The sequence below is a fragment of the Mycetocola sp. CAN_C7 genome (assembly GCF_015752285.1).
Taxonomy (GTDB): domain Bacteria; phylum Actinomycetota; class Actinomycetes; order Actinomycetales; family Microbacteriaceae; genus Mycetocola_A.
In genome coordinates this window covers 57,672-173,014 of record NZ_JADOUY010000001.1, presented here as the reverse complement: position 1 = coordinate 173,014, position 115,343 = coordinate 57,672, and the positions used below count along the sequence as shown (strand labels likewise).

Sequence of the window (115,343 nt, the reverse complement as noted above, 5' to 3'; positions counted from 1 at the left end):
TGGAAACCTGGTCGTCGAGCCCGGCGACGGACTGGGCGACGTCGAGGGGGATGTACACGTTGGAGGCGGTGGTCGCGTCCGACGAGCTGGATGAGACCGTGCCGACGACCTCGAAGTCGGTTCCGCCGACGTCGATCGTGTCGCCGACGGCGAGGTCGGCGGATGTCGCATACGCGGAGTCGAGGACGGCGACGAAAGCGCCCTCATCGTCGCCGTCGAGCCCGCGGCCCTCGTCGAGGGTGACGGCCGAAAGCGGACCGACACTGTCGCCGGAGGGGTCGAGGCCCAGCACCGTGCACGAGTTCACGTCGAACGAACTGCCTCCGCCGTCCGGAGGAGTGCCGCCCTCTGCGGGCAGCTCGCCCTGGGAGAAGTCCGGAAGCTCGCCGTCGAAGGTCGTGTTCGTCAGCGAGAGGGTGGCTGTTGCCGCTGCGACGTTCTCGACGCCCTGCACCGTGGCGAGGGATCCGGCGTCGAAGGTGGAGGCACCCCGGCCGGCTGAGAGTCGCGACTGGCTCACTGCCGAGCCTCCGTCCTCGGTCGCTGTTCCGTCGTCTGCCCCGAACTCGAACGAGCCGGGGCCACCGCCCGGTTCGCCCTCCTCGGGAGGGGTTGGGGTCGAACTGACCGTGATATCCGTGCCGACGCCATAGACCGACGACAGCACAGCAGACTGGGCGTCCTTCACTCCGGCCGATACCGCCTGGACGACGATGACGAGGGCGATGGCGAGCGCCATGCCGATGGCGATGATGACGGTCTGCTTCCGGCGGCCGAGAAGTTCCCGGCGCAGATAGGTTCCGAACATGATGTCCTTCGTTGAAGCCGTCTGGCGGCAGGTTGGCGGCAGCCAGGTGGCGGCGGCGATCCTCACGGTAGGAAGAGTGACTATGGCCGCGCTATGCCGTTCCTGAAGGTTTGCCCTGCGCGAGCGGCATGCACCCACAGCCCGCGTATCGACTGTTCATAGGTTGCTCATAGGAACACCCACATACTGGGAATGTGAGCACCTTTCTTTCGTCAGCAGCCCAGCCATCAGCCCCTCTCCGCCGGGCCGATGGCAACCCGATCCGCGTGCTCGTGGTCGACGACGAACACAGCCTCACCGATCTGCTGAAGATGGCGCTGCGTTATGAAGGGTGGGAGATCCGAACGGCAGACACCGGCAGGGGAGCCCTGACCATCGCTCGTGAGTTCCGGCCGGATGCCGTCGTGCTCGACATCATGCTCCCCGACCTCGACGGGTTGACGGTGCTGCAGCGGCTGCGCGCAGAGGGAGACGACGTTCCTGTGCTGTTCCTCACTGCGAAGGATGCTCTCGACGAGCGCATCGCCGGACTCACGGCCGGCGGAGATGACTACGTCACCAAGCCGTTCAGTCTCGAGGAGGTCGTCGCCCGACTGCGTGGGCTGATTCGACGCTCGACGCTCACCGCGGCATCCGACGGGCCGGTGCTCACGATCGGAGATCTCAGCCTCGACGAGGACAGCCACGAGGTGACGAGGGCGCACACGCCGATCGAGCTGACAGCAACCGAATACGAACTGCTCCGGTTCTTGATGCGGAACCCCCGACGCGTGTTGAGCAAAGCGCAGATCCTCGACCGGGTGTGGAGCTATGACTTCGAGGGCAAGTCGAGCGTGGTCGAGATCTACATCTCCTACCTGCGCAAGAAGATCGACGCGGGAAGACCACCGATGATCCACACCGTGCGCGGGGCCGGCTACCTGCTCAAGCCCGCCGGAGTCCTCGAGTGAGGCGGATGTCGCGGTGGACGTTGCGCAGGCGCCTGATCGTCGCGGTCGTCGCCCTGCTCGCGCTCGCCGCCGTCGTGATCGGCACGGCCAGCGTGCTCAGCGTGCAGGCCGTGCTGCTCGACCGGGTCGACAGCCAGCTGACCGCAGCGACCTCGCGGTCGTCCGGGGCAGCGGATTTTTCGCGCGACGGCCAGTTCTCTCCCGATGATCGACCGCCAGTCCCCGACTTCATCGGTGCGCCCGGTCAGTCTGCAGGCACGCTCGGTGCCATCATCGACGGCGGAATCGTCCGTTACGCCGGCTACACGGATGCCGCAGGCAGCCTGCTGCCGCTGACCACCGACCAGGTGCGGGCCCTGCTCCCACTGGAGATCGGCGCAGAACCGGTGTCACTCGACCTGCCGGGCGACCTCGGCCGCTACCGGGCCGTCGCCGTTCAGACCGAGAACGGCGCGCTTGTCGTCGGGCTCCCGCTCGCGGACCTCGAGTTCACCGTCGCCCAGCTCATCGCCGGGATCGCGGGCATCTCGCTCGGTGCCCTCGCTCTCGCCGGTGTCGCCGCCTACCTCATCGTCCGGCTCGCGCTGCGCCCGCTCGACCGGGTCGCCCAGACGGCATCCGAGGTCTCCGACCTGCCGCTCGACCGCGGGAACGTCGCACTCGCCGTCCGGGTGGCCGAGAACGACGCTGATCCCCACACCGAGGTCGGGCGGGTCGGTGCGTCGATCAACCGGATGCTCGGCCACGTGTCACGTGCGCTCGAGGCCCGTCAGGCGTCCGAGAACAAGGTGCGCACCTTCGTCTCGGATGCCAGTCACGAACTGCGCACACCGCTCGCCTCGATCCGGGGCTACGCCGAACTGACCCGTCGGTCAGGGGAGGAGCTTCCCGATGATGCCGCCTACGCGCTCGGGCGGATCGAGTCCGAGACGGTGCGGATGACGACCATCGTCGAGGACCTGCTGCTGCTCGCACGCCTCGACGAGGGGCGTGAACTGGCGAAGGCGCCGGTCGACCTGCCGGCCCTGCTCAGCCACGGCGTCAGCGACGCCCGCGCGGCCTCACCCGACCAGGACTGGGTGCTCGAGCTTCCTGACGAACCGGTGGAGGTGATCGGTGACGCCCAGCGACTCTTCCAGGTCGTCGCCAACCTGCTCGGCAACGCCCGGGTGCACACTCCGCCGGGGACCCGCATCGTCACCCGACTCACGACATCCGATTCCGGGGCCGTGATCACGGTCGCAGACACGGGGCCGGGGATCGCCCCGGACGTGGTCGGCACCGTCTTCGAACGGTTCGTCCGCGGCGATGCGTCCAGGCAGCGAGCGTCGGGCGGTACAGGACTCGGTCTCGCGATCGTCGCCGGGGTGGTCGACGCACACAAAGGTACGGTGGCCGTGGAGTCGGAACGCGGACACACCGAGTTCCGCGTCACACTGCCCCTGGCTTCTCCTTCGCCGGATTAGTCGCCCTGGCGACCGAAGCAGCCCTGTGCTCGTGGATTGTCAAGCCACCCCCGCCGTCTCGAGCGTCGACAGCGTGCGGGTCTAGAGTTGCGGCCTACGGGAGGTTGATTCCATGAGTGAGGCACCCATCGCGGTTCTGTTCGACGTCGACGGCACCCTTGTCGACTCCAACTATCTCCATGTCGAGGCCTGGACCCACGCTTTCGACGAACTCGGCATCCATGTTCCTGCCTGGCGGGTGCACCGCGCCATCGGCCAGGACTCGGGCAAACTGCTGGCAGCGTTGCTGGGCGACCGCGCCGAAGAACTGGGCGAGCAGGCGAAGGCGCTGCATTCCCGCTTCTACAAGGACCTCGCGTACCGACTGCGCCCGCTCGACGGTGCCAGGGACCTTCTCCAGGCCCTGCACGACCGTGGCACGCGTGTGGTCCTCGCGACATCCGCTCCCGAAGACGAACTCCAGCTCCTCACCGCGACGCTCGACGTCGATGACGCGGTCGACGCCGTCACCAACTCCGGCGACGTCGAGACGGCGAAGCCGGAGCCCGCGATCGTCGAGGTGGCGCTGAAGAAAGCCGGAGTCTCAGCAGAACAGGCCATCTTCGTCGGTGATTCCGTTTGGGATTGCATCGCAGCATCCCGTGCCGGGGTCAGCACGATCGGTCTGCTCTCCGGTGGGTTCTCATCGGCAGAACTCATCTCGGCCGGCGCGATCGCGGTCTACGACGACCCGGCGGGCCTGCTCCGCGAACTGCACCTCAGCGCACTGGCCTGAGCTGATTTGTCGAACCCGGACGCATGCCGTAGGGTGAGACAAAACCAAAGACCGCAGGTTTTCGGCGTGCGCGCGCAAGCGAGCATCCGATCGAAGGTTCTCGACTGAGACGACCCGCGCAGGTGAACGAATCATTTTCGAAGATTTCTCTCGAACTGCTCCGTGCGCTTGCGCCGGAGCTTTTTTCATGTCTGGGCCGACTGCTTTTTGGCTCGTGCCGCCTCCGCGGTACGAGGAAGACTAATCAAGGAGTGGCTATGGCGAACAAGGAAGCCTCGGTTGCCGAACTCACGGAGAAATTCCAGAGCTCGACCGCCGTTCTGCTGACCGAGTACCGCGGCCTCACTGTTGCTCAGCTCAAGACGCTGCGTACCAACATCAGTGCGGACGCAACCTACGCCGTGGTGAAGAACACGCTGACCAAGATCGCTGCGAACAACGCGGGCATTTCGTCGTTTGACGACGAGCTCGTTGGTCCGTCAGCCATCGCCTTCGTGCACGGTGACCCAGTCACCGTTGCGAAGAGCCTGCGCGACTTTGCCAAGGCAAACCCTCTCCTGGTGATCAAGGGCGGTTACTTTGACGGTAACCCTCTGACCGCCGCAGAGGTAGGCAAGCTCGCCGACCTCGAGTCCCGCGAAGTTCTGCTCGGCAAGCTTGCCGGCGCCTTCAAGGCCTCGCTGTTCGGAGCCGCATATCTGTTCAACGCACCGCTGTCGAAGGCCGTTCGCACGGTCGACGCGCTGCGTGAGAAGCAGGAGTCCGCTTCCTAGGTTCAGACCTGGGCAAGCGGTGAGTAGACCAAAGAAATCTAAGGGAGAAAATCATGGCAAAGCTGTCAACTGAAGAACTGCTCGAGCAGTTCAAGGGACTCACGCTCATCGAACTCAGCGAGTTCGTGAAGGCATTCGAGGAGACCTTCGAGGTCACCGCAGCAGCACCCGTTGCTGTTGCAGGTCCGGCTGCCGCCGGCGCCGCTGTTGAAGAGGTCGAAGAGAAGGACTCCTTCGACGTCATCCTCGAGTCGGTCGGCGACAAGAAGATCCAGGTCATCAAGGCCGTCCGCGAGCTCACCTCGCTGGGCCTCGGCGAGGCCAAGGCCGTCGTCGATGGCGCACCGGGTGCCGTCATCGAAGGCGCCAACAAGGAGACCGCCGAGAAGGCAAAGGCAACGCTCGAAGAGGCCGGCGCAACCGTCACCCTCAAGTAATCCGGGCCCTTCGGGGCTTCTGATTGCAGCGTGACTGCGCTGTCGTTTTCGACGACACCACAGTAAAAGGCGCCATCCCGAATTCGGGGTGGCGTCTTTTCGTCGTTTCGGCGCGCGGATAAAACATAGCTTGGCTATGTATAATCGGAGGATGACGAATTCGACTGCAGACGCGCAGACGGATGCCGCGGCATCCGTCACGCTTCACACCCTGCTCGGTGACCTGGTCACCGCCGCCCACCGCCTGACCCGGCTCGCAGCCCAGGCGACGGAACGCACCGAGTCGCCTGCTGCCTGGCGGACCATCGCGGTCCTGCAGGCGATGGGCCCGATGCGACTCGGCGAGCTGGCCAGGCAGAGTCGCGTGACTCAGCCGACGATGACCAAGATCATCCGGGGGCTCGATGACCTCGACTGGGTGAAACGCATCGTCGACAGTGACGACGCCCGAGCCTCCCTGATCGCCTCGACCCCGAAGGGCGAACGCGCTCTCGGCGAGTGGAGGGACGATCTGTCGACCGCGCTGCTGCCCTATTTCGACGACCTTCCCGGCGACGACATCGAGGTTCTGCGCCGTGCGGTCGGGATCCTGACCGACCGGGCCGGGCGCGGCGCCGGCCGATCCGACGGGGAGGCTCGCAAGTGAGCGGGCATGAGAACGTCGGGTTCCGTCAGATTCTCCGGCAGCCCACCGCGGTCTGGGCGGTCGCGTTCGCGAGCGTGATCGCGTTCATGGGCATCGGATTGGTCGACCCGATCCTCCCGGCGATTGCTGCCGACCTCGATGCGACGCCGACCGAGGCCGAGATGCTCTTCACCAGCTATCTCGTCGTGACCGGGATCGCGATGTTCTTCACCAGCTGGCTGTCGAGCCGGATCGGGGCCAAGCGCACCCTCCTGATCGGGCTCGTGCTCATCGTTCTCTTCGCGGCGGCGGCCGGGCTGAGTCCCGACGTCGAGACCGTCGTCGGCTTCCGAGCCGGGTGGGGGCTCGGCAATGCCCTGTTCATCTCGACGGCCCTCGCGACGATCGTCGGCGCTGCATCGGGTGGTACCGCGTCGGCGATCATCCTGTACGAGGCGGCGCTCGGGGTCGGAATCGCCATCGGTCCTCTGCTCGGCGGGCTCCTCGGCTCGCTCAGCTGGCGCGGGCCGTTCTTCGGCACGGCAGCACTCATGGCTGCCGGCTTCATCGCGATCCTCGTTCTCATGCGCGACGGGCAAACCGCACCGACGCCCGTCGCGCTCTCGGCGCCGTTCGCTGCGCTCCGCGTCCCCGCACTGGGAGTGCTGGCCGCTGCGGCGCTGTTCTACAACATCGCGTTCTTCGTGCTGCTCGCCTACTCGCCGTTCCCTCTCGGCCTGAGTGCGATCGGGCTCGGCCTCACTTTCTTCGGCTGGGGAATCGGGCTCGCAGTGACGAGCGTCTTCGTCGCACCGCTTCTCACCGAACGGATGCCGCGCACCCGCGTTCTCACGATCGGTTTCGTGGCGCTCGCTGCGGTCCACATCGCCGCCGCACTCCTCATCGACTCGACGGCGGGACTGGTCTGCGTCGTCATCGTCGGAGGTCTCGTGCTCGGGGTGATGAACACCGTGCTGACGGAGTGCGTGATGGAAGCGACCGACCTTCCCCGGTCAGTGGCCTCATCCGCCTACTCCGGTGTCCGGTTCCTTGGCGGTGCCATCGCACCGATCGCCGCCACAGAGCTGGCCACCCTCATCGCACCGCAGGCTGCGTATTACGCCGCGGCCGCCTCGGCGCTCATCGCTCTCCTGATCCTCCTTCTCGGCCGCTCTGCCCTCAGCCGTGTCAACGGCACGGTGGGTTCGCCACTCGAGGAGGCTGAGGCTGTCACAGTAGGGGATCGCTGACGGATGCCGACCGGGCCGGACCGGTTGCTCCGGCGCTCGACCGGTCGGTAAGGGTCGTTCGCGACGGCATCCGGCTGCCATCCTGGGCCGGTCGCGAGGGCTGGAGCGTCAGACGGCGTCGGCACCGAGGTCCGCGTGAGCGGTGCTCGCACGGACGACCAGGCGGGCGGGCATCTCGACGACCTCGACCGTCGACGGCTCGCCCGCGATCGCGGCGAGCAGGTCGGTCACGGCCGCCAGGCCCTGCGCCCGTGGCTGCTGTTCGATCGTCGTGAGCGAGAACATCTCGGCATACTCGTGCCCGTCGATACCGATGACGGAGAGGTCACCTGGCACCCGGATGCCGATCCGACGAGCGGCGATGATCACTCCGATGGCGATCTCATCGCAGGCGGCGAACACGGCGCTCGGTCGGGACATGGCGTCGCTCATGGCATGAATTCCGGCGTCGTAACCGCCGGGCACGCTCATCGCCGTTCTGGCCGTGCGGATCTCGGCTTCGAGGCCGGCACGCGTCATCGCCTGCAGATACCCGTCCAACCTCTTGTTGTGCACGGTGTTCTCGTCCGGCCCGCCGATCTCGCCACCGATGTGCGCGATCCGCCGATGGCCGAGTCCGATCAGGTGCTCGGTGGCAAGGCGCGCGACACCCGCGTCGTCGATGGTCAGTGAACGGATGCCGGCGACGGGCGCGCCGACGCTGACCATCGGGATGCCGAGACGCAGCAGACGGCCGGCCTCTTCTGGCGTCGGTTCCACCCCGATCGCGATCACGCCGTCGAACCGCTTGCGTGCGAGGAAGAAGTCGAACACCCGGTCCCGATCCGATGAACCGGGATGCAGGTTGTACAGCGTCGTGTCATAGCCGCGGTTGAGCAGGGCTTCCTCGATGCCTTCGAGGATCTCGCCGAAGAACCAGCGATTGATGAACGGGATGACCACGCCGATGTTCTGGGTCTGACCGGTCACGAGGCTCGCAGCGTTCGGTGACGCGACGTAGCCGATCTCCTTCGCGGCCTGCTGCACACGCATCCGGGTCTTCTCGGCGACGTAGCCTTTGCCGGACAGGGCGCGTGAGGCCGTCGCTTTCGATACGCCGGCACGCGCGGCGACATCGGCGATGGCACTGCCCATGGATTGCCTCCCGACGCTGGGGGGCGAAGCCCGGCCGGTCTGCCGGAACTGCGCTGTCCGGATCAGAGTACAGAAAAGAGTGCCGGTATGGAACCGATTACACATTTCGGCCTGTCTGACAGGCTCCGGCAGGTGGTGTCACAGCAGGCACGAGGCCGAGAGAGCGCGATCACGAGGACAATTCGTTATCGCGCCGTGCTTGTGTAACTCGATGGGGTGCCGTAACTTTTGCATGGAACCGGTTCCCTACAGGCGGCCGGAATGCACCAGCACGGGTGACGGCTCCCAACCTCACCCCAGAGGAAATCACACTCAATGAGGAGAACAGAGATGAGCTTTACGACCAAGCGTCGCATCCTGCTGCCGCTCGCGGCCGCAGGAATCGTCGGTCTCGCACTCACCGGCTGTACCGGTGATGTCGCAGCCGGAAACAGAGAAGACACGGACTGCGCCGACTACGAGGCCTACGGCACCTTCGACGACAACCCCGAGGTCAACATCGCCGGCACGATCCAGGACGCTGAGGCCGACCGCCTCATCGAGTCCTGGGCCGACTTCCAGACCTGCACCGGCATCGAGGTCTCGTACCAGGGCTCGAAGGAGTTCGAGGCACAGATCGCCGTTCTGGCGGAGGCCGGAAACGCGCCGGACATCGGCATCGTGCCGCAGCCGGGACTTCTGGCCCGGCTCGCAGAGGGCGGCTGGCTGAAGCCAGCGCCTGAGGCTGTCGAGGCCAACACCGACGAGTTCTGGGGTGAGGACTGGAAGCAGTACGGCACATACGACGGCGTCTTCTACTCGGCTCCGCTGATGGCGAGCATCAAGGGCTACGTCTGGTACTCCCCGGCAGAGTTCGAGGAGAACGGCTACGAGGTCCCCGAGACACTCGATGAGCTGACCGAACTGAGCGAGCAGATCGCGGCGGACAAGGACGGTGCACCGTGGTGCGCCGGACTCGGTTCCGGTGACGCAACCGGCTGGCCGGGCACCGACTGGATCGAGGACTTCGTCCTGCGTCAGGCGGGCCCCGAGGTCTACGACCAGTGGGTCACCCACGAGATCCCGTTCAACGACCCGCAGATCGTCGAAGCCTTCGACGCCGCGGGCGAGTACATCAAGAACCCCGAGATGGTCAACGGCGGGCTCGGTGACGTGTCAAGCGTCATCTCCACCGAGTTCGGTGACGGCGGCCTGCCGATCCTCGACGGAACCTGCTCGCTGCACCACCAGGCATCCTTCTACGAAGGATTCTGGCCGGAGGGCACCGAGGTGGCTCCAGACGGTGACGTGTTCGCCTTCCTGATGCCGTCCGTCGAAGCCGGCGGAGAAACCGCCGTCACCGGTGGTGGCGAATTCCCCGTCGCGTTCAGCGAGGGTGAAGAGATCGATGCCGTTCGCGCGTACCTCTCGAGCGACACCTGGGCGAACAACCGGGTCAGCCTCGGCGGTGTGATCAGCGCCAACAAGGGCCTCGATCCCGAGAACGCGTCGAGCGACCTGCTGAAGACGAGCATCGAGATCCTGCAGGGCGAAGACACGATCTTCCGCTTCGACGGCTCGGACCTCATGCCCGCCGCAGTGGGGTCGGACTCCTTCTTCAAGGGGATCGTCTCCTGGGTCTCGGGTGACAGCACCCAGCAGACGGTGGATGCCATCGAATCGAGCTGGCCGCAAAGCTAGCTGACAGCACCCCTCAAGGGCGGGCCCGCCATCCGGCGGTCCCGCCCTTGATCTCCCCGCATCTTTTCCGAAAGGCGTAGTTCAATGACGACCGCTGACCTCATCGGCAAACTAATCCAGGTGGTGGGTGGCCTCGCGATATTCGCTGCCATCGTCGGCCTTCTCTTCTTTTTCCTCGACAAGGCACCGAAACGCGGCAAGGACTGGATCCAGCTCCTCGTCTTTCTCGCTCCGGCGTTCATCCTCGTCTTCCTCGGCCTCATCTACCCCGCCGTTCGCACCAGCCTTCTCGCGTTCACCAACAACCAGGGCGACTTCAACGGTCTCGACAACTTCGTCTGGATGTTCACCCAGCCGGCGATCGTGAACACACTGATCAACACGGTCATCTGGGTACTTCTCGTTCCGACGATCTCGACCGCTGTCGGTCTCGCCTACGCCGTCTTCATCGACAAGTCCAAGGGCGAGAAGATCTACAAAGTCCTGGTGTTCATGCCGATGGCGATCTCCATGGTCGGGGCAGGCATCATCTGGAAGTTCGTCTACGACTACCGCCAGGCGGGTAGTGAGCAGATCGGTCTGCTCAACCAGATCGTCGTCTGGTTCGGCGGCGAACCGGTGCAGTGGCTTCAGACCTCGCCGATCAACACCTTCCTCCTCATCGTCGTCATGATCTGGATCCAGACCGGATTCGCCATGGTCGTCCTCTCCGCGGCGATCAAAGCCGTTCCGATGGAGCAGCTCGAGGCAGCAGAGATCGACGGCACCAACTCCTGGCAACGGTTCACCAACGTGACCCTCCCCGGCATCCGTGGTTCGCTCGTCGTGGTCGTCACCACGATCTCGATCGCGACCCTCAAGGTCTTCGACATCGTTCGCACGATGACCGCGGGCAACTTCGACACGAGCGTCATCGCCAACGAGATGTACACCCAGGCGTTCCGTGCCGCTGAACCCGGGCGGGGCTCGGCGCTCGCGCTTGTTCTGTTCATACTCGTTCTGCCGATCGTTGTGTACAACATCCGGCTCATGAAGAAGCAGAGGGAAATCCGATGAGCACGACACCGATGGTTCCCACGACAGCAGACGCTGCGACCGGTGACAAGCTGTCGAACGGTGCAGACGCTGAGGTCGGCACCAAGTCGAAGCGGGTCAAGCGGCGACTGACGTCGCGCTGGGCGACATTCGCGGCGCTTATCATCGCCGTGATCTGGACGATCCCGACATTCGGCCTCTTCATCTCGTCGTTCCGTCCGGCCGAGCTGATCCAGTCGACCGGGTGGTGGACGATCTTCCAGAACCCGGGCTTCACCCTCGACAACTACCAGGAAGTCCTGCTGTCGAGCTCGCAGTCATCACCCCAGCTCGGCTCGTACTTCGTGAACTCACTGGCGATCGCCATCCCGGGAACGATCTTTCCGCTGATCCTCGGGGCGATGGCCGCGTACGCGTTCGCCTGGATGAAGTTCAAGGGCTCGAACTGGCTGTTCATCCTGATCTTCGCGCTGCAGATCGTCCCGCTGCAGATGGCTCTGCTGCCCGTGCTGCAGATGTTCACGACGTTCCTCCGTCCGCTGCAGAACACCTTGCATGACGTCATCCCGATGATCCCCGAGCAGAACTACCTGCCGGTGTGGATCGCCCACACGATGTTCGGCCTGCCGCTCATCATCTTCCTGCTGCACAACTTCATCTCGGAGATCCCGGGCGAAGTGATCGAGGCGGCTCGCGTCGACGGTGCGAGCCCCGGGCAGATCTTCTTCCGGATCGTTCTTCCCCTGGCCCTGCCGGCGATCGCGTCGGTGGCGATCTTCCAGTTCCTCTGGGTGTGGAACGACCTGCTCGTGGCGTTGATCTTCTCCGGCGGCACCCAGGACGTCGCACCTCTGACCCAGAGGCTGGCCGAACTCACCGGTACGCGCGGGCAGGACTGGCAACGACTCACCGCCGCCGCCTTCGTCTCGCTCATCGTTCCGCTCATCGTGTTCTTCAGCCTGCAGCGGTACTTCGTCCGCGGTCTCCTGGCCGGAGCGACGAAGGGGTAGGGCGTTCGCGCTGGCATTATCGCTCACCCTCACCCCGGCATCCGCCTCTGTGATGCCGGGGTTAGGGTGAACCCATGAGTATGCATGGGGGCGGCCGCGGTGGCGGCGGGGGTGCTCGCGGGATGCGTGGTGGTGGCGACGAGGAAGCACAGCGCGCTGTCAACGCGGAGGCCCCTCGCATCCCGAATCTGTTCCCGCGCATCGTCGCTCTCTTCCGCCCGCACCGGGCGAAGATCGCGCTCACCGTCACCCTCGTTCTGATCGGCGCTGCGCTCAGTGTGGTTCCACCCTTGCTCGTCGAGCGGGCATTCGATGAGGGCCTGTTCCCTGCGGAAGGCGGGCCGAACCTCGGTGCGCTCCTGAGGATCGTCGCCATCATGATCGCCATCTACGTTCTGGCCACCGGGCTCGGAGTGTGGCAGACCTGGCTGACAGCGACGGTCGGGAACACCGTGATGGGGGAGCTGCGGGTGTCGCTGTTCCGGCGGCTGCAGTCGATGGAACTGAGCTTCTTCACACGCACCAAGACGGGAGTGATCCAGTCCCGACTGCAGAACGACGTCGGCGGTGTCGCCGGAGCGCTGAGCAACACCATCGCGAGCGTGCTCGGCAACACGGTGACGGTGCTTGCCGCGTTCGTCGCGATGCTCCTCATCAACTGGCAGCTCACCATCGTCGCCCTCGTGCTGATGCCGATTCTCGTGATCGCCCAGCGCCGCGTCGGCCAGGTCCGTGCGCGGATCGCCACCAAAACCCAGGAGTCACTGTCGGACATGACGGCGATCACGCAGGAGACCCTCAGCGTTTCCGGTGTGCTGCTGTCAAAGAGCTTCAACCAGCAGCCGGCCGAGATCCAGCGGTACGAGAGGTCCAACGACGAGCAGGTCGGGCTGCAGGTGCAGCAGACGATGAGCGGCCAGTGGTTCTTCGCGATGGTGAACATCTTCCTGTCATCGATCCCCGCGATCGTGTACCTCGTCGCGGGCTGGCTCATGGCCGGCGGGGCTCCCGACATCACCGCAGGGGCGATTGTTGCATTCACCACGGTGCAGTCACGCCTGCTGTTTCCGCTCATGGCGCTCATGCGTGTCGGACTGGACCTGCAGACATCCGGTGCTCTCTTCGCCCGCATCTTCGAGTACCTCGACCTCACGCCGTCGATCGCCGACCGGCCGGATGCCGTTCCGGTGACGGATGCCCGCGGGCGCGTCGGCAGCGTCACCTTCGACGAGGTCTCGTTCCGCTACCCGGATGCGACGCCGGAGTCGCGGCCGACGCTCGACCGGGTCTCGTTCTCGATCGAACCCGGGCAGTTCGCCGCGTTCGTCGGCCCGAGCGGGGCGGGGAAGACGACGGTCTCGTACCTCGTGCCCCGGTTCTACGATGCGACCGGCGGCCGCGTGCTGTTCGCCGGGCGCGATGTGCGTGAGCTCGAGCACGAGTCGCTGGTGTCGAACATCGGCATCGTGAGCCAGGAGACGTACCTCTTCCACGCGACCATCGCCGAGAACCTCAGGTATGCCAAACCGGATGCCACAGATGAGGAACTCGAGATCGCGGCGCGCGCCGCGAACATCCACGACACGATCATGTCGTTCGACGGTGGATACGACACGGTGGTCGGGGAGCGCGGCTATCGGCTTTCCGGTGGTGAGAAGCAGCGCATCGCGATCGCTCGGGTGATGCTGAAGGACCCGGCCGTGCTCGTGCTCGACGAGGCGACGAGTGCCCTCGACACGATCTCGGAGCGGGTCGTCCAGAGGGCGTTGGAGGCGGCATCCGCTGGCCGGACGACGATCGCGATTGCGCACCGTTTGTCGACGGTGGTGTCTGCGGATGTCATCTTCGTGATCGAGGGCGGCCGGATCGCCGAGCAGGGAACGCACGCCGAGCTGCTCGCGCGTGGTGGAAACTTCGCGCGCATGTATGAGGAGCAGGTGGTGGGGCGCCCGCTCGTCGACTGAGCTGGCGGCATCTGCAGCGTTGGCGTGCTAATGGAGGTCCTTGCTGAGGTTGAGGTCTTCACCGACGTCGAGTGTCGGCTTCTGCGGGCTCGGTGTGCGTGCGGGATTGAGATGGAAGACGTCGTCGAGGGTGATCCCGAAGCGGGCGGCGACCTCGTCGAGGAGGTCGTAGTGGGTGACCGTGTAGCTGATGAATTTTCCGTCGGCGCGCGTCACTTCGCCGTGTGCGCCTCCGGTCTTGACTGAGTCGCTGACGACGAGGCCCGGCCGCATGTCTGGGCTGGTCCAGGTCAGCACGGCGAGGGCCAGCACAGAGAGATGGCAGCCGCGCACGAGCGCCTGCTCGTCGAAACCTGTGATGAGCACCGTGTCGAGAAAGCTTGGGTCTCCGCGGGTGAGCTCCTTCGCGAGGGGGTAGATGTGGGTGTCTCCAGGGAGAAGATTGCCGTACGAGAATTGAAGGCCTCTGTCGATCCCACGGTGCCTTCCCCGGTCCCGGAGCATCCGCGGTCGCCGTAAGCCGAGGCTAGCGCAGCGTGTCGGAGCGGTGCGAGCACCGGCGGGTCTGGATGGGATGGGCGGATGCTTCGGGAACGGTGGCGGGTTCGTCCGTCGTTTGTGCCGGGAATGGCGCGTCAGAGTCGGCGTGGGCGACGGATGAGCGGGGCGCTTGGTTCGTACGCTCCGATGGTTCAGCGCCCGGCAAGCCGCTGCCCGCGCGCCACCAACACGCGACGCACGACCTCGGACGGCGTGATGAAGACGTGGCTCTTCGTCAGACGCACGATGCGCCATCCGTTCTCCACCAGGCGATCGAGCCGATCGATGTCGCGATGGAACTGCTCGGCGGTCTGCCAGTGGTGGGCGCCTTCGTATTCGATGGCGATCTTGAGGTCCGGGTAGGCGAGGTCGACGCATCCGAGGAATCGCCCGTCGTCGTCGTAGGCGTCGACGTTGAGTGACGGCTCGGGCAATCCAGCGTCGATGAGGATGAGCCTGACCCAGGTCTCGGGTCGAGACCACGAGTCGGTGCGGATGCGACCAAACGCGTCGCGGAGAGACCCGACCCCGGGGCGGCGTCCGGCGTCGATCGCCGCGCGAAGCTGGTCGAGGGTTGCGAGGGGTGGAGCGCTGAAACCGTTCCCTCCCTTTGACGTGCGCAGGCAGACCATCGCGTCCCCAGCTGCGACGAGATCGTATGGGTGGCGCAGCACCGATCCCAGCCCCGCCCAGGTGGATGCTGGAGTCGTCAGCCGGAGGCCGTCGCCGACCGTGACATGGACCAGGCGAGGGTCCAGCTCGCGCCCTCGGACGCCGCGTGCCCGCGGTGCGCGCCGGTGCCGATGCACCGACACGTCGAGGAGCCGGTCGAGCGGGAGTGGAACGGGAACACCCCAGAGAACGGCTGCCGTGGTGTGGCTGAAGAACTCAGTCGGTGGCATCCGCGTGGAATATGCACGGGCGAGACGAACGATTTCGGCGCGAGCGTGCTCTGCCAGGTCCGGACTCGACGATGAAGCCGCCGGAATCCGTGCGAGCACGCCGCGAAACGGTCGCTCGAGATCGGGGCCGTCCAGCCGCGATCTGCCGACGCCGAGCCGACGCGCCTCGGCGACGGTGAACGATTCTGCAAGTTCGGTGGGGAGCGGGCGAGGGGTGCGCATCATTCCACGGTCGCACCGGTCATTGGCCGGACGGGCCTTGCCTCGAAAACTGTGCACAATATTTGGCCTGTGGACAGCGCGGGACAGGCTCGGCCGCGCGCGGCCCGTGAGATTCAGCCGTCGCTTGTGTCGACTTGTGCGTAGCGAAGTCGACGGATGCGACGGAAAAAGCGCGTCTCTCGGTTGGCAAGCCGTCTCATCCGTCACGATTGTCGTCTTTGCAGTGACAAACCCGACACAACGGACGGATGAACGGACGCCGGGCGTCCGCTGGCTACGCCGCCGGGCGCTCCGCGAGCATCGACTCCATCAGGTCGATCTCGGACTGCTGCGCTTTCACGACCCCGGTCGCGAACGTGCGCACCGTGGAGTTCGTGCTGCGGTCGAGCACGGCCTCAGCCATCTCGATCGCCCCCTGATGATGAGCGATCATCAGGGTGAGGAACATCCGCTCGGCAGCGACCCCGGTCAGTGATTTCAACTCGGTGATCTGCTCGTCCGTCGCGAGGCCAGGCATCGGCTGGCCCGGCTCGTGCGCGCTGTCGCCGCTGCCGTGGTCATGGCCTTCGCCCTCGAGCGTCGGCCGGGTCATCCACGTCATCGTCGGTTCCGACGGAGCCTGCGGGAGCCCCCACGCCGCGAGCCAGCCACGCATCATGCCCGATTGCGCGCCCTGTGTCGTCGCGATGTCGTACGCGAGCAGCCGCACCTCGTCATCGTCGGTGAGGTCACGGATGATGAACGACAGCTCGACGCCCTGGTTGTGGTGCGTCTGCATGTCGCGCGAGAACCCCGCCTCGGCACTCTGGGTCGTTGGCGTCACGTTCTGCAGCGTCGACAGACGGCCGACCGAGAACGCGACAGCCCCGACGACCACGATCGCGATGAGCGCGAGGAGGATCAGTGCGACCGGTGAGCGGCGTCGCCCGCCGTCGGCCGATTGCCGGTCGGATGCCGCGGCATCCGTCTCGAAATCGGCCGTCACCCTACGCCTTGCCCGGTCCGTCGATCGCGCCGGTGCAGAGAGCGCCGGGTTCCGGAACGTCTTCGCTCTGCCAGAACTCCTCGAAGAACTCACCGATGCGCTCGTCTGAGGCCTCATCGACCTGCAGCTGGGCGTCCCAGGCGGAGAGGACGATCGGGGACGGCAGCCCGTCGAACGGCGAGAGGATCACGTACGTGGACGGCAGCTTCGTCTTGAGAAGATCGAGTTCTTCTGCCGAGATCGACGGGTCGTATGTGACCCAGATCGCGCCATGCTCGAGTGAGTGGACGGCGTTTTCGTTGGCTTGCGGCTCGGTGTAGACGCCACAGTTCAGCCAGGCCTGGGCGTGGTCGCCACCGGCCGGCGGGGTCTGTGCGTACTGCACGGTCCCCTCGACGTGGTTGTTGGTGTTCTCGAAGGTTTCGACACCATCGACCTCGGCGCCGGAGCCGCCGGCCGAGTAGCTGGCGTTCCTCGGGACCGTGAGCACAACAGCGGTGACGACGAGGGCGATCACGGCCACACCGCCGACGATGGCCGAGATGATGCCGATCTTCTTGTTGCGGGCCTTCTTCGCCTGCTCCCTCTTGTACGACTCCACCTTCGCCGCGCGCTGCTCGGCGCGCTGCTCCTTGATGGTCAACTGCCTCGCGGGGTTGCCGCTCTTGCCGGTGGGGGAATCGTTTCGGGGGGTCACGGGGGCCTCTCGTTTCTGGGGGTGCTCGCTTGCTGACGACGCGCGGGTTCTCTGCGCACGCCTATGCCGGAGTCTCGCCCCAGTTTATGGCCATCGCGGACGGTTGGCTGGGAGCTCCCGGTGAGCCGTCCCGGCCCATTGTCGCCTGTAACAGACGGATGTCAGCGGCTAGGCTCGAAGGGACGGCCACGAGCCGTCGGTCAGGCGGCCGTTCACCAGACGGCGCCAGGCAGACGCACACCACCGAACGGACGAACGTGAAGTACGCACAGACCATCGTCGACCTCGTGGGGAACACCCCGCTCGTGAAGCTCAACCGAGTGACCGACGGCGTCAGCGCCACGGTGCTGGCCAAGGTCGAGTACCTCAACCCCGGCGGGAGCGTGAAGGACCGCATCGCGACGCGAATCCTCGACGCCGCCGAGGCATCCGGTGAGTTGAAACCGGGAGGGACCATCGTCGAACCGACGAGCGGCAACACCGGAGTCGGACTGGCCATGGTCGCCCAGCAGCGCGGCTACCGCTGCGTCTTCGTCGTGCCTGACAAGGTCGGTGAGGAGAAGCGTCAGGTCCTCACCGCGTACGGTGCCGAGGTCGTCGTCACCCCGACCTCCGTCGCCCCCGAAGACCCGGAGTCCTACTACAGCGTCTCCGACCGGCTTGCCGCTGAGATTCCCGGCGCGTTCAAGCCCAACCAGTACTTCAACCAGAACGGTCCGCTCAGCCACTTCGAGACCACCGGCCCCGAGATCTGGAACGACACCGACGGCCGTATCACGCACTTCGTGACTGGCGTCGGTACCGGCGGAACGATCACCGGAACCGGACGCTACCTGCGCGAGGCATCCAATGGCGGTGTCCGCGTGATCGGCGCTGACCCAGAGGGCTCGGTCTACTCCGGAGGAACCGGACGACCGTACCTCGTCGAGGGCGTCGGCGAAGATATGTGGCCAGGGGCATACGACCCGGGTGTTGTCGACGAGGTGATCGCGGTGTCTGATGCCGAATCCTTCGCCATGACGCGCAGGCTCGCGCTCGAAGAGGGTCTCCTCGTCGGAGGATCCAGCGGCATGGCCGTCGTCGCCGCCCTGCGGGCTGCGCGCGACCTCGGGCCGGACGACGTCGTCGTCGTCCTCCTGCCCGACGGCGGCCGTGGGTACCTCGCCAAGGTGTTCAACGACACCTGGATGCGCTCACACGGCTTCCTCGACGAACCAACCGATGAGACCACGGTCGGCGACGTCATCCGGGCGCAGGGCGATGAGCGTCCGACGCTCCCCCACGTGCGCCCTGACCACACGGTGCAGGACGCCGTTCGGCTGATGGCAGAACTGGGCGTCTCGCAACTCCCGGTTTTCAGCGCCGAGCCGCCTGTCGTGCTCGGCGAGGTCGTCGGAACCGTGTCGGGCAGTTCGCTCCTCGACGCCCTGGTCACCGGGAGCGCGACACCGACGGATGCCATCGCGACCGTCACCTCGCCCCGCCTGCCGATCATCGGATCCGGAGACACGCTGGCCACGGCGCGCACCGCGCTGACGGCATCCGACACTCTCCTCGTGCTGCGGGACGGGAACCCGGTCGCCGTCCTCACCCGTCAGGAGCTGCTGGCCTTTCTCAGCTCCTGACGCCACCCCCACCCCTCCTCATTCAGGAGATTGCCCCACATTCAGGAGACCCCAAACTCAGGAGAACTGCCCGGACACGCCGGCTGCGCGACCCGCAGGCACGGCGTGTCGCGAGAAACTCCTGAATTTGCAGAACATCTCCTGAATTTGCAGTACAAGACGAGCACCACACGAGACGTGAGAGAGACACCATGGGCAAGAAGATGAAGAACTCCGGGTTCGCGACGCGCGCCATCCACGCCGGCCAGGACTTCGACCCGACGACCGGAGCGGTGATCCCGCCGATCTATCAGTCGTCCACCTTCGTGCAGACGCACGTCGGCGGTCTCCGCAACGGCTACGAGTACGGCCGGGGCGGCAACCCCACTCGGGACGGCCTCGAGACCCAACTCGCCGCTCTCGAGGGCGGCAGCCACGGACTCTCGTTCGCATCAGGGCTTGCTGCTGAGGACGCGCTGCTCCGCGGCATCCTGAAGCCGGGCGACCATGTCGTCATCGGCAACGACGCATACGGCGGAACCTATCGTCTGATCAACAAGATCTTCGGCGCATGGGGAGTCACCCACAGCGTGGTCGACATGTCGAACCTGCGCTCGGTGCAGTCGGCGATCACGCCAGAGACCCGCGTTCTCTGGGTCGAGACGCCGTCGAACCCGCTGATGAAGATCACCGACATCGCCGAACTCGCCGAGGTGGGTCACTCCGCCGGGCTCATCGTCGTCGTCGACAACACGTTCGCCTCACCGGCGCTCCAGCAGCCGTTGAGCCTCGGCGCCGACGTCGTCGTGCACTCGACCACGAAGTACCTCGGCGGACACTCCGATGTGATCGGAGGTGCCCTCGTGCTCAACGACGACGAGATCCACGACAAGGTCCGGTTCATGCAGTTCGCCGCAGGAGCGGTCTCTGCGCCGATGGACGCCTTCCTCACCAGCAGAGGGGTGAAGACACTGGACGTGCGGATGCAGCGACACAGCGAGAACGCACAGGCCATCGCTGAATACTTCGCCGAGCATGCGGGCGTCGACACCGTCTACTACCCCGGGCTGGAGTCGCACCCCGGGCACGCCCTCGCCGCCACGCAGATGTCACGTTTCGGCGGGATGCTGTCGCTCGCGTTCACGGGAGGGGAGCGGGTGGCGCGGCGGTTCGCCGAGTCGACGCGCGTGTTCCAGCTCGCCGAGTCGCTCGGAGGCATCGAGTCGCTCGTGAACTATCCGGCGGAGATGACGCACGCGTCTGTGGCCGGCACCGAACTCGCCGTCCCCGCCAACGTGATCCGGCTTTCCGTCGGCCTGGAAAGCATCGACGACCTACTCGCCGACGTCGACCGGGCGATCGGGTCAGCGGTCAAGAAGCGCTGACCTCGAGTGTGCGAACGGCCCATCGTACAGAAGGCGGGCCGTTCCCGCATCGGCTGGACTCCCGGCCTGCCGCACCGATGTACTGAAGTATGAGCTTCTCCAATCCTCTCGACCAGTACCCCCGGCCTCCGTTCTCGATCGACGACTCCGGCGACGAGCCGGTGATGTCACCCAACCCCGACCACGGTGAAGACACCTACCGCGGCAACGGCCGGCTCGCCGGTCGTCGCGTGTTCATCACCGGCGGCAATTCCGGCCTCGGCCGCGCGACGGCCATCGCCTTCGCGCGCGAAGGAGCAGACGTCGTCTTCACCTTCCACAGCGACGAAGACGGCGCCGCCGAAGCACTCGAGGTCCTCAAGAAAACCGGCGTCACCGCTGCGGCTCTGAAGGTCGACATCTCAGACGAGAAGGAATGTGCGGATGCCATCGCAAGCGCCGCGGACACCCTCGGCGGACTCGACACCCTCGTCATGGTTGCCGGATACCAGAACAACGTCGACGACATCCTCGACCTCGACACGGAGCAGATCGACCTGACCTTCCGTACGAACGTGTACTCGCTGTACTGGCTCACCAAGGCCGCACTCGAGCACATCCCTGCTGGCGGCAGCATCATCACGACGAGCAGCGTCCAGGCCAACCAGCCCTCGGCGGACAAGCTCGACTACGCGGCGACGAAGGGTGCGATCGTCACCTTCACCAAGGCGCTGGCCCAGCAGCTGGCGCCCCGCGGCATCCGGGTGAATTCTGTTGCCCCCGGTCCGTTCTGGACGAACCTGCAGCCGGACTCGTCCGACGCAGACAGCCTCACCGAGTTCGGCAGCGACACCCCATACGGGCGCCCGGGGCAGCCGGCCGAGATCGCCGGGTCGTACGTGTACCTTGCGAGCAATGACGCCAGCTACACCAGCGGTGCGACGCTCGTGGTCTCCGGCGGTTCACCCATCTAGCGACATCGGTCGGGTGGATGCCGCACCCCACGCGGTGCGGAATCCGCCCGACCGGGACGGATGCCTAGGTGCCGTGAACGGGTTAAGCTCGGAATCGTGACCTCAGACGCCAGGCTGCGCGAAGCATCCGCCAGCAGGGGGCCGGATGCGCGTGGCATCTTCTCGGCCAGATACCTCTGGGTGACGATCGGGACCTGCGCCCTCGTCTTCCTGTCAGCCTTCGAATCGCTCGCAGTGACGACGATCATGCCGCTCGTCAGCGCCGACCTCGACGGCGCCGAGCTCTATGCCCTCGCATTCGCGGGTCCGCTCGCTTCGGGCGTCGTCGGCATGGTCGTCGCTGGTAACTGGTCGGATCGCAACGGCCCGATCGCCCCGCTGATCACGTCGGTTGCCGTGTTCATCGCCGGGCTCCTCATCGCGGGGACGGCGACAGACATGGCGATGCTCGTCGCCGGTCGACTGGTGCAGGGGCTCGGCTCCGGGGCGATGAACGTCGCTCTCTACGTCGTCGTCGCCCGAATCTATCCGCCGGACCTGCACGCGAAGATCTTCGCCGGTTTCGCCGCGGCGTGGGTCATTCCATCGCTGATCGGGCCGTTCGCCGCCGGTGTCGTCGCCGAGCTGACGAGCTGGCACTGGGTGTTCCTCGGTGTGGTCGGACTGGTCCTCCTGGCCATGCTCATGGTGGTGCCGGCACTGCGGATGCTGTCCGGCGGGCCCCGAATCGTGAATCGGCCGCGCTGGGCCGTTCAGCCGATCGTCTGGGCGGTCCTCGCCGCCCTCGCTGTGCTCGGTCTGAACCTGTCTGTACAGCTCGACGGTCCGTTCGTCTGGCTCGGTGCCCTTACGGCCGTTGCCGTCGCCCTCTTTGCCGTGCGGACCCTTGTCCCATCCGGCACTCTTCCGGCCGCGCGGGGGCTGCCGACGGTGATCCTCGTGCGAGGCCTCATCGCTGCTGCGTTCTTCGGAGCCGAGGTGTACATCCCCTACCTCCTCACCGAGCGCTACGCCTTCTCACCCGCGTTCGCCGGGCTCGCGCTCACCGGTGCTGCACTCACCTGGGCGGGTGCTTCCTGGCTGCAGGGCCGGCTCGGCGACGCGCTCACCCACCCCCGCGCGATGGGGATCGGTTCCGTGCTCGTGCTGTTCTCGATCCTCGCCGCCCTGGTCACGACCGCCGCCGCGCTGTCTCCCGCGATCCTCATCGTCGGCTGGTTGTTCGGCGGCGCAGGCATGGGTCTCATGTATCCCCGGCTGAGCGTGCTCACCCTCGCGTATTCAAGTGAACGCGACCAGGGCTTCAACAGTTCTGCCCTCTCGATCTCCGATTCGCTCGGCGGTGCGCTGGCACTGGCGTCGACCGGGATCGTGTTCGCGTCACTGCTGGGCATCGGGGGTGTCTGGCCGTTCGCCGGATGCTTCGCACTTGCCGCGCTGGTCGGCTGCGGGGCGGTCGCCATCGGCTCCCGGGTCGGCGACGGACGCCGGGTGGGCGCCTCCTCCGGGCGGTGACCGAGAACGAGCCGACGCTCGGCAGCGCCGCTCGCACAGCCCGATGTGACAGCATGTGACACCGGTTCGGTCTTGTCACATCTCCGTCACATCCGTCTCTTCCGTCTCTGCTCGACGGTGGCGATCGACGATCGGGCGTGCATAATTGACGTTATTGCGCGGATGTGACCGTGCACATGGAGTCAAGGGTGTTCCGGTGACAGACAACGTCGACAGAGGCAAAGCGCCGAACATCCGCGACGTCGCTCGCCTCGCCGGAGTCAGCCATCAGACTGTCTCCCGCGTTCTCAACGATCACCCGAGCATCCGTGAGTCCACGAAGCAGCGCGTGCTCGACGTCATGAACGAGCTGCAGTACCGCCCCAACCGAGCCGCCAGGGCACTCGTCACCAGCCGCTCGCGCACCCTGGGCGTCCTGGCGTCGCAGCGCTCGCAATACGGGCCGTCGAGCATCATCCAGAGCATCGAAAGCGCTGCGCAGGATGCCGGCTACCTCGTATCGACAGCGAACATCACGTCGACAGACGAAGCGTCCATCATCACAGCACTCGACCACCTCAACACCCAGGGCATCGAGGGACTCGTGATCATCGCGCCTCAGGTGCGCGTATTCCGGGCGATCTCCAACCTCGACCTCCGTGTGCCGTTCATCACCATGAACACGAGCGAGGGCAACGACGACCACGTGATCGCCGTCGACCAGGTCGCAGGAGCGAGGCTCGCCACCCGCCATCTCATCGAGCGCGGGCACAGGAACATCTACCACCTCGCCGGCCCGCAGGACTGGATCGAGGCCGAGGCGCGGATGCGCGGCTTCCTCGAGGAGATGAACGCACAGGACGTGCCGACCACCGCGCCGATCCTCGGCGACTGGTCAGCCGAGTTCGGCTACTACGCCGGACGCGAGCTGATGCGGGTCCGCGACTTCACCGCCATCTTCTCGTCGAACGACCAGATGGCGCTCGGGCTCATGCACGCCATCCGCGACGCAGGGCAGGATGTTCCGCACGACGTCTCGATCGTCGGTTTCGACGACATCCCTGAGGCCGCACACTTCTGGCCGCCGCTCACGACCGTCCGGCAGGACTTCCCAGAACTCGGCCGTCGGTGCGTCGCCCAGCTGCTGGGCACGATGGGGGACTCTGCGGCCGAGTACACCCACCGGATCCAGCCGGAGCTGATCGTGCGGGCGTCGACCGGGCCGCCGTCGTTCTGATGACCCGGACGGCCGGCGCGACCACGGTTACCAAACCGAGATCTTTCAACTTGACACAGACCAGAGTTTTCTGAGTAACATGTGACGACAATGTGAACGGTCACATTGGAACGCCGCCCTCGACACAACCGAGAGCGACAGTGACGAAGGAGTCCCCACACCTTTTCGCGGTTACCCGCAACCCCGGCCCTGCTTCGGCAGCCGGATCGAGCACGGCATTCATGGACGCAGCCTGCTCACGCGGAACACCACCCCCCTGTCTGAGATCTCAGGCGACAAAGACGTCCATGGCAACGATTACAGAGAGGTAAAACACAGTGAAGAAGATTCTCATCGCGACACTCGCGGCCGGCGCAATGGTCGTGTCGCTCGCAGCGTGCTCGCAGGGCGGCTCAGGCGGCTCAGGCGGAGACGGCGAAGGAGCAGGCTCAGGCCAGCTCGTCGGCGTTGCCATGCCGACCAAGTCCAGCGAGCGCTGGATCCAGGACGGCGACGCCGTCAAGGAGCAGCTCGAGGCCGAGGGCTTCAAGGTCGACCTGCAGTACGCAGAAGACGACATCCCCACCCAGGTCTCGCAGATCGAAAACATGATCACCAAGGGCGCAGAAGCCCTGATCATCGCTTCGATCGACGGCACGACGCTGACGCAGGTCCTCCAGGACGCCGCTGACGCCGACATCCCCGTCATCGCATACGACCGTCTCATCCGCGACACCGAGAACGTGAGCTACTACGCGTCGTTCGACAACTACAAGGTCGGCGTTCAGCAGGCCAACTCGGTGCTCAACGGCCTCGGCCTCGTCGACCTCGAAGGTGCACCGGTCGACGGCGCTCCTGAGGGTCCGTTCAACATCGAGATGTTCGCCGGTTCGCCCGACGACAACAACGCCACCTTCTTCTGGGACGGCGCTCAGGACACCCTGAAGCCGTTCATCGACGCAGGCACGCTCGTTGTCAAGAGCGGCCAGACGAGCTTCGAGCAGGCTGCCACGCTCCGCTGGGACGGCGAAACCGCCCAGAAGCGCATGGAGAACATCCTCACCTCGAGCTACTCGGACGGCACGCAGGTCGACGGCGTTCTCTCGCCGTACGACGGCATCTCACGAGGCATCATCTCGGCGCTGACCGACGCCGGTTACGCCACCGGTGAAGAATGGCCGATCATCTCGGGTCAGGACGCTGAGCTCGACTCGGTCAAGGCCATCAACTCCGGCGAGCAGTTCGCAACCATCTTCAAGGACACCCGCAAGCTGGCAACGGCCGCGGTCGAGATGACGGTTGCCGTTCTGAACGACGAAGAGCCCGAGGTCAACAACACCGAGGACTACGACAACGGTTCGTTCGTTGTTCCGTCCTACCTCCTCGACTCGCAGATCGTCGTCAAGGACAACATCACAGAGGTTCTGGTCGACTCCGGCTACTGGACCGAAGAAGAGATCGGCTAGATCCGATCCACAGCTCACGTCGGTGGGGGAGTAGATTCTCCCCCACCGGCGTGCAGCCAGCAATGAAGCAGGTATTCGGTATGGAGAAGGTGCGAAAGTGACCACAAACATCCTTGAGATGCGCAGCATCACCAAGACGTTCCCCGGTGTCAAGGCACTGTCCGACGTCACACTCGACGTTGAGCGGGGCACCGTCCACGCCATCTGCGGTGAGAACGGCGCAGGCAAGTCGACGCTCATGAAAGTGCTCTCGGGCGTCTACCCCCACGGCACATACACGGGTGACATCGTCTTCGAAGACGAGACCGTCGAGTTCAAGGACATCCGGGACTCGGAGGCCAAGGGCATCGTCATCATCCACCAGGAGCTCGCCCTCAGCCCCTATCTCTCGATCGCCGAGAACATCTTCCTGAACAACGAGCAGACCGGCCCGTTCGGTCTCATCGACTGGAACAAGACCAACCAGGAAGCCGCGTCGCTGCTGGCCAGGGTCGGTCTCAAAGAGAACCCGACCACCAAGATCCTCAACATCGGGGTGGGCAAGCAGCAACTGGTCGAAATCGCCAAGGCGCTGTCGAAGCGAGTGAAGCTCCTCATCCTCGATGAGCCGACCGCCGCACTGAACGACGAAGACTCCGATCACCTGCTCGACCTGATCCTGCACCTCAAGGAGCAGGGAATCACGTCGATCATCATCAGCCACAAGCTCAACGAGATCAAGAAGGTCGCAGACACGGTCACCGTGATCCGTGACGGTAAGACGATCGAGACGATTCAGAAGACGGATGTCACCGAAGAGCGCATCATCAAGGACATGGTCGGCCGCGACCTCGAGCACCGGTACCCGGATCACACGCCGAACATCGGCGACGAGATCCTCCGGGTCGAGGACTGGACCGCCCATCACCCCCAGGACCCCACGCGCGTCGTCGTCGACGACGTGAGCATCAACGTCCGGGCCGGTGAGATCGTCGGCATCGCCGGGCTCATGGGCGCCGGTCGGACCGAGTTCGCGATGAGCCTGTTCGGGCACAGCTATGGCTCACGCATCACCGGCAAGGTGTTCATGCGGGGGAAGGAGATCAAGACCCGCTCCGTGTCAGAGGCCATCAAGAACGGCCTGGCGTACGCCACCGAGGACCGCAAGTACTACGGCCTCAACCTGCTCGAAGACATCAAGCGCAACATCTCTCTCGCGTCGCTCGACAAGCTGTCATCGAACGGGCTCGTGAACGACAACGAAGAGTACAAAGTCGCCAACGGTTACCGCACGAGCATGAACATCAAGGCGCCGAACGTTCTGGCCAAGACCGGCAAGCTGTCCGGTGGCAACCAGCAGAAGGTCGTGCTCTCCAAGTGGATCTACGCCGACCCCGAGGTCCTCATCCTCGACGAGCCCACCCGTGGCATCGACGTGGGCGCCAAGTACGAGATCTACGCGATCATCAACGCCCTCGCCGCCGAAGGCAAAGGCGTGATCGTCATCTCCAGCGAACTGCCGGAGCTCCTCGGAATCTGTGACCGGATCTACGCCCTCAGTGAGGGCCGGATCACGGGCCAGCTCCCGATCGAGGAAGCAAACCCGGAATCCCTTCTCAAGCTCATGACCATGGAAAAGCCGCGCTAGCGCGCCCGGCACCACCAAGGAGAATCTCGACCATGTCAAACACCCAGACCCCGGTGACCGAGGAAACCGCTGCAGGCGGCGGAATCCACCCCACCGAGAACAAGTTCACGAGCTGGCTCAGCCACCTGCTGTCCGACCTCGGCAAAAACGGTATCTTCATCGCCCTCCTGGTGGTCGTGCTGTTCTTCGCCGTCGTGACAGATGGCATCCTGCTGCGCCCGCAGAACATCTCGAACCTCATCGTCCAGAACGGGTACATCCTCGTTCTGGCGATCGGCATGGTGATGATCATCATCGCCGGGCACATCGACCTGTCTGTCGGCTCCGTCGCCGCGTTCGTCGGCGCCTGCTCCGGCGTCTTCGCCGTGAGCTGGGGGCTCCCGTGGTGGCTCGCCGTGATCATGTCGCTCGGCATCGGTGCCCTCGTCGGTGTCTGGCAGGGTTTCTGGATCGCCTACGTGGGCATACCCGCGTTCATCGTGACCCTCGCAGGCATGCTGATCTTCCGCGGGCTCGCACTCGTGGTGCTCGGCAACGCCAACATCGGCTCGTTCCCCACCGAGTACCGTGCACTCGGCAACGGCTTCCTCAGCGACGTTTTCGGTGATCTCGAACTCGATCCGCTCACCCTCATCGTCGCGGCCGTCGCCGTCGTCGCGCTGATCGTCGGCCAGTTCCGCACCCGCTCAGCCAGGCAGAAGTACGGCCAGGACGTCGAACCGATCGTCTGGTTCGTGGCGAAGCTCGTTCTGATCACGGTCGCGATCGGCTTCTTCGCCTACGCGCTCGCCAGCTACAAGGGCATCCCGGTCACCCTGATCGTGCTCGCCGTCCTGGTGCTCATCTACGGCATCATCATGAATCGCAGCGTCTTCGGCCGTCACGTCTACGCCATCGGTGGTAACCGTCACGCCGCTGAGCTCTCGGGAATCAAGACCCGCAAGACCGACTTCCTGCTCTTCGTGAACATGGGCGTTCTCGCGGCTCTCGCCGGACTGATCTTCACCGCGCGCCTCAACCTCGCCGGCCCGAAGGCCGGAGACGGATTCGAGCTCGAGGCCATCTCGGCCGCGTTCATCGGTGGAGCTGCGGTGCAGGGTGGTGTCGGAACCATCGGCGGCGCGATCATCGGTGGTCTGATCATCGGTGTCCTCAACAACGGAATGTCGATCCTCGGCCTCGGTATCGAGTGGCAGCAGGCCGTCAAGGGTCTCGTGCTGCTCCTCGCCGTCGCTTTCGACGTCTACAACAAGCGTCGCTCAGGCGGAAAGTAACACGGCGCCCGGGGCCGCTTCCCGCGGCCCCGGGCTCTTCTGATGAAAGAGAACCGGATGCCCTTCGTCGGCGATCTGCCGGACGGCGCGCGGCTGATCGCCGTCCTCGGCGGCCTGCCCGCGAGCGGCGGGACGCCGTCGATCGGTTCCGAGCCCCTCACCGTGCCGTTCCAGTCGGTCGGCGACAACGTCCTCCTCGGGTCCGAGGGGGAGAGCGGCTTCTTTCTCCGCAAACGGGACCTCGCCCGGCGTGCGACCGAGCTTCTCGAGCTCGTCGGTCTGCCGGTCTCCCCGGCGACACCGATCCTCGACCTCGATGTGGTCGCGCAACGCATCGTGGAGCTCGCGCGGGCCCTGGCCCGACGGCCGGGATCCGTGCTCATCGACGACCGGTCGCTCGCGTTCGGCGCCGACGATGCCGAACGCTGGTATGCCGCCGTCGCGCGCGCCGCTGCTGTGACGACGGTGCTCGTCGCCGTTTCCGGGCTGGCCGAACTTGCTGTTGCGCCCCGGCCGGTCGACGCGGTGCTTGTCGTGCGCAACGGCTCCGCCGTCGGCTCGGCTGCGCCATCCGAACAGGACCGGCTGCTCGCTCTGCTCACCGGCGACGAGAACTCACCCGGGCCGGTCGACCGCGTCCTCGGGCCGGTGGTGCTCGAAGTCTCCGATCTGACGGTGACCCACCCGCTCCATCGTGCTCGACCCGTGATCGAGGGCGCATCGCTCAGCGTCCGGTCAGGAGAAATCCTCGGCCTCGCCGGAGCTGAAGCGCTGATCCTGGGCGTCTTCGGTGCGTCGTCCGGCGGTCGCGTGAGTGGGAGCATCCGTCTGGATGGGGTCGTCGTCGACCTGTCCACGGTTGAGAAGGCGATCGCCGCACGTGTGCTCTTCATCTCCGAGCATCCGCCGACATACGATGTCGGCCTTCTCGGCGGCATCCCGACCAGCGTCTCGGGCGAATCCCTTGCCCGGCTCGCCCGAACCGGGCTGATCGACCCGCGCAGGAACTATGTGCCGCGCCAGGCGCCGTCGATGCTGCTGTCGGCTTTCCCCGGCTCCCGTTCGCGACCGTCGACCGCCGACATGAACGAGGTCCTCGCAGGCTGGGCCGTCACCCCGCCGCGGGTGACCCTCATCACCGAACCCTTCTCAGGACTCGGCCCCTCCGACCGGGACGAACGCAGGGCGCTGATCGAAGCCATTGCCGCCGCCGGTTCCGCCGTCCTCCTCGAAGCAGCGGATGCCGCGCAGCTCGTCGGGTTGAGCGACCGTATCCTCGTGCAGCGCCGCACCCGCATCTCCGCAGAACTTTCCCGCGAGGAGGCGACCGTCCGCGGACTCGCCTCGCTCAGCATCCGACCCGGATTACAACGTTAGAATTGAGGACGACGTGACAGACCAGAATGCGCGCGACAGCGGGCACCCCGAAGACGAAGGAGTCGAGACGATGACCGATCGAGCTGACAACCAGCAAACGGAACGCTACGTGATCGGGGTCGACTACGGCACCCTGTCCGGTCGCGCCGTCGTCGTGCGAGTGTCGGACGGCGCGGAGCTCGGCAGCGCGGTCCTCGACTACCCGCACGGCGTCATGGACACCGCACTCGTCACAAGCGGCAAGACGCTGCCGCCGGACTGGGCACTCCAGGTACCGCAGGATTACGTCGACGTGCTCAGGACCGCCGTGCCCGAAGCTGTGAAGATCGCCGGCATCGACCCGGCATCCGTCATCGGTCTCGGAACCGACTTCACGGCATGCACCATGGTGCCGACCCTCGCAGACGGCACCCCACTCAGCGAGCTGCCCGAGTACGCCGACCGCCCGCACGCCTACGTCAAGCTGTGGAAGCACCACGCCGCCCAGCCCCAGGCGGACCGCATCACCGAGCTGGCGGCATCCCGCGGTGAAAGCTGGCTGCCGCGCTACGGCGGACTCATCTCGAGTGAGTGGGAGTTCGCGAAGGGGCTGCAGCTGCTCGAAGAAGATCCCGAACTGTACAACCGCATGGACCACTGGGTCGAGGCCGCGGACTGGATCGTCTGGCAGCTCACCGGCGAGTACGTCCGTAACGCCTGCACCGCGGGCTACAAGGGCATCTATCAGGACGGTGAATACCCGAGCCGCGACTACCTCGCCGCCCTCAACCCCGACTTCGCCGACTTCGTCGAGACCAAGGTCGACCATCCGATCGGACAGCTCGGAGACGCCGCAGGCCGACTGTCGGCCGAGGCAGCAGCCTGGACCGGACTGCCTGAGGGCATTGCCGTCGCCGTCGGCAACGTCGACGCCCACGTCGCAGCCCCCGCAGCGCGCGGGGTGCTCCCCGGGCAGATGGTCGCCATCATGGGAACATCCACCTGCCACGTCATGAACAGCGACAAGCTCGTCGAGGTCCCCGGCATGTGCGGCGTCGTCGACGGCGGCATCGTGTCCGGCCTCTATGGCTACGAAGCCGGCCAGTCCGGTGTCGGCGACATCTTCGCCTGGTACGTGAAGAACCAGGTTCCGTCCTCGTACTACGAGGCGGCGGAAGAAGCAGACCTCAGCATCCACCAGTATCTGACGAGCCTGATCCAGGACCAGCCCGTCGGCGGCCACGGCCTCGTCGCGCTCGACTGGCAGTCAGGAAACCGTTCTGTCCTCGTCGACCACGAGCTCTCCGGCGTCGTGCTCGGCACCACGCTCACCACGCGGGCCGAAGAGATCTACCGCGCGCTGTTCGAGGCCACCGCATTCGGCACCCGGGTCATCGTCGAGACCTTCAACGCCTCCGGTGTTCCCGTCACCGAGTTCATCGTCGCCGGTGGACTGCAGAAGAACCCCTTCCTCATGCAGACCTACTCGAACATCCTGCGGATGCCGATCTCCACGATCGCGAGCGACCAGGGTCCCGCCCTCGGATCGGCCATCCATGCCGCGGTCGCTGCGGGCGCGTACGCCGATGTGCAGGCGGCCGGGCAGGCCATGGGCAAGGTCAACAAGAACGTGTTCACCCCGGATGAAGAGGCGGCGACCTCATACGACCGCCTCTTCGCCGAGTACCGCGAACTGCACGACTACTTCGGTCGCGGCGGCAACGACGTCATGCACCGGTTGCGTCAGCTGAAGCGGGAGGCACTCGCGTGAGCACCTTCCCCCCTGAGATCGAGGTCGCCATCGCCCGGGTCAGGGCAGACGTGTCCCGCCTTCACGGTGAACTCGTGCGCTATGGGCTCGTCGTCTGGACCGGCGGCAACGTCTCCGGCCGAGTTCCGGGCGCCGACCTCTTCGTGATCAAGCCGTCCGGCGTGAGCTACGACGACCTGGCACCGGAGAACATGATCCTCTGCGACCTCGACGGCGCCGTCATCCCCGGCACCCCCGGTTCAGAGCGTTCCCCGTCGAGCGACACGGCAGCCCACGCCTACGTGTACCGCAACATGCCCGAGGTCGGCGGCGTCGTCCACACCCACTCCACCTACGCGGTGGCGTGGGCGGCGCGCAACGAACCCATCCCGTGTGTGATCACGGCGATGGCCGACGAGTTCGGCGACGAGATCCCCGTCGGACCGTTCGCCATCATCGGAGACGACTCGATCGGCCGGGGCATCGTCGAGACGCTCGCCGGCCACCGCAGCCGTGCCGTGCTCATGGCCAACCACGGTCCATTCACGATCGGCAAGGACGCGAAGGATGCCGTGAAGGCCGCCGTCATGGTCGAGGACGTCGCCCGCACCGTGCACATCTCACGCCAGCTCGGTGAGGCCGTTCCGATTCCCCAGCCCGCCATCGATTCCCTTTTCGACCGCTACCAGAACGTCTACGGCCAGGCGCCGCAGGGCGCGCTCGCCGACTCCCAAGGAGACACCAATGCCTAAGCTGACCACCTCACTCGACCAGTACGAAGTCTGGTTCCTCACCGGAAGCCAGAACCTCTACGGCGAGGAGACCCTCAAGCAGGTCGCCGACCAGTCGCAGGAGATCGCCCGCGTCCTCGGCGCGGCATCCGATATCCCGGTGAAGGTCGTCTGGAAGCCCGTGCTCAAGGACTCCGAGTCGATCCGCCGGGCGGCCCTCGACGCGAACGCCGACGACACGGTGATCGGCCTCATCGCCTGGATGCACACCTTCTCTCCCGCGAAGATGTGGATCGCCGGCCTTGACGCCCTGACGAAGCCGCTGCTGCACCTGCACACGCAGGCCAACGTGGCGTTGCCGTGGGGCGAGATCGACTTCGACTTCATGAACCTCAACCAGGCCGCACACGGCGACCGGGAGTTCGGTTACATCCAGACCCGACTCGGCGTCTCGCGCAAGACCGTCGTCGGCCACGTCTCGAACCCGGCCGTCACCGCCCAGGTCGGCACCTGGATGCGCGCCGCCGCCGGCTGGGCAGCCACCCACGAGCTCAAGCTCGCCCGCTTCGGTGACAACATGCGCTACGTCGCCGTCACCGAGGGTGACAAGACCGAAGCCGAGCTGAAGTTCGGCGTTCAGGTCAACACCTGGGGAGTGAACGAACTGGCGGATGCCGTCGCCGCGGCTTCCGAGAGCGACATCGACGCCCTCGTGGCCGAGTACGAAGAGCTCTACGACGTCGTGCCCGAGCTGCGGAAGGGCGGCGACCGCCACGCATCGCTCCGCGATGGTGCTGCGATCGAGATCGGACTGCGGTCCTTCCTCGAAGAGGGCGGCTTCGGCGCGTTCACGACCTCGTTCGAAGACCTCGGCGCGCTCAAGCAACTCCCAGGACTCGCCGTGCAGCGGCTCATGGCCGAGGGCTACGGTTTCGGTGCCGAGGGGGACTGGAAGACCGCGATTCTCGTGCGCGCGGCATCCGTCATGGGGGCCGGTCTGCCCGGCGGCGCCTCGCTCATGGAGGACTACACCTACCACCTCGTCCCCGGCGAGGAGCAGATCCTCGGCGCCCACATGCTCGAGGTCAGCCCGGGCCTCAGCTCGGCCAAACCGACGCTGGAGATCCACCCGCTCGGCATCGGCGGCAAGGACGACCCGGTGCGGCTCGTGTTCAGCACCGACCCGGGCCCGGCCATCGTGGTCGCGATGAGCGACATGCGCGACCGGTTCCGCCTGGTGGCGAACGTCGTCGACGTGATCGAGCCGGCCGAAGCGCTGCCGAACCTTCCTGTCGGCCATGCCGTCTGGAAGCCGCAGCCGTCGTTCTCGACCTCAGCTGCAGCCTGGCTGACCGCCGGGGCCGCACACCACACGGTCATGTCGACCGCGGTCGGGCTCGATGTCTTCCGTGATTTCGCAGAGATCGCGAAGACCGAGCTGCTCGTCATCGACAACGACACCACCCTCGACGGGTTCTCCCGCGAGGTGCGCTGGAACAACGCCTACTACCGCCTGGCGCAGGGCTTCTAGCCCTCGTCGATTCTGGGGACGGATGCCGACCGGCATCCGTCCCCTTTTTCCTGCGTTTTGTGATCGCTCACAAAGCGCACCGAAATGTTCCATATCCCTCTTGCGCTTAGCGTTTTGTGAGCGCTAACATTCGAGGCACGGCCAGAATGGACTGGCCGACCGGTACCACGACACAGCACTCGCTTCTCCGTCGTCGCCGGCCGAACAAGGAGGTTTGGTTGTGAAGAAAACACTGGGAGCTGCCGTCGCCATCGGCGCACTGCTCCTCGCACTCACGGGGTGCGCGCAAGAGGCAGGCGGAGGATCCGAGGGGCCAACAGCCCCGGAAGACATCGTCGTCGGATTCGCACAGGTCGGCGCCGAGAGCGGCTGGAGGACGGCCAACACCGCAGACATCCAGTCGGCCTTCAAGGACGCAGGGATCGAACTGAAGTTCTCTGACGCCCAGCAGAAGCAGGAGAACCAGATCAAGGCCATCAGGTCGTACATCCAGCAGGACGTCGATGTCATCGCCTTCTCGCCGGTCATCGAATCCGGGTGGGATGCTGTTCTCAACGAGGCGAAAGACGCCGGCATCCCGGTCGTTCTCACCGACCGCGCCGTCGACAGCACCGACGACTCGCTCTATGTCAGCTTCCTCGGCTCCGACTTCATCGAGGAGGGCAAGAAGGCCGGCGACTGGCTCGTCGAGGAGTTCGCCGACTCGAGCGACCCGGTGAAGATCATCCAGCTCGAAGGCACGACAGGCGCCGCCCCTGCTCTCGACCGGGCAGAAGGCTTCGCCGAGGTGATCAAGGCCGACGAGAAGTTCGAAGTGGTTGCATCACAGACCGGCGACTTCACTCGCGCGGGCGGCAAGCAGGTCACTGAGGCCCTGCTCAAGTCCAACCCGGATGTCGACGTGATCTACGCGCACAACGACGACATGGGACTCGGGGCGATCGAAGCGATCGAGGCCGCTGGCATGACGCCGGGCGAAGACATCACCATCATCACGGTCGACGCCGTGAAGGATGGCATGCAGGCCCTCGCCGACGGCAAGATCAACTTCATCGTCGAATGCTCGCCGCTTCTCGGCAAGCAACTCGTCGACATCGTGACCAAGGTGGTCGCCGGTGAAGAGGTCGAGAAGCGCATCATCACGGAAGAGACGACGTTCACGCAGGAGCAGGCCGTCGAGGCCCTCCCCGATCGTCAGTACTAAGAAATCACCAGCAGCGTATCGGGGCCGGGTAGTCCGGCCCCGATACGCTGCGATCACATCGACGTCCCTCAGCGCAGAGAGATCACAGCATGACCGAACCACAGCCAGCCGTTGCGATGGAGAACATCTCCATCAGTTTTCCGGGGGTGAAAGCCCTCGATGATGTCAGCTTCCGGATGTTCCCCGGCGAAGTCCACTCGCTCATGGGCGAAAACGGCGCGGGCAAGTCGACGCTCATCAAGGCGCTGACCGGCGTCTACCGGATCGACAGTGGAGTGATCACCGTCGGAGGCGAATCGGTTTCGTTCTCGGGAACCGCGGAGGCGCAGGCCGCCGGGGTATCGACCGTCTACCAGGAGGTGAACCTCCTCACCAACCTCACCGTCGCCGAGAACATTCTTCTCGGCCGCGAACCACGTCGCTTCGGTGGCATCGACTGGAAAGCAACCCGCAGGCGGGCATCCGAACTGCTTCACCGTCTCCACCTCGACATCGATCCGAACTCGCGGCTCGGTTCGCATTCGCTCGCTGTGCAGCAACTCGTGGCCATTGCGCGCGCAACAGACATCAACGCTCGCGTCCTCATCCTCGACGAACCCACCTCGAGCCTGGACGCCGATGAGGTCCAGGAACTGTTCCGCATCATCAGGAACCTCAAGGACGCCGGGGTCGCCATCCTTTTCGTGTCGCACTTCCTCGACCAGGTGTACGAGATCTCCGACCGGCTCACCGTGTTGCGCAACGGCAAGCTCGTCGGCGAGTACCTCACGGACGAGATCCTCCGGATCGAACTGGTCCAGAAGATGATCGGCAAGGAACTCACCGTTCTCGAGGCGCTCGAGCGCAAGACGAAGGCGCAGTCCGTCGATGAGGAGGCGCTCGTTCCCTACCTCTCGGCGATCGGGCTCGGCCGTAAAGGGTCGATCGAACCGATCGACCTCGAGGTGTACGAGGGGGAAGTGGTCGGACTCGCCGGCCTCCTCGGCTCCGGCCGCACCGAACTCGCCCGTATCCTCGCCGGAGTCGATCGAGCGGATGCCGGAACGCTCACCGTCGAGGGCATCCCGAAACGGATCCGGACCCCGCGCCAGGCGATCCGTGACCGCATCGTCTACTCGAGCGAGAACAGACGGGCCGAAGGAATCCTCGACGACCTGACGGTGCGGGACAACATCGCGCTCGCACTGCAGGCCGACCGCGGCTGGTTCCGACCGATCCCGAAGAAGAGACAGACCGAACTCGCCGAGAGTTACATCCAGGCGCTCAACATCCGTCCCGCTGACCCCGACGCTCTCCTTCGCAACCTCTCGGGAGGCAACCAGCAGAAAGTGCTGCTCGCCCGGTGGCTGGCCATCGCGCCGCGGCTACTCATCCTCGACGAACCCACCCGCGGGATCGACGTGGGGGCGAAGGCCGAGATCCAGAAACTGGTCTCCAACCTCGCCGAGAACGGCATGAGCGTGCTCTACATCTCCGCAGAACTCGACGAGGTCCTCCGGCTGAGCCACCGGGTCGCCGTCATGCGTGACCGTCGCATGGTCGCAGACATCGAGAACGACGATTTGTCGACGGACAACCTGCTCGCCATCATCGCCGAGGGTTCTGAGACGGAGGCCGTCGCATGAGGCGATTGATGGCACACCGGCTGTTCTGGCCTGTGGCGATGCTGCTGGCCCTGTTCCTCGTCAACCTGATCGCCTTCCCCGGGTTCTTCTCCATCCAGGTCCGTGACGGGCACCTGTTCGGAAGCCTCATCGACATCCTGCGGAACGGATCGCCGACACTGATGATCGCCGTCGGCATGACACTTGTCATCGCGACCCGCGGGATCGACCTCTCGGTGGGTGCGGTCTGTGCGATCTCCGGCGCTGTGGCCTGCTCGATCATCCTTGGCTCCCCGGACCCCGGCAGCCCCGGCACCGTCATCGTCGCGGTCGTCGTGGCCATCCTCATCTCACTCGTGCTCGGACTGTGGAACGGATTCCTCGTCGCCGTGCTCGGCATCCAGCCGATCATCGCCACGCTCATCCTGATGACCGCCGGTCGCGGCGTCGCCATGCTCATCACCGAGGGTCAGATCCTCACGGTGAACAGCCCGCCGTTCAAGGTGCTCGGGTCGGGCTTCTTCGCCGGACTCCCGGTCTCGGTCCTCATCGCCGCAGCGCTGTTCCTCTTCGCGCTGCTCCTGACGCGCCGAACTGCGCTCGGGCTGATGATCGAAGCTGTGGGTATCAACCCGGAGGCATCCCGTCTCGCTGGTGTCCGGTCGCGCGGCCTCTTGATCAGTGTCTACGTCTTCACGGCATTCTGTGCGGCGATCGCCGGACTCGTGCTCACGAGCAACCAGACAGCAGCGGATGCCAACAACACCGGCCTGTTCATCGAGCTCGATGCCATCCTCGCCGTCGTCATCGGTGGCACATCCCTCGCCGGCGGCCGGTATTCACTGCTCGGCACGCTGATCGGGGCGCTCGTGATCCAGACCCTGGTGACGACGGTGTACACGGTCGGCATCCCGCCGATCGCGACGATGGTGTTCAAGGCCGCCGTGGTCACCGCCGTCTGCCTGCTCCAGTCACCGCGCACGACTGAGCTCATCGACTCGTGGCATCGCCGCGTCGCCGCTCGACGCATCCCGGAGGTTTCCGCATGACCGCTCTCGCACCGTCGCCGCCCGGCCGCGCCACCCGACCGATCGACCAGGTCCGCAACGCCCTGACCAACCCGAAGTACGGACCGGTCATCGTCACCGGTGTGCTTCTCGTCGGCATGTTCGTTGCCGGTGCGTTCCGCTACCGCGGTTTCACGAACCCGCAGGTGGTCGCGAACCTCTTCATCGACAATGCCTACCTCCTCGTTCTCGCCGTCGGCATGACGTTCGTCATCCTGACCGGGGGGATCGACCTCTCCGTCGGCGCAGTCCTGGCGATGTCGACGATGATCACGGCCACCCTGCTGCAGTCGGGTTGGTCGCCAGGAGTGATCATTCCGCTCGTCCTGGTTCTGACGTCCGTCCTCGGCCTGCTGGTCGGCCTGATGATCCACTACTTCCAGATCCAGCCCTTCATCGCGACGCTCGCCGCCATGTTCCTCGCCCGCGGTCTCTGTTACGTCATCAGCAACACGACGATCTCCATCGTCGACCCGGTGTTCGTCGCGCTGGCGCAGACGCGCATCCCACTGGCGCCGCGGCTGAGCATCACCCCGAGCGTGATCATCGCGATCGTCGTCATCGCCGTCGCCGTCTTCGTGCTGCACTACACGCGCCTCGGGCGCACGGTGTATGCGATCGGCGGCAGCGAGCAGTCCGGCGTGCTGATGGGCCTGCCGGTCGCCCGCACCAAAGTGCTGGTCTACGTGATCAGCGGATTCTGCTCCGGACTCGCGGGGGTGTTGTACAGCTTCTACACGCTGTCTGGGTACGCGCTGACGGCGATCGGAACGGAACTCGATGCCATCGCCGCCGTGGTGATCGGCGGCACGCTGCTGACGGGTGGATACGGTTTCGTCCTCGGATCGGTGCTCGGTGTTCTCGTGCTGGGGACCATCCAGACCCTCATCACCTTCGACGGGAACCTCACCTCGTGGTGGACGCGGATCTTCATCGGTGCCCTGCTGCTCGTGTTCATCATCCTGCAGAAGGTTCTGACCGGGAGACGGACGTGACGGCATCCGCTGTGCCGTGACGCCGCCCGGGTGAACTTTCGGGTCGCCACGAGGCGCGATAATCGAGTGAGAAGGCAGGGGCGCGAGTCGCCGGGCAGGAGTGGGCCGAGGTGGTGACAAACGACGATGAGCGGGCGCGCGTCGCCAACATCTTCGACGTCGCACGCCTCGCCGGTGTGAGCCATCAGACCGTTTCTCGGGTGCTCAACGACCTGCCGAACGTGCGGCCGGCCACACGCGACCGGGTCGAGAAGGCCATCAAACAGTTGCGCTACACGCCGTCTCAGGCTGCACGGGCGCTCGTGACCCGACGCTCTAGGACGATCGGCCTGATCACGACAGGGGGCCCGGACTATGGACCCTCATCGACCGCGCTCCACTTCAACGACGCCGCACGCGACGCCAGGTATGCGGTGAGCATGGCAAGCATGCTCGATTCGGATCCGACGTCGCTGCGTTCGGCCGTCGAGCTGCTCGTCCGGCAGAATGTCGAGGCCATCGTGCTCATCGCCGCACACGCTGGTGCGCTCGACGCGATTCTGGGGATCGAACTCGGAGTTCCGCTGGTCGCGGTCGATGCCGGGGGACGCCCCGGTGTGCACAGCGTCGCGCTCGACCAGTACGCGGGAGCGCGGGCCGCCGTCGAGCACCTGATCGGGCTCGGTCACCGCGACATCCGGCACATCTCCGGGCCTCGGGATTCGGCGGATGCCGCCGAGCGGGTCAGGGGTTGGAAGGATGCGCTCGGTGCGGCCGGACTTGTGGCGCGCGAGCATCTCGTCGGCGACTGGACCCCGGCGAGCGGACACCGCCACGGCGCCGTGCTCGCCGCCGACCGCGAGATGACGGCTGTCTTCTCGGGCAATGACCAGATGGCGCTCGGTCTCATGCACGCACTCAGCCAGGCCGGGCTGCGCGTACCACAGGACGTCAGCGTCGTCGGGTTCGACGACATCCCGGAGGCGGAGCACTTCGCGCCTCCACTGACCACGATCCGTCAGGACTTCGACGGCCTCGGGCGCGACATCATGACGGAGCTGCTCGCTGTGCTCCGCGACGAGGAGGCAGCCGACCTGCCACGGATCGTGCCCGAGCTCGTCGTTCGCGAGTCGACCGCGCCACCGCGGTCCTGATTCTGGTCGGGCTGTCACGCTCAACAGGAGTGCGGTTCTGAACAACGTCGATTTCTCCTGTTGAGTGTTCGTTTGCGACGGATTCTTCTGTTGAGCGTCACAAGGGGTGGGGTTCTGGCAGTGTGGAGAGCATGAGTGATCTTCGAGTGGCCATCGCGCCTGACTCCTTCAAAGGCACGGCGACCGCGACGGAGGTGACGGCGGCGCTCGCCGAAGGCTGGCTCGGGGAACGGCCGGGTGACACCCTGATCCGGATGCCTCTGGCCGACGGCGGAGAAGGGACCCTCGACGCGTTCGAACTCGCTGTGCCAGATGCGAGGCGGATGCCGGTGACGGTGACGGGCCCGGACGGGCGGCCGGTCGCCGCGAGCTGGATCCTCCTGCCGGATAACTCGGCGGTCGTCGAGCTTGCGGTCACCAGCGGCATCACCCTGCTCGACCCGCTTCAGCCGCTCGATGCCCACACGATCGGGTTCGGGGAGGCCATCGCCGCCGCGCTCGACTCCGGTGTCGACCGGCTCTACCTGGCCATCGGAGGCAGCTCGTCCACCGACGGGGGCGCAGGAGCGCTGACTGCGCTCGGTGCCGTCTTCAGCGACGCATCCGGGCAGCAGATCGCCCCGGGCGGGCGTGGCCTCGCGACCGTCGCCGCCGTCGACACCACGCAGCTGCGGGTGCTTCCGGCCGGAGGAGCGACGATCCTCACCGACGTGACCAACCCGTTGCTCGGGCCGTCAGGCGCCGCGGCCGTTTTCGGTCCGCAAAAGGGAGCGACGCCCAGCGAGGTCGCCGAGCTCGATGCCGCCCTTGAGCTGTTCGCGACCGTGATCGGTGGAGACACGGGCAGACCGGGCGCGGGCGCTGCGGGCGGCACCGGGTTCGCGCTCACCGCCTGGGGCGCGCACATCGCAGCCGGAGCCGACGCGATCGGTGAGGTGATGCACGCGCCAGAGACGGTGGCATCCGCAACGGTCGTGATCACAGGGGAAGGGCGTTTCGATGGTCAGTCGGATGCCGGCAAGGTGCCGTCGTACGTGCGGTCGCTTGCCGAGCAGACCGGGGCGTCACCGCTGCTTGTCGCCGGCGCGATCACGGCCGAGCCGGTCGGGTTCGCCCACGCGGTCTCGCTGACAGAGCTCGCCGGCAGCGCGGACGCCGCCATGTCCGACACGGCGCACTGGCTCCGTGAGGCGGGCGCCGCCCTCGCCCGGTCGGTCAGCGCCGGCTCGTAGCGCTGGCGTGCGCACGGTCTCCTCACGGGTTCCGGACGCACTCACGTGGTGCGCCGGGTGCGTCTGCCCGTCGCGCCGTCGGCATCCGCTCGCGAGTGCGTCGTCTGCCTCGACTAGAGCCCGAGCGTGGGATTGGCAGCGCGGAGGGCGTCGAGGGCGGAGGCCGCTGCCGGCCCTGTCGTGGTGAGCGCGGTCGCGTTGGACATGATCCACACCGCGCCGGTGAACAGATGGGTGGCAGCTGTCGTCGACACCTCGTTCTCGCCGGTCATCTCGTAGCCGGTGACGGTGCCCGTCGTCACGCTCGAGAACCCCGCACCGACCAGGGCCGACTCGAGGTCGGCGCGTTGCGTCGCCGTCACCTCGACCGCGTGGATCGTGAACACGCCGTCGGAGTTCGGCACCCCCCACGCGCAGGCGCGCGCCTGGCTCGCTGCGGCGAGCGTGCTGTCGATCTCGGCGACCGGGAACCATCCGCTGGATTCGGTGGGCGATCGCTCGCCGAGGAACTCGGTGGCGTCGGAGAAGAGAGCCCGTGCCTGCGCGATCGGCAGCAGCGTCTCGCATTCGACGATGGTGAGGGGTTCAACCGTTGGGGTGGGTGTCGCCGTCGCAGAGGGAGTTGCGGATTCCGATGAACCGGAGCCCGGACTCGGTGTGGGCGCAGTGGGTGTGCAGCCCGCGACGGCAACCGCCATCGCGAGACACGCTACGACCACCGTGGGCCTCATGGGCAGGATGTTAGTCCTCGCACCGCCTCTCCGATAGGGGTACATCGACGTCGGATCCGGCGGCACCCTGCGGCGCGCCCTCACGCCGCGTACTCCGGTGTTCCTGCCCTGCTCATGTGCGTACCCGGTGAGCGGGTTCGGAAGGGATGAGTGCCTGCCCGCCGGTCAGGCGAGCCAGCGGCGCAGCGTCTCCGCCTCGCGTGGCAGCACGGCCGGGTCGTCGCCGGGGACGAACTCGAGCAGGGCATCCGTCACCCCCGGAATCGCGCGCAGAGAGGTCAGCACCCGCTGCCACAGCTCGGCCCGGCCGGCCAGCGGCAGCGGTTCGGAATCCGGCCACCACGAGAACACGTGCACCGTCGACACCCACGGCGCGACGGCCTCGAGTTCAGCGAGAGCCCGCTCGTCGTCGAGTCCTTTCGTCGGCTGCCAGTACGAACTGACGTTGGCGGATGCCGTCTCCTCCAGCAGACGTCGAGCGGATGCGCCGCTGTCGGTGAGGGTCCCGCCATGGAACTCGAGGGCGAGCTCGACTCCGTAGTCCTCGGCACGCAGCGCGCTCTCGCGGAGGATCGCCGTCGTCTCCGCGCGTTCCGCCGCCGACACGCTGCCTGATCCGTTGCGCCCCGCCCAGACCCGGACCCGCGGGGCGCCGAGAGCGGATGCCACGGCGAGGGTCTCGTCGATGTCGTCGTCAGGGGTGCACCGGAAGTACGAACCGAGCGACGCCACGGCCAGGCCGGCCTCGCGGGTTCGTTCGCCGACCCGCCTCGCCCGCTCGAGGTCCCCTGGCGGAACGTGGACATCGGTGCCCCACTCGATCGACTGGAGACCGGCCCCGACGGCGTGCGCGATCACCTTTTCGACGCTGAGGTCTCGGAACGTCACCGAGCAGAGCCCGGCCCGGATGGATGCCGTCGAGCGCGTCGTCATGGTTCCAGCGTATGCACGGTCGGTTCGTCCCGGAAGGGCCGATCAGAGAACGCCGACGCCTGAGAGGTACGGGGAGACGACGGCGTCGAACGCGGATGCCGTGCGGCCCGCCACCTCCGGCCAGGACGCGTCCCAGATCTCCTGGTTGAAGATTTCCACCTCGATGTCTCCCGCATACCCGGAGGCGACCACAGCAGTGGTGAGCGATGCGAAGTCGATCACGCCGTCGCCAGGATAGTGGCGGGAGAGGAGCACATCGGCTGCGAGCGGCGTCGCCCAGTCACAGACCTGATAGCTGGCGATCCGCCCGCTCGCCCCCGCCCGTGCGATCTGGTCGAGCACCTGCGGATCCCACCAGACGTGGAAGGTGTCGACGACGACGCCGACGGCCTCGGCGGGGAACTGCTCGGCGATGTCGAGGGCCTGGCCGAGGGTCGACACCACCGCGCGGTCTGACACGTACATCGGATGCAGCGGCTCGATCGCGAGCGTCACCCCTGCTTCCAGCGCGTAGTCGGAGAGTTCCCCGAGAGCATCCGTCACCCGCGATCGCGCACCGATGAGGTCGCGCGAGCCGGCGGGAATGCCCCCGGCGACCAGCACGAGTGCGGGAGCCCCGAGGGCTGCGGTCTCGTCGATGGCCCGCCGGTTGTCGTCGATGGCCGCGCGTCGTTCGGCGCCCTCTGCCAGGGTGAAGAAGCCTCCGCGGCACATGCTCGACACGCGCAGGCCGGAATCCTCGACGAGCTTCACGCTGGCAGCGAGGCCCACTTCGGCCACTGGTTCACGCCAGAGGCCGATGCTCGTGTACCCCGCATCGGCGGTGACGCGGAGGGCGTCGGCCAGTGGTGCGTACTTGATCGTCGCTTGGTTGAGCGACAGGAGGGGATGGGTCATGCGCGGATTCCGTTCAGGGCGAGCTGGCCGTGCCAGCGGGCGGCGGCGAGCTCGGGCCGTTCGAGGGCACCGGCCTCGTTCGCGAGCCGGACGATCTCGGAGAGATGCGGCAGGCTCCTCGCGGAATGCAGTCCCCCGACCATGCTGAACGCTTGCTGGTGACCGTTGAGCCAGGCGAGAAAGGCGATGCCCGTCTTGTAGTAGAACGTCGGTGCCGCGAAGATCTGACGCGACAACGCCTCGGTCGGGCCGAGAATCCGACGGTAGCGCGTGACATCACCGGCGTCGAGCGCCTGAACGGCAGCCGATGCGTTGGGGGTGACGGCCGCGAAGGCGCCGAGCAATGCGTCGGAGTGGGCAGTGTCGTCTCCGGCGATGAGGTCGACGTAGTTGAAATCGTCTCCGGTGAACAACGTCGCCGACTCGGGCAGGCGCGATCGCACGGAGACCTCGTGCGACGCATCCAGGAGGCTCATTTTGATTCCGCGGATGCTGTCGGCGTTTTCACGGATGATCTCGAGAACCGTGGCAGACGACTTCTCGAAATCGGTCGAGCCGAAGTATCCGGCCAGTACCGGGTCGAACGCTTCGCCGAGCCAGTGCAGGGTCACCGGTGTCGTCGCGGCAGCGAGAACCTCCCGGTAGACGCGGAGATAGTCGTCGGCGTTCGTCGCGGCCCGAGCGAGATGTCTGCTGGCCATCAGAACGACGCCGGCACCGGCATCCTCGGTGAAATGCAGCTGTTCCTTGTACGCGTCGATGACGGCGTCGAGAGTGATGACCTCGTCGGCGACATGGTCGGTGTTGACGCCGACGACGAGTGCGCCGTCGACCGTCCGGGCTTCGGCCGCGCTGCGGGTGATGAGCTCGCGCGTTGCCGCGGTGTCGAGTCCCATGTTGCGCTGTGCAGTGTCCATGGCGTCGGCGACACCGAGCCCCCACGACCAGACGTGGTGCCTGAATGCGAGCGTCGCATCCCAGTCGATGTCTGCGGGCCTGCCGGGCGTGTTGTCTGCGAAGGTCTTCGGGATGACGTGCGCTGCGGCGTACGCGACGCGGGACCGGAGCGGCTGCCGGGGTTTCTCGAACGCCGGTGCTGGAGCGAGTTCCGTCGTGCTCACCGAGCCGTCGGCGGCGAGAAGGGCGAGCTCGGTCATGCGGGGACCGGGATGCTGACCGGGGCGAGGGCGATGCGGGTGCCGGTCTCGGAGCTCTTCAGCCCCTGTTCGGCGAGCTGAACGCCGCGTGCGCCGGCGAGGAAGTCGAACGGGTTGGGGGCGTCGTCGACGACGTGGAGGATGAACTCCTCCCACTGTGTCTTGAACCCGTTCTGGAAGACGTCGTTGGTCGGAACCTCGAGCCAGTCGGTGTCGTAGTCGTGGGTTTCGGCGAGGTCGGGGTTCCAGACCGGCTTCGGCGTTGCCGTTCGCGGCTGGATCTTGCAGCCGAAGAGACCGACGACGGCGCTGCCGTGGGTGCCGTCCACCTGGAACTCGACGAGTTCGTCACGGTTGACCCGCACCGTCCAGCTGGAGTTGAGCTGGGCGATGATGCCGCCCTCGAGTTCGAAGACGGCATATGCGGCGTCGTCTGCGGTGGCCTCGTAGCTGTCGCCCCGCTCGTCGACCCGGGTGGGGATGTGGGTGACCGCCCGGGCGTAGACGCTCTCGACGCGACCGAACAGGTTCTCGAGAACGTAGTTCCAGTGCGGGAACATGTCGACGATGATGCCGCCGCCGTCTTCCTTGCGGTAGTTCCAGCTGGGGCGCTGGGCGTCCTGCCAGTCACCCTCGAACACCCAGTAGCCGAATTCGCCGCGCACAGACAGGATGCGTCCGAAGAAGCCCGAGTCGATGAGGCGCTTGAGCTTCTGCAGGCCGGGGAGGTAGAGCTTGTCGTGTACGACGCCGTTCTTGACGCCGGCCTCATCGGCGAGGCGGGCGAGTTCGAGGGCTTCCTCGAAGCTTTCAGCCGTCGGCTTCTCGGTGTAGATCGCCTTGCCGGCTGCGATGGCCTTCCTGATGGCGGATGCTCGCGCCTGCGTGACGAGGAAGTCGGCGTAGATCTGCCACCGGTCGTCGGCGAGCGCTTCGTCGAGATTGGTGGTGTAGTGGGCGATGCCGTGCTTCTCGGCGAGGTCCTTGAGTTTCTGCTCGTTGCGACCGACGAGGATCGGCTCCACCTGAACGCGCGTACCGTCGGCGCGGAGCACGCCTCCCTGCTCGCGGATGGCGAGGATCGAGCGCAGCAGGTGCTGACGGTAGCCCATGCGTCCCGAGACGCCGTTCATGATGATTCCGATGGTCGACTCTGACACGTTGTGCTCTCTCCTCGAGGTGGTCCCGACCGTCGGCGACAGCCGGGAAAGCGTTTACCCGAGTGTAGGACAGAACGGCGCTTTCCGGCAAGTGGCCGGGCGGGGCTGGTCGCGCCCGCCCGGTCAGCGGGGCGGCGTGCTTTCGCGGACGACGACCGTGCTGCCGATCGTGACGGCGGCATCCGTGTCCTCGCCGATGGCCAGGGCGAGTGCCTGCGCCCCGATCTCCTCGAGCGGGATCCGCACGGTGGTGAGCGGCGGCGTGATGTCTCGGACGGTGGGGATGTCGTCGAAGCCGGCGATCGCGATCGCATCGCCGGGAACCACCCCGGCCTCCCTGAATGCCGACAGGGCGCCGACGGCCATGACATCGCTCGCCGCGAAGACGAGGTCGATGTCGTCGAGCCCCTGCTCGATCAGCTGGACCGCCCCGGAGAAGCCGCCGTCCCTGGTGAACTCGGAACGCACGATGTGGTCGGGACGGATGCTGAGATCGTGTTCGGCGAGTCCTGCAGCGAAGCCGGCGAGGCGGTCGCGCGAGGTGAGGAGGTCATCGGCGCCGGTGATCGCCGCGAACCGGCGGTAGCCGAGCTCGACGAGGCGCGTCGCCAGCATCCGGGCGCCATCGGTGTTGTCGATCACGACGGTGCGGAAGGGGAGTTCGTTCTGGCTGATGAACACCACCCGTCCACCGTTCTGCTCGAACGCGGTGAGTTCGGTGATGAGGGCCTGCTCGCCGTCGCTCGCGCTCGAGCGTGATCCGGCCAGGATCATCACCCGCGGTCGTTGCCCGCGGAGGGCGCGGACGAGTTCGAGTTCGCGGTCGGGGCTCCGGCCGGTCACCGCCATGGTCACCACGAGACCCGATTGCTCGGATGCCCGGATCACGCCGGCGGCGATCGACGAGAAGTAGGGGTCGGCGATGTCGGCGACGAGCAGGGCGACGGTGTTCGTTGCGCCTTTCGCGACGGCCTGGGCCGAGAGGTTGGGGGTGTAATTGAGCCGGGCGGCCGCCGCGAGCACCTTTTCCCGGTACGCCTCGTTGACCTTGCGTTCGCTCCCGTTCAGCGCTCGGGACGCCGTCGCAAGCGACACGCCGGCCTCGCGGGCGACGTCGTGCAGTGTGACAGGGGAGGTGCGAGGGGGCTGATCCATGGGTCTCCCGTTCGGGCCAGACGTGCACGGCATCGTGCCGGGGCGAGGTCGATGCCATTGTGCCACGACCGCCGGCGGGAGAGCAGGAGCCTGCCCGGTGTGGGAGAACGCTTTCCCTGTTATCGTGGGAGCCTCAACCGTCAGGGAGGCACGTCGATGGGCAGTGAAGCGAGCACCGATCCACTCCCGCCGCGACTGCAGGAGACCCCAGGCGGCCTGTCGATCAGCTCAGGGAAGACGAACCTCGCGAGCTACGTCACTGCACCGGATGTCGCGGCGATCGAATCGCCCAGGCCGTACCTGCACCCGATCCGCACCCTCGGCGGCACGGTCGTCAGCGACTACCGACCGGCCGATCATGACTGGCACTGGGGGCTCTCGATTGCGGTGTCGAACATCGCGGTGGAGGGTGAAGAGCTGCCGGTGAACGTGTGGGGTGGCGTGACCTTCACCGGGACGGAGGGCTATGTCCAGCTCGACAACAACGGCAGCCAGGTCCACGAGTCCTTCACGGCAGTGGACCAGGGTATGCGCGAGCACCTGCGCTGGAGCACGGCGACCGGGCGATCGTTCCTCAGCGAGGAACGGACCTTGCTGGCACGGGTCGTTCCGGTTCCGGGTGCTGGCGCGGCGTGGCGCCTCGATGTCTCTACCGTCTGGACCAACATCACCGACGGCATCCTGCGATTCGGGAGCCCGACCACCGCCGGCCGGGTGAACGCCGGGTACGGCGGACTGTTCTTGCGTGGCGCCGGGGCGTTCACCGACGCCACCGTTGTGACGCCACGGCCCGGTGGCGATCCGATGGGTCAGACCGGGCCGTGGCTCGCACTCGCCCGCGATTCCGCCACTGTGGCGATGGCCGCTTGCCCGGCGAATCCGGTCGCACCGACCCCCTGGTTCGTGCGCACCGAGACGCCGATGCTGTGCGCTGCACCGTTCTTCCACGAGGAATGGCTCCTTGCGGCCCACGACTCGGCGACTTGGGGCTGGAGCCTGCTCATCGCAGACGGGCGGCTCGATGCCGGCCAGGTGTCCGCGGTGTTCGCCGACGCGTGAGCGGACGCACGCCCGGCGCTCCGCGTCAGCGCAGCCGGCCCAGCGAGTCCCGGATCCGCTCGAACACATCGGCATCGACGTCGACTCCTGCAGACCGCAGCGTGAGCACGGCGGCCCCGATGACACCGTCGGGCACCTGGCGGGTCTCTGAGACGAGCCCGGATGCGCTGGCAGCCGTCACGACGGCATCCGCCACGACGCTCTCCTGCGCGAGGATGCTTCCCCCGAGCACGAGCGGGCCGGTCAGGTCGGGCGACGCCACCGCCCCGAACAGGCGGGCGAGGGCTGCGGCCGCGTCGGTGAGGATCGCCCGGGCAGCATCATCCCCAGCCGCCCGGAACGCGAGGGGCGCGAATCGCGAGAGTTCGACAGGTCGCATCCGGTAGACGGCATCCGTCACCAGGCGAAGCACGCCTGGCCGGCCGTCCGCGTCGGTGCCTGACTCGGTTTCGAGCTCGAGCGCCTCGACCAGGAGTGTGGTGAGAGCGGTGGGCTTTGCCCGGCCGTCGAGGGCGGCAACGGCCTCACGCACGACGCGATGGCCGATCCAGAACCCCGAACCGACGTCGGCGAGCAGCCAGCCGAGGCCGTCCGCTGCACGGTCGACGACCCCGTTCTTCACCCGGATGCCTGCCGCCCCTGTCCCGGCGACGAGGGCATAGCCCTCCGGCTCGTAGGTGCCGGCGAAGAACGTAGCCAGCAGGTCGGAGCGCAGTTCGATGTCGCCGACGAACCCGGCGGCCGTCAGGGCGTTCGACACCCACGCGGTGTCTGTGTGCACGCCAGAGCCAGCCATCGCGAGGATGCCGCCGCCGACATCGTTCGGGGACCGCCTGGCAGCGGACGCCGCCGACCGGACGGCGGCGACGACAGCGGATGCCGCGCGCTCCGGCCCCGCCGAGATCGGGTTGCCGCCACCGGCGACTCCGTAGCCGAGACAGGTGCCGTCCGGCTCGACGAGCACGGCACGGGTGCTCGTGCCGCCGGCGTCAACTGCGAGAAAGGCGGGCATCGTCATCACACCGAAACAGAAACAAGGGCATCGTTACCAATTCTTAACAAATCGTTCATTGACCGGGGTACATTCTAAGAATAGTTTTCAACAAAGCTTCAAACCAGTGAAACGGATTTTCAGCTATGACGACGTCGTCAACCATCAGTTCAAGCGAGGGCGGCGTTCGTGTATCCAATCGCATCCAGGCAAACCTGCCACAGATGTCCAGCGTCATGGTGAAAATCGCCGAGCTCCTGCTGGAGAATCCGACCGCGCCCCTCGAACTCTCGATCACCGAGCTTGCCGAGCGGGCCGGGACATCCGCGGCCACGGTCACCCGGTTCTGCCGCCTGATCGGATACAGCGGTTACGTCCAGTTCCGGGTCGGAGTCGCGAGTGATGTGGGGCGTGGCGACGCGCACGAGTCGTGGCGAGCAGACATCGGCCGGGGGTTCGACCCGGACGACCCGGCCCGCGCCGTTCTCGGCACTCTGCTCAACTCCCACATCCGGTCGCTCCAGTCGACCGCTGACCTGATCGACCTCGACCTCGTCACCGATATCGCCTCGGCCATCAGCAAATCGACGCACCTCGACATCTACGGGATCGGGGGGAGCGCCGGCATGGCGGCCGAGATGCAGAGCCGCCTGTACCGGATCGGGATCAACACCCACTGTTGGGGCGAGGTCCACGGTGGGCTGACCAGCGCAGCCATTCTCGGCAAGGGTGCGGTGGCGATCGGAATCTCCAACACCGGTCGTACCGAGGAGACCATCCAGATGTTGTCGCAGGCGAAATCATCGGGGGCGTTCACCATCGCGCTGACCAACAGCTCGGAGTCGCCCCTCGCCGAACTCGCCGACGTCACCGTGATCACGGCAGCTCCCGAGCTCTACCTCCAGCCGGATGACCTGTCGGCCAAGCACTCCCAACTCTTCGTCCTCGACCTGCTCTACCTGCTCGTCGCCCAACTGAACTTCACCGACATCGCCACCAAACTCGCTGCTTCGGCGATGGCGGTTTCTGAACATCGCCGCCCGGAGCATCCCGCGCGTGGCGACCGCAGGGCCCTCGGGTCCCGAATCCCCGCAGGGAGCACTGCCCATGCCTGACTTCATCCCCTCCTTTCTCGCCGAGGCCACCTCGCGACTCGATGCGATCGCCGAGACGGCGGCTTCCGGTGGGTACGACGACGCCATCGACCTGATCATTGCCTCGCTCGACGCCGGCGGGGTCGTGCAGGCATTCGGAACCGGGCACTCGCAGGCCTTCGCGATGGAGATCGCCGGTCGCGCCGGTGGCCTCATCCCCACGAACAACCTGGCCCTACGCGATGTCGTGCTGCACGGCAGCCGCGACGTGTCGGCGCTGGGCGGGTCCGCCCTGGAACGCGACCCCTCGGTCGTCGATGAACTCTTCACGGTGTCGCTGATCAATCCGGCAGACGTGTTCCTGATCGCGTCGAACTCGGGTGTCAACGGCTCGATCGTCGGCGTCGCGCTGCGAGCCAGGGAGCTCGGTCATCCGGTCATCGCCGTCACGAGCCTGGAACACACCAACGCGGTCGAACCGAAGCACCCGAGCGGCAAGCGTCTCAGTGAGATCGCCGACGTCGTGATCGACAACCGGGCGCCGTTCGGTGACACGACTCTGTCGCTCCCCGGCGGCATCGGAGTCGGGGCGATCTCATCCATCACCTCGGCGTTCATCGCACAGCTTCTCACCATCGAGGTATCTCGCCGGATCTCGGAGGCGGGCGCTGTCCCTCCCCTCTACATCTCGGCGAACATCCCGGGGGGAGATGAGCACAACATCGCACTCGAAGATCTCTACCGCGACCGCATCCGCCGTACGGCCTGACCTGCACCACACCTTGCTCACGACAGAGTTCCACCCCTCACGGAAGGTACACAACACCATGATGAACATCACGAACCTCGAGCTGGACCGAAGAAACGTGCTCCGCGGCGCTATTGCTGCCGCGATCCTCATTCCGCTCGGCTCCACCCTCGCTTCCTGTGCCACCGGTGGCCCGTCGACGACGGCTCCCGGCGGAACGGTTTCAGCGAAGAACCCGTTCGGCCTCGCCGCCGACTCGACCGTCGACTCCGTCATCTTCGATGGCGGTTACGGCGTCGACTACGTCGAATTCGCCGCCAAGATCGTCGAGAAGAACCACGACGGTGTCACCGCGAAGGTCGCCTCGTCGACCCAGATCGCCCAGGAACTGCAGCCGCGCTTCGTCGGCGGCAACCCGCCGGACCTGGTCGACAACTCCGGTGCACAGTCGATCGGTTTCAACACGATCCTCGACAGCCTCGAGGACCTGACCGATGTCATCGACGCCGAGAACCTCGAGGGTGAGAAAATCCGCGACACCCTGTACGGCGGCGTACTGAAGCCTGGCACGTTCGACGGCAAGCTCGCCGCGATCAACTACGTGCTCACCGTCTACGGTGTCTGGTACTCGTCGAGCCTCTTCGAGGAGAACGGCTGGACGCCGCCGACCACATGGGCAGAGGCGCTGGAACTCGGCGCGCAGGCCAAAGAGCAGGGTAAGTACCTGTTCGTGTTCGGTAAGGAAGCGGCCACGTACTACCAGACCCTCGCCATCGAGTCGGCGATCAAGGAAGGCGGAGACGAAGTCCGCCTCGCCCTGGAGAACCTGGAAGAGGGCTGCTGGTCGTTGCCCGCCGTCCAGGCCGTATTCGAAGGCCTGCACGAGATCATCGCTGCCGGCTACATGAAGCCGGGTGGATCGGGGACCCAGTTCACGGCCGCACAGGCGCAGTGGAGCAACGACATGGATGCTCTGCTCTACCCGTCCGGGTCCTGGATCGAAAACGAGATGAAGGACAACACGGCGGAGGGCTTCGCCATGAAAGGCTTCTCCGCTCCCGTCGTCTCGTCGGATTCGGCCATGCCGATCGAAGCGTTGCACTCCACAGCCGGTGAGCCGTTCATCGTCCCCTCACAGGGCAAGAACGTCGCCGGTGGTAAGGAACTGCTCCGCACGATGCTCTCGAAGGAGGCCGCGACGAACTTCGCCAAGGAGAAGCTCGCGCCGACGATCGTCAAGGACCTCGTGCCGGCAGACGGCTTCGGTTCCACGGCGCTCGTCTCCCAGACCGAGATGCTCGACGCTGCCGGTGAGAACATCTTCACCTGGGGCTTCGTCGACCTCTACGGAACCAACGCCGACCAGCTCGTCGTCTGGAACACCTTCCTCGAAGGCCAGTCGGACGTCGCCACCCTCACCTCCGGCCTTCAGGCCATCACCGACAAGGTGAGGGAAGACGACTCGGTCAACAAGATCGAGATCAAGTGATCGATACCGCACTCGCCAACACAAAGCCGGGCAGCCGAAAGGCTGCCCGGCCGCGGAAGCGCAAACTCACCTTCGACTACGTGACCTTCATGGTGGTCTTCCTCGGGCTGCCCCTCGCGATCTTCCTCATCTTCGTGATCTGGCCGTTCCTCCAGGCGGTGTTCTACTCGCTCACCGACTGGTCGGGCTTCACACCCGAGATGCAGGTCATCGGGATCGAGAACTACATCCGGCTGTTCAACGACGACATCTTCATGACGGCGCTGGGCAACAACGTCCTCCTCGCCATCGTCGTGCCGCTCATCACGATCGTGCTCGCGCTGACACTCGCAACGATGGTGACCGTCGGCGGTCCGAGCCACGGCCCGATCCGCGGTCTGCGCAACTCGAGCTTCTACCGCGTCGTCTCCTTCTTCCCGTACGTCATCCCGGCGATCGTCACCGGCATCCTGTGGGGCCAGATCTACAACCCTGCCGGGTTGCTCAACGGCCTTCTCGGGCTCATCGGCCTCGACATGTTCGAGTCGTTCCCGTGGCTCGGGAACGAGCGCACGGCCATGGGTGCGACGATCTTCGTCATCGTCTGGGGCTTCGTGGGCTTCTACATGGTGCTGTTCGTCGCCGCGATCAAGGGTGTACCGGCCGAGACCTATGAGGCCGCCCGCATCGACGGCGCCGGTCGCGCACGCACGGCGTTCTCGATCACCATCCCGCTGATCCGCGACAACATCCAGACCGCGTACATCTACCTCGGCATCATGGCGCTCGACGCGTTCGTCTACATGCAGGCCCTCAACCCGGGCGGTGGACCCAACAACTCCACCCTCGTCATGAGCCAGCAGCTGTTTCGGACCGCGTTCGGCAAGGGCGAGTTCGGGCAGGCAAGTGCCATGGGTGTCGTACTCGCGATCGTCACCCTCATCTTTGCGGCACTCGTCTTCACGGTGAACCGCATCACCGGCGGCAAGGATGAGAAGGGCCGAGCATGACAACCGAAGCGATCACGACGCGGGATGCCTCCCGCCCCGCCCGCAAGCCCGCCCTCACCCGTAAATCGGCGAACACGCCGGGAGACAGAACAGTGGGAGTGCTGTCGCACACCGCGCTCGTTCTCTGGTCCCTGATCGTCATTCTTCCGCTGCTGTGGACGCTGATGACGAGTTTCAAGACCACCAAGGAGATCTTCGCCTCCCCGTTCACCCTCCCGGCGAACTGGAACTTCGACAACTACGTCTCGGCGTGGACACAGGAGGGCATCGGCAACTACTTCCTCAACACGGTCATCGTCGTCGGCTTCGCGCTCGTCATCGTCATGGTGCTCGGCGCGATGTGCGCGTATGTTCTCGCCCGCTACAAGTTCTTCGGCAGCCGGGCGATCTACTACCTCATGCTCGCCGGTCTCACCTTCCCGGTGTTCCTGGCGATCGTTCCGTTGTTCTTCGTCCTCCGCAACATCGGACTGCTGAACACCCTGCCTGGGCTCATCCTCACCTACGTGGCGTTCGCGCTGCCGTTCACCGTCTTCTTCCTGTACTCCTTCTTCAAGGGCCTGCCGGATGAGATCGCGGAGGCGGCCGCGATCGACGGTGCGGGCGAGTGGCGCACCTTCTTCCAGGTGATGTTGCCGATGGCGAAGCCGGGAATGGCATCCGTCGCGATCTTCAACTTCCTCGGGCTCTGGAACCAGTTCCTGCTTCCGGTGGCGTTGAACACCGATAAGAACAACTACGTGCTCTCGCAGGGGATGGCGTCGTTCGCCTCGTCAGCGGGCTATGCGGTCGACTTCGGGGCACTTTTCGCCGCGGTCATCATCACGATCGTCCCCGTGCTCGTTGCCTATGTGATCTTCCAGCGTCAGCTGCAGGGTTCCGTCAGCCAGGGAACGATGAAGTAACGGATGCCGTCGAGAGTGCAGTAGTGGCGCGAAAACCGCTCGCGGAAGAGCCGCTGCTGCACTCCCGGTGCCAGAGACGAGCGGTCAGGCCGAGGCGCGGTGCGCGCGGTACTGCTCTCGGATGATCGGGCGGAAGTCGATGGCCGGCTCGGCGACGATCGACAGCGGCCAGTCCGGGCGCTCGCCGGTGAGGACCCAGGCAGCCTGCGCCGCGGCGCCAGCGGCGACGTATTCACCCGGGGTGGGGATGACGACGGGAACGTCGAACACCTGGGCGGCGATCTGCTGGACGGCCGGGTTCTGCGCCGCGCCGCCCACGATGAGGATGCGACGTGCCTCGACACCCTGTGCGCGAACAGCCTCGAGTCCGTCGGCGAGCCCGCAGAGCAGGCCTTCGATCGCAGCGCGGGCGAGGTTCTCACGCGTGGTCGAGCCGAGCGTCATTCCGAAGAGGGACGCGGTGGCGTCCGGGAGGTTCGGTGTGCGTTCACCCTCGAAGTACGGCTGCAGAACGAGTCCGCCTGCGCCCGGCTCTGCGGCGAGTGCGAGTGAGCCGAGCTCGTCGTGGCCGACGCCGAGCAGGGCGGCGATCGAGTCGAGGATCCGCGCGGCGTTGAGCGTGGCGATGAGGGGGAGGAACAACCCGGAGGCGTCGGCGAATCCGGCGACAGTACCCGTGGCATCCGTCGCGGGCGTTTCGGTGACGGCGAAGACGGTGCCGCTCGTTCCGATGGAGAGGACGACGTCGCCTGCAGCAGCGCCGAGCCCGAGGGCGGCGCCCGCGTTGTCGCCGGCGCCTGGCCCGACCAGCGTGCCTGCTGTGGTGACGCCGGCCTGTTCGCCCGGGCCGAGAACGCGGGGGAGAACCGCCTCGTGCCCGAGGGCGCGCTCGAAGAGCTCGAGGTCGTACTCGCCGGTGACGGCGGACCAGTACGCGGTGCCTGACGCGTCCGACCGGTCGGTCGTCAGCTCCTCGAGCACGGGACCGAGTTCGGATTCGTCTGCGGGGCCGAAGCCGCGCAGACGCCAGGTCAGCCAGTCGTGGGGGAGTGCGACGGCCGCGACCCGAGCGGCGTTCTCGGGTTCGGCGTCGCGCAGCCAGCGGAGTTTGGATGCCGTGAACGAGGCGACGGGAACCACGCCGATACGGTTGGCGTACTCGTCCGCTCCGACCTCGGCGATGAGATCTCTGGCGGCCTGCGCGCTGCGGGTGTCATTCCAGAGCAGGGCATCGCGGATGACGCGACCGTCAGCGTCGAGCACGACCATGCCGTGCTGCTGGCCACCGACGGAGATCGCCGCGACGTCGTCGAGCCCGCCGGCCTCGGCGGTCGCTGCGGTGAGGGCACCCCACCAGGCGGACGGAGCCACCTCGGTGCCAGCCGGATGCGACGCGCGGCCCTGCCTCACGATCGCGCCGGTGTCGGCATCCGTGACGACGATCTTGCAACTCTGGGTCGATGAGTCGACGCCGGCGACGAGAGTCATGAGGCCTTTCGGGGAGAGATCAGTAAAGAACGCAGGCCCTGACGGATGGTGCTCGCCAGCCCGTCAGGGCCTGCGCCCGGTTTATGGAGACCGGCGGATGCCGCGGCAGGCTACGAGACGTAACCTGCCGCGACACCCGTGAATCAGCGTGCGTTGAGCAGGTGCTCGAGCGCGAGCTGCTGCAGGCGGACGAAGCCGAAGCCCTTGCCGTTGAAGTACGCGTCTGCGTCGAAGTCCTCGTAAGCGGAGCGGTCGGCGAGGAAGTCGTCGTAGCTCTCGCCTGCGCTGAGCGTCGGAGTGCTGAGCTCGTCGACGCGCGAGGCGGCGAGGGCTTCCTGCACCTCGGGGTCGGCACGGAACGCCGCGGCCCGCTCCTTGAGCAGGAGGTAGGTGCGCATGTTCGCCGCTGCGGACTCCCAGACGCCGGTCTCGTCTTCGGTGCGGCTCGGCTTGTAGTCGAAGTGGCGGGGGCCGTCGTATGCGGGCCCGCCGTTCGGGCCGCCGTTTTCGAGCAGGTCGACGAGCGAGAACGCGTTCTGCAGGTCGCCGTGACCGAAGACGAGGTCCTGGTCGTACTTGATGCCGCGCTGGCCGTTGAGGTCGATGTGGAACAGCTTGCCCTGGTACAGCGCCTGGGCGATGCCCGCGGTGAAGTTGAGTCCAGCCATCTGCTCGTGCCCGACCTCGGGGTTCACACCGACGAGTTCGGGGCGCTCGAGGGTCTCGATGAAGGCCATGGCGTGACCGACGGTCGGCAGCAGGATGTCGCCGCGCGGCTCGTTGGGCTTCGGCTCGATCGCGAAGCGGATGTCGTAGCCCTTGTCCGTGACGTAGTCGCCGAGCAGGTTGACGGCTTCACGGTAGCGTTCGAGGGCCTGGCGGATGTCTTTGGCCGCGTCGTACTCTGCACCCTCACGACCGCCCCACATGACGAACGTCTTCGCGCCGAGTTCGGCGGCGAGGTCGATGTTGCGGAGGACCTTGCGGAGGGCGAACCGGCGCACGGTGCGGTCGTTGGAGGTGAATCCACCGTCCTTGAAGACAGGCGCGCTGAACAGGTTCGTGGTGACCATCGGCACGATGACGCCGGTGTCGGCGAGGACCTGCTTGAGGCGGTCGATCTGTGTCTGGCGTTCGGCATCCGTCGATCCGAAGGCGAAGAGGTCGTCATCGTGGAAGGTGAGACCGTACGCGCCGAGCTCCGAGAGCTTCTCGACGCCGTGGACCACGTCGAGGGGTGCGCGGGTGGGGCCACCGAAGGGGTCTGCTCCGTTGTACCCGATGGTCCAGAGCCCGAACGAGAACTTGTCTTCGCGGGTGGGGGTCAATGACATGGGTCGTGCTCCGATTCAGCGTCGTTGGTGATTTGTTGGTTCTTAAAACATATTACACGAGGGGCGGGTCGGCCACCCCCTCGGACGACAAATTCAGGAAATAGTTGCGACACGCCGTGTGAGGCGCCGTCCTGACCGGCGTGTCGGCAGGATCTCCTGAATTTGTGGACGTACACGTGGGTGTCGGATCAGCGGCGCGCGTCGACCTCGCGGAAAAACGCGATCGCCCGCTGCTCGTCGAGGATCCCGCCGCCTTCGTGTCCGTTGTACTGCCACAGCGTCACGGACTTCTCGCCGCCGTAGACGTTGTACGCGCCGAAGATGGTCGACGGCGGGCAGGTGGCATCCATCTGGCTCGCCGAGAAGTGCGCGGGCGCCTGTGCGCGGCGCGCGAAGTTCACGCCGTCGAAGTACGGCAGGACGGATGCCACGGAATCCACCTTGTCGCGATGGACCGCAAGGAAATCGCGGATCTCCTTGTACGGGTAGGCATCGGTGATGACGGTCGCCCGCGGAAAGTCGCAGAGGAACGGTACGCACGGCGCGACCGCGGCGAGGTCGGGCACAAGCCCGGCGACGGCGAGAGCGATGCCGCCACCCTGGCTCTGGCCGAACACCGACACCCGGGCAGGGTCGACCATCGGCAGGTCGCGCACGGTGTCGATCGCGCGGACGGCATCGGTGAAAACGCGACGGTAGTAGTAGGTCTCGCGGCTCTCGATGCCCTTGGTCATCACGCCCGGACCCTGCGGCGCCGAGCCGACGGGGTCGGGTGTGTCTCCCCGCGACCAGCCGCTGCCCTGTCCGCGGGTATCCATCTGGAAGCTCACAAACCCTGACGACGCCCACAGCAGGTTCTCGAGGTGGTGTCCTCGTCCGCCGCCGTAGCCGATGAACTGCACAACGGCGGGGAGCGGTTCTGTGGCGCCCTTCGGAATCCGCAGCCACGCCCTGACCGGCTGGCCATCCCAGCCCGAGAACGTCACATCGAACACGTCGACAGTGGTGAGGCCCGCGTCGACGGGCTCGATGCGAACATCGGATGCCTGGGCGCGCGCGGCCGCGATGCTCTCGTCCCAGAACGCATCGAAATCGTGAGGATCGACCTGGCTGCTGCGGTACTCGGCGAGCTGGGGTTCGGGCATATCGACGTACATGGTGGCGCTTTCGCTCGGGGACGGCGGGAAATCTGTGACCACACTAGCGAGATATCCGAGCAGGACGCGGCGCAGGCCACATTTGTCCAAACGTTCCACAAAAAGACTTGTGCTCCGATGTTTCGTGTTTTAGGCTCCTTGAAATCACCTATCGAAACGTTTAGACAAGGATGTCAAATGAAGCAATCACGCGGCAACCCCGCCTCCCCGTCTTCCTGAGACATCCGAGGTATCGCCCTCTTCCGCCGCCCGCTGGGTTGCGGCCTCGATAGCAGGCGACACACTAACGCCCACCCTCACTCCCCAAACAACGACGCCCCTGCCAGGCAGGTCACCTCGCTGTCACACCAGCCGCCACCGATGTGGCGCGACGAAAGGATGCCAACGATGGCACGCACACGAAAGGGTCTCGTCGCGGTTCTCGCGATGCTGACCGCATCAGGAATCGCCCTCACCGGCTGCTCTGCCGCCGGTACCCCCGACAGCTCGGAACCGACGAAGCTGAACGTCTGGGGCTGGGTTCCCGGCTTCGAGGACCTCGTCGATGAGTGGAACGAGAAGAACCCGGACATCGAGGTCGATTTCCACCGGATGACCGGCGACGACGGCGAGAAGGTGAAGGCAGCGGTCGACGCGGGCGCAGGGCCGGACGTCGTCCAGCTGAGCACGCACGACCTGCCGGAGTACGTGATCGCGGACCGGGTGCAGGACATCTCGGAGTTCACCGGCGACATCGAAGAGCGGTTCACCGAAAGTTCCTGGGCGTCCGTCTCCTTCGGAGATGCGGTCTACGGCATCCCGCAGGGCATCGGCCCGGCCGGAATGATGTACCGCGAAGACATCTTTGCGAAGTACGACATCGCCATCCCCACCACCTGGGACGAATACCTCGAGGCGGCACGTGCCATCCGAGCGGCTGACCCCAACGTCTACATCGCCGGCTTCTCGCCCAGCGAGATCGGCCAGTGGATGCAGGAGGTGTGGCAGGCCGAGGGAAGCTGGTTCGGCATCGACGGCGACACCTGGACCGTGAGCGTCAACAGCGACGAGAACAAACTCGTGGCGGAACGCTGGCAGCAGCTGCTCGACGAGGACCTGGTCGCGGTGACCCAGATGTGGACTCCCGAGTACTGGGCACAGGTCAACGCGGGCACGCTTGCCACGGTCTCATACGCAGCATGGTTCCCGGTTCAGCTGGCAGAGAACGCCGCAGACACCTCTGGTCTCTGGAAGGTGGCACCGCTCCCGACCAATGCGGGCGAGTCATTCGCCGGTGAGTCCGGCGGAGCGGCCAACGTCGTCCTCAAGGGTGCCAAGAACCCCGAGGCCGCGGCAGAGTTCGCCGCGTGGATCAACTCCGCAGACGAGACTCAGGACCGGCTCATCTCGGTCGGCGGGCTGTTCCCCTCGACACTCACCGGCCTCGACTCGCCTGAACTGACGAGCGAGCAGGAGTTCTTCGGCGGACAGGTCATCAACGAGGTCTTCATCGAGGCTGCGAAGAACACCCCGAACACCTGGGTCGACGGGCCGGCCTTCTCGACGGCGTCCGCCGGGATCACCGACGGCTTCGCCAAGGTCGCGGTGGGGGAGAAGACCTTCGTGCAGGTTCTCGACGAGGTGCAGGAGGCGACGATCGCCGCCCTCAAGGACAAGGGCCTGAACGTGAAGGCCGGGAGCTGACCATGAGCTCCACCACGATCGCAGCCCCGCGCCGGCGTGCCGGCGCGGGGCTGCGGCTCGCGCCTTATCTGTTCGTCCTGCCGTTCGCGGTGCTGTTCGTGTGGTTCCTCATCGCCCCGATCTTCGTGGCGATCGGTAACAGTCTCTTTCGTGAGACGTCATCGGGCCTGGGGTTCGGCTCGGCGAACGAAACGGTCTTCGTCTGGTTCGAGCAATATGCGAAGGCTCTGCAGGATGCGGAGTTTCTCGCCGGATTCGGCCGTGTGCTTCTCTACGGTGTTGTTCAGGTTCCCGTGATGATCATCATCTCGGCCGTCCTCGCCCTGCTGTTCGACTCCGCTCTGGTGAAGGGCAAGCGGTTCTTCCAGCTCGCTGTCTTTCTGCCGTATGCGGTTCCGGGAGTCATCGCCGCGCTGCTGTGGGGATTCCTCTACCAGCCGTCGGTGAGCCCGCTCGTCGCCGGCTTGCGTTCGATCGGCATCCCCGCCGACTTCCTCTCGCCCGGCGCAGTGCTGTGGTCGATCGCGAACGTCAGCATCTGGTCTTACGTCGGCATCAACATGATCATCCTGTTCTCGGCGCTGCAGTCGGTGCCGCGTGACATGTACGAGGCAGCGAAGCTCGACGGCGCCGGCGAACTGCGGATCGCAATGTCCATCAAGATCCCGATGATCTGGCCAGCCGTGCTGCTCACCACCCTCTCCTCGATCATCGGGACGCTCCAGCTCTTCAACGAGCCCGCTGTGCTCAAGACGATCACCTCGAACATCTCGAGCGACTACACACCCAACATGGCCATCTATGCAGCGTCGACGACGGCGAATGACCCTCAGCTCGCCTCCGCGATGGCGATCCTCCTCGGTCTCGCCACCTTCATCCTGTCGGTCGTCATCATGAAGCTCACCACGCGCCGCAAAGGAGTGAATCAGGCATGACCGCAACCGAACTCGTCGCTGCCAGTCCCGTTCTCGTCGACCAGCAGAAGGCTCCCGCCCGTAAGCGATCTGGAAATACCCCGTTCGACGGTCACGTCAGTCGCGGTTGGCAGATCGCCGTCACCATCGGCATGGTCGTCGCCGCGGTCTACTTCCTCCTGCCCGTCTATTGGCTGCTCATCGCGTCGACGAAGTCGACATCCGACCTCTTCTCGACCTTCGGGCTCTGGTTCTCGGACGACTTCACCCTTTTCGACAACATCGCCGCGCTCAGCTCGTATGACGGCGGCATCTATTGGCGGTGGACCCTCAACTCGGTCATCTACTCGGTCTTCGGATCCATTCTCACGACGATCGTCTCCGCTCTGACCGGCTACGCGCTGGCCATCTATCGGTTCAGGGGTCGAAAGATCCTGCTCGGTGCCGTTCTCGGAAGCCTCCTCGTTCCCGGAACGGTGCTCGCACAGCCGACCTACGTACTGCTCGTCGAGATGGGGCTGAACAACACCTACGCCGGCCTCCTGCTCCCGGCACTCGTGTATCCGTTCGGAGTGCTGCTCTGTTACATCTACGCCCAATCGGCTGTGCCGCTCGAGATCGTCGAAGCTGCCCGCATCGACGGCGCCGGCGAATTCCGGATCTTCGGCTCGATCGCGATCCGGATGATGATGACCGGCATGGTCACCGTGCTGCTGTTTGCGTTCTTGGGCAGCTGGAACAGCTACATGCTGCCGCTGCTCGTGCTCACCGATCAGGAACTGATGCCGCTCACCGTCGGACTGACCGGCTGGAACCAGGCGTCGATCACCGTTCCCGGACTGCAGATCCTCACGGTGGTCGGATCGATGCTGTCGATCATTCCGATCGCGATCGTGTTCGTCTCCCTGCAGCGGTACTGGCGTTCGGGTCTGGCGGCTGGCGGCGTACGGTTCTGAGTATGACAAGGTCCATTCGATACCAGCGAGCAAGCACCGGTTGGCTCGACGGTCTGCCCCTCGGCAACGGGCGGCTCGGCGCAATTGTGAGGGCGGCCCCGGATGCCGTGACGCTGCATCTCAACGACGGGACCGCCTGGTCGGGGTCCCCCGCTAGCGAGCATCGCACGGGGCGGGTGAGTGCGGACGAAGCGGCCGCCGGCCTCGCGGCGGCGCGCTCCCACATCGTGGCCGGGCGTCCGAGAGAAGCCGAGCAGGCATTGACCGCACTCCAGTCGCGGTACACGCAGGCCTACCTCCCGTTCGCCGACATCACCCTGACCGTGGAAGATGCACCGGCGGAGGACGTCACGCCGGCGGCCGCAGCGCACTCCCCGTTCTCGAGGTCGCTGTCGCTCGGCGACGCCACGCATCGCATCGCATCGCACGGCGTGCACCAGGAGACCGTCGTCAGTGCGCCGGACGGCGCACTCGTCCACCACGTGCGCTCTGCATCGCCGGTGCGGCTGTCGATTCGGGTCTCCAGCCCTCTTCGCGAGCGGGCGAGGGACCTGACCGAGAGCGGAGCATCCGTGCTTCTCGACCTGCCCGCGGATGTCGCGCCGGGACACGAGCCCGATGAACCTGCTCTGATCTGGGATCTCCCCGGGGTCGTTCCCTTGCACGGCACCCTCGTCGCCGGCTGGCGTCACGACGGCCGGGCGCGTGTCCTCGACGACGTCGTGGTGATCGACGACGTCACCGAACTCGTTCTCGCTGTCGCGACCGAGACCACGTACCCCGGCCTGGGGGTGAGCGGAGGAGAACGGCCGGATTCCGCCTCGTCGGCCGACCGGGTCTCCGCGGTTCTCGCCGCACCGATCGACGAAGTCATGGCGCGTCACGTCGAGGCCCATAGCGAACTCTTCGCCCGCGTGAGCCTGTGCTTCGGCGCGGGAGAGTCGACCGATCCCGTTGTGACCGATCCGGACGCCCGGCTGATGCGCGCGACGGCCGATGGGCAGGTGGATCCCGAACTCGTCAGCCTCCTCTTCGACTACGGTCGCTACCTGCTCATTTCGTCGTCACGACCCGGTGGACTGCCCGCGACGCTCCAGGGCCTGTGGAACAACGACATGCGACCGCCCTGGTCGTCGAACTACACGCTCAACATCAACACCCCGATGAACTACTGGGCGACCGAGGCGGCTGCTCTTTCCGAGTGCCAGGAGCCGCTGCTCGATCTTGCCGAGGCGCTCGCGGCGGCTGGCGCCGAGACAGCGCGACGGCTGTACGGATGCCGCGGCTGGGTCGCGCACCACAACACCGATGCGTGGGCGTTCTCGGCACCGACCTCCGGAGACGGGTCCTGGTCGCACTGGCCGATGGGCGGGATCTGGCTCGTGCTGCAGCTCGACGAACACCGCCGGTTCGGCGGGGCCGACGGTGACTGGCTCGACCGGTTCTGGCACATCGCCTCAGGCGCGGCCGCTTTCGCCCTCGACTGGCTCGTCGAAGACGGGTCCGGCGGTCTCGTCACGCGTCCATCGACGTCGCCAGAGAACCGGTTCTCCACACCGGACGGGCCAGCATCGCTCGCGACGGCGTCGGCTCTCGACCGCGCACTGATCAGCGATCTCCTCGCGGTGGTCAGCGAGCTTTCCGAGGCGCTCGGACGGTCGGATGCCCCGATCGTCGGAGAGGTGCGCGCCGCGCGCCCCAGAATCGCAGGCCCACGTGCCACGACGGAGGGCCGCATCGAGGAATGGGGTGGGGCCGCCGAAGAGACCGAGCCGCAGCACAGGCATGTGTCGCATCTTTACCCGCTCTATCCAGGGAGGGGGATGGGGAGCCCCGAGCTGGATCAGGCGGCTTCGAACAGTCTCGACCGCCGCGGCGACGATTCCACCGGCTGGTCGCTGGCCTGGAAGCTCTGCCTGCGTGCGAGGCTCGGCCAGTCGGACAAAGTCTCCGATCTGCTGCGGCTGGTGTTTCGGCCGGCGCGTGACGCAGGCGGGCACGCCGGAGGCCTGTACCCGAACCTCTTCGCCGCCCATCCGCCGTTTCAGATCGACGGCAACCTCGGCTTCACGGCCGCGGTGAGCGAGATGCTCGTCCAGAGCCACGGAGGGAGCATTCGGCTGCTTCATGCGCTTCCCGCCGGTCTGTCCGACGGCCGGGCGACGGGTCTGATCGCGCGCCCCGGGATCGTCGTCGATCTCGCCTGGTCCTCCGGTGCCCTGACCGTCGTGACACTGCTGGCCCGTTCGGCTGCCGCGGAAGGGGCGCACACCGTCTCGTATCAGGGCAGAGACATCAGGCTGCAGGTCAGCGCCAGCGCTCCGACGACACTCGCCTGGGACGGCGCGAGATTCGCCGAGGTCGGCTGAGCCGATCGACATCCTTTCGATTTGTCTATGGTCACCACAAATAAACTTGCACAACCCGCTGCGGGTGATCTAGGCTCGATCCGTACCAGTCGAAACGTTTAGACAACGGAGTCCAGCATGGCCAACATCCACGACGTCGCGCGCGTCGCCGGTGTGTCCATCTCCACCGTCTCATACGCGCTTAGTGGCAAACGCTCCATCGCGGAATCCACCCGAAGGCGCATCGACGACGCGGTGCTCCAGCTCGACTATCGGCCGAACGCCGGCGCCAGGATGCTCAAGGGAACGCGTACGAACATTCTCGCTCTCAGCGCCCCGCTCCACGCCGGTACCTACGCTCCCGCGCACATGACCTTCGTCCTCTCGATCGTCACCGCGGCACGCAAGTATGACTACGACGTTCTCCTGCTCACCCAGGACGAGGCGACGAGCGGCCTCCGCCGGGTCGCCCGCAGCTCGCTCGTCGATGGCATCATCCTGCTCGACGTGTCGACCGTCGATGTGCGGACAGACCTCGTCCGCGAGCTCGGTCTTCCTGCCGCCGTCGTCGGCATCCCGCGTGACACCACCGGCCTCACCTGCGTCGACCTCGATTTCGAGGAGGCAGGTGCGATGAGCATTCGTCGGCTGGCCGGCCAGGGGCATACCGCCATCGGATTGCTCGGTCAGGCTCCGCTCGTGTACGAGCGAGGCTCGAACTTTCCGGCCCGGTTCCGTGACGGTTTCCTTGCTGAGGCCGAACGCCTGGGGGTCACCGTGGGGTTCGTGCCGTCGGACGAAGACGCCGTCGGCGTCAGGAATGCGTTCGACGCTCTCTCTGCGTCCGTGCCGGACATGACCGCAGTCGTGCTCAACTCGAATGAATCCGTGCAGGTCGCCCTGCTCGAGCTCCTGCGGACCAGAGGGGTCAGCGTACCTGGCGACCTCTCACTCATCTCGGCCTGCTCGAGCTTCGACACCACCCATTTCGACCCCCCACTCGATGTCATCCCGCTCCCGGCGGATCTCTCATGCACGAGGGCCATCGAGCTCACCATGGCGCAGCTCGCAGGGGACGTCGATCCGCACGTCGAACTCATCGAGCCGTCGTACGTCGAGCTCGGGTCGACGGCCAACCGGACGTAACCGCCCCCTCGCGTTCCGCCTTTTTCCGCGCAAACTATCGAAACGTTTCGAAATCCACCCGGCAGGTCCGCCTGCCCCTACAAGGAAGTAGTACTCATGAAGAAACGAAGGATTCCCCTCGCCGGAGTCGCCGCTCTCGGCGTCAGCACCCTGCTGCTCAGCGGATGCTCCGGAGCCACCGGCTCCTCAGACGGCGGCGACGTCACCCTCGACTTCTGGTCGTGGGCGCCGAACACCCAGGAACTCGTCGACGTCTGGAACGACGAGAACCCCGACATTCAGGTCAAGTACACGGACGCCGGTGGCGGCAAGGACTCGTCGGCCAAGCTCCTCACGGCCAGCAGGGCCGGGAACGCTCCCGACCTCGCCGCCGTCGAGTACACGACTCTGCCGTCGCTCATCGTTGCCGACGTGCCGCTGGACATCACCGAGCTCGTCACCGACGCGAAGGATGCTTACACGGAAGGTACCTGGGAACAGGTCACCTTCGACGGCCACATCTTCGGCATGCCGCAGGATGTCGGTCCGATGTCGTTCCTCTACCGCTCGGACAAGCTCGCCGAATGGGGCATCCCCGTTCCAACGACCTGGCAGGAATTCGCCGACGCCGCGAAGGCCGTCCGTGCCGCCGACCCGAACGCCTACCTGGCGTCGCTTCCCGCCGGCGAGTTCGGCTTCTACGCCGGAGCGGCCACGCAGGCCGGTTCGAAGTGGTGGTCGATCGAGGACGACACCTGGACCGTCGGCATCGCAGACGAGGAATCACTGGCCGTCGCCGACTTCTTCGAGAAGCTCGTCGCTGAGGACCTCGTCAACACCGACCCGCTGCTGACTCCGGAGTGGAACGCCAAGGCGAACAGTGGACAGGTTCTCTCCTGGCCGTCGGCGCTCTGGTCCCCGGGCGTGATCGAGGGTGTCGCCCCCGACACGATCGGCAAGTGGTCGATGGCTCCTCTGCCCCAGTGGGAGGCCGGTGAGAAGGCCGTCGCCTACCAGGGCGGATCGAGTGTCATCGTGACGAAGAACTCCGATCACCCCGAAGAAGCCGCGAAGTTCGCGACTTGGCTGAATGCCAGCGAAGAAGGGGCGAACCTGGTGCTGACCGTCCAGAACGGCTACCCGGCAGCGATCTCGGGGCAGGAAGATGCCACGTCGAGCGAACCCCCAGCGCTCATGCCGCAGCAGGCCGACTACTACACGCTCGCCGCCGAGATCTCGTCCGACACCATCCCCGTCACCTGGGGACCGAACGTCAATGTCGCCGAGAGCACATTCACCGACCTGCTGAACAAGGCCATCGCCGACGGCACTCCGTGGCGTGACGCGTTCATCGCCGTCCAGGACGTCGTCGTCAAGGACATGGTCAAGGCCGGATTCACGGTCTCCAACAAGTAACGCGACCCGTCGCGCTTCCGCCGCCAGGCATCCGCTCGCCCTCTGCTGGGCGGATGCCTGGGGCACGAAGAAAGGACAGCACGTGTCTACATCACTCGCCACAAGGCCGCCGGTCACCGGCGTGCGCCGGCAGCAGCCGAGGCGCAGGAGACGGCGCACGATCGCGCCCTATGTCTTCCTGGCGCCTGCCCTCGTGCTGTTCGTCGTCTTCATGCTCGTGCCGATCCTCTACGCGGCGTACCTGAGCTTCCAGACCTACAAACTCGAGGGTGGGGGCATCCTCGGCACCCGCGTGCAGGTGTTCGCCGGACTCGAGAACTACATCGCCGTGCTCACCGATCCTGAACTCGGTGCCGGATTCGGCCGGCTCGCGGTCTACGGCATCATCTCGGTGCCACTGACTCTCGGCCTCGCCCTGCTCTTCGCCCTGCTTCTCGACGTGCAGACGGTGAAGGCCAAGCGCTTCTCCCGCATCGCCATCTTCATCCCGTACGCCGTCCCCGGTGTCGTGGCCGCCCTGCTCTGGGGCTTCATGTACCTGCCAGGGACGAGCCCGTTCTCGTATCTCACGAAGGCGCTCGGCTGGGGCACGATCCCGTTCCTCGACGACCCCGCTATCTTCGGATCCATCGCCAACATCGCGGTCTGGGGCGGTGTCGGCTTCAACATGATCATCATCTACACGGCACTCCGCGGCATCCCGACCGAGATCTACGAGGCAGCGCGGATCGATGGCGCGAACGAGTGGCAGATCGCGCTGCGCATCAAGGTTCCTCTCGTCGTCCCAGCCCTCGTGCTCACCGGCATCTTCTCCCTCATCGGGGCACTTCAGCTGTACTCGGAGCCGATGACGCTGAAGCCGATGACGAACGAGATCAGCCAGTCATGGGTGCCCCTGATGACCATCTACAAGATGGCCTTCATCACCGATGACCTTCCGGGCGCCGCTGCACTCTCGGTCGTGCTCGCCGTCGGAACCGTCCTCGTCTCGGCCCTCGTGCTCTGGATCACCAACCGCAAATCGACAGGAGCTGTCTCATGACCGCCATAGCCCGCGCGCCCCGGTCGTCGGTGCGCCCCTCGTCGGCTCCCGGTTCCCGGCCTTCCCTCAGGGCCCGGCTGATCCCGACGATCATCCTCCTCATCGGCGCCGCCTACTGCCTCGTGCCCGTCGCATGGGTGTTCTCGGCGATGACGAAGTCCCGCAGCGAGCTATTCACCACGTTCTCGTTCGTGCCCGGCACCGGGCTCTGGGAGAACCTCTCCGCGCTCTTCAGCTACGGCGGAGGACAGTACGGGATGTGGGCACTCAACTCCCTTCTCTACGCCGGAGTGGGCGGAGTGCTGTCGACCCTCGTCTCGGCGATGGCCGGTTACGCGCTCGCGAAATACGAGTTCAGGGGCAGGAACCTCATCTTCTTCACCATCCTCGGTGGCGTGCTGATCCCCGGCATCACCCTCGCCATTCCTCAATACCTGCTGCTGTCGCAGCTCGGGCTGGCCGGCGGCTACCTCTCGGTGCTGCTTCCGCTGATCATCAGTCCGTTCGGGATCTACCTCTCCCGCGTGTACGCCGCTTCGGCGATCCCCTCAGACATCATGGAGGCATCCCGCATCGACGGAGCGAGCGAATGGCGGATCTTCCGCTCGATGGCGCTGCCGATGATGGTGCCGGGAATGGTCACCGTGTTCATGCTGCAGTTCGTCGGCATCTGGAACAACTTCCTCCTGCCGTACGTCATGCTCTCCGACCAGGAGAGCTACCCGCTCACCGTCGGTCTCTACACCCTCCTGTCGAAGGGCTCAGGCACCCCGGCGCTCTACGGCCTGGCCATCACCGGTGCGGCGATCTCCATCGTCCCGCTCGTGCTGCTCATGCTGTTCCTGCAGCGGTTCTGGCGGCTGGACCTGCTGTCCGGTGGGCTGAAAGGCTGAGCCCATGACCTCACCAGATACCTCTCGCCCCCTCGGTGCCGGCGGACCGCTCGTCTCTCGCCTCTGCCTCGGCACCTCCTCCTGGTCGCACGCGCGGGTCGGAAACGGGCCGGTTCCTGCGCTCGAGGAGGTACTCGGCATTCCGGCAGGCGCTCCGGGGCGCATCAGCTTCCTCGACACCTCCAACGAATACGGAGGAGGCAACAGCGAGGTCGTGATCGGTACCGCCCTCGCCGGCAGGCCGGGCGACATCGTCCTCCAGACGAAGCTCGATCGTGACCCCGTCACCGGCGATTTCGGCGGCGAACGGATGCGACGAAGCCTCGCCGAAAGCCTGGACCGGCTTGGAATCGCATCGATTCCCCTGCTGTACCTGCACGATCCCGAACTGATCAGCTATGACGAGGCATTGGCCGTCGACGGCCCGGTCGCCGCCCTCGTCGCGATGAAGGAATCCGGGGTCGCCGAGCGGATCGGCATCTCCGGCGGTCCTGCGCCGATGCTTCGGCACTATGTCGGGACCGGGCTGTTCGACGCGGTGATCACGCACAACAGGTTGACCCTCGTCGACCGGTCGTCGGCTGAACTCGTCGCCGAAGCGAGCGGTCGCGGCATGGCCGTGCTGAACGCCGCGGTCTTCGGCGGAGGAGCGCTCGCCAACTGGCCGCAACCGGCGACACGATACGCGTACGGGCAGGCCCACCCTGCAACCACCGATGCCGTCCGGCTGATGGGGGAGGCGTGCGCACGCTCGGGTGTGCCGCTCGCCGCCGCAGCCATCCAGTTCAGTTCGCGGCACCCGGATGTCACCTCCACAGTGATCGGCGCGACCTCGTCCGCCCACATCCGGGACGCGATCGCGGCGGACCTCCTCGACATTCCCGCGTCGCTCTGGGAGGAACTCGAAACGCTCGTGCCACCGTCGAGTGCGTGGAAGGAACCGCCGACGTCGACCTGGCCCCCGGCATCCTGACCCGACTCCTGTACACCCCGCTCCAGCGAAAGAGAACCTCATCGTCATGACCAGCATCCTCTCCCGCGCCAACGACCTGGCGCAGCCCACCGAGTTCCGCCGGATCTCCGACGGATTCGCCTTCGGCGGCGATTACAGCCCCGAACAGTGGCCGGAGGAGGTCTGGGTCGAGGACATCGCACTGATGCGCCGCGCAGGGGTGAACTCGGTGAACCTCGGGGTCTTCTCCTGGGGCCTGATCGAGGTCTCAGACGGCGAATTCGACTTCGGCTGGCTCGACCGCATCATGGACCTCCTGCACGAAGGCGGAGTGGGCGTCAATCTGGCCACTCCGACTGCTGCGCCGCCGATCTGGCTGCACCAGGCACACCCGGAGATCCTCCCCGTCGACGACCGCGGCATCCGCATGGCACAGGGCGGGCGCCTCGGCTGGTCGCCGAGCTCGGCAACCTTCAGGACGTACGCCATGCGCATCGTCGAGAAGCTCGCTGAACGGTACGGCGAGCACCCCGCGCTGCGCCTGTGGCACGTGAGCAACGAACTGGGCAACGAGAACAACCACTGCTTCAGCGACGAGACCGGACAGGCCTGGCAACGCTGGCTGATGAAGAAGTTCGGCACCATCGACGCTCTCAATGAGGCCTGGGGCACGGCCTTCTGGGGGCACCATTACACGTCGTTCGGTCAGCTCCAGCCACCCAGGCACAGCGGAACCGGGCACAATCCCGGCCTGTTGCTCGACTTCGAGCGATTCAGCTCAGACGCGCTGCTCGACCACTACCGCGCCGAGCGGGAGGTCCTCCGCCGGATCACGCCGGATATCCCCATCACCACCAACTTCATGGTGCAGAATCACCCGGGCGTCGCCGACTACCGCGCCTGGGCGGCAGAGGTCGACCTCGTCGCCAACGACCACTACACGATCGGTATCGACCCCGAACGGCACGGGGAGCTGGCGTTCAGCGCCGACCGGGTCCGTGGCATGGCTGGCGGCGACCCGTGGCTGCTGATCGAGCATTCCACGTCCGCCGTCAACTGGCAGCCGCGCAACCGGGCGAAGTCGGTCGGCGAGCTCGCCCGCAACAGCCTCGCCCACATCGCCCGCGGTGCAGAGGGGGCGCTGTTCTTCCAATGGCGCCAGTCGACAGCGGGGAGCGAGCAGTTCCACTCCGCAGTCGTGCCGCACGGGGGAGCAGACACGAAGGTGTACCGCGAGGCCGAAGCACTCGGTGCGACGCTCACGGCGATCGCCGAGGTCGCCGGGAGCCGCGTCGAGAAGGCATCCGTAGCGATGTTTTTCGATTACGACGCCGCCATGGCCCTCCGCGCCGGGCGGAAGCCGACGGTCGACGTCACGGCGATCGACGCCGCGCTCGACTTCCATCGGGCGCTCACGGCGAGAGGGATCGCCGTCGACGTGCTGCACCCGTCCGATGACCTCGACGGCTACGCCGCCATCGTCGTTCCGACACTTCTGCTGATGACCGCGAAGGATGCCGCCCGCCTCGCCGCGTGGGTTACCGCGGGGGGCCACGCCGTCGTCACCTACTTCTCGGGCATCGTCAACGAGCACAACCGGGTGCACGGAACCTACCCCGGCGTTCTCCGCGAGCTGCTCGGCATCCGGGTCGAAGAATTCTTTCCGCTGCTCGGAGGAGAACGGGTGGCGCTCGACAACGGCTGGGCCGGTTCGATCTGGACGGAACTCGCCCACCTCGACGGTGCTGAGCCCGTCGCTTCGTACGCGTCAGGGGAGCTGTTCGGCGTTCCGGCGGTCACCAGAAACGCCGTCGGGTCCGGCTCAGCGAGCTACGTCGCCACTCATCTGGATCCCGAGTCGATCGGTTCACTCGTCGACGACCTCATCGACCGGGCCCAACTGGCCCCGGTCGCTGGTGCGGATCGTGGGCTCGAGGTCACGCGTCGCGTCGGCCCAGACGGGACCTGGCTGTTCGCGATCAACCATTCTTCCTCACCGTTGCATCTCGAAGCGTCAGGCCTGGACCTGGTGACCGGCACCCGTTTCGAGCCAGGCGCTGTCGTCCCTGCCGGAGCTGTCGTCGTCCTTCGAGAGGACGCCAGGTCATGAAGTTCACCGATGGGTTCTGGAGCTCCAGGCCCGGCGTCTCGGCGCTCTACGCCCAGGAGGCGTATGACATCGACGCGGTCGGCGGCGACGCACTGCGGATCACCGCCCCGACCAAAGTGATCGAACGCCGGGGCGACGTGCTCAACCGTGCCGCACTGACGATCACCCTGTCCTCGCCGCTCGACGGCATCATCCGCGTGCGGGTCGAGAAGAACACCGCCGCATCCACCGGTCCCGGTTTCGACCTGGTCGGGGCCGGGCGGCCCGACGTCGTCATCGAGGTGACGGATGCCGCAGGCACGCTTCGTTCGGGACCGCTCACTGCCCGGATCGCTCAGGGCGCCCCGTGGAACCTCAGCTTCGAGGGGGGCGGTCGAACTCTCACGTCGAGCGGCCACAAATCCATCGGCTACATGGCGCTCGCCGCCGACGCGCCGGTCACGACCGAGCCGGCCGGCCTGTCCGGAGTCACGACAACCGGACTCGCACCGGCATCCGCCTACCTGCACGGCCGCCTGTCGCTCGGAGTCGGGGAACTCGTCTACGGGCTCGGTGAACGGTTCGGCCCGCTCGTCAAGAATGGCCAGACCGTCGACATCTGGAACGCCGACGGCGGAACGTCGAGCGAACAGTCGTACAAGAACGTGCCGTTCTACCTCACCAACCGCGGCTACGGCGTGCTCGTCAACCACCCCGAACATGTCTCGTTCGAGGTGGGTACCGAGAGTGTCGAGGAGGTGCAGTTCTCGGTCGCCGGCGAGGCGCTCGAGTACCTCGTGATCTACGGCCCCACCCAGAAAGAGGTGCTCGAGCGATACACCCGCCTGACCGGTCGACCGGCTCGCGTGCCTGCGTGGTCGTACGGGCTCTGGCTGTCGACGTCGTTCACCACGCAATACGACGAGGAGACCGTGTCGGGTTTCATCGACGGCATGGCCGAACGCGACCTGCCGCTCAGCGTGTTCCACTTCGACTGCTTCTGGATGCGCGAGTTCAACTGGACGGACTTCGAATGGGACCCCCGGGTCTTCCCGGATCCCGAGGGCATGCTTTCGCGACTGCACGACAGGAACCTCCACGTCTCGGCCTGGATCAACCCGTACATCGGCCAGAGGGCCGCCATCTTCGCCGAAGCACGCGACGCCGGTTACCTCGTGAAAAAACCCGACGGTGATGTCTGGCAGTGGGACATGTGGCAGTCCGGGATGGGGCTCGTCGACTTCACGAACCCGGATGCCACGAGGTGGTTCCAGGAGAAGCTCAGGCGCCTGTTCGGCCAGGGAGTCGACGCCATCAAGACCGACTTCGGCGAGCGCATCCCCACCGACGTCGTCTGGTACGACGGCTCATCGCCGGATGTCATGCACAACTGGTACGCCCAGCTCTACAACAAGGCGGTCTTCGAGGTGCTCGAGGAGCACCGCGGCGAAGGTGACGCCGTGCTGTTCGCCCGGTCAGCCACCGTGGGCGGTCAGCAGCAGCCCGTGCACTGGGGCGGAGACAATTCGTCCAGCTTCGAATCGATGGCCGAGACCCTGCGCGGCGGGCTGTCGCTCGCGTTCAGCGGGTTCGGATACTGGAGCCATGACATCGGCGGCTTCGAAGGGATGCCTGACGCCGCCGTGTTCAAGCGCTGGGTCGCATTCGGCTTGTTGTCGAGCCACTCGCGCCTGCACGGTTCGACGAGCTACCGGGTTCCGTGGCTGTTCGACGACGGTTCCGAGGCGGAGGGACAGAGCGCCGTCGACGTCACGCGTCGGTTCACGACTCTCAAACTCGAACTCATGCCGTACCTGTATGAGGTGGGGCTCGAGGCCTCCCGCACCGGCACGCCTTTCATGCGCCCGATGCAACTCGAGTTCGACGGCGACCCTGCGGTCGACCACCTCGACCGCCAGTACCTGCTCGGCCCCGACCTTCTCGTTGCACCGGTGTTCAGCGAGTCGGGCGACGTGCAGTACTACCTGCCGACGGGTACCTGGACGAACTACCTCAGCGGCGAGACGGTGAGCGGCCCAGCCTGGCGCCGAGAGACCCATGCATTCGACAGCATCCCGCTCTGGGTACGCGAGGGTGCCGTGCTCATCACCGGGTCGAGGTCGGATCGCCCAGACTACGACTACACCCAGGACCCCCTCGTCACCGTGTATCCGGGGTTCACCGGAACGACGGCGCTCACCGTGGCCAACCCGCTCGGCGGAGCATCCGTCGCGATCACCGTGACAGCAGACGGCGAGAACGTCGTCGTCACCAGCGCTGCGGATGCTCCCTTCCGCGCGCGCCGCGCCGGCGGCGGAATCGTGCTGTCGACCGACAGGATGGCGGCACTCTGATGGCGCCGACCCCGATGATCACCGGGAGCGCGGCGCCCTTCGACGGCCAGACCCGTGCCACGATAATCTCGGGAGAGACCCGGCTCCGCTCCCAGGTTCGGTATCGTTCGAGTGGATAAAGACACTCTCGAACGCTTTCCATCAGACCGTGCACGGCTACGCACCGCGCGCCTGGCACACAGAATCCCGAGCTGACAGTGAATAATCGCGGCACCAATCTCGACACCGTGCGTCGGCACAACCTTTCGAGGATCCTCGGGCTCGTTCACCGGGACGGTGCGGTATCGCGGTCGACCCTCACCAGGCAGACCGGGCTCAACCGGTCGACGGTCGCCGCGCTCGTCGGAGAACTCGCCGCGCTGAGGCTCGTCGTCGAAGCGGAGCCCGACGGTGCGAGAACCGTGGGGAGACCCTCGCCGGTCGTCCGCCCTCACCCCGACTGCGTGGCGTTCGCTGTCAACCCTGAGCAGGACGCCATCACCGTCGGAATCGTGCGGATGAACGGCGAGGTCGTCGCCCAGGTCCGACACGACCTCGACGAACCGCTCGGCGTCGCCGAGACGGTGCGGGTGACCGCCGAGTTGATGGCCGGTCTGCGTGCCGGCCTTCCGGCATCCGCCGTCGTGGCAGGAGTCGGCGTCGCCGTGCCCGGACTGGTGCGCGCTCCCGATGGGCTCGTGCGACTCGCTCCGCACCTCGGCTGGGTCGACGAGCCCGTCGCTTCCCTGCTCGCCGACGCGACCGGATATCCGGCTCGGGCGGCGAACGACGCGAGTCTCGGTGCCCTCGCCGAACACATCTTCGGTGCCGGGCGTGAGGTGCGCGACCTCATCTACCTCAACGGTGGAGCCAGCGGTATCGGTGGCGGAGTGATCGCCAACGGGATGCCGCTCGGCGGCGTCGGCGGGTACGCGGGCGAGTTCGGCCACAACCTGGTCACCGCCCCTGACGGCCCTGACCAGCCGTCGACGGGTGGGGCGCTCGAGGATGAGGTCAACCGGAGTCGCCTGCTCGATCTGCTCGGCCTGAAATCCGCCGATCCGGCACAGCTGGAACGTGCCCTGCTCGACTCAATGGACCCCGCGGTGCGGACGGAGGTCGTGCGTCAGCTCGGCATCCTGAGCATCGCTCTTCGCAACGCCATCAACGTGCTCAACCCGGAACTCGTGGTGCTCGGTGGGTTCCTCGGTTCGATCTACGCGGTCGATCCCGCGCTGCTCGACCGGCTCGTCGAGGGACAGACCCTGGCCGCGTCATTCGAAGAAGTGCGGATTGTCCGCGCCACGCTCGGGCCCGACCTGCTCCTGATCGGTGCCGCCGAACTCGCGTTCGAGCCGCTCATCGACGACCCTGCCGGGGTCGCGGGAGCGGTTCAGGCCTGAGCAGACCCGTTCAACAGGGAGAGGCAGAGAAAAACGGCCCTTTTCGCCTGTTGAACGTGCGTCGATGCTGATTGTCCCTGTCGAGCGCGCGGCATCGTGATGGCAACCGGGTGATATTCTGACAAGCGCCGGGCTCGAATCGATTCGATTTTTTCTCGATCGATGGGAATACTGCGCCTCAGCGACGCGGTTACGTTCAGGGCATCGGCCATCCGCCCGTGACATCTGCGTCGCAGCCCCGCTTGTACTGAGGACCTTTTTTTCGTGACTACTGTTGTGCACCCCGGTGATGCTCTGACTCCCCGTCAGAGACTCGTCTACATTCTCGTCCTCGGGTCGCTGACCGCGCTCGGACCGTTCACCATCGACCTCTATCTGCCGGCGTTCCCCGTGCTCGAGAGTGACCTGAACGTCTCGGCGACGCTGATCCAGCTGACGCTGACAGGAACCACACTCGGCTTCGCCATCGGTCAGCTGTTCATGGGTCCCTGGAGTGACAAGGTCGGCCGACGACTGCCGCTCATCCTCGCCACGAGCGTGCACGTCGCGGCGAGCATCGGCGTCGCTCTGTCCCCTGACATCGTGTGGCTCGGCGTCTTCCGTGTTCTGCAGGGCGCCGGTGCCGCTGCCGGCGGCGTCGTCGCCATGGCCATGGTGCGCGACCTCTTCGGAGGCAAGCCGCTCGTCCGGATGCTGTCACGCCTTGCCCTGGTGAACGGCCTGGCCCCGATCCTCGCCCCGGTGATCGGATCGCAGCTGCTGCTGTTCCTCGACTGGCGTGGCCTGTTCGTGTTCCTGGCCCTCTACGGCATGCTCGTCGTCGTTGCCGTGTCGATCTTCATCGTCGAAACCCTGCCGCCGGAGCGTCGTCACGCCTCCGGGCACACGACCGTCCGCGACCGGTATCGCTCGGTCTTCAGCGACCGGGTCTTCGTTGGAGTCGCCCTCATCGGCGGGATGAGCTTCTCCGGGCTGTTCGCCTACCTGTCGAGCTCGTCGTTCCTGTTCCAGGATGTCTACAATCTCGACCCGCAACAGTACGGTTTCCTCTTCGCGATCAACTCCTTCGGCATCGTCATCGGCGTGCAGGTGTCTTCTCGCCTCATGCGTCACTACGGGCCGCAGTGGATCCTCGGGGTGACGACCGCCGTCCAGGCGTTCGCCGCGCTCTCGATCATCGTTCTCGCCGAGTCCGGCGCCGGGTTCCTCGGGGTTCTCATCCCGCTGTTCTTCTTCATCATGGCCGCCGGCTTCGGGTTCCCCGCCGTGCAGGTGCTCGCTCTCGTCAACCACGGTCACGAGGCCGGCACGGCGGCGTCCCTGCTCGGCGCGCTCAACTTCGGCCTGGCCGGACTGATCTCGCCGATCGTGGGGCTGTTCGGGATCGACAGCGCCATCCCGATGGCATCCGTGATGCTCGCCACCTCGCTCGTCTCGGTGCTCTCCGTGTGGTTCATCGTGCAGCCGCGCCGGGTGCCGGCGCTCGCGAGCTGACCCGTCGGTCCGTGCCGATGACGGATGCCGCCACGCCGGCACACTGAGTCGGCCGGCGCGCGACCCGTTCGGGGGCCGCGGGCTGTAGCATCGGAGCACAGTGTCTCCTGCGGCCTTTTCCGGGCCGCCGGGAGCGTGCACAGTCGCACCGAAATCGAGGGGTTCCGATGAGCAAAGACGCCGGACGGACAGAGGGTGGCCCCGCGGCCGACCCGGAAGCATCCGTCATCGAACAGGATCCGAACCTGCCGCCCGTCGCGGTTCCCGACGACGAGCGCGAGGCAGAAGAACGGCACTGGACGCCGCTGAAGATCGCGATCTGGGTGGCCATCGCCCTGCTCGGCGGCGTCGCCTGGGTGATGCTCGCCGTGGTGCGCGGCGAGACAGTGAACGCGATCTGGTTCGTGTTCGCAGCGGTCTGCACCTACCTCATCGCCTACCGGTTCTACTCGAAGTTCATCGAGCGGGCCATCACCCGCCCGGATGACCGGAGGGCGACCCCGGCCGAATACAAGGCCAACGGCAAGGACTACGTTCCCACCGACCGCCGAGTGGTCTTCGGTCACCACTTCGCGGCGATCGCCGGAGCCGGCCCGCTCGTCGGACCCGTGCTCGCCGCCCAGATGGGCTACCTGCCAGGCACGATCTGGATCATCGTCGGCGTCATCCTCGCCGGTGCCGTCCAGGACTACCTCGTCCTCTTCTTCTCCACCAGGCGCGGCGGACGTTCGCTCGGCCAGATGGCCCGCGACCAGCTCGGACGCGTCGGCGGCACGGCCGCCATCATCGCCACCCTCGTGATCATGGTCATCATCGTGGCCATCCTCGCCCTCGTCGTCGTCAACGCGCTCGGCGAGAGCCCGTGGGGCGTCTTCAGCGTGTCGATGACCATCCCGATCGCCCTGTTCATGGGCGTCTACCTGCGCTACCTCCGGCCGGGCAAGATCACCGAGATCTCGATCATCGGTTTCGTGCTGCTCATCGCCGCCATCGTCGGCGGCGGTGCCGTTGCCGCAACCGACTGGGGTGCTGCGCTGTTCACCCTCGACCGCACCACCATCGCCTGGGGCATCATCGTCTACGGCTTCATCGCCGCGATCCTCCCGGTCTGGCTGCTGCTTGCCCCGCGCGACTATCTCTCCACCTTCATGAAGATCGGCACGATCGTGATGCTCGCCGTCGCGATCATCGTCGTCCGGCCTGAGATCACCGTGCCGGCGTTCAGTGAGTTCGCCGACGACCCGGCCGGCGGGCCCGTCGTCCCAGGAGCGCTGTTCCCGTTCCTCTTCGTGACGATCGCCTGCGGGGCGTTGAGCGGATTCCATGCGCTGATCGCCTCAGGGACGACCCCGAAGCTGGTCGAGAAGGAACGACAGACCCGGTTCATCGGTTACGGCGGAATGCTCATGGAGAGCTTCGTCGCGATCATGGCCCTCGTCGCCGCCCTCTCCATCGACCGCGGACTGTACTTCGCCATGAACATCTCGGCGGCCAACACCGGAGGCACCGTCGAGGGCGCCGTCGCGTTCGTCAATTCGCTCGGTCTCACCGGCGTGAACCTCACCCCCGAACTCCTCACCGAGACGGCGAGGAACGTGGGCGAAGAAAGCATCGTCTCGCGCACCGGCGGCGCGCCGACCCTGGCCGTCGGGCTCGCGCACATCATGCAGTCGTTCATCGGCGGCGTCGGCATGATGAGCTTCTGGTACCACTTCGCCATCATGTTCGAAGCACTGTTCATTCTCACGGCCGTCGACGCCGGCACCCGGGTCGCCCGGTTCATGCTCCAGGACACCCTCGGAAACATCGTCCCGAAGTTCCGGGATGCCAGTTGGACACTGGGGGCCTGGATCTGCACGGCCATCATGGTCGCGGCATGGGGGGCGATCCTCATCATGGGGGTCACTGACCCGCTCGGCGGGATCAATACGCTGTTCCCGCTGTTCGGCATCGCCAACCAGCTTCTCGCCGCGATCGCTCTCGCGATCTGTCTCGCGATCGTCGCAGACCGTGGCTACTTCAAGTACCTGTGGGTGGTGGCTCTTCCCCTGGCTTTCGCGACCGTCGTCACCGTCACGGCATCCCTCTACAAGATCTTCTCACCGGTTCCTGCCGTCGGCTACTGGGCCCAGAACAGCGCGTTCAGGCAGGCGCTCGACCAGGGTGAAGAGAGCTTCGGCACCGCGCCGACGCGGGCGGCGATGGAAGCGGTCGTGCGCAACACGTTCGTGCAGGGCACCCTGTCGATCCTGTTCGTGACGCTCACCGTCATCGTGATCGGTGTCGCCGTGTTCCGCACCATCAGGGCGTTCCAGAACGGGGGAGGCGTCAACACCGAAGATCCGGTGACCCCGTCGCGCATCTTCGGCGGCTCAGGCATCGTCACGACGAAGGCCGAGAAGCGGATCCAGAAGCAGTGGGATGCCCTCCCTGCCGACCGTCGCCGGGTGAAGGCGAGGCACGAATGAACGCACTCGCAGCCGGACTGGTCTCGGCGGGCAGATACATCAAGGCAGTGATGGGCGACAACGCCTATGAGGTCTACCTCGCTCATCACACCGCGAATCACCCCGACACCCCGCCGATGCCCGAGCGGATGTTCTGGCGCGAGCGCGACGACGAGCAGGACCGCAACCCACAGGGCAGGTGCTGCTGAGGGGGTGACGGTGCGTGGTTCCAGGCAGCGGATGCCGTTCGGCAGCGCTGCAACGTTGTAGATTCGTTCCACGGACGTCGTGAAACGTCCGGCGGACCGGAAGCGGGAACTCGATGGCGGTGACACTGTACGACGTCGCGACCCTGGCCGGGGTGTCGATCAAGACGGTGTCGAACGTCGTCAACGATTACGCGCACATCCGTCCGACGACGCGGGCCAAGGTCCTCGCGGCGATCGACGAGCTCGGCTACAAGCCGAACATCTCGGCCAGGAGCCTCCGCCTGGGTCGGACCGGGGTGATCGGGCTCGCCGTGCCCGAGTTGAGCCTCAGCTATTTCGCCGAGCTGGCGGATGCCGTGATCCGAGCGGCCGAGCGACACAATCTCGTCGTTCTCATCGAACAGACCGGCGGCATCCGGGAGCGGGAGATCGCGATGCTGTCGAGTTCCCGCCTGCATTTCACCGACGGTCTCATCTTCAGCCCGCTCGGCATGGGCTCGGACGACGCGGCGCTGCTCGACGTGTCGTATCCGCTGGTTCTGCTCGGCGAGCGCATCTTCGGGGGCCCGGCCGATCACGTGACCATGAGGAACGTCGAGGCGGCGAGAGCGGCGACGACGCACCTGATCGGTCTCGGTCGTCGCCGGATCGCCGCGTTCGGTGCCCACGCCGGTGAGGTGCTCGGCTCAGCGGCCCTGCGGCTCCAGGGCTATCGCGAGGCGCTCGACGAGGCCGGCATCCCGTTCGACCCTGACCTGGTGCGCGAGGCTGGCCAATGGCACCGGCTCGACGGTGCCCGGGCGATGCACGACCTCCTCGACGCCGGGGTTCCGTTCGACGCCGTCTTCGGGTTCAACGACACCCTCGCTCTCGGTGCCGTCCGGGTGCTGCAGGAGGCGGGGCGCAGCATTCCGGCCGATGTCGCCGTCATCGGATTCGACGGACTCGACGAGACGAAGTATTCGCTGCCGACCCTCTCGACGGTGGATCCCGGGCGCGACGAGCTCGCCGAGACAGCGGTCCGCGTGCTCGTCGAGCGCATCGCCGAACGGGACGGCCAGCTGCCGCCTCGGGAATACCTGTCTGACTTCACGCTCGTCGAACGCGAGTCGACGGCGCTCTGAGCCGGCCCGTGCTTCTCGGCGTCGCGTGCCAATCGGATGCCAACCGCGCTCTTGACGCATCCGTCGGAGTTCTGACAGGGTGTTTATAACGTTGTAAATCAGCATCGACACTTCCGAGCGGATGCCGCGCAGGCCGTCGCATCCGCCCCACCGACAAGGATCCTCTGTGACCACCGCATCCATTGCCATCGACCGCGCCGCCGTCGTCGCGCCACTCAACCGCCGCATTTTCGGCTCGTTCGTCGAGCACCTCGGCCGGTGTGTGTACGACGGCATCTACGAACCAGGACACCCCACGGCGAACGAAGACGGATTCCGTCTCGACGTGGTCGAACTCGTCAAGGAACTCGGTTCGAGCACGATCCGTTACCCCGGCGGCAACTTCGTGTCCGGCTACCGCTGGGAAGACGGTGTCGGGCCCCGCGAGAACCGCCCTGTGCGTCGCGACCTCGCCTGGCACGCCCTCGAGTCGAATCAGGTCGGAACCGACGACTTCGCCCGCTGGTGCACGCTGACCGGCTCCGAACTGATGATGGCCGTGAACCTCGGCACCCGCGGCATCGACGCTGCCCTGGACCTGCTCGAATACGCCAACCACCCGTCTGGCACCGCGCTCAGCGACCAGCGCATCGCGAACGGCTCGCCCGAACCGCACAACATTCGGATGTGGTGCCTCGGCAACGAGATGGACGGCCCGTGGCAGACCGGCTACATGACCGCCGACGACTACGGCAAGCTCGCCGCCCGCACCGCCCAGGCCATGAAGGCTGCTGACAAGAACCTCGAACTCGTCGTCTGCGGCTCGAGCGGATCCAGCATGCCGACGTTCGGCGACTGGGAACGAACGGTCCTCGAGCACAGCTATGAGCACGTGGACTACATCTCGTGCCACGCCTATTACCAGGAGCGCGGAGGGGACCTCGGTTCGTTCCTGGCGTCGTCGCTCGACATGCAGTACTTCATCGAAACCGTGGTCGCGACGGCCGACCACGTCGGCAACAAGCTGCGCAGTTCGAAGAAGATCCAGCTCTCCTTCGACGAGTGGAACGTCTGGTACCTCGACGAGCACCAGGCCTCGGACGAGATCAACGAGGAGTGGGAGTTCGCCCCCCGTCAGCTCGAGGACGTCTACTCGGTGGCGGATGCCGTCGTGCTCGGCAACCTGCTCATCACGCTGCTCAAGAATCACGACAGGGTCGGCTCGGCGTCGCTCGCGCAGCTTGTCAACGTCATAGCTCCGATCATGACCGAGCCGGGCGGAGCATCCTGGCGCCAGACCACCTTCTTCCCGTTCTCGGTGACGTCGCGGCTTGCTCGCGGCGAGGTGCTGCGACCGCGTATCGACGTCGGAACCTACCAGACGAAGGTGCACGGTGACGCTCCGCTGATCGACGCGGTCGCGACGACGGATGCCGAAACCGGCACGAGCGCGCTGTTCCTCGTGAACCGCAGCCAGACCGAAGCGATCACGGTGACCGTCGATGTCTCCGGACTCGACGCATCCGCTCTCACAGAAGCGGTCACCCTGCACGACGACGACGTCTACGCGAAGAACACGATCGACGACCAGAACCGCGTGGGGCTGCGCGAGCTTTCCGGTGCCGAGCTGGCCGACGGCATCCTCACCGTGACGCTTCCGCCCGTGTCGTGGTCTGCGCTGGCGCTGGCCTGATTCACTGACCGAGCAGCTGCGCGCCCCACGTGGTGGGTGCGCGGCTGCTTGGCTGCTCTCTGACGATTCACGCACCACATCCGGAGTGCGGTGTCAACGGGCGGTGCCGATGGGCGGAATTCGGCGGTTCAGGGCATGATTGACAAATGTCACAGCACCGCATCGATCCCGCCACCCAGGCCGACCCCTCCGCCAAGCGCGTCACCAGGCGTTGGCCCTGGATCTCGGGAGGAGTTGCCGTCGGTCTCGGCGTGATCCTCGCCTTCCTGATCGTGCAGCGCGGAAACTCCCTCCCGTTCGAGCTCGACTCCGAGTGGAGCGAAGAGCTGTTCGAAGACGGCCGCCTGCCCTTCCTCGAGTGGATGTCGTACGGCATGAACTGGCTCGGGGGCGGAGCATTCGGCACCTACATCCTGCCCCTCATCATCGTGATCGTGCTGCTCGTGATCAAGCGCCCGTGGTCGTCGCTCTTCTTCGCGATCGCCTCGCTGGCGAGCGTTGGCCTGGCGCAGTTGATCAAGAGCATGGTCGGGCGAGCCCGCCCTGAGGAGATGCTCGTTCCCAGCGACTTCGGTTCATTCCCCTCGGGGCATGTGACGAACGCCGCGACGATGGCTGTCGCGCTCGGCATCATTTTTCCGAAAGTCTGGGTCTGGGCCGCTGGAACGATCTGGGTCGCCCTGATGATGTTCTCGCGCACCTACCTCGGCGTCCACTGGCTGACCGACACCATCGGTGGGGCTTTGCTCGGAGCCGGGGTCGTGCTCATTCTCTGGGCGCCGTTCGCGGCGAAGATCTCCGGTGAACCGATAGGCAAAAAATCGGCGGCCGTGCCCGACGCCAGGGAACCGCAGGCGTGACCGATGCTCGAAACCAGGCGGATGCCGCCGCGCTCGCCGCGCGGGTCGGCATCCGTTCGGCGTCCACGCTCGACGACTATGCGGCGGTCTGCCGTCTGCTCGACGACACCTGGGGTCGGGGTTCGGGCGCTGACCCGTCGTTCGTGCAGGCGATCGCGCACGCAGGTAACACCGTCCTCGTCGCTGAGCGTGACGGTGTCCTCGTTGGAACGGTCGTCGGGGTCCTCGGCTGGGATGACGGCGTCCATGTGCACTCGCACGTCGCAGCGGTGACGCCCACCGCTCGCGGCGGGGTGGGGTTCGCGCTCAAGCTCGCACAACGCGCTCTCGCCCTCGACAACGGTGTGGGAGAGATCCGCTGGACCTACGATCCGCTGATCCGCCGCAACGCCCACCTCAACATCGAGAAGCTCGGCGCGACGGTGCGCGCCTATCATCCCGATTTCTACGGTCGACTCGACGACGCCATCTCGGGTGCCGACCGCTCCGACCGCTTCGAGGTCAGCTGGTTGCTCGATTCGCCGGAGGTCTCTGCGACCGTGCAGCGATCGATCGAGCGGGCGGGCTCCCTCGCCAGCTACCAGGCGCCGGTCGTTGCCTCTGTTCACGGCATCCGCTTCGAACTGCACGCCGACTACGAGGGGCTCAGGGGCAGCGACCCCGCTGCTGCCGCGGAGTTCCGCGACGCGTCGCGTGCCGTGTTCGAGCCGGCGTTCTCCGAGGGGCTCGCCGTCGGGTTCGCCGACGGCGGGTACCTGTTCACCGAGGAGCGGTAGGGTCGGCCCATGAAGGTCGAGTCGATCACTCTGCACCGAATCGGGATGCCGCTCGTGCGTCCGTTCGAGACGAGCTTCGGCCGTGAGACCGAGCGCGATGTGCTTCTCGTCCACCTCGTCACCGACGTCGCCGAGGGCTGGGGCGAATGCGTCGCCGGCTCGTCGCCCGCGTACAGCTCCGAGTATGTCGACGGCTGTGCCCTCGTGATCGAGCATCACCTTGCCCCACGGATCTTCGCTGCGCACGACCTGCGTGCTGCGGACCTCGGTCGACTGCTCGCGCCCGTCGTCGGGCATCGCATGGCCAAGGCGGCGCTCGAGGCGGCTGTCCTCGACGCCGAGCTGCGGGCATCCGGTCTGAGTTTCAGCGAACGGCTCGGTGCGGTCCGCACCGAGGTCGACTGCGGAGTGTCGGTCGGCATCAGCACGTCGATCGATGAGTTGCTCGATGAGGTGCAGGGGTACGTCGACTCCGGCTACCGACGCATCAAGCTGAAGATCAAACCCGGCTGGGATCTCGAGCCGGTCGCCCGGGTGCGCGAACTGCTCGGACCGGATGCCGCGCTGCAGGTCGACGCGAACACCGCGTACACGCGGGCAGACATCGCGCACCTGCGCGAACTCGACACCGCGGACCTGCTGCTCATCGAGCAGCCGTTCGACGAGGAAGACATCGCCTCCCACGTTGCGCTCGCCGACGCCATCCGCACCCCGGTCTGCCTCGACGAGTCCATCGTGTCCGCGAGTGTCGCTGTCGAGGCGATCGACAGGGGAGCGACCTCCATCATCAACATCAAGCCCGGGCGGGTCGGCGGGTACCTGCCCGCTGTCGCGATCCACGACGTGTGTGTCGAGCGGAGCGTCCCGGTGTGGTGCGGTGGCATGCTCGAGACCGGGATCGGCCGGGCGATGAATGTCGCCCTCGCCGCCCTGCCCGGCTTTACTCTGCCTGGCGACACCAGCGCGTCGGATCGGTACTACGCCGAAGACCTCACCGAGCCGTTCGTGCTTCACGAGGGGCGGCTCACCGTGCCGACCGGCCCGGGCTCTGGGGTCACCGTGCGCACGGACCTCGTCGCTGCCTGGGCGCGCTCGGCACCCACGGTGCTCCACCCCTGACCCGTCCGGCCGACTCGGCGTCGCCGGTACACCGAATTACGCGAGTGGCGCAACAAATTCCTCCGTCTTCGCCGTGTACGCCGGTTTCCGGGTCAGAAAACCTGCACAATGGACGTGGCGCCGATGCCGTTTTCCGTCGAGCGAACACTGCCCGGCGGTGCGCGCGTTGGCCTGCCGCCTCTGACAGAGCGCTGCACACGCGGCGCGAACCGCGTTCCGGCGCACGAAAGGCAACAGTGACAAGCGTTCTCGGCACGAACTGGTCAGGCAACCACGCATACCGGGCGGCTCGCATCGCGTCCCCGTCGAGCGTCGATGAGGTTCGGCAGTTGCTGCACGGGGCGACGGCGGTGCGCGCGCTCGGCACAAGGCACTCGTTCAACCCGATCGCGGACTCGGCCGATCTGCTGATCTCCACGGAACTGCTGCGGGCCGAGCCGGTCATCGATGCGGATGCCCGCCTGGTCACCGTCGGCGCCGGCACCCGCTACGGCGACCTCGCGAGCACTCTGCAAGCCGCCGGCTGGGCGCTGCCGAACCTCGCATCCCTTCCGCACATCTCCATCGGTGGAGCCATCGCCACCGGTACTCACGGGTCGGGGAACCGGATCCCGTCGCTCGCGGCATCCGTCGCCGGACTCGAGATCGTGCTGGCTTCCGGTGACGTGCTCCAGTTGAACAGGGGAGACGCCGACTTCGACGGAGCTGTCGTCAGTCTCGGTGCCCTCGGCATCGTCACCAGGGTCACCCTCGACATCGAGCCCACATTCGACATCGAGCAGTCGGTGTTCGAGGGCCTCGCCTTCGCGGAGGCCGAGCAGAACTTCGATGCCATCACCGGTGCGGCGTACAGCGTGTCGCTCTTCACCACCTGGCGCAATCCGGATGTTCTCGACCAGGTCTGGCTGAAGCGACGTGCGGGGGTGGATGCCGCTGCACCCGCCGACCTGTTCGGTGCGGTCGCGGCGCCGGCCGACCGGCATCCGTTGCCGGGGATCTCTGCGGTGAACTGCACCGCGCAGATGGGCATGCCTGGAGCCTGGCTCGACCGGCTGCCGCACTTCCGGCTCGACTTCACCCCGTCGAACGGCGAGGAACTGCAGTCGGAGTTCCTCGTGCCCCGGCGGCATGCGGTCGCGGCGCTCGGCGCTGTGCGGGCGCTTGCGGCGAAGATCGCGCCGCTGTTGCAGGTGTGCGAAGTGCGTACCTTTGCCGCTGATTCGCTCTGGCTCAGTGGGGGATTCGAGACCGACGCGGTCGGCTTCCACTTCACCTGGCTCAAGCAGCAGCCGGAGGTCGAGGCGCTTTTGCTCGAGCTCGAGGCCGTGCTCGCGCCGTTCTCCGCGCGGCCGCACTGGGGCAAGTTGTTCACGGCGGATGCCGCGGCGCTCGAGGGCGTCTACCCGCGGATGCGGAACTTCCGGGCGCTCGCTGCCCGACTCGACCCGTCGCGTGTGTTCGTGAACGAGTTCCTCGAGCGCACGGTGCTGCCTCCGGTCTGAGCAGCTCTCGTCCTGCACCGTCTGGGGACTCCAAATTCAGGAGTCTGCTTCAAATTCAGGAAAAACTCGCGACACGCCGCGCTGGAGAGCATCCCGTACGGCGTGTTGCGAGAATCTCCTGAATTTGGAGAACAGCAGGTGCCGCTGCGCTCGCTGAGGGGTGGTGGCTAGGCTCGACTCATGAGTGACGCCGACGCCCCCGATCCTCTCGCAGCAGCACGGGCGGAGGCCGCCGCCCTCGCGGCCGCAGCTGAGACGGCGCAGGCCGCAGCGGCCGCAGCGCTCCAGCGCCTCGAGGATGCTGCAGCAACGGCGAAGGCGGACGCCGAAGCTCAGGCCCAGGCGACCCTCGACCAGGCCACCGCCGATGGGGACGCAGCGGCCAGCGCAGCCCGGCGCGCAGCTGTCGCGGCCACCGACGCCAAGATCCGATCGACGGATGCCGCGGCAAGCGCCGCACACGACGCATCCGCTCGGGCGCATGCCGCGACGGAAGCGACCACCGTCGCCGCCCGGGAAGCAGCGGAGTCCGCAGCCGCAGCGACGACCGCTGCCGCGACGCAGGGCGCCGCAGCGGCGACCGCCACCGGCGTCGCAGCCGCGCCGGCCGCGCCTGTCGCCACTCCTGCCCCCGCTGCGGACGCAGCACCGACCGCGGCCGACGTTCTCGTCCAGGAGGTCGCTGACGCGGCTCCGACCGCGGCGCCCGAGCCCATCGCCGCTCCGACACCGATCCCCACGGCGGAGCCCGCATCCGCGCCGCCAGCCGCACCGACCGCATCCGCGCAGCCAGCCGCACCGACCGCATCCGCCTCGCCGCTCGCCGCACCGGCAACACCCGGCCCGCTCGACACAACCCAGATCGGCAGCATCAGGGCCGGTTACGCCTTCGACGGGCCTGCTCTCGAAATGGGCGCCCTCGTCAACGGCGACCCCGATCCGGCCGTGCAGGTGCGCATCCCGCTCGCCATGATGAACCGCCACGGACTCGTCGCCGGAGCCACGGGCACCGGCAAGACTCGTACCCTCCAAGGTCTCGCGGAGCAGCTCAGCGCGCACGGGGTCTCGGTGTTCGCCGCAGACATCAAGGGTGACCTCTCCGGAATGGCCGTGCCGGGGGACGGCAACGAGAAGCTGCTGAAACGCACACAGGGGATCGGGCAGGACTGGGCCCCTGCGGCGTTCCCGATCGAGTACTTCTCGCTCGGCGGGATGGGCAGGGGTGTCCCCATCCGGGCGACGATCGCCGGCTTCGGTCCGATCCTGCTGAGCAAGGTCCTCGGACTCAACGACACCCAGGAGTCCAGCCTCGGCCTGGTGTTCCACTACGCAGACAGGGCCGGGCTGCCGCTGCTCGATCTCACCGACCTCCGCGCTGTGCTCAGCTTCCTCGCGAGCGACGAGGGCAAGGCGGAACTGAAAGACCTCGGCGGGCTCTCCGGCGCGACGGTCGGTGTCATCCTCCGCGAGCTCATCACTTTCGCCGACCAGGGTGCAGACGTCTTCTTCGGTGAACCCGAGATCGACACCGCCGACTTCCTGCGCACAGCCGCAGACGGCAGGGGTGTGATCAGCCTGCTCGAGGTCCCCGGTGTCCAGGACAAGCCGGCGCTGTACAGCACCTTCCTCATGTGGCTGCTCGCCGATCTCTTCAATGACCTGCCCGAGGTCGGCGACCTTGACAAACCCAAACTCGTGTTCTTCTTCGACGAGGCGCACCTGCTCTTCGCGGATGCGTCGAAAGACTTCCTCGCGCAGATCACCCGGACCGTCCGGCTCATCCGGTCGAAGGGCGTCGGTATCTTCTTCGTGACGCAGACCCCGAAGGATGTTCCTGGCGACGTTCTCGCCCAGCTCGGCTCGCGCGTGCAGCACCAGTTGCGCGCATTCACGCCCGACGACGCCAAGGCCCTCCGTGCCACCGTCTCCACCTATCCGAACTCGGGCTATGACCTCGAAGAGACCCTCACGATGCTCGGCACCGGCGAGGCGATCGTCACGGTCATGAACGAGAAGGGCGCACCGTCCCCCGTCGCGTGGACCCGGTTGCGCGCGCCCCAGGGACTGATGTCGCCGAGTCCGGATGCCGCCATCGACGCGGCCGTCGCGGCATCCGCTCTGCTGCCCACATACGGCGCTCCCGTCGACCGGGAATCTGCGCGCGAGATCCTGGCCGCGAAGATGGAGGCCGTCAACCTGGCCGCTGCTGCCGAGGAGGAGGCGCTCGCCCGCGCGAAGGCCGAGGCCGAGTACGCGAAGCAGAAGGCGGCGATGGACAAAGCCCAGGCTGCGGCGCAGAAGAAGGCAGATGCCGAGTACGAGCGACTGCTCAGGAAGACGCAGGGCTCGGCAAGGCGCACAACGTCCAAGCCGCAGAAGTCAGTGCTCGACGAGGTGCTCGGTTCGAGGGCGACGCGCACGATCCTCACCGGTGTGGTCGAGGGGATCTTCGGCACCCGTCGGCGTCGTTAGCTGGTCTTCCGTTCACCGGTCAGGCGGGCCTCGGCGAGCGTGCCGATGCGGAGTGCGCGCCGTTCGTTCTCGCGGGTGCCGTCAGCCGCGAACCAGCTCGCGCTCAGACCGGTCCACGCGACGGTCCACTCGAGAAGTGCCGACAGTCGGATGCCCGCCAGGGCGCTGATGAGATCGACCCGGCGATCGAACTGGAACTCGGCGATCTGCTGCTCCGGATTGCAGAGGATGTTCGTGTAGTCGAACACGCGGTCACCGACGAGGAACTTCGGATCGATCGCGAGGGCCCCGCGCTCGCCGAAATCGAGCACGTTGCCGTGGTGCAGGTCGCCGTGGAGCACGACGGTGTCGTCGGCGTTCTCGGCGAGGAGCCGCCTGGCGGTGCTCGCTGCTCGGCCGTAGAAGCCGTCGCCTTCACCATCGGCGCGATCGAACAACGCGCGGAACCACACGTCGAGCGGGATGAGTCCCTGCGGTCGATCGGCGAATCGCCCAGCGGACGCCGCGTGCAACGTCTCCGCTACCCCGCAGAGGATCCGCGTCGCCGCGTCATCGTCCGACCGGGCGAGGGTGACGAGCGACGCCCCACCCTCCTCGAGCAGCGCCGCGTGGGCATCGACCTCGAGCACGCGCGCGGCGCCGGAGCCGTCCCACCAGGCGAGCAGGCGGCATCCGTTCGCTTCTTCTTCGATCCGGGCGACCTTGAGCATGGCCGGAACCCCGCCCTGTAGCACCGGCTGCAGGTGGGAGGACAACGTGGAGAACCCGGCGCCGCGAGGCTCCAGCCGCCAGCGACGGAGGTAGTCGTCGATGGATGCCGGCTGCCACATGGCATCAGCCTACGAGGGCGCCGCGGTATACCGTCGGTGCGCGGGGCTTTGTATGCTGATCGCATGACGGCACCGCAGATCTATGTCAGCTTTCCGGGAACCGCACGCGAGGCGCTGAGCTTCTACGCGGAGATCTTCGGTGGGGAGCTCTCCCTGCACAGCCACGAAGACTTCGGCAGAACCGATGGCACACCCGATGCGATCGCCCACGGGGTCCTCGACGGTGTGGTCGCCCTGGCCGGATCGGATGCCGGTCCCGGTGACGCGACCGTGCGCTTCGAGGGCGTGATGCTCTCGTTGCTTGGCACGGCGGAACCGCACGTCCTGCATGAGTGGTTCGACAAGCTCAGCGTGGACGGCAGGGTCGTCGACCCGCTCGCGCCGAAGCCGTGGGGCGCGTCGGACGGGCAGGTCATCGACCGGCACGGACTCCACTGGCTCATCGGCTACGAACCCCAACAGTGACCGACGACCTGCTGTTCGCCCAGCTGGCGGCTGAACGCGAGCACGTTCTCCGGGCTGTCGACGGCCTGGCGGACGAGGCGATGCACCGGTCAGTGGTGCCGTCCGGCTGGACGATCACTCGCCTGCTCAACCACCTCGCATTCGACGATGAGATGTTCTGGATCTCGGCGGTGCTCGGCGGAGACGACCGGGCGATCACGGCCCTCCACAACGGCTGGGACTCCGATCCGATGACCGGCGCTGAAGCTCTCGGCATCTACCGGCGCGAGATCGCCAGGAGCGACGAGATCCTGGCAGGCGTCGACCTCGACGCGCCGCCCCTGTGGACGCCGCCGGCAAACGTCTTCGACGCGCCACCGCTGCGCGACGGACGCGAGGTCGTCTTCCGCGTGCTGGCGGAGACCTCGGTGCACGCCGGGCACCTCGACATCGTTCGCGAGCTCATCGACGGGCACCAGAACCTCGTCGTCGGCTGACCGGTACCCGCGAACGGGTCCACGAAACCCGACCACCGCTGCGTAAACTCGGGTGATGCTGATCCGCCCCTATGAGCCTGCCGACCGTGCCGATGTCGCCGACATCTGCGTCCGAACCGGAGACGGCGGGGCGGATGCCACCGGGCAGTACAGCTCGGACGCCCTCCTCCCCGACATCTACGCCCTCCCGTACGTGGATCGCGAGCCCGAACTGGCATTCGTGGTCGACGACGGCTCCCGTGCGGTCGGCTACATCCTCGGCACAGCAGACACCCGCGCATTCGCCCGATGGTTCGACGACGAATGGTGGGCGGCGGCTACGTCGAGCATGCCGCCCGCTGATGCGTCAGACGCGGAACGCTCCATCGTGGCATCTGCAGGCAACCCCGAACGGATGCTCATCGCCGCGGTCGACGATTACCCCGCGCACCTCCACATCGATCTGCTTCCTGAAGCGCAGGGCGGCGGACTCGGTCGGCGACTCGTCGAAGCGCTCGTATCCGCGCTGGCCGAGCGGGGCGTCACTGGTCTGCATCTCGTCGTCGCCGCCAGCAACACAAGCGCCCACGCCTTCTACCTCAGGGTCGGATTCACCGAGCTGGCGCGAGACTCTGACGGCGTCGTGATGGGGATGCGGATCGCCTAGGGCATCCGGCTCGGGCGCCGCTCGAACCAGTAGAGCATTTCGGGTCGCGTCGACTGCAACTCGTCGAGCGTGACCGGGTGGTCGACGTGCTCGATGGGCGCCATGGTCAGGTGCGATGCGATGCGGTTGATGCTGTTGCGCGACCAGTACTCGCCGCGCATGCGGAGGAGCGGCTTGCCCGCCTCGTTGAGCACGAACATCTGCAACCGCGACTGCGACGCCATGGTGCGGTGCATCTCGAGCATCACCACGCGGTGGATCGACTCGAGCGGGATGCGGGTCGTTCCGAAGAAGAAACGCCGTTCGAGCAGATGAGTGTCTGTGACGCCGATGCGCACCCGGAGGAATCTCACGGTCGCGAGCGCGATGGCCGCGAAGACGACGAGCTGGGCGACGGCGACCCAGATCCAGGCGCCCGTCGGGATCGTCAGCCAATACAGAACGATGAGAATCGGAACGCTGAGTGCCAGCAGGGCGGCGATGCCCTGCCCGAGCAGGCCCTGCCGTACGCGCACAGAGGAGATCGTCCTGTCGTCCGTCATGCTCATGTGTTGCGCCCCCGCCTCAGCACTTTATTCTGGTGCATGAAGTGAGAAAACAGGTAGCCACCCTTTGGGGGACTCTGTCGTGGTGTCGCAGATGCAGAAAACGCCCACTCTCGCGAGTGGGCGTTTTCTGTGTTGCATGGCGGAGAATGGGGGATTCGAACCCCCGAGGGCGTTAACCCAACACGCTTTCCAAGCGTGCGCCATAGGCCACTAGGCGAATCCTCCGGACCAGCCGCATCGCTCTCGCGATTTCAGCCTCAGCTATCCTACCGTGCTTCGCGGAGACATCCGAACGCGACGCCTGGGGTGCGCTGGCGAACCCTTCCGGAGTCTGTAGAATAGATGCTGGCTCCTCGCGTGGCGCCATCCAGGCCAACTCCCCCAGGACGGAAACGTAGCAAGGGTAACCGGGCTCTGGCGGGTGCGCGAGGGGTCTTTTCTCGTTAACGCGCCCGTCCGGGTAACCGGGGGCGCCTCCGTGAACGCCGCCGGCATCCGACCTGGCGTGAGGGCTCCCGTTGCGGTCGAGAACTCTCTGCGCACCGGGTGCCGTCGTCCGGAACGGATGCCCTCGCACCGGACGACAATTTGTGGCTCTTGACAACAAAAGTCGGCCCGCCGTAGGCTTCGAGAGTCCTGGGTGGTTTCGACACTGTGGTCGAAACTTTCGAAGCAGAGCCATCCCGGATGCCCGCACGCATCGGATCCTGCGCGTGCACCTCGCTTGACATCACGCAAAGGAGCGTCATGAGCGTCAGATCCCTGTTCCGCAACATCGTCATCGGCACGGTGGCAGCCGGACTTCTCGTCCCGGTGCTGACCGTGCCGGCCACGGCGGCCGAACCGGAGACCCTCGTCTCCACCGGCTTCGACGACAGCACGCTCGGCGGCTGGGAGTCGAGCGGCGACCCCGCTCTCACCTACGTCGACGACGGCGACGACGGGGGCACCGCACTGCGCGTGGGCGACCGTGCCAGCGACTTCAGCGGCATCCAGACCCCTGCCGGTTTCTTCGACGACGTCGCCGTTGGCGACACGCTCACCTTCTCGATGCGCGTTCGACTGGCGGATGCCGCGGCAGCGCCGGTCGGCGTCCGTTTCGTCCTCAAACCGGCGTACACCTGGGTCGGTAACACGACGATGACGGCAGACGCGTGGAGCACCGTCACGGGAACCCTCGAGGTCCCCGCTGGAACGGACGTCGCCACCCTGCAGGCCTACATCGGCACAGCAGATCTTCCCGGCGGAGCCGCATACAGTTACCTCGTCGACGACCTCTCGATTTCGAACACCCCGGCCGATGACCCCACCGACCCCACAGACCCACCGGCGGATTCCGACCTCTCGTCGCTCAATACCGGCTTCGAAGACGGACTCGGCACCTGGATTCCTCGCGAAGACGCGAGCGGTGCGGCATCCGTCACCGTTTCCACCGACGAAGCCCACAGCGGCACGCAGTCCGCGCTGATCTCGGACCGCGTGTCTGAGGGCCAGGGCATCGGGCACGACGTCACCGGCATCCTGATCCCCGGTCAGTCGTACGAGGTGTCTGCCTGGGTCAAGTTCGCCGCCGGGCAGACCCCGGGCGACGTCTGGCTGAGCCTGGCGCGCACGACCGGAGGGTCGACCTCGTACGGCACCCTCGGCCAGTTCGCCGGCATGTCGAACAGTGACTGGGTACAGATCACCCAGACCTTCCAGATGGGCGCAGCAGACGAGGCTCTGCTCTACCTCGAGACGGCGTACAACGGCGGAAACACCTCGGCGTTCCTCGTCGACGACATCACCGTCACCGTCCCCGCCGCGGGAGAGGTCGAAGACCTCACCCCGATCCAGGACACCGTCGACTTTCCGGTCGGCGCAGCGATCGACAGCCGTGAGACGACCGGAACCGCCGCCGAGCTGCTGACCAGGCACTTCAATCAGGTCACGTCGGAGAACTACATGAAGCCAGAGGCCTGGTACGACGCCGACGGCGTCTTCACCCCGCACGCCGAGGCCGACACCCTGATGCAGTTCGCGCAGGACAACGACCTGCCTGTCTACGGTCACACCCTGGTCTGGCACTCCCAGACTCCGGCGTGGTTCTTCCAGGACGATGCGGGCGTCGCCCTCACCGCCGGTGATGCCGATCAGCAGATCCTCAAGGACCGCCTGCGCGGCCACATCTTCGCCGTCGCTGAGTACCTGAGCGACACCTACGGCGAGTTCGGGAGCGAGTCGAACCCGCTGTACGCCTTCGACGTCGTCAACGAGGTCGTCTCAGACGGCAACGAGAACGCTGACGGCCTGCGCCGAAGCGAGTGGTTCCGTATCCTCGGTGAGCAGTTCATCGACCTGTCGTTCCAGTACGCCGATGAGGCGTTCAACGACGAGTTCGCCGCAGCGGATGCTGACCGCCCCGTCACCCTCTTCATCAACGACTACAACACGGAGCAGAGCGGCAAGCAGGCTCGCCTGCTCGCCCTCGTCGAGCGGATGCTCGAACGAGGAACGCCGGTCGACGGCGTCGGCCACCAGTTCCACGTGAGCCTGTCGCTTCCGGTCACCGCACTCGAAACCGCGTTGGAGGCGTTCTCCGGGCTCGGCCTCACACAGGCCGTCACCGAACTCGACGTCACAACGGGCACCCCGGTGACCCAGGCGAAACTCGTCGAGCAGGGCTATTACTACCGTGACGCGTTCCGGATCTTCCGCGACTACTCCGACGAATTGTTCTCGGTGACGGTCTGGGGCCTGACCGACGGTCGCAGCTGGCGCAACAGCTCAGGTGCGCCACTGGTGTTCACCGATGCGTTCACGGCGAAGCCTGCCTATTACGGCATCGTCGACACCGAGCTGCCCGCCCGGTTGCGCACGGCGAACGTGTTCCAGGGGAACGTTCCGCTCGACGACCAGGCGACGGATGCTCTCGCCTGGCAGCAGCTCCCGCTGCAGCCGATCGAGCAGAACGCGGCGTTCCAGCTGCGCTGGCAGCCGGACCACCTCACCGCGTACGTCGAGGTGAACGACACGACGACGGATGCCTCAGACGGCGTCGAGTTCACCTGGGCGGGCCAGACCGCGACGATCGGCCGCGACGGCGGTGGCGATGTCGACGGCGTCGTCACCGAAACCGATGCCGGGTACCGCATCGTCGCGCACCTCCCGCTCGAGGGCGCAGCCCAGGGTGACACCGTCGAGTTCGACGTCCGCGTCGGAAACGACGGATCGACGACCGGATGGAACACGGAGGGCACAGTGGGAACGCTGACCCTCCTCGAGCCGCTTTCGTACCAGGAGGTCGCCGAGACGATCACGGCTCCCGCGATCGACGGCGACATCGACGACCTGTGGGCGAGTGCTGGAACCGTCGAAACGACCAAACAGGTCGAGGGAGCCGCAGGAGCATCCGCTGTCTTCAGCTCGCTGTGGCGCGACAACACGCTCTACCTGCTCGCCGAGGTCACCGACCCGACGGTGGATGTCTCCGGATCCGACCCGTGGATCCAGGACTCGGTCGAGATCTATGTCGACGCAGGCAACTACAAGAACGGCTCGTACCGCTACGACGACACCCAGATCCGCATCAGTGCAGACAACGTGGTGTCGTTCGGAACCGGAGACGAAGCGTTCCAGCGTGCCCGCGTCGAGTCGGCGACGACGCGAACGGAGTCGGGCTACCGCGTCGAGGTTGCGGTGAGTCTGCTGGAGTCCGGCGGTGCAGGCTCGTTCCAGGGTCTGGACCTGCAGGTCAACGATGCATCGAACGGCGCTCGAACGGGCATCCGCAACTGGGCCGACCCGTCCGGTGCCGGCTACCAGTCGACCGCCCGCTGGGGCGTTGCCCAGCTGGTGTCTGCGGTCGAGGCATCCGAACCGCTGCTCACGGTGAGCCCTGGCCGTGTCGTGTCCGGTGGAACGGTCGACGTCGAGCTCAGCGGCTTCGAACCCGAAGCAGACATCGAGCTCGTCCTGCGCGAACCGGCACCGCAGTTCTTGCTGTTCGCGCTCGCCGTGCCTGCTGTGCTCGATACGGTGACGACGGATGCCGACGGCACCGCGACAGTGCGGCTCACCATCCCGGCCGACACCGCGGCAGGGGCGTACGAGATCGCTGCGCTCCAGGACGGGGTTCCGCTCGCCGCGGCATCCGTCACCGTACTCGCTGCTGCAGGTGCCGTACCGGGCGCTGACCCGGCCGGGGACGATGGCCTCGCGAACACGGGGTCCGACCTGGCTGGCTGGATCTGGCTCGGACTGGTGCTGGTGCTCGCGGGTGCCGTTCTGGTTCGTGCCCGCCGGGCGGCGGCGCTCGGCTAGCGGCCGCTGCTCCTCGAAGGCATCCGTCTCGGTCGAAGGTTCCCTGTGCAACAGGTGCTCTCGACCGGGGCGGATGCCATCGTCGCATACCACCGTCAGTCCCGGGCCGTTCGGCCCTATCGGCCGCACGACCCGCGTCCCTAGGATGAGGCCATGGCAGCCCAGAAGGACGACCTCGACACCTCCACCCACACCTCGACCGACCTGGCAGGCATCGACGCCTGGTGGAGAGCGGCGAACTACCTGTCGATCGGCCAGATCTACCTCCTCGACAACCCGCTGCTGCGGAAGCCGCTCACCGTCGACCACATCAAGCCACGCCTGCTCGGGCACTGGGGAACGACCCCTGGCCTCAACTTCGTCTACGCCCACCTCAACCGGATCATCCGAGAACGGGAGCAGTCGGCGCTCTACGTGGCCGGGCCCGGTCACGGCGGCCCAGGCATGGTCGCCAACTCGTACCTCGAAGGCACCTACTCGGAGGTGTACGCCCGGATCAGCCAGGACGAAGACGGCCTGCGTCGCCTGTTCCGCCAGTTCTCGTTCCCCGGCGGCATCCCGAGCCACGTTGCTCCGGAGACCCCCGGCTCGATCCATGAGGGCGGCGAGCTCGGGTACGCACTGAGCCACGCCTACGGCGCCGCGTTCGACAACCCCGACCTCGTCGTCGCTGCGGTCGTCGGCGACGGTGAGGCCGAGACCGGGCCGCTCGCCACGAGCTGGCATTCGAACAAGTTCGTCGACCCGATCCACGACGGCGTCGTGCTGCCGATCCTCCACCTCAACGGCTACAAGATCGCGAACCCCACCATTCTCGCCCGCATCCCCGAGGAAGAACTCCTCGACCTGATGCGCGGTTACGGCCACACCCCGCACATCGTCTCCGGCGGTTTCGACCGTGAAGATCCGATGCTCGCGCACGCCCGCATGGCCGAGACGCTCGACACCGTGATGGACGAGATCGCCGCCATCAGGCAGAAAGCACGCGAGCAGCAGGCGGCCGGCGATGATGTCACCAGGCCGCGCTGGCCGATGATCATCCTGCGCACGCCGAAAGGCTGGACCTGCCCGGCCGAGATCGACGGCCAGCCCGTGGAGAACACGTGGCGCGCTCACCAGGTTCCGCTCGCGAACGCTCGCGACACTCCCGAGCACACGCGCATTCTCGAGGACTGGCTGAAGAGCTACCGCCCGGACGAGCTCTTCGACGACGCCGGCACGCTGAACGCCGAGATCGCTGCGCTCGCGCCGACCGGCTCGTTCCGGATGAGCGCGACCCCGCACGCGAACGGCGGTCTGCTGCGACGGGAGCTCGACCTGCCCGACTTCCGCAACTACGGCGTCGACGTTCCCGAGCCCGGCGCCACGACCGCAGAAGCAACCAAGGTCCTCGGAATCTGGCTCGCAGACGTGATCGCCGAGAACCCGCACAATTTCCGTATCTTCGGACCGGATGAGACGGCATCCAACCGGCTCGCCCCCTCGGTGTACGAACACACCGGCAAGCAGTGGAACGCCGAGATCCTGCCCGTCGACACGAACCTCGTCCGGGCGGGTCGGGTGATGGAAGTGCTGAGCGAGCACCAGTGCCAGGGCTGGCTGGAGGGTTACCTGCTGACCGGCAGGCACGGCCTGTTCAACTGCTACGAAGCGTTCATCCACATCATCGATTCGATGTTCAACCAGCACGCGAAGTGGCTCAAGACGACGCGGGAGATCCCGTGGCGGAGCCCGGTGTCGAGCCTCAACTACCTGCTCTCCAGCCACGTCTGGCGTCAGGACCACAACGGCTTCAGCCACCAGGACCCCGGCTTCATCGACCACGTCGTGAACAAGAAAGCCGACGTCGTCCGGGTGTACCTGCCACCGGATGCCAACACCCTGCTCTCCACCTACGACCACGTTCTCCGGTCGGTCGACTACGTCAACGTCGTCGTTGCCGGCAAACAGCCGCAGGCGAACTGGCTCACCATGGACGAGGCCGTCGCCCATTGCACCCGCGGTCTGGGACTCTGGGAGTGGGCAGGAACCGAGACGCCGGGAACCGAGCCCGACGTGGTGCTCGCCTGCGCCGGTGACGTGCCGACGCTCGAGGCGCTCGCTGCGGCATCCATTCTGCGTGAGCGTCTTCCCGAGCTCTCGGTGCGCTTCGTCAACGTCGTCGACCTCATGCGACTGCAGGGCGAGAGCGAGCATCCGCACGGCCTGAGCGACGCCGAGTTCGACACGATCTTCACGACAGACAAGCCGGTCGTCTTCGCGTACCACGGCTATCCGTGGCTGATCCACCGCCTCACCTACAAGCGCAACGGGCACGACAACCTGCACGTGCGCGGGTACAAGGAGGAGGGCACGACGACGACGCCGTTCGACATGGTCATGCTCAACGACCTCGACCGGTATCGGCTCGTCATCGATGTGATCGACCGGGTGCCCCAGCTCGCGGCGACGGCTGCCGGCCTCCGTCAGGAGATGCAGGATGCCCGCCTGCACGCCCGCCAGTACACGCGCGATCACGGTGAAGACTTCCCTGAGGTGGCGAACTGGCAGTGGTCGGGCGACGGGGCAGGGGTGTCTCAGGAAGATGCCCAGGAACGCGTCGCAGACACCGGCTCGGACAACGCCTGAGCCCCGCGTGAGCACAGCAACGTAGGGTTGACCTGTGGCCACAAGCATCTACATCACGTCAGCCGAAGGGCACACCGGTAAGTCGACGATCGCGCTCGGTACCCTCGATACCCTCTCCCACCGCGCACAGCGAGTGGGGGTGTTCCGCCCGATCGCGCGCTCGACCTCTGAGCGCGACTACGTCGTCGACCTGCTGCTCAGTCACGACAGTGTCGACCTCGAGTACGACGAATGCATCGGGGTCACCTACGACGCCGTCCACGCGGATGCCGACGCGGCGCTGTCGAACATCGTCGAACGGTACAAAGCGGTCGAGGCGAAGTGCGATGCCGTCGTCATCCTCGGCTCCGACTACACCGACGTCGGCAGCCCGACCGAACTCGGATACAACGCCCGCATCGCCACCAACCTCGGCGCCCCCGTGCTGCTCGTGCTGGGCGGTCGGTCGAACCAGGGCTCGGGGGAGCGACTCGGCCAGGCCGATCCGCGCACCGCCGACCACATGGGAGACATCGCCGAGCTTGCGCTCCTCGAACTCCGCAACGCTCACGCCACCCTCCTGGCGATCGTCGCCAACCGCGTCGACCCGTCCCGCCTGGGTGAGGTGACCGCTGCGATCGAGAAAGCCGAACCCGGTGTGCCGGTCTGGGCGATCCCCGAGGACCCGTACCTCATCGCGCCCAGCATGGAATCGATCATGGAAGCAACGGACGGTGTGCTCCTCAAGGGCGATCCGGCCCTGCTGGCACGGGAGGCGCTCGGCGTCGTCGTCGCTGGAATGGGAATGGTGAACGTGCTTCCCCGGCTCATCGAGGGCGCCGTTCTCGTCGTCGCCGGCGACCGCACAGAGGTGCTCCTCGCCGCCATGATGGCCCAGAGCTCTGGCACGTTCCCGTCGATCGCCGGCATCGTGCTCAACGGCGGGTTCGACCTGCCCGAGCCCGTCGAGCGGCTCCTCGACGGTCTGCCGCAGACACTGCCGATCATCCGCACCGGACTCGGCACCTACGACACGATCGTCGCGATCACCCGCACCCGTGGGCGTCTCGCCGCCGACTCGCAGCGCAAATACGACGCCGCTCTCGCGCTCTACGAGCAGCACGTCGACTCAGCAGCCCTGTTCGCCCGGCTCGAGGTGAGCCGCACCGCCGTCGTCACCCCGCTGATGTTCGAGTACGGGCTGCTCGAACGGGCCAGGGCGAACCGCAAGCACATCGTTCTGCCCGAGGGCGACGACGACCGCATCCTCCGGGCTGCGCACACGCTGCTCGCGCGCGGAGTCGCCGAACTCACGATCCTCGGCGAATCGTTCGAGGTCCGGTCGCGGGCCATCGAGCTCGGCCTCGACATCTCCGCCGCCGAGGTCCTTTCACCACACGACCCGGTGCTCGGGCTGAAGTTCGCTGAGGAGTACGCCCGCCTGCGCGCCCACAAGGGCGTCACTCTCGATCAGGCACGGGACCAGGTCTCCGACGTCTCGTACTTCGGCACGATGATGGTGCACCTCGGGCTCGCGGACGGCATGGTCTCCGGTGCTGCCCACACGACCGCACACACGATCCGCCCCGGCTTCGAGATCATCAAGACAAAGCCGGGCGTCAACGTCGTTTCGTCGGTGTTCCTCATGGCGCTTCAGGACCGCGTCCTCGTCTACGGCGACTGCGCCGTCATCCCCGATCCCGACGCGTCGCAGCTCGCGGACATCGCCATCTCCTCCACCGAAACGGCCGTGCAGTTCGGCATCGACCCGCGCGTCGCGATGCTCTCATACTCGACGGGGGAGTCCGGTTCAGGGGCAGACGTCGAGAAGGTGCGCGAGGCGACGGGGCTCGTGCGTTCGCGTCGACCTGACCTGCTCGTCGAGGGCCCGATCCAGTACGACGCCGCAGCGGATGCCGCGGTCGGCGCCTCGAAGATGCCCGGTTCAGAAGTGGCCGGCCGGGCGACCGTGTTCATCTTCCCCGACCTCAACACCGGCAACAACACCTACAAGGCCGTGCAGCGTTCCGCGGGTGCCGTTGCGATCGGACCGGTCCTCCAGGGTCTCAACAAGCCGATCAACGACCTCTCGCGCGGAGCCCTCGTGCAGGACATCGTCAACACCGTCGCGATCACGGCGATCCAGGCGCAGGGAGAGTTGCCCGCATGAGCGCCGTTCTGATCGTCAACTCCGGGTCGTCGTCGTTCAAGTACCAGCTGATCGACATGCGCACCGAGCAGATGCTCGCCACCGGACTCGTCGAACGGATCGGCGACAGTTCGGGGCACGCAGTCCACACCGTTCCGGCGGATGCCGCCGGGTCACCCGACGCCACCACCGAACGCGACCTCCCCATCCCCGACCACACGGCAGGGTTCCGGGTGATGCTCGACGCCTTCGCCGAGAACGGACCCTCGCTCGAGCAGCATCCGCTTCTCGCCGTCGGACACCGGGTCGTCCACGGAGGCAAGCGCTTCTTCGAACCCACCCTCATCACCGACCTCGTGAAGATCAACATCGAGGAGCTCGCCGGGCTTGCGCCGCTTCACAACCCGGCGAACCTGCAAGGCATCGAAGCTGCCCAGGAGGCGTTCGGTGATGTTCCCCACGTCGCCGTGTTCGACACCGCGTTCCACCAGACCCTCTCGCCCGCCTCGTACAGCTATGCGATCGACGCGAAGGTCGCGCAGAAGTATCGGGTGCGCAAGTACGGCTTCCACGGCACGTCGCACAAGTTCGTCTCCGAGCAGGCGGCTGCGTTCGTCGACCGCCCGCTCGCCGAGCTCAACCAGATCGTGCTCCACCTCGGCAACGGAGCATCGGCGTCGGCGATCGCCGGCGGCCGCTCGGTGGAGACCTCGATGGGCCTCACACCGCTTGAGGGGCTCGTGATGGGAACCCGGTCGGGCGACCTCGACCCGGCCGTGCTCGTCTACCTGCACCGCCGCGCCGGCATGAGCGTCGACGAGATCGACGCCCTGCTCAACCGCAAGAGCGGCCTGCTCGGCATGTCCGGAGCGAACGACATGCGCGACGTGCTCAGCAGGTCCGCAGAGGGTGACGAGAATGCGATCCTCGCGTTCGACGTCTACATCCACCGGCTCAAGGGCTACGTCGGCAACTACATGGCCCAGCTGGGCCGCGTCGACGTCATCGCGTTCACCGCCGGCGTGGGGGAGAATGCCGCGCCGGTTCGCGCCGCAGCGCTCGCCGGTCTCGAAGCGTTCGGCATCCGCATCAGTGATGAACGGAACACCGCGAAATCTCGTGACGCCCGGCGGATCTCCAGCGACGACTCCGACGTCACTGTGCTGGTGATCCCCACCAACGAAGAGCTCGAGATCGCTCGCCAGACGATGTCGATCGTATGAGCGAACGGATGGCAGCGGGACTGGGGTCGCGATGGGGCGGCTACCGGGCCGAGGTTGCCATCCAGGTGGTCGCCCTGGCGATTGTCGCTGGCGCCATCGTCGTCGCGCTCCTCGTCGACCCTGCACCCCTGAAGACGCCGGCGTTCGCCATCGCCATCAGCATCGTGATCGCCGCTTCCGGGCTGGCAGCCGTTGTGGGTCGGACAGACTCGGACTGGCTGCTCCTCGTTCCCATCCTGGACATGATCGCCCTGATCGTGATGCGTCAGCTGCCGGAGCAGCATGTGCATGCCATCGGCTATCTCGCCTTCCTTCCTGCCCTGTGGCTCGGATGGTCCGGGAAACTCGGCTTCGCCGTGGTCGCTGTCTTACTCTCCCTGGGCCTCATCGAGGTTCCCACCCCTGGCGCCAACGGCGCGCTCGATCTCGAGGAGGCTCTCAGCAATTTTCTGATCCCTGCGATGGGGGCGGTTTCAACGGCCAGTACCTACATTGCCTCTCGCCGGGTGGCGGCGAGCATCGGTTCTCTGGTGGCGCAGGAACGAGAGACCGCTGCGGCTCTCGCGCGCGAGAAACGCAGCTTCGAACTGCTCGACGGGATGCTCAACGCGGTCGACGTCGGCATCGTGGCCTACGACGCTCACGGCCAGCAAATTCTGGCCAACCGGTCGGTGCTCGTGCACCCGGTGAGCGTCGTCAACCAACGAACCACGTTGGAGCTGGAACGGGACGGCTTCATGATGCAGGCGGACCGCAAGACACCTGTCACTCCAGGGCGGGGCATCATCTCGCGCGCGCTCGCCGGTGACGAGTACTCCAACCAGGTCGTCTGGATCCGCGCTGGCGACGGAGGTCAGCATGCCATCTCGGCGTCGGCCCGACCGCTCTCCGATGCGTCAGGCGCGTTCAGCGGCACAGTCATTGCGCTCGATGACGTCACCGCCTACCTCGAGACGATTGCGGCGAAAGACGCATTCGTCAGCGCGGTTTCGCACGAATTCCGGACACCGCTCGCGTCGATCGTCGGCTACGTTGAGCTCCTTCTCGACGACTCGTCGAAGGTGCAGGAAGACACTCGAGAGAACCTGCTCGTGATCGAGAGGAACGCGGACCGTCTCCAGGTGCTGGTTAACAACCTGATCGAAACGGCCGCCCAAGACAAGGATGCCGTGCGACTGCAGCGCGAATTCACTGACCTCGTCGCGCTGTGCGAGAGCGTGATCGAACGACACAGGCCGGCGGCGTCGACCGCTCGGGTGAGCATTGTTCTCGAGGCTGAGGGGGCGGCAACCGCGATCATCGACCCCGTTCGCGTCGCCCGGGCGATCAGCAACCTGGTGTCGAACGCGGTGAGGTTCAGCGCCCCGGACGGTCAGGTGACCGTGCGGGTCGGCGAGTCGGCGGGTGCGGTCCACGTCGCCGTCGTCGACACCGGGGAGGGGATCCCTCCTGAGCTGCTCGAGGCCCTGACATCGCCGTTCTACCGGGCAATCAGTGCGGGCGAATACCTGCCGGGCGTTGGGCTCGCCCTCGCGGTGACCAAGGCGATCGCCGCCGAACACGACGGATCGGTGGCGTTCGCCAGTGCGATCGGGCGGGGAACCACGGTCACGGTGACGCTCCCCGTGCGTTGACGCGGCCTGCGCGGCTGTGCGGTTGTGCCTTGCTGCCGAGAGTGCAGTAGCGGTTCACGAACCCTGGCTTTTTGCGCCACTACTGCACTCTCGCCGAAGGAGCAGCCCGCCGCACTGTCGGCGGCGGCGACTACGATGAAGGGGTGGTTACAGCCCTGTATCGCCGTTACCGGCCAGAGTCCTTTGCCGAGCTGATCGGTCAGTCTCAGGTGACCGATCCGCTGCGCACCGCCCTTCGCACCAACCGGGTCAACCACGCCTACCTCTTCAGCGGTCCGCGCGGCTGCGGCAAGACCACGTCTGCCCGCATCCTCGCCCGCTGCCTCAACTGCGTCGAGGGGCCCACCGACACCCCGTGCGGAGTCTGCCCGAGCTGTGTCGAACTCAGCCGTGACGGCAGCGGATCACTCGACGTCGTCGAGATCGACGCCGCCAGCCACAACGGTGTCGACGACGCCCGTGACCTCCGCGAGCGGGCCATCTTCGCTCCGGCCCGCGACCGGTACAAGATCTTCATCCTCGACGAGGCCCACATGGTCACCCCGCAGGGCTTCAACGCGCTGCTCAAGATCGTCGAAGAGCCACCGGAGCACATCAAGTTCATCTTTGCCACGACCGAGCCAGACAAGGTCATCGGCACGATCCGTTCGCGCACGCACCACTACCCGTTCCGGCTCATCCCGCCGGCCCAGATGCTCGAATACGTGCAGACCCTGTGCGAGTCCGAAAAGATGCAGGTCGAGCCGGGCGTTCTGCCGCTCGTCGTCCGTGCAGGCGGCGGTTCTGCCCGCGATACCCTCTCGCTCCTCGACCAGCTCATGGCCGGGTCCGAAGGCGACACCGTCGATTATGAGCGTGCAGTCGCCCTCCTCGGCTACACCCACTCCGCCCTGCTCGACGAGGTCATCGACGCGCTTTCCGCCCGGGATGCCGGCGCCGCCTTCACCGCAGTCGACCGCGTCATCCAGACCGGCCAGGACCCACGGCGTTTCGTCGATGACCTCCTCGAGCGCCTCCGCGACCTCATCGTCGTCGGCGCGACCGGGGGAGACGCGGCATCCGTTCTGCGTGGCATCCCGCAAGACGAACTCGACCACATGTCGGTGCAGGCCACCGGCTTCGGCCAGGCCGAGCTCAGCCGCACGGCAGACATCGTCAACACCGCGCTGAGTGAGATGACCGGTGCAACCTCGCCCCGTCTGCACCTCGAACTCATGGTCGCGCGCGTGCTCGTCCCGTCGATGGACGACTCCGCCCGCGGTGCACTCGCTCGCGTCGAACGGCTCGAACGCCGGGTCGGCATGTCGGATGCCGCGTCGCAGACCCCTCCCGCCGAGGTGTCGGCTGCGGTTCCTCCTGCTGCCGTGCCGTCGACACCGAAACCCGTCGACGAGCCCGCCACTCCGCCGGCGGCCGCGGAAAAGCTCGCCGATCCGGTGACGCTGAAGCCCGCCGCGCCGGTCACCGTGAAGCCCGTCGGACCGGTGAGCCTGCAGCAGATGCGCGACTCGTGGACCGAGGTCCTCGACCGGGTCGCAGCGGCCAAGCGTTCGGCCTGGCTGGTCGCGCAGACGGCATCCGTTCGCGCCTTCAGCGACGACGGCGTGCTGCGTCTCAGCTTCCCGAGCATGAAAGACGTCGAGGACTTCAAGCTCCTCAAGGCCGGCGACGGAGTCAGCACCATCGTGCGCCAGGCGATTCTCGATGTGCTCGGCGTCACCGTCAAATTCATCGCGCACGTCGATGCGCCCGGCGAAGCGGATGCTCCGCGCGAGTCCGCCACGCCTCCCACGACTGGTGCACCCACGGCCGCTCCTGCGGTGCCCGCCGCTCCTTCGGCTTCAGCGCCACCCGCGGATACCGTGCCCTCCGCAGCTCCGCAGACAGCACCGGCGACACCGCCCTCACCGCCGGCTGGATCGACCGCGAACCCGACCGCTTCTGCTGCGTCACCGGCCGGAGCGTCGACGACCGGGTCGCCGGCACGTGCGTCAGCACCTGCTTCGTCAGCCCCGACCTCACCCGCAGCTGCCGCGCCCGCCGCCCCCGCTGCACCAGCGCCCGCTTCGACAGCCGCGGCGTCGCCCGTCAGCGCAAGCCGTACGGTGGCTGCCCCTGCCCCTGCCCCTGCCCCTGCCCCTGCCCCTGCGCGTGCAGCGGTACGCCCACAGGCGGCGGAAGCTCCTGCGGACGGCGGCTGGCACGTCGTCGCCATCCCCACATCCGATCCGACGGCCGTAGAGGCATCGGTCGTCGAACCCGCCGTTCCCGCCCGGTCTGGTGTGTCGGCCCCCGTGGCACGGTCATCGACCGCGGCTCCGCCCACACCCGATGATCGTGACGCTCCGCCGCCAGACGACGAGCCGCCCTACCCCGACCCGCAGGTCGACCCCGGCTACTCCGAACCGGTGGCGATCGGCGAGGTGACTTCGGCAATCCCTCCGGGGCAATTCGCGCCGCCCGCTGGCCAGCGCCCGTCCGGCGACCAGACGCCTCCGGGCGTTCGTGGCGCGACCGATCAGTCGACGCGCCCCGCCGCGAATGCGTCCGCCCGTTCTGCGACCGCCCCGCGCGCTGACGCACCGGCATCCGATGGTCGTTCGGGCCGACGGCCGGCGCATCCCGCAGCATCCACCCGATACGGCGAATCGGTGGTGCGTGAACTCCTCGGCGCAAGCTTCATCGAGGAGCAACCGCACACCCCGCCGGCCCGCTTCAACAGAGACTAGAACCGCATGTACGAAGGAATTGTCCAGGAACTGATCGACGAGTTCGGTCGCCTGCCGGGCATCGGTCCGAAATCTGCCCAGCGGATCGCGTTCCACATCCTGCAGACCGAGACGTTCGACGTGTCGCGCCTGGCCGAGTTGCTCACCGAGGTGCGCGAGAAGGTGCACTTCTGCGAGATCTGCGGAAACGTCGCTGAACAGCCCACCTGCTCCATCTGCCGTGACCCTCGCCGCAACCCGGCAAGTATCTGCGTCGTCGAAGAGGCGAAAGACGTGGTCGCAATCGAGCGTACCCGCGAGTTCCGCGGGCTGTACCACGTGCTCGGTGGCGCGATCAGCCCGATCGACGGAATCGGCCCGGACGACCTCCGCATCCGGCAGTTGATGCAACGGCTGGCCGACGGTGTCGTGCAGGAAGTCATCATCGCCACCGACCCCAACCTCGAAGGCGAGGCGACGGCGACCTACCTCAGCAGGCTGCTCACCGTGCTCGAGATCAGGGTGACGAGGCTGGCATCCGGTCTCCCCGTCGGTGGCGACCTCGAGTACGCCGACGAGGTCACGCTCGGTCGTGCGTTCGAGGGTCGCACCGTCGTCTCACGCTGATCCAGCGCGATCAGCCCTCGGTACGCGCGTTCACGCACCTGGTGAGTGCGTTCCGCGACGGCATCACTTCCGGTCGATGGCATCAGGTCCGCGGGGAGTTCTCGACCGCACCTGATGCTTTCGATACCGAGCGCGGCGACAGCACCGTCTCTCGAATGCGACGGGGTACCCGTGACAGCGGCATCCGTCACATAGCAACCGGGGCATGCGGGCGGCTTTAGAATGGGGAGTCGGGCATCGCCCGATCGACCCACAGGAGTTTCCGTGAGCCTTATCGTGCAGAAGTTCGGCGGTTCATCCGTCGCAGACGCCGAAAGCATCAAACGCGTCGCCAAGCGTGTCGTCGAGTCGCACAAGGCAGGCAACGAGATTGTCGTCGTCGTCTCAGCGATGGGCGACACCACCGACGAACTGCTCGACCTCGCCGCCGCCGTGTCTCCGCTGCCGCCAGAGCCGCGCGAACTCGACCTGCTGCTCTCGAGCGGGGAGCGCATCTCGATGGCGCTCCTGGCCATGGCGATCAAGAACCTCGGGGTCCCCTCACGGTCGTACACCGGCCTGCAGGCAGGCATGCGCACCGACAAGCACTACGGTTCTGCGCGCATCGTCGAGGTCAACCCGGTTCGCGTGCGCAAGGCCCTCGATGCGGGCTCCATTGTCATCGTCGCGGGCTTCCAGGGCTTCAACGACGAGACCGAAGACATCACCACCCTCGGCCGCGGAGGCTCAGACACCACCGCCGTCGCCCTCGCAGCCGCACTCAAAGCGGATGTGTGTGAGATCTACACGGATGTCGACGGGATCTTTACCTCAGACCCCCGCGTCGTTCCCCGCGCCCAGAAGATCGACACGATCACGAGCGAAGAGATGCTCGAACTCGCCGCGAACGGCGCCAAGGTTCTTTATATTCGCGCAGTGGAATACGCCCGCAGGCACGGCGTGACCCTCCACGTGCGATCATCGTTCAACAACAACGAGGGCACCCTCGTGATCAACCCGAAAGAGGGCGAAGAGATGGAACACCCCATCGTCACCGGCGTCGCGATCGACCTCACCGAAGCCAAGATCACCGTCGTCGGTGTCCCTGACGTTCCGGGGAAGGCGGCCCAGATCTTCAAGATCATCGCCTCGACAGACGCCAACGTCGACATCATCGTGCAGAACGTGTCGGCAGCGGCGACAGGCCTCACCGACATCTCGTTCACGCTCCCGCAGGATGAAGCGCACAAGGTGCTCACCGCACTCCTCGACCAGCGTGAAGACGTCGGCTTCGAGTCGTTGCAGCATGACGACCAGATCGGCAAACTCGTGCTCGTCGGCGCGGGGATGAAGGCCAACACGGGTGTGTCCGCGCGACTGTTCGAGGCGCTCCACCTCGCCGGCATCAACATCGAGATGATCTCGACGAGTGAAATCCGTATCTCCGTGATCACCCGGGCAGACAATGTCAAAGAGGCCGCGCGCGTCGTGCACGCGGCATTCGATCTCGACAGCGACGAAGAAGCGGTCGTTCACGGCGGCACGGGGCGCTAGACCCGGTCGTAGCTGCGGAGAATCGTCCGTACAGACTCCCGAAATCGCTGTTTGGGCCGCGATTTGGCAGAATTATCCGAACTTACGCACGACCGACAGCGGCCGGGCACGCACAGGAGAGAGCAAGCATGGGCAACGGAGTGAACCTCGGCATCGTCGGCGCCACCGGACAGGTCGGTGCCGTGATGCGCCGGCTGCTGGAGGAGCGGGACTTCCCGATCGCCAGCATCCGCTTCTTCTCCTCTGCACGGTCGGCTGGCAGCACCCTCACGTTCCGTGGCGAAGAGATCGTCGTGGAGGATGCCGCAACGGCAGACCCGAGCGGACTCGACATCGCACTGTTCTCGGCCGGAGCGACCGGCAGCCGTGCCCAGGCCCCGCGGTTCGCCGAGGCCGGCGCCACCGTGATCGACAACTCGAGTGCGTGGCGCATGGATCCCGACGTCCCCCTCGTCGTCTCCGAGGTCAACCCTCACGCCATCGAGGAGGCGACCAAGGGCATCATCGCGAATCCGAACTGCACCACCATGGCCGCGATGCCGGTGCTCAAGGTCCTGCACGAAGAGGCCGGGCTGAAGCGCCTCATCGTGAGCACCTACCAGGCCGTCTCCGGCTCGGGCCTCGCAGGAGCCCGCGAACTCGCGACCCAGGTGCGTGTCGCCGTCGAAGACGAGAACCTCCTCCAGCTCGTCCACGACGGGCAGGCCGTGCGGCTCCCCGAGCCGGTCATCTACCAGCGTCCGATCGCGTTCGACGTCATCCCGCTCGCCGGGTCGATCGTCGACGACGGTGAGAACGAGACCGACGAAGAGAAGAAGCTGCGCAACGAGAGCCGCAAGATCCTCGAGCTGCCTGACCTGCTCGTCTCGGGAACCTGTGTGCGAGTACCCGTCTTCACCGGCCACTCGCTCTCCATCAACGCCGAGTTCGAACGCGACCTCAGCCCCGAGCGGGCCACCGAACTGCTGGTGGATGCCCCTGGCGTCGCGCTCGCCGACATCCCGACGCCTCTGGAAGCAGCAGGCCAGGACCCGTCCCTCGTCGGACGGATCCGCGCCGACCAGAGTGCCCCGGCCGGAAAGGGCCTGGCTCTCTTCATCTCGAACGACAACCTTCGTAAGGGTGCGGCGCTGAACGCCGTGCAGATCGCCGAGCTCGTCGCCGCGCGCCTCACAGCAGGTGTCTAGTGAAATCGCCTGATCGGCGTGGTCTCAGCGAAATCGCCTGATCGGCGCGGTCAAGCGCGGCGGGATTGCTAGTGTCAGGAGCATGACCCTCCCGGCCGAGTTGCGCGCAGTTTCCCCCGGTCGCGCCCGGCTCGAGCGTTCTGTCTTCCTCTGGCAGCTCCTGTTGTCCGTCGGGGTGCTCATTCTCGTCTGCATCCTGCTCGTTCTGGGCATCGACCTGGCGAGCAAATCGACGCTGTTGCTCGGCATCGCGCTGATCTTTCTGGCGACCATGGCGGCATCCGCCGTGCCGTGGCGCAAGCTGCCGACGAGCTGGACCATCGTGCTCCCCGTCGTCGATATCGCGGGGATCGCTCTCATCCAAGACGGTGAGCCCAGCCTCGGGGCGTCGTACTTCTACGTCTTCCCGGTGATCTGGCTCGCCACCTACTACGGGTTTTTCGGCGCGATCCTCGGCCCGCTGTTGTCGAGCCTCGCTTTCGTGGCGGTCTGGCTGTTCGGCACAGTGGCTGTGAGCACGACGCCGCAGCTCTTCGTCCTGCCGATCGTGCTCGCCTTTGTTGCGACCGCCAGTTACATCGGCACCAGGAAGAATCTGGCCCAACGACGGCTGCTTCGGCAGCAGGCCGTGCTGCTCGAGGATGCGTTCGAAGGCACGCGCGCCCAGGAGCGGACGCTCGACGAGGTGCTCAACGCCGTCACCTTCGGAGTCGTCGCGTACGACCGGAACGCTCGACCCACGATTGTCAACCGTGCGCACCGTGAGCGGCTGCGTGAGTTCGGCTACGGCGATGACGTCGTGGTGCCTGAAACCATCTACCATGCCGACCGGCTCACCCCGTTCGCTGAGGAGGACCGGCCTCATCGTCGTCTCGCCCGCGGTGAGAGTTTCGACGACGTCGTCGTCTGGTACGGCGACCCGGGTGGACACCGGAGCGCTCTTGCGGTCACCGGACGTTTGCTCACCGGCAAGGAGGGCCAACAGGATGGTTCGGTATGGGTCTCCCGCGACATCACCGCGGAACTCGAGGCCATCGGCGCCCGCGACGACCTCGTCGTCTCGGTGTCTCACGAACTGCGGACGCCGCTCACCTCCATCCTCGGCTACCTCGAGTTGGTGCTCGATGGGGAGGACGTCGACGAGGAGGTCCGAGCGCACATCGAGGTCGCCTTGAAGAATGCCGACCGGATGCTGTCGCTCGTCTCCGACCTGCTCGTCGCCTCGAACGACGAACAGGTGGGGTTCCTCCTCAACTTCGCCCCCACGGACGTGGCCGTCATCGCCAAGCAATCCATTCAGGCACTCAAGCCGATGGCCGAGGAACGCAAGATCTCGCTGCTGCTCACGTCGATCGGCGACCCGATCGTCGAGGCTGACGAGTTCCGGCTCCGCCAGGTCATCGACAACCTCCTCTCGAACGCCGTGAAATACAACAACCCGGGCGGCCGGGTCAGTATCGCGGTCATCGGTGATATCGACGAGGTGGAGATCTTCGTGTCGGATACCGGTCGCGGCATGACCGATGAAGAGCAAAAGAACCTGTTCGAGCGTTTCTACCGGGCCGAGTCCGTACGTAACACGACGATCCACGGCACCGGGCTCGGTCTCAGCATCAGCCGCGAGATCGCCAGGGCACACGGTGGCGACGTCCGGGTGTCTGCGAGCAGCCCCAGTGGAACGACAATGGTGGTCACCCTGCCACGAGAGAAAGACGAAGACGCTTAACCATGGACTCAGCGACCAATGCCTCGTCGGTGTTCGATTTGCAGACCCTCCTGATCACGAGCGGAATGATCGTCGCGATCTGTGGGGTCTCCTTCATCGTGAACACGGTGTTCGGGCGCAACGATCCGCCCGGACGCCTGTGGAGTGCGGCCTTCACCGCAGGCATCCTCACGACGGTCTCCTTCGCGGTGTGGGGAGCGACCCCGGCCGCATGGTGGGCGATCGCCGTCGGAAACGGCTCCCTCGTTCTCGCAATGGGATGCGTGTGGGACGGTTCCCGTCTCTTCAACGGACGGTCGTCGCGGTTTCTCATCGTCGCGGTCGGCGCAGGGCTGACCGGCGTCGCCGCTGCTGTTCAGGGCCCAGACGGCGGCGACTGGGCAGGGGGCGTCGTCATGCTGTTCGGGGTGGCGCTGTTCGCAACGCTCGCGGGCATCGAAGCGCTGACCGGGCGGATGCGCCGCAAACTGAATGCACGCATCCTTGCCTCACTCATGCTGATCGTCGGTGCCTACTACGCGACACGGGGAGTGGTCTTCATCGTCGCGTCTCCGGAGAGCGAGCTGTTCCGGGACTTCTTCGGAACCGAGGTGACGACGTTCGTCACGATCCTTTTCGTCATCGTCGCGTCGACCTCGATGTCGATTCTTCGGGCGGACCACGTGGCCGCGGACAGCCGTCTCGAGGTCGAGCAGATCGGCTGGAACGGCATCCTCCCCGGTCCGCTTTTCGTCTCCGCCGCGGTCGACCGGGTGCGCCGTGCCAACCGGGTCGGCGAACGCACCTTTTTCGTCGGAGCTGAGATCGACAACCTCGAGGACATGAACACCGCATTCGGTCGTTCGTTCGGTGACGGAGCGATCGTGTCGTTCATGTCGATCCTTCACGATCACCTGCCGGCGACGGCGCTTCTCGGCGACCGCCAGGCTGGCCGGTTCACCGCGATCATCCACGCTGAGAGCCTTGAACAGGTGCACGGCATCCTCGACGACGTTCGTGCCGCTCTGGTCGAGTCGCCCATCGAACCGGCGAGCGGGCTGCGGCTCAGCGTCAGTTGGGGAGTCATCAAGCTCGACGGTGGAGAACCAGACATCGAGGCGCTCACGACCGAGGCGCACCGGCTGGTGCGCGACGCGCGTGCCGCCGGGGGCAATCGCATCAAGATGCAGCCGGTCACCTAGCGCGAACGGGCACCGTCAGCGCCCAACCGGGCGACCGTGGGCGAGAATGAGCCGTACGACCTCGATGCAACGGTCCATGGAACCCATCAGCTGCGGGTGATCGAACCGGTGGTACCGGTAGCCCAGGAGAATGAGCTCTGTGTCGCGCTGCCGGTCGACGTGCATCTGGTTGATGTCGGCGTGGGTTCCTCCGTCGAGCTCGATCACCAACCAACCGTCGATGAGCACGTCGACATGGCCGACTCCCCGGATGAACACCTGAATATCCACTCGCCAGCCCTGCGCTTCTGCGGCGAGGCGGAACAGAGTCTCGATGCCAGACATGGCGCCGCGTCGAGAGCGTTCGAGTGTGCGTCTCTTCCGGTGCGGCACCAGGTTGGCGATGTCGCGGACGAGCGCGTCATCGATCAGCCCCTGGTAGCGTGCGCTCTCCAGGGAGGCGATGGCATCCGGAGTCTCCTCGTTGCGAATAGCCTGCACGAGCGCGTCTGGCACGGAGACACGCCACTGAACGTCGGTCACGTGCTCGAACCATTCCGGGGCTGTGATGCGGTGCTCGCCTCGACGAACCGGCGGAAGGCGGCTGGACTGCGACGAAGCCTGCACCCACAGGCCCGAGTTGCGGCTCACCCACACCCCGTAACTTCGCAGGGCTGATGCCGCGGCAAGCTTGCCGCCGAGGCGGACGGCGCGGACGGCTTCAGGGTGGGCGGCTCGGGCCGCGAGCCAAGGCCGGCGCACGATGGTGAGCTGTTCGTCGGTCATGGCATTTCGGATTTGCCGCACCGTATAGCCGAGTTCGACGAGTTGGCTACGCCGTGCGAGATTGCCGAATCGGCGCATATCGAACAGGAGGTCGCGGGTCATGACCTGAGTATGAGAGTTGTGGTCCGAGCGTGGGGAGCTAGGGGTAACCGGTGGAGCATCTTGCCGCAGCTCACGTGTGTGCAGGACTGGGCGGTGTCACGCTCAACAGGTGTGCCGTCTCAAAAGGGGCGGATCAGCCTGTCGAGCGTTACACAACCCCGTTTACGCCTGTCGGGCGTGACGCGAGGCACCCGCCCGGGCCAGCGCCGTCACCGCCGCAGCATAAGCTAGAACCATGACCTCTTCCAGCCCGGTGGATGTCGCACTCATCGGTGGCGGCATCATGAGCGCGACGCTCGCATCCCTCATCAAGCAGCTCCAGCCGGACTGGACCATCGAGATTTTCGAACGCCTCGGCGACGTCGCCGAGGAGAGCTCCAACCCGTGGAACAACGCGGGCACTGGCCACGCCGCCCTGTGTGAACTCAACTACATGCCCGAGGGCAAAGACGGTTCGATCGACCCGGCCAAGGCGATCAGCATCAACGAGCAGTTCCAGCTCAGCCGCCAGTTCTGGTCCTCGCTCGTGGCGCGCGGCATCCTGCGCGACCCCTCCACCTTCATCAACTCGACCCCGCACATGACCTTCGTACAAGGTGAGAAGAACGTGCGCTATCTGCGTGAGCGCTACAACATCCTCAAGCAGCAGCCGCTGTTCAGCGACATCGAGTACTCCGAAGACTCCCGCGTCATCCACAAGTGGGCACCCCTCCTCATGAAGAAGCGTCTCAAGGGCGAGCCGTTCGCGGCCACCCGCGTGGCATCGGGCACCGACGTCGACTTCGGCTCGCTGACCCACCAGCTGATGGAAGCGACGACCGATGCCGGCGCGACCCTCCGCCTCAACACCGAGGTCCGCGGACTGAAGAAGCAGAAAGACGGAACATGGCTCATCAGCCACCGCCAGCTCGTGGGCAAGACGCCCGGCGAGATGCGCGCACGATTCGTGTTCGTCGGCGCGGGAGGCTGGGCGCTCAAGCTGCTGCAGAAATCCGGGATTCCTGAGATCAAGGGTTATGGGGTCTTCCCGATCTCGGGTCAGTTCCTGCGCACGGACAACCCGAAGATCGTCGCCGAGCACCAGGCCAAGGTGTACAGCCAGGCTGCGGTCGGCGCCCCACCGATGTCGGTTCCGCACCTCGATGCACGCGTCGTCGACGGCGACACCAGCCTGCTCTTCGGCCCGTACGCCGGCTTCAGCCCCAAGTTCCTCAAGAACGGCTCGATTCTCGACATCGTGACGCAGGTGCGTCCGTCGAACCTCCTGCCGATGCTCGCGGTCGCGAAAGACAACCCGAGCCTCATCAGCTACCTCATCGGTGAACTCCTCGCGAGCAAGGCGAAGAAGTTCCGCTCACTGCAGGACTTCATGCCGACGGCCAAGCCCGAGGACTGGTACCTCATCACGGCAGGCCAGCGCGCCCAGGTGATGAAGAAGGACGAGAAGAAAGGCGGCGTTCTCCAGTTCGGCACTGAGGTCATCGCCGCCGGCGACGGCAGCATCGCCGGGCTCCTCGGAGCGTCCCCGGGAGCATCGACCGCTGTTCCGATCATGCTCGACGTGCTGAAGAAATGCTTCCCCAAAGAGTTCCCCTCGTGGGAGCCGCAGATCACCGCGCTCATCCCGAGCTACGGAACGACGC

The 115,343-nt window shown here is 66.3% G+C and carries 91 protein-coding genes, 1 tRNA gene and 1 other RNA gene (2 of these 93 cut by a window edge); 73 read left to right on the top strand and 20 right to left on the bottom strand.

The features are described from left to right. Nucleotides 1–808 carry the 5' portion of an ABC transporter permease gene (locus IWX78_RS00730; protein ID WP_196832066.1) on the bottom strand. It extends 635 nt beyond the left edge of the window, so 808 of the gene's 1,443 nt are visible here — the first part of the coding sequence; it begins with the start codon at nucleotides 806–808; its stop codon lies beyond the left edge, outside the window. 194 nt (nucleotides 809–1,002) lie between these two features. Here IWX78_RS00730 and IWX78_RS00725 point away from each other — a divergent pair, with 194 nt between their 5' ends. The 7 genes from IWX78_RS00725 (at nucleotide 1,003) to IWX78_RS00695 (ending at nucleotide 7,084) form a co-directional block, all read left to right on the top strand. After that, nucleotides 1,003–1,758, top strand: coding sequence for a response regulator transcription factor (locus IWX78_RS00725; RefSeq protein ID WP_196831488.1), 756 nt, complete (start codon nucleotides 1,003–1,005; stop codon nucleotides 1,756–1,758). A gap of 5 nt (nucleotides 1,759–1,763) precedes the next feature. Beyond that, complete coding sequence (locus tag IWX78_RS00720; RefSeq protein ID WP_196831487.1) at nucleotides 1,764–3,224, top strand: sensor histidine kinase; 1,461 nt, start codon at nucleotides 1,764–1,766, stop codon at nucleotides 3,222–3,224. A 112-nt stretch (nucleotides 3,225–3,336) separates the two neighbouring features. After that, nucleotides 3,337–3,999 carry an HAD family hydrolase gene (locus IWX78_RS00715; RefSeq protein ID WP_196831486.1) on the top strand — a complete coding sequence of 221 codons (663 nt, stop codon included), beginning with the start codon at nucleotides 3,337–3,339 and terminating at the stop codon, nucleotides 3,997–3,999. A 257-nt stretch (nucleotides 4,000–4,256) separates the two neighbouring features. Then, nucleotides 4,257–4,772, top strand: a complete 516-nt coding sequence (rplJ, locus tag IWX78_RS00710) for a 50S ribosomal protein L10 (RefSeq protein ID WP_196831485.1) — start codon at nucleotides 4,257–4,259, stop codon at nucleotides 4,770–4,772. 53 nt (nucleotides 4,773–4,825) lie between these two features. After that, nucleotides 4,826–5,209 (top strand): 50S ribosomal protein L7/L12, encoded by a 384-nt coding sequence (gene rplL / locus IWX78_RS00705; RefSeq protein ID WP_196831484.1) that lies wholly within the window; start codon nucleotides 4,826–4,828, stop codon nucleotides 5,207–5,209. Nucleotides 5,210–5,360: 151 nt separating this feature from the next. Continuing rightward, on the top strand, nucleotides 5,361–5,855 hold the full coding sequence (locus IWX78_RS00700; RefSeq protein ID WP_196831483.1) for a MarR family winged helix-turn-helix transcriptional regulator: 495 nt from the start codon (nucleotides 5,361–5,363) through the stop codon (nucleotides 5,853–5,855). Next, nucleotides 5,852–7,084 carry an MFS transporter gene (locus IWX78_RS00695; RefSeq protein ID WP_196831482.1) on the top strand — a complete coding sequence of 411 codons (1,233 nt, stop codon included), beginning with the start codon at nucleotides 5,852–5,854 and terminating at the stop codon, nucleotides 7,082–7,084. The genes IWX78_RS00700 and IWX78_RS00695 overlap by 4 nt, the downstream gene beginning before the upstream one ends. Nucleotides 7,085–7,192: 108 nt before the next feature. Here the strand turns inward: IWX78_RS00695 and IWX78_RS00690 are convergent, their stop codons facing one another. Next, nucleotides 7,193–8,218, bottom strand: a complete 1,026-nt coding sequence (locus IWX78_RS00690) for a LacI family DNA-binding transcriptional regulator (RefSeq protein ID WP_196831481.1) — start codon at nucleotides 8,216–8,218, stop codon at nucleotides 7,193–7,195. A 330-nt stretch (nucleotides 8,219–8,548) separates the two neighbouring features. On the opposite strand from IWX78_RS00690, the gene IWX78_RS00685 reads away from it, so the two are divergent. The 4 genes from IWX78_RS00685 (at nucleotide 8,549) to IWX78_RS00670 (ending at nucleotide 13,907) form a co-directional block, all read left to right on the top strand. Then, nucleotides 8,549–9,898, top strand: a complete 1,350-nt coding sequence (locus IWX78_RS00685; RefSeq protein WP_196831480.1) for an ABC transporter substrate-binding protein — start codon at nucleotides 8,549–8,551, stop codon at nucleotides 9,896–9,898. 84 nt (nucleotides 9,899–9,982) lie between these two features. Next, nucleotides 9,983–10,954: a carbohydrate ABC transporter permease gene (locus tag IWX78_RS00680; RefSeq protein ID WP_196831479.1), complete on the top strand. Its 972-nt coding sequence runs from the start codon at nucleotides 9,983–9,985 to the stop codon at nucleotides 10,952–10,954. 11 nt (nucleotides 10,955–10,965) lie between these two features. Then, the gene (locus tag IWX78_RS00675) at nucleotides 10,966–11,943 is read left to right on the top strand and encodes a carbohydrate ABC transporter permease (protein ID WP_196832065.1); all 978 of its coding nucleotides are present in this window, start codon (nucleotides 10,966–10,968) and stop codon (nucleotides 11,941–11,943) included. 74 nt (nucleotides 11,944–12,017) lie between these two features. Further along, the gene (locus tag IWX78_RS00670; RefSeq protein ID WP_196831478.1) at nucleotides 12,018–13,907 is read left to right on the top strand and encodes an ABC transporter ATP-binding protein; all 1,890 of its coding nucleotides are present in this window, start codon (nucleotides 12,018–12,020) and stop codon (nucleotides 13,905–13,907) included. Between the two features lie 27 nt (nucleotides 13,908–13,934). On the opposite strand, the gene IWX78_RS00665 is transcribed toward IWX78_RS00670, so the two are convergent. The 4 genes from IWX78_RS00665 to IWX78_RS00650 form a co-directional block, all read right to left on the bottom strand. Beyond that, entirely contained in the window at nucleotides 13,935–14,411 is a 477-nt protein-coding gene (locus tag IWX78_RS00665) for a hypothetical protein (RefSeq protein ID WP_196831477.1), read from the bottom strand. 188 nt (nucleotides 14,412–14,599) lie between these two features. Next, nucleotides 14,600–15,574, bottom strand: coding sequence for an endonuclease domain-containing protein (locus tag IWX78_RS00660; RefSeq protein WP_196831476.1), 975 nt, complete (start codon nucleotides 15,572–15,574; stop codon nucleotides 14,600–14,602). Between the two features lie 271 nt (nucleotides 15,575–15,845). Continuing rightward, nucleotides 15,846–16,556, bottom strand: coding sequence for a DUF305 domain-containing protein (locus tag IWX78_RS00655; protein WP_196831475.1), 711 nt, complete (start codon nucleotides 16,554–16,556; stop codon nucleotides 15,846–15,848). Between the two features lies 1 nt (nucleotide 16,557). Continuing rightward, nucleotides 16,558–17,253, bottom strand: coding sequence for a DUF3105 domain-containing protein (locus tag IWX78_RS00650; RefSeq protein WP_196831474.1), 696 nt, complete (start codon nucleotides 17,251–17,253; stop codon nucleotides 16,558–16,560). A 257-nt stretch (nucleotides 17,254–17,510) separates the two neighbouring features. Here IWX78_RS00650 and IWX78_RS00645 point away from each other — a divergent pair, with 257 nt between their 5' ends. The 18 genes from IWX78_RS00645 (at nucleotide 17,511) to IWX78_RS00560 (ending at nucleotide 40,875) form a co-directional block, all read left to right on the top strand. Beyond that, the gene (locus tag IWX78_RS00645) at nucleotides 17,511–18,878 is read left to right on the top strand and encodes a cystathionine beta-synthase (protein ID WP_196831473.1); all 1,368 of its coding nucleotides are present in this window, start codon (nucleotides 17,511–17,513) and stop codon (nucleotides 18,876–18,878) included. A gap of 191 nt (nucleotides 18,879–19,069) precedes the next feature. After that, nucleotides 19,070–20,242 carry a cystathionine gamma-synthase gene (locus tag IWX78_RS00640; protein WP_334684471.1) on the top strand — a complete coding sequence of 391 codons (1,173 nt, stop codon included), beginning with the start codon at nucleotides 19,070–19,072 and terminating at the stop codon, nucleotides 20,240–20,242. Between the two features lie 89 nt (nucleotides 20,243–20,331). Further along, nucleotides 20,332–21,195, top strand: a complete 864-nt coding sequence (locus IWX78_RS00635; RefSeq protein WP_196831472.1) for an SDR family oxidoreductase — start codon at nucleotides 20,332–20,334, stop codon at nucleotides 21,193–21,195. A gap of 96 nt (nucleotides 21,196–21,291) precedes the next feature. Next, on the top strand, nucleotides 21,292–22,710 hold the full coding sequence (locus IWX78_RS00630) for an MFS transporter (protein ID WP_442929198.1): 1,419 nt from the start codon (nucleotides 21,292–21,294) through the stop codon (nucleotides 22,708–22,710). Between the two features lie 196 nt (nucleotides 22,711–22,906). Continuing rightward, on the top strand, nucleotides 22,907–23,926 hold the full coding sequence (locus IWX78_RS00625) for a LacI family DNA-binding transcriptional regulator (protein ID WP_196831470.1): 1,020 nt from the start codon (nucleotides 22,907–22,909) through the stop codon (nucleotides 23,924–23,926). Nucleotides 23,927–24,282: 356 nt separating this feature from the next. Next, nucleotides 24,283–25,371: a multiple monosaccharide ABC transporter substrate-binding protein gene (gene chvE / locus IWX78_RS00620; protein ID WP_196832063.1), complete on the top strand. Its 1,089-nt coding sequence runs from the start codon at nucleotides 24,283–24,285 to the stop codon at nucleotides 25,369–25,371. A gap of 97 nt (nucleotides 25,372–25,468) precedes the next feature. Beyond that, nucleotides 25,469–26,998, top strand: a complete 1,530-nt coding sequence (mmsA, locus tag IWX78_RS00615) for a multiple monosaccharide ABC transporter ATP-binding protein (protein WP_196831469.1) — start codon at nucleotides 25,469–25,471, stop codon at nucleotides 26,996–26,998. Between the two features lie 32 nt (nucleotides 26,999–27,030). After that, nucleotides 27,031–28,272: a multiple monosaccharide ABC transporter permease gene (mmsB, locus tag IWX78_RS00610; RefSeq protein ID WP_196831468.1), complete on the top strand. Its 1,242-nt coding sequence runs from the start codon at nucleotides 27,031–27,033 to the stop codon at nucleotides 28,270–28,272. A 57-nt stretch (nucleotides 28,273–28,329) separates the two neighbouring features. After that, entirely contained in the window at nucleotides 28,330–29,649 is a 1,320-nt protein-coding gene (locus IWX78_RS00605; RefSeq protein WP_196831467.1) for a sugar ABC transporter ATP-binding protein, read from the top strand. 70 nt (nucleotides 29,650–29,719) lie between these two features. Further along, complete coding sequence (gene araB, locus IWX78_RS00600; protein ID WP_196832062.1) at nucleotides 29,720–31,399, top strand: ribulokinase; 1,680 nt, start codon at nucleotides 29,720–29,722, stop codon at nucleotides 31,397–31,399. After that, on the top strand, nucleotides 31,396–32,130 hold the full coding sequence (locus tag IWX78_RS00595; protein WP_196831466.1) for an L-ribulose-5-phosphate 4-epimerase: 735 nt from the start codon (nucleotides 31,396–31,398) through the stop codon (nucleotides 32,128–32,130). The genes araB and IWX78_RS00595 overlap by 4 nt, the downstream gene beginning before the upstream one ends. Next, the gene (gene araA, locus IWX78_RS00590) at nucleotides 32,123–33,640 is read left to right on the top strand and encodes an L-arabinose isomerase (RefSeq protein WP_196831465.1); all 1,518 of its coding nucleotides are present in this window, start codon (nucleotides 32,123–32,125) and stop codon (nucleotides 33,638–33,640) included. The genes IWX78_RS00595 and araA overlap by 8 nt, the downstream gene beginning before the upstream one ends. Before the next feature lie 220 nt (nucleotides 33,641–33,860). Further along, nucleotides 33,861–34,844, top strand: a complete 984-nt coding sequence (locus IWX78_RS00585; RefSeq protein WP_196831464.1) for an ABC transporter substrate-binding protein — start codon at nucleotides 33,861–33,863, stop codon at nucleotides 34,842–34,844. An 89-nt stretch (nucleotides 34,845–34,933) separates the two neighbouring features. Next, nucleotides 34,934–36,469 carry a sugar ABC transporter ATP-binding protein gene (locus tag IWX78_RS00580; protein ID WP_196831463.1) on the top strand — a complete coding sequence of 512 codons (1,536 nt, stop codon included), beginning with the start codon at nucleotides 34,934–34,936 and terminating at the stop codon, nucleotides 36,467–36,469. Next, nucleotides 36,466–37,497: an ABC transporter permease gene (locus IWX78_RS00575; RefSeq protein WP_196831462.1), complete on the top strand. Its 1,032-nt coding sequence runs from the start codon at nucleotides 36,466–36,468 to the stop codon at nucleotides 37,495–37,497. Before IWX78_RS00580 ends, IWX78_RS00575 begins: the two co-directional genes overlap by 4 nt. Continuing rightward, nucleotides 37,494–38,510 (top strand): galactofuranose ABC transporter, permease protein YjfF, encoded by a 1,017-nt coding sequence (yjfF, locus tag IWX78_RS00570; protein ID WP_196831461.1) that lies wholly within the window; start codon nucleotides 37,494–37,496, stop codon nucleotides 38,508–38,510. The genes IWX78_RS00575 and yjfF overlap by 4 nt, the downstream gene beginning before the upstream one ends. 110 nt (nucleotides 38,511–38,620) lie before the next feature. Further along, the gene (locus IWX78_RS00565; RefSeq protein ID WP_334684470.1) at nucleotides 38,621–39,643 is read left to right on the top strand and encodes a LacI family DNA-binding transcriptional regulator; all 1,023 of its coding nucleotides are present in this window, start codon (nucleotides 38,621–38,623) and stop codon (nucleotides 39,641–39,643) included. Between the two features lie 131 nt (nucleotides 39,644–39,774). Beyond that, nucleotides 39,775–40,875 (top strand): glycerate kinase, encoded by a 1,101-nt coding sequence (locus IWX78_RS00560; RefSeq protein ID WP_196831460.1) that lies wholly within the window; start codon nucleotides 39,775–39,777, stop codon nucleotides 40,873–40,875. A gap of 113 nt (nucleotides 40,876–40,988) precedes the next feature. Here IWX78_RS00560 and IWX78_RS00555 read toward each other — a convergent pair whose 3' ends face one another. From IWX78_RS00555 to IWX78_RS00530, 6 genes are all read right to left on the bottom strand, one after another. Continuing rightward, nucleotides 40,989–41,606: a hypothetical protein gene (locus IWX78_RS00555; protein WP_196831459.1), complete on the bottom strand. Its 618-nt coding sequence runs from the start codon at nucleotides 41,604–41,606 to the stop codon at nucleotides 40,989–40,991. A gap of 165 nt (nucleotides 41,607–41,771) precedes the next feature. Continuing rightward, nucleotides 41,772–42,539, bottom strand: coding sequence for a sugar phosphate isomerase/epimerase family protein (locus IWX78_RS00550; RefSeq protein ID WP_196831458.1), 768 nt, complete (start codon nucleotides 42,537–42,539; stop codon nucleotides 41,772–41,774). 42 nt (nucleotides 42,540–42,581) lie between these two features. Beyond that, nucleotides 42,582–43,436 (bottom strand): sugar phosphate isomerase/epimerase family protein, encoded by an 855-nt coding sequence (locus IWX78_RS00545; protein ID WP_196831457.1) that lies wholly within the window; start codon nucleotides 43,434–43,436, stop codon nucleotides 42,582–42,584. Next, nucleotides 43,433–44,593: a dihydrodipicolinate synthase family protein gene (locus IWX78_RS00540; protein WP_196831456.1), complete on the bottom strand. Its 1,161-nt coding sequence runs from the start codon at nucleotides 44,591–44,593 to the stop codon at nucleotides 43,433–43,435. The genes IWX78_RS00545 and IWX78_RS00540 overlap by 4 nt, the downstream gene beginning before the upstream one ends. After that, nucleotides 44,590–45,726, bottom strand: coding sequence for a Gfo/Idh/MocA family protein (locus tag IWX78_RS00535; RefSeq protein WP_196832060.1), 1,137 nt, complete (start codon nucleotides 45,724–45,726; stop codon nucleotides 44,590–44,592). Before IWX78_RS00535 ends, IWX78_RS00540 begins: the two co-directional genes overlap by 4 nt. A gap of 150 nt (nucleotides 45,727–45,876) precedes the next feature. Beyond that, on the bottom strand, nucleotides 45,877–46,908 hold the full coding sequence (locus IWX78_RS00530) for a LacI family DNA-binding transcriptional regulator (protein ID WP_196831455.1): 1,032 nt from the start codon (nucleotides 46,906–46,908) through the stop codon (nucleotides 45,877–45,879). A 156-nt stretch (nucleotides 46,909–47,064) separates the two neighbouring features. Between IWX78_RS00530 and IWX78_RS00525 the strand changes: the two genes are divergently transcribed. Beyond that, complete coding sequence (locus IWX78_RS00525; protein ID WP_196831454.1) at nucleotides 47,065–47,967, top strand: PmoA family protein; 903 nt, start codon at nucleotides 47,065–47,067, stop codon at nucleotides 47,965–47,967. Between the two features lie 25 nt (nucleotides 47,968–47,992). Here IWX78_RS00525 and IWX78_RS00520 read toward each other — a convergent pair whose 3' ends face one another. Beyond that, nucleotides 47,993–48,985, bottom strand: coding sequence for an N-acetylglucosamine kinase (locus tag IWX78_RS00520; RefSeq protein ID WP_334684533.1), 993 nt, complete (start codon nucleotides 48,983–48,985; stop codon nucleotides 47,993–47,995). Between the two features lie 119 nt (nucleotides 48,986–49,104). Here IWX78_RS00520 and IWX78_RS00515 point away from each other — a divergent pair, with 119 nt between their 5' ends. From IWX78_RS00515 to IWX78_RS00495, 5 genes are all read left to right on the top strand, one after another. After that, entirely contained in the window at nucleotides 49,105–50,073 is a 969-nt protein-coding gene (locus tag IWX78_RS00515; RefSeq protein WP_196831452.1) for a MurR/RpiR family transcriptional regulator, read from the top strand. Next, complete coding sequence (locus IWX78_RS00510) at nucleotides 50,066–50,821, top strand: sugar isomerase domain-containing protein (protein WP_196831451.1); 756 nt, start codon at nucleotides 50,066–50,068, stop codon at nucleotides 50,819–50,821. The genes IWX78_RS00515 and IWX78_RS00510 overlap by 8 nt, the downstream gene beginning before the upstream one ends. A 61-nt stretch (nucleotides 50,822–50,882) precedes the next feature. After that, complete coding sequence (ngcE, locus tag IWX78_RS00505) at nucleotides 50,883–52,289, top strand: N-acetylglucosamine/diacetylchitobiose ABC transporter substrate-binding protein (RefSeq protein WP_196832059.1); 1,407 nt, start codon at nucleotides 50,883–50,885, stop codon at nucleotides 52,287–52,289. Beyond that, a complete protein-coding gene (locus IWX78_RS00500; protein WP_442929201.1) occupies nucleotides 52,289–53,278 on the top strand; it encodes a carbohydrate ABC transporter permease in 990 nt (329 codons plus the stop codon). The genes ngcE and IWX78_RS00500 overlap by 1 nt, the downstream gene beginning before the upstream one ends. After that, entirely contained in the window at nucleotides 53,275–54,183 is a 909-nt protein-coding gene (locus IWX78_RS00495; protein ID WP_196831450.1) for a carbohydrate ABC transporter permease, read from the top strand. The genes IWX78_RS00500 and IWX78_RS00495 overlap by 4 nt, the downstream gene beginning before the upstream one ends. An 84-nt stretch (nucleotides 54,184–54,267) precedes the next feature. Here the strand turns inward: IWX78_RS00495 and xylB are convergent, their stop codons facing one another. The 3 genes from xylB to IWX78_RS00480 form a co-directional block, all read right to left on the bottom strand. After that, nucleotides 54,268–55,671 carry a xylulokinase gene (gene xylB, locus IWX78_RS00490; RefSeq protein ID WP_196831449.1) on the bottom strand — a complete coding sequence of 468 codons (1,404 nt, stop codon included), beginning with the start codon at nucleotides 55,669–55,671 and terminating at the stop codon, nucleotides 54,268–54,270. Nucleotides 55,672–55,814: 143 nt separating this feature from the next. Further along, nucleotides 55,815–57,005: a xylose isomerase gene (gene xylA / locus IWX78_RS00485; RefSeq protein WP_196831448.1), complete on the bottom strand. Its 1,191-nt coding sequence runs from the start codon at nucleotides 57,003–57,005 to the stop codon at nucleotides 55,815–55,817. Nucleotides 57,006–57,193: 188 nt separating this feature from the next. Beyond that, on the bottom strand, nucleotides 57,194–58,150 hold the full coding sequence (locus IWX78_RS00480) for an acetylxylan esterase (RefSeq protein WP_334684468.1): 957 nt from the start codon (nucleotides 58,148–58,150) through the stop codon (nucleotides 57,194–57,196). A 399-nt stretch (nucleotides 58,151–58,549) separates the two neighbouring features. On the opposite strand from IWX78_RS00480, the gene IWX78_RS00475 reads away from it, so the two are divergent. The 22 genes from IWX78_RS00475 (at nucleotide 58,550) to IWX78_RS00370 (ending at nucleotide 88,991) form a co-directional block, all read left to right on the top strand. Continuing rightward, the gene (locus tag IWX78_RS00475) at nucleotides 58,550–59,845 is read left to right on the top strand and encodes an ABC transporter substrate-binding protein (protein WP_196831446.1); all 1,296 of its coding nucleotides are present in this window, start codon (nucleotides 58,550–58,552) and stop codon (nucleotides 59,843–59,845) included. Nucleotides 59,846–59,847: 2 nt separating this feature from the next. Then, entirely contained in the window at nucleotides 59,848–60,780 is a 933-nt protein-coding gene (locus tag IWX78_RS00470) for a carbohydrate ABC transporter permease (protein ID WP_196831445.1), read from the top strand. Then, nucleotides 60,777–61,715, top strand: a complete 939-nt coding sequence (locus tag IWX78_RS00465; protein WP_196831444.1) for a carbohydrate ABC transporter permease — start codon at nucleotides 60,777–60,779, stop codon at nucleotides 61,713–61,715. Before IWX78_RS00470 ends, IWX78_RS00465 begins: the two co-directional genes overlap by 4 nt. A gap of 2 nt (nucleotides 61,716–61,717) precedes the next feature. Further along, nucleotides 61,718–64,084, top strand: a complete 2,367-nt coding sequence (locus IWX78_RS00460; protein ID WP_196831443.1) for a glycosyl hydrolase family 95 catalytic domain-containing protein — start codon at nucleotides 61,718–61,720, stop codon at nucleotides 64,082–64,084. A gap of 117 nt (nucleotides 64,085–64,201) precedes the next feature. Further along, complete coding sequence (locus IWX78_RS00455) at nucleotides 64,202–65,209, top strand: LacI family DNA-binding transcriptional regulator (protein ID WP_196831442.1); 1,008 nt, start codon at nucleotides 64,202–64,204, stop codon at nucleotides 65,207–65,209. A gap of 96 nt (nucleotides 65,210–65,305) precedes the next feature. After that, entirely contained in the window at nucleotides 65,306–66,604 is a 1,299-nt protein-coding gene (locus IWX78_RS00450) for an ABC transporter substrate-binding protein (RefSeq protein ID WP_196831441.1), read from the top strand. A gap of 82 nt (nucleotides 66,605–66,686) precedes the next feature. Continuing rightward, nucleotides 66,687–67,646: a carbohydrate ABC transporter permease gene (locus tag IWX78_RS00445; protein WP_334684467.1), complete on the top strand. Its 960-nt coding sequence runs from the start codon at nucleotides 66,687–66,689 to the stop codon at nucleotides 67,644–67,646. After that, the gene (locus IWX78_RS00440) at nucleotides 67,643–68,539 is read left to right on the top strand and encodes a carbohydrate ABC transporter permease (protein WP_196831440.1); all 897 of its coding nucleotides are present in this window, start codon (nucleotides 67,643–67,645) and stop codon (nucleotides 68,537–68,539) included. Before IWX78_RS00445 ends, IWX78_RS00440 begins: the two co-directional genes overlap by 4 nt. A 4-nt stretch (nucleotides 68,540–68,543) precedes the next feature. Further along, nucleotides 68,544–69,512, top strand: a complete 969-nt coding sequence (locus IWX78_RS00435) for an aldo/keto reductase (RefSeq protein WP_196831439.1) — start codon at nucleotides 68,544–68,546, stop codon at nucleotides 69,510–69,512. A gap of 46 nt (nucleotides 69,513–69,558) precedes the next feature. Continuing rightward, a complete protein-coding gene (locus tag IWX78_RS00430; RefSeq protein ID WP_196831438.1) occupies nucleotides 69,559–71,601 on the top strand; it encodes a beta-galactosidase in 2,043 nt (680 codons plus the stop codon). After that, nucleotides 71,598–73,934, top strand: coding sequence for an alpha-xylosidase (gene yicI, locus IWX78_RS00425; RefSeq protein ID WP_196831437.1), 2,337 nt, complete (start codon nucleotides 71,598–71,600; stop codon nucleotides 73,932–73,934). Before IWX78_RS00430 ends, yicI begins: the two co-directional genes overlap by 4 nt. A 197-nt stretch (nucleotides 73,935–74,131) precedes the next feature. After that, a complete protein-coding gene (locus IWX78_RS00420; RefSeq protein ID WP_196831436.1) occupies nucleotides 74,132–75,316 on the top strand; it encodes an ROK family transcriptional regulator in 1,185 nt (394 codons plus the stop codon). 264 nt (nucleotides 75,317–75,580) lie between these two features. Continuing rightward, the gene (locus IWX78_RS00415; RefSeq protein ID WP_196831435.1) at nucleotides 75,581–76,810 is read left to right on the top strand and encodes a multidrug effflux MFS transporter; all 1,230 of its coding nucleotides are present in this window, start codon (nucleotides 75,581–75,583) and stop codon (nucleotides 76,808–76,810) included. Between the two features lie 167 nt (nucleotides 76,811–76,977). Continuing rightward, the gene (locus IWX78_RS00410; protein WP_196831434.1) at nucleotides 76,978–79,278 is read left to right on the top strand and encodes a carbon starvation CstA family protein; all 2,301 of its coding nucleotides are present in this window, start codon (nucleotides 76,978–76,980) and stop codon (nucleotides 79,276–79,278) included. Next, entirely contained in the window at nucleotides 79,275–79,466 is a 192-nt protein-coding gene (locus IWX78_RS00405) for a YbdD/YjiX family protein (RefSeq protein ID WP_196831433.1), read from the top strand. The genes IWX78_RS00410 and IWX78_RS00405 overlap by 4 nt, the downstream gene beginning before the upstream one ends. Before the next feature lie 113 nt (nucleotides 79,467–79,579). Next, nucleotides 79,580–80,590, top strand: coding sequence for a LacI family DNA-binding transcriptional regulator (locus IWX78_RS00400; RefSeq protein WP_196831432.1), 1,011 nt, complete (start codon nucleotides 79,580–79,582; stop codon nucleotides 80,588–80,590). A 121-nt stretch (nucleotides 80,591–80,711) separates the two neighbouring features. Further along, nucleotides 80,712–82,262: an arabinosylfuranosidase ArfA gene (gene arfA, locus IWX78_RS00395; protein WP_196831431.1), complete on the top strand. Its 1,551-nt coding sequence runs from the start codon at nucleotides 80,712–80,714 to the stop codon at nucleotides 82,260–82,262. A gap of 146 nt (nucleotides 82,263–82,408) precedes the next feature. Further along, nucleotides 82,409–83,122: a phosphatase PAP2 family protein gene (locus IWX78_RS00390; RefSeq protein ID WP_196831430.1), complete on the top strand. Its 714-nt coding sequence runs from the start codon at nucleotides 82,409–82,411 to the stop codon at nucleotides 83,120–83,122. After that, a complete protein-coding gene (locus tag IWX78_RS00385; protein WP_196831429.1) occupies nucleotides 83,119–83,898 on the top strand; it encodes a hypothetical protein in 780 nt (259 codons plus the stop codon). The genes IWX78_RS00390 and IWX78_RS00385 overlap by 4 nt, the downstream gene beginning before the upstream one ends. 9 nt (nucleotides 83,899–83,907) lie before the next feature. Beyond that, nucleotides 83,908–85,017: an o-succinylbenzoate synthase gene (gene menC, locus IWX78_RS00380; protein WP_196831428.1), complete on the top strand. Its 1,110-nt coding sequence runs from the start codon at nucleotides 83,908–83,910 to the stop codon at nucleotides 85,015–85,017. 236 nt (nucleotides 85,018–85,253) lie between these two features. Then, entirely contained in the window at nucleotides 85,254–86,519 is a 1,266-nt protein-coding gene (locus IWX78_RS00375; protein ID WP_196831427.1) for an FAD-binding protein, read from the top strand. A gap of 180 nt (nucleotides 86,520–86,699) precedes the next feature. Beyond that, complete coding sequence (locus IWX78_RS00370) at nucleotides 86,700–88,991, top strand: helicase HerA-like domain-containing protein (protein WP_196831426.1); 2,292 nt, start codon at nucleotides 86,700–86,702, stop codon at nucleotides 88,989–88,991. Here IWX78_RS00370 and IWX78_RS00365 read toward each other — a convergent pair. Further along, entirely contained in the window at nucleotides 88,988–89,821 is an 834-nt protein-coding gene (locus IWX78_RS00365; RefSeq protein WP_196831425.1) for an aminoglycoside phosphotransferase family protein, read from the bottom strand. The genes IWX78_RS00370 and IWX78_RS00365 overlap by 4 nt on opposite strands. Nucleotides 89,822–89,884: 63 nt before the next feature. On the opposite strand from IWX78_RS00365, the gene IWX78_RS00360 reads away from it, so the two are divergent. From IWX78_RS00360 to IWX78_RS00350, 3 genes are read left to right on the top strand one after another with little or no spacing between them, the layout of a single operon-like run. Beyond that, nucleotides 89,885–90,286 carry a VOC family protein gene (locus tag IWX78_RS00360; RefSeq protein WP_196831424.1) on the top strand — a complete coding sequence of 134 codons (402 nt, stop codon included), beginning with the start codon at nucleotides 89,885–89,887 and terminating at the stop codon, nucleotides 90,284–90,286. Continuing rightward, complete coding sequence (locus tag IWX78_RS00355) at nucleotides 90,283–90,762, top strand: mycothiol transferase (protein WP_196831423.1); 480 nt, start codon at nucleotides 90,283–90,285, stop codon at nucleotides 90,760–90,762. Before IWX78_RS00360 ends, IWX78_RS00355 begins: the two co-directional genes overlap by 4 nt. A 55-nt stretch (nucleotides 90,763–90,817) precedes the next feature. After that, complete coding sequence (locus IWX78_RS00350) at nucleotides 90,818–91,408, top strand: GNAT family N-acetyltransferase (protein WP_196831422.1); 591 nt, start codon at nucleotides 90,818–90,820, stop codon at nucleotides 91,406–91,408. On the opposite strand, the gene IWX78_RS00345 is transcribed toward IWX78_RS00350, so the two are convergent. Both IWX78_RS00345 and IWX78_RS00340 read right to left on the bottom strand, forming a co-directional pair. Further along, a complete protein-coding gene (locus IWX78_RS00345; protein ID WP_196831421.1) occupies nucleotides 91,405–91,956 on the bottom strand; it encodes a DUF3093 family protein in 552 nt (183 codons plus the stop codon). The two genes, IWX78_RS00350 and IWX78_RS00345, sit on opposite strands and share 4 nt — an antisense overlap. 137 nt (nucleotides 91,957–92,093) lie before the next feature. Continuing rightward, nucleotides 92,094–92,181 (bottom strand) — tRNA-Ser (locus IWX78_RS00340). A 119-nt stretch (nucleotides 92,182–92,300) separates the two neighbouring features. On the opposite strand from IWX78_RS00340, the gene ffs reads away from it, so the two are divergent. The 12 genes from ffs (at nucleotide 92,301) to IWX78_RS00280 (ending at nucleotide 112,833) form a co-directional block, all read left to right on the top strand. Then, nucleotides 92,301–92,397, top strand: an RNA gene (gene ffs / locus IWX78_RS00335) — signal recognition particle sRNA small type. A 306-nt stretch (nucleotides 92,398–92,703) separates the two neighbouring features. Further along, nucleotides 92,704–96,258: an endo-1,4-beta-xylanase gene (locus tag IWX78_RS00330; RefSeq protein ID WP_196831420.1), complete on the top strand. Its 3,555-nt coding sequence runs from the start codon at nucleotides 92,704–92,706 to the stop codon at nucleotides 96,256–96,258. A gap of 153 nt (nucleotides 96,259–96,411) precedes the next feature. Next, nucleotides 96,412–98,886, top strand: a complete 2,475-nt coding sequence (locus IWX78_RS00325) for a phosphoketolase family protein (protein ID WP_196831419.1) — start codon at nucleotides 96,412–96,414, stop codon at nucleotides 98,884–98,886. 34 nt (nucleotides 98,887–98,920) lie between these two features. After that, entirely contained in the window at nucleotides 98,921–101,035 is a 2,115-nt protein-coding gene (pta, locus tag IWX78_RS00320) for a phosphate acetyltransferase (protein ID WP_196831418.1), read from the top strand. Next, nucleotides 101,032–102,237, top strand: a complete 1,206-nt coding sequence (locus IWX78_RS00315; protein WP_196831417.1) for an acetate/propionate family kinase — start codon at nucleotides 101,032–101,034, stop codon at nucleotides 102,235–102,237. The genes pta and IWX78_RS00315 overlap by 4 nt, the downstream gene beginning before the upstream one ends. Before the next feature lie 8 nt (nucleotides 102,238–102,245). Beyond that, nucleotides 102,246–103,871, top strand: coding sequence for a sensor histidine kinase (locus tag IWX78_RS00310; protein WP_196831416.1), 1,626 nt, complete (start codon nucleotides 102,246–102,248; stop codon nucleotides 103,869–103,871). Nucleotides 103,872–104,014: 143 nt separating this feature from the next. Further along, a complete protein-coding gene (locus tag IWX78_RS00305; RefSeq protein ID WP_196831415.1) occupies nucleotides 104,015–106,600 on the top strand; it encodes a DNA polymerase III subunit gamma and tau in 2,586 nt (861 codons plus the stop codon). Nucleotides 106,601–106,606: 6 nt separating this feature from the next. Continuing rightward, the gene (gene recR / locus IWX78_RS00300; protein ID WP_196831414.1) at nucleotides 106,607–107,206 is read left to right on the top strand and encodes a recombination mediator RecR; all 600 of its coding nucleotides are present in this window, start codon (nucleotides 106,607–106,609) and stop codon (nucleotides 107,204–107,206) included. 264 nt (nucleotides 107,207–107,470) lie between these two features. Continuing rightward, on the top strand, nucleotides 107,471–108,739 hold the full coding sequence (locus IWX78_RS00295; protein ID WP_196831413.1) for an aspartate kinase: 1,269 nt from the start codon (nucleotides 107,471–107,473) through the stop codon (nucleotides 108,737–108,739). A 128-nt stretch (nucleotides 108,740–108,867) separates the two neighbouring features. After that, a complete protein-coding gene (locus IWX78_RS00290) occupies nucleotides 108,868–109,926 on the top strand; it encodes an aspartate-semialdehyde dehydrogenase (protein WP_196831412.1) in 1,059 nt (352 codons plus the stop codon). Nucleotides 109,927–110,008: 82 nt separating this feature from the next. Beyond that, on the top strand, nucleotides 110,009–111,652 hold the full coding sequence (locus IWX78_RS00285) for a sensor histidine kinase (protein ID WP_196831411.1): 1,644 nt from the start codon (nucleotides 110,009–110,011) through the stop codon (nucleotides 111,650–111,652). 2 nt (nucleotides 111,653–111,654) lie between these two features. Then, the gene (locus IWX78_RS00280) at nucleotides 111,655–112,833 is read left to right on the top strand and encodes a GGDEF domain-containing protein (protein ID WP_196831410.1); all 1,179 of its coding nucleotides are present in this window, start codon (nucleotides 111,655–111,657) and stop codon (nucleotides 112,831–112,833) included. 15 nt (nucleotides 112,834–112,848) lie between these two features. Here IWX78_RS00280 and IWX78_RS00275 read toward each other — a convergent pair whose 3' ends face one another. Beyond that, entirely contained in the window at nucleotides 112,849–113,700 is an 852-nt protein-coding gene (locus tag IWX78_RS00275; RefSeq protein ID WP_196831409.1) for an endonuclease domain-containing protein, read from the bottom strand. A gap of 235 nt (nucleotides 113,701–113,935) precedes the next feature. Here IWX78_RS00275 and IWX78_RS00270 point away from each other — a divergent pair, with 235 nt between their 5' ends. Next, nucleotides 113,936–115,343 carry the 5' portion of a malate:quinone oxidoreductase gene (locus IWX78_RS00270; protein ID WP_196831408.1) on the top strand. Its footprint extends 71 nt past the window's final position, so only the first 1,408 of its 1,479 coding nucleotides appear in the window; the start codon lies at nucleotides 113,936–113,938; its stop codon lies beyond the right edge, outside the window.

Excerpts from the sequence above, each read along its gene's own strand:
- IWX78_RS00430 (WP_196831438.1), top strand. The coding sequence starts at position 69,559 with ATGACCAGCATCCTCTCCCGCGCCAACGACCTGGCGCAGCCCACCGAG.
- IWX78_RS00400 (WP_196831432.1), top strand. The coding sequence starts at position 79,580 with ATGGCGGTGACACTGTACGACGTCGCGACCCTGGCCGGGGTGTCGATC.
- IWX78_RS00290 (WP_196831412.1), top strand. The coding sequence starts at position 108,868 with ATGGGCAACGGAGTGAACCTCGGCATCGTCGGCGCCACCGGACAGGTC.
- IWX78_RS00520 (WP_334684533.1), bottom strand. The coding sequence starts at position 48,985 with ATGACGATGCCCGCCTTTCTCGCAGTTGACGCCGGCGGCACGAGCACC.
- IWX78_RS00455 (WP_196831442.1), top strand. The coding sequence starts at position 64,202 with ATGGCCAACATCCACGACGTCGCGCGCGTCGCCGGTGTGTCCATCTCC.
- IWX78_RS00480 (WP_334684468.1), bottom strand. The coding sequence starts at position 58,150 with ATGCCCGAACCCCAGCTCGCCGAGTACCGCAGCAGCCAGGTCGATCCT.
- IWX78_RS00670 (WP_196831478.1), top strand. The coding sequence starts at position 12,018 with ATGAGTATGCATGGGGGCGGCCGCGGTGGCGGCGGGGGTGCTCGCGGG.
- IWX78_RS00345 (WP_196831421.1), bottom strand. The coding sequence starts at position 91,956 with ATGAGCATGACGGACGACAGGACGATCTCCTCTGTGCGCGTACGGCAG.
- IWX78_RS00560 (WP_196831460.1), top strand. The coding sequence starts at position 39,775 with ATGAGTGATCTTCGAGTGGCCATCGCGCCTGACTCCTTCAAAGGCACG.
- IWX78_RS00440 (WP_196831440.1), top strand. The coding sequence starts at position 67,643 with ATGACCGCCATAGCCCGCGCGCCCCGGTCGTCGGTGCGCCCCTCGTCG.
- IWX78_RS00460 (WP_196831443.1), top strand. The coding sequence starts at position 61,718 with ATGACAAGGTCCATTCGATACCAGCGAGCAAGCACCGGTTGGCTCGAC.
- IWX78_RS00545 (WP_196831457.1), bottom strand. The coding sequence starts at position 43,436 with ATGACCCATCCCCTCCTGTCGCTCAACCAAGCGACGATCAAGTACGCA.
- IWX78_RS00680 (WP_196831479.1), top strand. The coding sequence starts at position 9,983 with ATGACGACCGCTGACCTCATCGGCAAACTAATCCAGGTGGTGGGTGGC.
- IWX78_RS00665 (WP_196831477.1), bottom strand. The coding sequence starts at position 14,411 with ATGCTCCGGGACCGGGGAAGGCACCGTGGGATCGACAGAGGCCTTCAA.
- IWX78_RS00550 (WP_196831458.1), bottom strand. The coding sequence starts at position 42,539 with ATGACGACGCGCTCGACGGCATCCATCCGGGCCGGGCTCTGCTCGGTG.
- IWX78_RS00405 (WP_196831433.1), top strand. The coding sequence starts at position 79,275 with ATGAACGCACTCGCAGCCGGACTGGTCTCGGCGGGCAGATACATCAAG.
- ngcE (WP_196832059.1), top strand. The coding sequence starts at position 50,883 with ATGAACATCACGAACCTCGAGCTGGACCGAAGAAACGTGCTCCGCGGC.
- IWX78_RS00535 (WP_196832060.1), bottom strand. The coding sequence starts at position 45,726 with ATGAACGGCGTCTCGGGACGCATGGGCTACCGTCAGCACCTGCTGCGC.
- menC (WP_196831428.1), top strand. The coding sequence starts at position 83,908 with ATGAAGGTCGAGTCGATCACTCTGCACCGAATCGGGATGCCGCTCGTG.
- IWX78_RS00390 (WP_196831430.1), top strand. The coding sequence starts at position 82,409 with ATGTCACAGCACCGCATCGATCCCGCCACCCAGGCCGACCCCTCCGCC.
- IWX78_RS00530 (WP_196831455.1), bottom strand. The coding sequence starts at position 46,908 with ATGGATCAGCCCCCTCGCACCTCCCCTGTCACACTGCACGACGTCGCC.
- xylB (WP_196831449.1), bottom strand. The coding sequence starts at position 55,671 with ATGACTCTCGTCGCCGGCGTCGACTCATCGACCCAGAGTTGCAAGATC.
- IWX78_RS00515 (WP_196831452.1), top strand. The coding sequence starts at position 49,105 with ATGACGACGTCGTCAACCATCAGTTCAAGCGAGGGCGGCGTTCGTGTA.
- IWX78_RS00470 (WP_196831445.1), top strand. The coding sequence starts at position 59,848 with ATGAGCTCCACCACGATCGCAGCCCCGCGCCGGCGTGCCGGCGCGGGG.
- IWX78_RS00510 (WP_196831451.1), top strand. The coding sequence starts at position 50,066 with ATGCCTGACTTCATCCCCTCCTTTCTCGCCGAGGCCACCTCGCGACTC.
- IWX78_RS00350 (WP_196831422.1), top strand. The coding sequence starts at position 90,818 with ATGCTGATCCGCCCCTATGAGCCTGCCGACCGTGCCGATGTCGCCGAC.
- IWX78_RS00540 (WP_196831456.1), bottom strand. The coding sequence starts at position 44,593 with ATGACCGAGCTCGCCCTTCTCGCCGCCGACGGCTCGGTGAGCACGACG.
- IWX78_RS00700 (WP_196831483.1), top strand. The coding sequence starts at position 5,361 with ATGACGAATTCGACTGCAGACGCGCAGACGGATGCCGCGGCATCCGTC.
- IWX78_RS00495 (WP_196831450.1), top strand. The coding sequence starts at position 53,275 with ATGACAACCGAAGCGATCACGACGCGGGATGCCTCCCGCCCCGCCCGC.
- IWX78_RS00330 (WP_196831420.1), top strand. The coding sequence starts at position 92,704 with ATGAGCGTCAGATCCCTGTTCCGCAACATCGTCATCGGCACGGTGGCA.
- IWX78_RS00475 (WP_196831446.1), top strand. The coding sequence starts at position 58,550 with ATGGCACGCACACGAAAGGGTCTCGTCGCGGTTCTCGCGATGCTGACC.
- IWX78_RS00315 (WP_196831417.1), top strand. The coding sequence starts at position 101,032 with ATGAGCGCCGTTCTGATCGTCAACTCCGGGTCGTCGTCGTTCAAGTAC.
- xylA (WP_196831448.1), bottom strand. The coding sequence starts at position 57,005 with ATGTCATTGACCCCCACCCGCGAAGACAAGTTCTCGTTCGGGCTCTGG.
- IWX78_RS00660 (WP_196831476.1), bottom strand. The coding sequence starts at position 15,574 with ATGATGCGCACCCCTCGCCCGCTCCCCACCGAACTTGCAGAATCGTTC.
- IWX78_RS00365 (WP_196831425.1), bottom strand. The coding sequence starts at position 89,821 with ATGTGGCAGCCGGCATCCATCGACGACTACCTCCGTCGCTGGCGGCTG.
- IWX78_RS00715 (WP_196831486.1), top strand. The coding sequence starts at position 3,337 with ATGAGTGAGGCACCCATCGCGGTTCTGTTCGACGTCGACGGCACCCTT.
- yjfF (WP_196831461.1), top strand. The coding sequence starts at position 37,494 with ATGACCGCTCTCGCACCGTCGCCGCCCGGCCGCGCCACCCGACCGATC.
- IWX78_RS00280 (WP_196831410.1), top strand. The coding sequence starts at position 111,655 with ATGGACTCAGCGACCAATGCCTCGTCGGTGTTCGATTTGCAGACCCTC.
- IWX78_RS00555 (WP_196831459.1), bottom strand. The coding sequence starts at position 41,606 with ATGAGGCCCACGGTGGTCGTAGCGTGTCTCGCGATGGCGGTTGCCGTC.
- IWX78_RS00275 (WP_196831409.1), bottom strand. The coding sequence starts at position 113,700 with ATGACCCGCGACCTCCTGTTCGATATGCGCCGATTCGGCAATCTCGCA.
- IWX78_RS00310 (WP_196831416.1), top strand. The coding sequence starts at position 102,246 with ATGGCAGCGGGACTGGGGTCGCGATGGGGCGGCTACCGGGCCGAGGTT.
- IWX78_RS00450 (WP_196831441.1), top strand. The coding sequence starts at position 65,306 with ATGAAGAAACGAAGGATTCCCCTCGCCGGAGTCGCCGCTCTCGGCGTC.
- rplJ (WP_196831485.1), top strand. The coding sequence starts at position 4,257 with ATGGCGAACAAGGAAGCCTCGGTTGCCGAACTCACGGAGAAATTCCAG.
- IWX78_RS00720 (WP_196831487.1), top strand. The coding sequence starts at position 1,764 with ATGTCGCGGTGGACGTTGCGCAGGCGCCTGATCGTCGCGGTCGTCGCC.
- arfA (WP_196831431.1), top strand. The coding sequence starts at position 80,712 with ATGCCGCGCAGGCCGTCGCATCCGCCCCACCGACAAGGATCCTCTGTG.
- IWX78_RS00465 (WP_196831444.1), top strand. The coding sequence starts at position 60,777 with ATGACCGCAACCGAACTCGTCGCTGCCAGTCCCGTTCTCGTCGACCAG.
- IWX78_RS00325 (WP_196831419.1), top strand. The coding sequence starts at position 96,412 with ATGGCAGCCCAGAAGGACGACCTCGACACCTCCACCCACACCTCGACC.
- IWX78_RS00690 (WP_196831481.1), bottom strand. The coding sequence starts at position 8,218 with ATGGGCAGTGCCATCGCCGATGTCGCCGCGCGTGCCGGCGTATCGAAA.
- IWX78_RS00685 (WP_196831480.1), top strand. The coding sequence starts at position 8,549 with ATGAGCTTTACGACCAAGCGTCGCATCCTGCTGCCGCTCGCGGCCGCA.
- IWX78_RS00675 (WP_196832065.1), top strand. The coding sequence starts at position 10,966 with ATGGTTCCCACGACAGCAGACGCTGCGACCGGTGACAAGCTGTCGAAC.
- chvE (WP_196832063.1), top strand. The coding sequence starts at position 24,283 with ATGGTCGTGTCGCTCGCAGCGTGCTCGCAGGGCGGCTCAGGCGGCTCA.
- recR (WP_196831414.1), top strand. The coding sequence starts at position 106,607 with ATGTACGAAGGAATTGTCCAGGAACTGATCGACGAGTTCGGTCGCCTG.
- mmsB (WP_196831468.1), top strand. The coding sequence starts at position 27,031 with ATGTCAAACACCCAGACCCCGGTGACCGAGGAAACCGCTGCAGGCGGC.
- rplL (WP_196831484.1), top strand. The coding sequence starts at position 4,826 with ATGGCAAAGCTGTCAACTGAAGAACTGCTCGAGCAGTTCAAGGGACTC.
- IWX78_RS00640 (WP_334684471.1), top strand. The coding sequence starts at position 19,070 with ATGGGCAAGAAGATGAAGAACTCCGGGTTCGCGACGCGCGCCATCCAC.
- IWX78_RS00410 (WP_196831434.1), top strand. The coding sequence starts at position 76,978 with ATGAGCAAAGACGCCGGACGGACAGAGGGTGGCCCCGCGGCCGACCCG.
- IWX78_RS00580 (WP_196831463.1), top strand. The coding sequence starts at position 34,934 with ATGACCGAACCACAGCCAGCCGTTGCGATGGAGAACATCTCCATCAGT.
- araA (WP_196831465.1), top strand. The coding sequence starts at position 32,123 with ATGCCTAAGCTGACCACCTCACTCGACCAGTACGAAGTCTGGTTCCTC.
- IWX78_RS00360 (WP_196831424.1), top strand. The coding sequence starts at position 89,885 with ATGACGGCACCGCAGATCTATGTCAGCTTTCCGGGAACCGCACGCGAG.
- IWX78_RS00285 (WP_196831411.1), top strand. The coding sequence starts at position 110,009 with ATGACCCTCCCGGCCGAGTTGCGCGCAGTTTCCCCCGGTCGCGCCCGG.
- IWX78_RS00635 (WP_196831472.1), top strand. The coding sequence starts at position 20,332 with ATGAGCTTCTCCAATCCTCTCGACCAGTACCCCCGGCCTCCGTTCTCG.
- IWX78_RS00605 (WP_196831467.1), top strand. The coding sequence starts at position 28,330 with ATGCCCTTCGTCGGCGATCTGCCGGACGGCGCGCGGCTGATCGCCGTC.
- yicI (WP_196831437.1), top strand. The coding sequence starts at position 71,598 with ATGAAGTTCACCGATGGGTTCTGGAGCTCCAGGCCCGGCGTCTCGGCG.
- IWX78_RS00370 (WP_196831426.1), top strand. The coding sequence starts at position 86,700 with ATGAGTGACGCCGACGCCCCCGATCCTCTCGCAGCAGCACGGGCGGAG.
- IWX78_RS00435 (WP_196831439.1), top strand. The coding sequence starts at position 68,544 with ATGACCTCACCAGATACCTCTCGCCCCCTCGGTGCCGGCGGACCGCTC.
- araB (WP_196832062.1), top strand. The coding sequence starts at position 29,720 with ATGACCGATCGAGCTGACAACCAGCAAACGGAACGCTACGTGATCGGG.
- IWX78_RS00575 (WP_196831462.1), top strand. The coding sequence starts at position 36,466 with ATGAGGCGATTGATGGCACACCGGCTGTTCTGGCCTGTGGCGATGCTG.
- IWX78_RS00525 (WP_196831454.1), top strand. The coding sequence starts at position 47,065 with ATGGGCAGTGAAGCGAGCACCGATCCACTCCCGCCGCGACTGCAGGAG.